107 protein-coding genes (1 of these 107 running past the window's edge) are annotated in these 112,538 nt (G+C 61.4%); 64 read left to right on the top strand and 43 right to left on the bottom strand.

All coding sequences use genetic code 11. From position 1 onward, the window contains the following. A protein-coding gene (gene norR, locus HBN63_RS16155; protein WP_170050145.1) for a nitric oxide reductase transcriptional regulator NorR crosses the window boundary here: on the bottom strand, positions 1 to 836 show its 5' portion. 718 nt of this gene lie to the left of the window's left edge; the window shows 836 of its 1,554 coding nt (coding positions 1-836); the start codon lies at positions 834 to 836; the stop codon falls past the left edge of the window. 174 nt (positions 837 to 1,010) lie between these two features. Here norR and hmpA point away from each other — a divergent pair, with 174 nt between their 5' ends. From hmpA to HBN63_RS16140, 3 genes are read left to right on the top strand one after another with little or no spacing between them, the layout of a single operon-like run. Continuing rightward, complete coding sequence (gene hmpA, locus HBN63_RS16150; protein WP_170050144.1) at positions 1,011 to 2,192, top strand: NO-inducible flavohemoprotein; 1,182 nt, start codon at positions 1,011 to 1,013, stop codon at positions 2,190 to 2,192. 22 nt (positions 2,193 to 2,214) lie between these two features. Then, positions 2,215 to 2,469 (top strand): transmembrane sensor/regulator PpyR, encoded by a 255-nt coding sequence (locus tag HBN63_RS16145; protein WP_170050143.1) that lies wholly within the window; start codon positions 2,215 to 2,217, stop codon positions 2,467 to 2,469. Then, positions 2,456 to 3,646, top strand: coding sequence for an NnrS family protein (locus HBN63_RS16140; protein ID WP_170050142.1), 1,191 nt, complete (start codon positions 2,456 to 2,458; stop codon positions 3,644 to 3,646). Before HBN63_RS16145 ends, HBN63_RS16140 begins: the two co-directional genes overlap by 14 nt. A 150-nt stretch (positions 3,647 to 3,796) precedes the next feature. Here HBN63_RS16140 and HBN63_RS16135 read toward each other — a convergent pair whose 3' ends face one another. Together HBN63_RS16135 and HBN63_RS16130 are read right to left on the bottom strand one after the other, a co-directional pair. After that, positions 3,797 to 5,020 (bottom strand): CaiB/BaiF CoA-transferase family protein, encoded by a 1,224-nt coding sequence (locus tag HBN63_RS16135; RefSeq protein ID WP_170050141.1) that lies wholly within the window; start codon positions 5,018 to 5,020, stop codon positions 3,797 to 3,799. 144 nt (positions 5,021 to 5,164) lie between these two features. Then, on the bottom strand, positions 5,165 to 6,343 hold the full coding sequence (locus tag HBN63_RS16130) for an acyl-CoA dehydrogenase (RefSeq protein ID WP_090254350.1): 1,179 nt from the start codon (positions 6,341 to 6,343) through the stop codon (positions 5,165 to 5,167). Positions 6,344 to 6,539: 196 nt separating this feature from the next. On the opposite strand from HBN63_RS16130, the gene HBN63_RS16125 reads away from it, so the two are divergent. The 9 genes from HBN63_RS16125 to HBN63_RS16085 all read left to right on the top strand — a co-directional run bounded on the left by HBN63_RS16125 (position 6,540) and on the right by HBN63_RS16085 (position 14,729). Continuing rightward, a complete protein-coding gene (locus HBN63_RS16125; protein ID WP_170050140.1) occupies positions 6,540 to 7,448 on the top strand; it encodes a LysR family transcriptional regulator in 909 nt (302 codons plus the stop codon). Positions 7,449 to 8,002: 554 nt separating this feature from the next. Then, the gene (locus HBN63_RS16120; protein ID WP_090254353.1) at positions 8,003 to 9,124 is read left to right on the top strand and encodes a Re/Si-specific NAD(P)(+) transhydrogenase subunit alpha; all 1,122 of its coding nucleotides are present in this window, start codon (positions 8,003 to 8,005) and stop codon (positions 9,122 to 9,124) included. 14 nt (positions 9,125 to 9,138) lie between these two features. Continuing rightward, positions 9,139 to 9,453 (top strand): NAD(P) transhydrogenase subunit alpha, encoded by a 315-nt coding sequence (locus HBN63_RS16115; protein ID WP_090254355.1) that lies wholly within the window; start codon positions 9,139 to 9,141, stop codon positions 9,451 to 9,453. Next, positions 9,453 to 10,889, top strand: coding sequence for an NAD(P)(+) transhydrogenase (Re/Si-specific) subunit beta (locus HBN63_RS16110; protein ID WP_090254357.1), 1,437 nt, complete (start codon positions 9,453 to 9,455; stop codon positions 10,887 to 10,889). The genes HBN63_RS16115 and HBN63_RS16110 overlap by 1 nt, the downstream gene beginning before the upstream one ends. 381 nt (positions 10,890 to 11,270) lie before the next feature. Continuing rightward, positions 11,271 to 11,486 (top strand): DUF1127 domain-containing protein, encoded by a 216-nt coding sequence (locus HBN63_RS16105; RefSeq protein WP_090254359.1) that lies wholly within the window; start codon positions 11,271 to 11,273, stop codon positions 11,484 to 11,486. A 264-nt stretch (positions 11,487 to 11,750) separates the two neighbouring features. After that, positions 11,751 to 11,957, top strand: a complete 207-nt coding sequence (locus HBN63_RS16100) for a DUF1127 domain-containing protein (RefSeq protein WP_090254361.1) — start codon at positions 11,751 to 11,753, stop codon at positions 11,955 to 11,957. Positions 11,958 to 12,036: 79 nt separating this feature from the next. Beyond that, the gene (locus tag HBN63_RS16095; RefSeq protein WP_090254363.1) at positions 12,037 to 12,354 is read left to right on the top strand and encodes a DUF2388 domain-containing protein; all 318 of its coding nucleotides are present in this window, start codon (positions 12,037 to 12,039) and stop codon (positions 12,352 to 12,354) included. Between the two features lie 105 nt (positions 12,355 to 12,459). Beyond that, a complete protein-coding gene (locus HBN63_RS16090) occupies positions 12,460 to 12,780 on the top strand; it encodes a DUF2388 domain-containing protein (RefSeq protein WP_170050139.1) in 321 nt (106 codons plus the stop codon). Further along, positions 12,777 to 14,729: a DUF4105 domain-containing protein gene (locus tag HBN63_RS16085; RefSeq protein WP_170050138.1), complete on the top strand. Its 1,953-nt coding sequence runs from the start codon at positions 12,777 to 12,779 to the stop codon at positions 14,727 to 14,729. The genes HBN63_RS16090 and HBN63_RS16085 overlap by 4 nt, the downstream gene beginning before the upstream one ends. Here HBN63_RS16085 and HBN63_RS16080 read toward each other — a convergent pair. After that, positions 14,726 to 15,130 (bottom strand): GFA family protein, encoded by a 405-nt coding sequence (locus HBN63_RS16080; RefSeq protein ID WP_170050137.1) that lies wholly within the window; start codon positions 15,128 to 15,130, stop codon positions 14,726 to 14,728. The genes HBN63_RS16085 and HBN63_RS16080 overlap by 4 nt on opposite strands. 92 nt (positions 15,131 to 15,222) lie before the next feature. Here HBN63_RS16080 and HBN63_RS16075 point away from each other — a divergent pair, with 92 nt between their 5' ends. The 3 genes from HBN63_RS16075 to HBN63_RS16065 all read left to right on the top strand — a co-directional run bounded on the left by HBN63_RS16075 (position 15,223) and on the right by HBN63_RS16065 (position 18,147). Continuing rightward, positions 15,223 to 16,149, top strand: coding sequence for an AEC family transporter (locus HBN63_RS16075; RefSeq protein WP_178093396.1), 927 nt, complete (start codon positions 15,223 to 15,225; stop codon positions 16,147 to 16,149). 92 nt (positions 16,150 to 16,241) lie between these two features. Continuing rightward, complete coding sequence (locus tag HBN63_RS16070; RefSeq protein WP_170050135.1) at positions 16,242 to 17,300, top strand: PA0069 family radical SAM protein; 1,059 nt, start codon at positions 16,242 to 16,244, stop codon at positions 17,298 to 17,300. A 118-nt stretch (positions 17,301 to 17,418) separates the two neighbouring features. Further along, positions 17,419 to 18,147, top strand: coding sequence for a carbonic anhydrase (locus HBN63_RS16065; RefSeq protein ID WP_090254374.1), 729 nt, complete (start codon positions 17,419 to 17,421; stop codon positions 18,145 to 18,147). 54 nt (positions 18,148 to 18,201) lie between these two features. Here HBN63_RS16065 and HBN63_RS16060 read toward each other — a convergent pair whose 3' ends face one another. Next, on the bottom strand, positions 18,202 to 18,858 hold the full coding sequence (locus HBN63_RS16060) for a hypothetical protein (RefSeq protein WP_170050134.1): 657 nt from the start codon (positions 18,856 to 18,858) through the stop codon (positions 18,202 to 18,204). A 362-nt stretch (positions 18,859 to 19,220) separates the two neighbouring features. Between HBN63_RS16060 and coxB the strand changes: the two genes are divergently transcribed. From coxB to HBN63_RS16040, 4 genes are read left to right on the top strand one after another with little or no spacing between them, the layout of a single operon-like run. Next, positions 19,221 to 20,345 (top strand): cytochrome c oxidase subunit II, encoded by a 1,125-nt coding sequence (gene coxB, locus HBN63_RS16055; protein ID WP_170050133.1) that lies wholly within the window; start codon positions 19,221 to 19,223, stop codon positions 20,343 to 20,345. A gap of 4 nt (positions 20,346 to 20,349) precedes the next feature. After that, on the top strand, positions 20,350 to 21,954 hold the full coding sequence (ctaD, locus tag HBN63_RS16050; protein WP_170050132.1) for a cytochrome c oxidase subunit I: 1,605 nt from the start codon (positions 20,350 to 20,352) through the stop codon (positions 21,952 to 21,954). Between the two features lie 12 nt (positions 21,955 to 21,966). Next, the gene (locus HBN63_RS16045; protein WP_170050131.1) at positions 21,967 to 22,533 is read left to right on the top strand and encodes a cytochrome c oxidase assembly protein; all 567 of its coding nucleotides are present in this window, start codon (positions 21,967 to 21,969) and stop codon (positions 22,531 to 22,533) included. Between the two features lie 12 nt (positions 22,534 to 22,545). After that, positions 22,546 to 23,442, top strand: coding sequence for a cytochrome c oxidase subunit 3 (locus tag HBN63_RS16040; RefSeq protein ID WP_170050130.1), 897 nt, complete (start codon positions 22,546 to 22,548; stop codon positions 23,440 to 23,442). 6 nt (positions 23,443 to 23,448) lie between these two features. On the opposite strand, the gene HBN63_RS16035 is transcribed toward HBN63_RS16040, so the two are convergent. After that, positions 23,449 to 23,652 carry a twin transmembrane helix small protein gene (locus HBN63_RS16035; RefSeq protein ID WP_090254385.1) on the bottom strand — a complete coding sequence of 68 codons (204 nt, stop codon included), beginning with the start codon at positions 23,650 to 23,652 and terminating at the stop codon, positions 23,449 to 23,451. A gap of 88 nt (positions 23,653 to 23,740) precedes the next feature. Between HBN63_RS16035 and HBN63_RS16030 the strand changes: the two genes are divergently transcribed. Genes HBN63_RS16030 through HBN63_RS16010 form a run of 5 tightly spaced genes read left to right on the top strand, consistent with a single transcriptional unit; the run spans position 23,741 to position 27,665 of the window. Further along, entirely contained in the window at positions 23,741 to 24,472 is a 732-nt protein-coding gene (locus HBN63_RS16030; protein WP_170050129.1) for an SURF1 family protein, read from the top strand. Then, positions 24,447 to 25,031 (top strand): hypothetical protein, encoded by a 585-nt coding sequence (locus tag HBN63_RS16025; RefSeq protein ID WP_170050128.1) that lies wholly within the window; start codon positions 24,447 to 24,449, stop codon positions 25,029 to 25,031. The genes HBN63_RS16030 and HBN63_RS16025 overlap by 26 nt, the downstream gene beginning before the upstream one ends. A gap of 25 nt (positions 25,032 to 25,056) precedes the next feature. Further along, positions 25,057 to 26,097, top strand: coding sequence for a COX15/CtaA family protein (locus HBN63_RS16020; protein WP_170050127.1), 1,041 nt, complete (start codon positions 25,057 to 25,059; stop codon positions 26,095 to 26,097). A gap of 24 nt (positions 26,098 to 26,121) precedes the next feature. Continuing rightward, positions 26,122 to 27,021, top strand: coding sequence for a heme o synthase (cyoE, locus tag HBN63_RS16015; protein ID WP_170050126.1), 900 nt, complete (start codon positions 26,122 to 26,124; stop codon positions 27,019 to 27,021). 11 nt (positions 27,022 to 27,032) lie between these two features. Then, on the top strand, positions 27,033 to 27,665 hold the full coding sequence (locus HBN63_RS16010; RefSeq protein ID WP_170050125.1) for an SCO family protein: 633 nt from the start codon (positions 27,033 to 27,035) through the stop codon (positions 27,663 to 27,665). A 4-nt stretch (positions 27,666 to 27,669) separates the two neighbouring features. Here HBN63_RS16010 and HBN63_RS16005 read toward each other — a convergent pair whose 3' ends face one another. Then, a complete protein-coding gene (locus tag HBN63_RS16005; protein WP_170050124.1) occupies positions 27,670 to 28,095 on the bottom strand; it encodes a VOC family protein in 426 nt (141 codons plus the stop codon). Positions 28,096 to 28,205: 110 nt separating this feature from the next. Between HBN63_RS16005 and HBN63_RS16000 the strand changes: the two genes are divergently transcribed. Continuing rightward, the gene (locus HBN63_RS16000; RefSeq protein ID WP_170050123.1) at positions 28,206 to 29,126 is read left to right on the top strand and encodes a LysR substrate-binding domain-containing protein; all 921 of its coding nucleotides are present in this window, start codon (positions 28,206 to 28,208) and stop codon (positions 29,124 to 29,126) included. Here HBN63_RS16000 and HBN63_RS15995 read toward each other — a convergent pair. From HBN63_RS15995 to HBN63_RS15965, 7 genes are all read right to left on the bottom strand, one after another. Beyond that, positions 29,123 to 29,893, bottom strand: a complete 771-nt coding sequence (locus tag HBN63_RS15995; RefSeq protein ID WP_170050122.1) for a MetQ/NlpA family ABC transporter substrate-binding protein — start codon at positions 29,891 to 29,893, stop codon at positions 29,123 to 29,125. The genes HBN63_RS16000 and HBN63_RS15995 overlap by 4 nt on opposite strands. Positions 29,894 to 29,972: 79 nt before the next feature. Then, complete coding sequence (locus HBN63_RS15990) at positions 29,973 to 30,650, bottom strand: methionine ABC transporter permease (protein ID WP_090254404.1); 678 nt, start codon at positions 30,648 to 30,650, stop codon at positions 29,973 to 29,975. Then, entirely contained in the window at positions 30,650 to 31,657 is a 1,008-nt protein-coding gene (locus tag HBN63_RS15985; RefSeq protein ID WP_170050121.1) for a methionine ABC transporter ATP-binding protein, read from the bottom strand. Before HBN63_RS15985 ends, HBN63_RS15990 begins: the two co-directional genes overlap by 1 nt. 201 nt (positions 31,658 to 31,858) lie before the next feature. After that, positions 31,859 to 32,713: a PA5502 family lipoprotein gene (locus tag HBN63_RS15980; protein ID WP_170050120.1), complete on the bottom strand. Its 855-nt coding sequence runs from the start codon at positions 32,711 to 32,713 to the stop codon at positions 31,859 to 31,861. Positions 32,714 to 32,781: 68 nt separating this feature from the next. Continuing rightward, positions 32,782 to 33,570, bottom strand: coding sequence for a zinc ABC transporter permease subunit ZnuB (gene znuB / locus HBN63_RS15975; protein ID WP_090254410.1), 789 nt, complete (start codon positions 33,568 to 33,570; stop codon positions 32,782 to 32,784). Then, positions 33,563 to 34,369 carry a zinc ABC transporter ATP-binding protein ZnuC gene (gene znuC / locus HBN63_RS15970; RefSeq protein ID WP_170050119.1) on the bottom strand — a complete coding sequence of 269 codons (807 nt, stop codon included), beginning with the start codon at positions 34,367 to 34,369 and terminating at the stop codon, positions 33,563 to 33,565. Before znuC ends, znuB begins: the two co-directional genes overlap by 8 nt. Next, positions 34,366 to 34,851, bottom strand: a complete 486-nt coding sequence (locus tag HBN63_RS15965) for a Fur family transcriptional regulator (protein WP_090254414.1) — start codon at positions 34,849 to 34,851, stop codon at positions 34,366 to 34,368. The genes znuC and HBN63_RS15965 overlap by 4 nt, the downstream gene beginning before the upstream one ends. Positions 34,852 to 34,917: 66 nt before the next feature. Between HBN63_RS15965 and znuA the strand changes: the two genes are divergently transcribed. After that, on the top strand, positions 34,918 to 35,895 hold the full coding sequence (gene znuA / locus HBN63_RS15960; RefSeq protein WP_170050118.1) for a zinc ABC transporter substrate-binding protein ZnuA: 978 nt from the start codon (positions 34,918 to 34,920) through the stop codon (positions 35,893 to 35,895). 14 nt (positions 35,896 to 35,909) lie between these two features. Here the strand turns inward: znuA and HBN63_RS15955 are convergent, their stop codons facing one another. Together HBN63_RS15955 and HBN63_RS15950 are read right to left on the bottom strand one after the other, a co-directional pair. Continuing rightward, positions 35,910 to 36,860 (bottom strand): homoserine kinase, encoded by a 951-nt coding sequence (locus tag HBN63_RS15955; protein ID WP_170050117.1) that lies wholly within the window; start codon positions 36,858 to 36,860, stop codon positions 35,910 to 35,912. Positions 36,861 to 36,875: 15 nt separating this feature from the next. Further along, the gene (locus HBN63_RS15950; protein ID WP_090254419.1) at positions 36,876 to 37,160 is read right to left on the bottom strand and encodes a DUF2782 domain-containing protein; all 285 of its coding nucleotides are present in this window, start codon (positions 37,158 to 37,160) and stop codon (positions 36,876 to 36,878) included. Between the two features lie 74 nt (positions 37,161 to 37,234). Between HBN63_RS15950 and polA the strand changes: the two genes are divergently transcribed. Further along, positions 37,235 to 40,090, top strand: coding sequence for a DNA polymerase I (gene polA / locus HBN63_RS15945; protein ID WP_170050116.1), 2,856 nt, complete (start codon positions 37,235 to 37,237; stop codon positions 40,088 to 40,090). 294 nt (positions 40,091 to 40,384) lie between these two features. On the opposite strand, the gene yihA is transcribed toward polA, so the two are convergent. Further along, positions 40,385 to 41,038 (bottom strand): ribosome biogenesis GTP-binding protein YihA/YsxC, encoded by a 654-nt coding sequence (gene yihA, locus HBN63_RS15940; RefSeq protein WP_170050115.1) that lies wholly within the window; start codon positions 41,036 to 41,038, stop codon positions 40,385 to 40,387. Between the two features lie 246 nt (positions 41,039 to 41,284). Here yihA and HBN63_RS15935 point away from each other — a divergent pair, with 246 nt between their 5' ends. The 5 genes from HBN63_RS15935 (at position 41,285) to HBN63_RS15915 (ending at position 45,775) form a co-directional block, all read left to right on the top strand. Further along, entirely contained in the window at positions 41,285 to 41,575 is a 291-nt protein-coding gene (locus tag HBN63_RS15935) for a c-type cytochrome (protein WP_090254425.1), read from the top strand. Positions 41,576 to 41,620: 45 nt separating this feature from the next. Then, entirely contained in the window at positions 41,621 to 42,226 is a 606-nt protein-coding gene (locus HBN63_RS15930; RefSeq protein ID WP_160086520.1) for a c-type cytochrome, read from the top strand. 154 nt (positions 42,227 to 42,380) lie between these two features. After that, positions 42,381 to 43,010, top strand: a complete 630-nt coding sequence (locus tag HBN63_RS15925) for a thiol:disulfide interchange protein DsbA/DsbL (RefSeq protein WP_170050114.1) — start codon at positions 42,381 to 42,383, stop codon at positions 43,008 to 43,010. Between the two features lie 23 nt (positions 43,011 to 43,033). After that, a complete protein-coding gene (locus tag HBN63_RS15920; RefSeq protein ID WP_090254431.1) occupies positions 43,034 to 43,897 on the top strand; it encodes an endonuclease/exonuclease/phosphatase family protein in 864 nt (287 codons plus the stop codon). 15 nt (positions 43,898 to 43,912) lie between these two features. Continuing rightward, positions 43,913 to 45,775 (top strand): GGDEF domain-containing protein, encoded by a 1,863-nt coding sequence (locus tag HBN63_RS15915; protein ID WP_170050113.1) that lies wholly within the window; start codon positions 43,913 to 43,915, stop codon positions 45,773 to 45,775. Between the two features lie 6 nt (positions 45,776 to 45,781). Here HBN63_RS15915 and HBN63_RS15910 read toward each other — a convergent pair whose 3' ends face one another. Beyond that, entirely contained in the window at positions 45,782 to 47,200 is a 1,419-nt protein-coding gene (locus HBN63_RS15910) for a DASH family cryptochrome (RefSeq protein WP_170050112.1), read from the bottom strand. 310 nt (positions 47,201 to 47,510) lie between these two features. Here HBN63_RS15910 and HBN63_RS15905 point away from each other — a divergent pair, with 310 nt between their 5' ends. The 3 genes from HBN63_RS15905 (at position 47,511) to HBN63_RS15895 (ending at position 50,569) form a co-directional block, all read left to right on the top strand. After that, positions 47,511 to 48,104: a MarC family protein gene (locus tag HBN63_RS15905; RefSeq protein ID WP_090254436.1), complete on the top strand. Its 594-nt coding sequence runs from the start codon at positions 47,511 to 47,513 to the stop codon at positions 48,102 to 48,104. Then, positions 48,101 to 48,877, top strand: coding sequence for an N-acetylmuramoyl-L-alanine amidase (locus tag HBN63_RS15900; RefSeq protein WP_170050111.1), 777 nt, complete (start codon positions 48,101 to 48,103; stop codon positions 48,875 to 48,877). Before HBN63_RS15905 ends, HBN63_RS15900 begins: the two co-directional genes overlap by 4 nt. Positions 48,878 to 49,084: 207 nt before the next feature. After that, a complete protein-coding gene (locus HBN63_RS15895; RefSeq protein ID WP_090254439.1) occupies positions 49,085 to 50,569 on the top strand; it encodes a nucleobase:cation symporter-2 family protein in 1,485 nt (494 codons plus the stop codon). A 20-nt stretch (positions 50,570 to 50,589) separates the two neighbouring features. Here the strand turns inward: HBN63_RS15895 and HBN63_RS15890 are convergent, their stop codons facing one another. From HBN63_RS15890 to algB, 3 genes are all read right to left on the bottom strand, one after another. Next, positions 50,590 to 50,994, bottom strand: coding sequence for a DUF1330 domain-containing protein (locus tag HBN63_RS15890; protein ID WP_170050110.1), 405 nt, complete (start codon positions 50,992 to 50,994; stop codon positions 50,590 to 50,592). Between the two features lie 94 nt (positions 50,995 to 51,088). After that, positions 51,089 to 52,864 (bottom strand): KinB sensor domain-containing domain, encoded by a 1,776-nt coding sequence (locus HBN63_RS15885; protein ID WP_170050109.1) that lies wholly within the window; start codon positions 52,862 to 52,864, stop codon positions 51,089 to 51,091. Beyond that, positions 52,861 to 54,213 carry a sigma-54-dependent response regulator transcription factor AlgB gene (gene algB, locus HBN63_RS15880; RefSeq protein WP_170050108.1) on the bottom strand — a complete coding sequence of 451 codons (1,353 nt, stop codon included), beginning with the start codon at positions 54,211 to 54,213 and terminating at the stop codon, positions 52,861 to 52,863. Before algB ends, HBN63_RS15885 begins: the two co-directional genes overlap by 4 nt. 252 nt (positions 54,214 to 54,465) lie before the next feature. On the opposite strand from algB, the gene HBN63_RS15875 reads away from it, so the two are divergent. From HBN63_RS15875 to HBN63_RS15855, 5 genes are all read left to right on the top strand, one after another. Next, on the top strand, positions 54,466 to 55,302 hold the full coding sequence (locus HBN63_RS15875) for a BON domain-containing protein (RefSeq protein ID WP_090254445.1): 837 nt from the start codon (positions 54,466 to 54,468) through the stop codon (positions 55,300 to 55,302). An 83-nt stretch (positions 55,303 to 55,385) separates the two neighbouring features. Further along, positions 55,386 to 55,820: a PA2169 family four-helix-bundle protein gene (locus tag HBN63_RS15870; RefSeq protein WP_090254447.1), complete on the top strand. Its 435-nt coding sequence runs from the start codon at positions 55,386 to 55,388 to the stop codon at positions 55,818 to 55,820. Positions 55,821 to 55,897: 77 nt separating this feature from the next. Further along, entirely contained in the window at positions 55,898 to 56,062 is a 165-nt protein-coding gene (locus HBN63_RS15865; protein ID WP_069521449.1) for a DUF1328 domain-containing protein, read from the top strand. 154 nt (positions 56,063 to 56,216) lie between these two features. Then, positions 56,217 to 56,675, top strand: a complete 459-nt coding sequence (locus tag HBN63_RS15860) for an inhibitor of vertebrate lysozyme family protein (protein WP_167146134.1) — start codon at positions 56,217 to 56,219, stop codon at positions 56,673 to 56,675. A 327-nt stretch (positions 56,676 to 57,002) separates the two neighbouring features. Beyond that, entirely contained in the window at positions 57,003 to 58,232 is a 1,230-nt protein-coding gene (locus tag HBN63_RS15855) for a spore maturation protein (protein ID WP_170050107.1), read from the top strand. A gap of 278 nt (positions 58,233 to 58,510) precedes the next feature. Here the strand turns inward: HBN63_RS15855 and HBN63_RS15850 are convergent, their stop codons facing one another. Next, on the bottom strand, positions 58,511 to 59,524 hold the full coding sequence (locus HBN63_RS15850; protein ID WP_090254454.1) for a DUF5924 family protein: 1,014 nt from the start codon (positions 59,522 to 59,524) through the stop codon (positions 58,511 to 58,513). A gap of 11 nt (positions 59,525 to 59,535) precedes the next feature. Beyond that, positions 59,536 to 59,883, bottom strand: coding sequence for a VOC family protein (locus HBN63_RS15845; protein ID WP_170050106.1), 348 nt, complete (start codon positions 59,881 to 59,883; stop codon positions 59,536 to 59,538). A gap of 205 nt (positions 59,884 to 60,088) precedes the next feature. Here HBN63_RS15845 and HBN63_RS15840 point away from each other — a divergent pair, with 205 nt between their 5' ends. Beyond that, positions 60,089 to 61,051 (top strand): SDR family oxidoreductase, encoded by a 963-nt coding sequence (locus tag HBN63_RS15840; RefSeq protein ID WP_170050105.1) that lies wholly within the window; start codon positions 60,089 to 60,091, stop codon positions 61,049 to 61,051. A gap of 182 nt (positions 61,052 to 61,233) precedes the next feature. Beyond that, on the top strand, positions 61,234 to 62,262 hold the full coding sequence (locus HBN63_RS15835; RefSeq protein ID WP_170050104.1) for an IS30 family transposase: 1,029 nt from the start codon (positions 61,234 to 61,236) through the stop codon (positions 62,260 to 62,262). An 11-nt stretch (positions 62,263 to 62,273) separates the two neighbouring features. Here HBN63_RS15835 and HBN63_RS15830 read toward each other — a convergent pair whose 3' ends face one another. Beyond that, positions 62,274 to 62,675 (bottom strand): hypothetical protein, encoded by a 402-nt coding sequence (locus tag HBN63_RS15830; RefSeq protein ID WP_223181884.1) that lies wholly within the window; start codon positions 62,673 to 62,675, stop codon positions 62,274 to 62,276. Positions 62,676 to 62,705: 30 nt separating this feature from the next. Further along, the gene (locus tag HBN63_RS15825) at positions 62,706 to 63,731 is read right to left on the bottom strand and encodes an AraC family transcriptional regulator (RefSeq protein ID WP_170050103.1); all 1,026 of its coding nucleotides are present in this window, start codon (positions 63,729 to 63,731) and stop codon (positions 62,706 to 62,708) included. 227 nt (positions 63,732 to 63,958) lie between these two features. Between HBN63_RS15825 and HBN63_RS15820 the strand changes: the two genes are divergently transcribed. Both HBN63_RS15820 and HBN63_RS15815 read left to right on the top strand, forming a co-directional pair. Then, positions 63,959 to 64,930, top strand: coding sequence for a TAXI family TRAP transporter solute-binding subunit (locus HBN63_RS15820; protein ID WP_170050102.1), 972 nt, complete (start codon positions 63,959 to 63,961; stop codon positions 64,928 to 64,930). 109 nt (positions 64,931 to 65,039) lie between these two features. After that, positions 65,040 to 67,595: a TRAP transporter permease gene (locus HBN63_RS15815; protein WP_170050101.1), complete on the top strand. Its 2,556-nt coding sequence runs from the start codon at positions 65,040 to 65,042 to the stop codon at positions 67,593 to 67,595. Between the two features lie 75 nt (positions 67,596 to 67,670). Here the strand turns inward: HBN63_RS15815 and HBN63_RS15810 are convergent, their stop codons facing one another. The 4 genes from HBN63_RS15810 to HBN63_RS15795 all read right to left on the bottom strand — a co-directional run bounded on the left by HBN63_RS15810 (position 67,671) and on the right by HBN63_RS15795 (position 72,308). Next, positions 67,671 to 68,270, bottom strand: a complete 600-nt coding sequence (locus HBN63_RS15810; protein WP_170050100.1) for a hypothetical protein — start codon at positions 68,268 to 68,270, stop codon at positions 67,671 to 67,673. Next, positions 68,267 to 69,517 carry a peptidyl-prolyl cis-trans isomerase gene (locus tag HBN63_RS15805; protein WP_170050099.1) on the bottom strand — a complete coding sequence of 417 codons (1,251 nt, stop codon included), beginning with the start codon at positions 69,515 to 69,517 and terminating at the stop codon, positions 68,267 to 68,269. The genes HBN63_RS15810 and HBN63_RS15805 overlap by 4 nt, the downstream gene beginning before the upstream one ends. A 1-nt stretch (position 69,518) precedes the next feature. Next, positions 69,519 to 70,508: a phospholipase gene (locus HBN63_RS15800; protein ID WP_170050098.1), complete on the bottom strand. Its 990-nt coding sequence runs from the start codon at positions 70,506 to 70,508 to the stop codon at positions 69,519 to 69,521. Positions 70,509 to 70,661: 153 nt separating this feature from the next. Further along, positions 70,662 to 72,308, bottom strand: coding sequence for a Na/Pi cotransporter family protein (locus HBN63_RS15795; RefSeq protein ID WP_170050097.1), 1,647 nt, complete (start codon positions 72,306 to 72,308; stop codon positions 70,662 to 70,664). A 339-nt stretch (positions 72,309 to 72,647) separates the two neighbouring features. Here HBN63_RS15795 and recC point away from each other — a divergent pair, with 339 nt between their 5' ends. The 5 genes from recC to HBN63_RS15770 all read left to right on the top strand — a co-directional run bounded on the left by recC (position 72,648) and on the right by HBN63_RS15770 (position 82,602). After that, positions 72,648 to 75,902 (top strand): exodeoxyribonuclease V subunit gamma, encoded by a 3,255-nt coding sequence (gene recC, locus HBN63_RS15790; RefSeq protein WP_170050096.1) that lies wholly within the window; start codon positions 72,648 to 72,650, stop codon positions 75,900 to 75,902. After that, positions 75,899 to 79,444 (top strand): exodeoxyribonuclease V subunit beta, encoded by a 3,546-nt coding sequence (recB, locus tag HBN63_RS15785; protein ID WP_170050095.1) that lies wholly within the window; start codon positions 75,899 to 75,901, stop codon positions 79,442 to 79,444. The genes recC and recB overlap by 4 nt, the downstream gene beginning before the upstream one ends. After that, a complete protein-coding gene (recD, locus tag HBN63_RS15780) occupies positions 79,441 to 81,285 on the top strand; it encodes an exodeoxyribonuclease V subunit alpha (protein WP_170050094.1) in 1,845 nt (614 codons plus the stop codon). Before recB ends, recD begins: the two co-directional genes overlap by 4 nt. A 7-nt stretch (positions 81,286 to 81,292) precedes the next feature. Continuing rightward, positions 81,293 to 81,733, top strand: a complete 441-nt coding sequence (locus HBN63_RS15775) for a hypothetical protein (protein WP_170050093.1) — start codon at positions 81,293 to 81,295, stop codon at positions 81,731 to 81,733. Between the two features lie 104 nt (positions 81,734 to 81,837). Continuing rightward, positions 81,838 to 82,602, top strand: a complete 765-nt coding sequence (locus tag HBN63_RS15770; RefSeq protein ID WP_170050092.1) for a transporter substrate-binding domain-containing protein — start codon at positions 81,838 to 81,840, stop codon at positions 82,600 to 82,602. 46 nt (positions 82,603 to 82,648) lie between these two features. On the opposite strand, the gene HBN63_RS15765 is transcribed toward HBN63_RS15770, so the two are convergent. Next, complete coding sequence (locus HBN63_RS15765; protein ID WP_090254479.1) at positions 82,649 to 82,927, bottom strand: YheV family putative zinc ribbon protein; 279 nt, start codon at positions 82,925 to 82,927, stop codon at positions 82,649 to 82,651. Beyond that, a complete protein-coding gene (gene prlC, locus HBN63_RS15760) occupies positions 82,924 to 84,972 on the bottom strand; it encodes an oligopeptidase A (protein ID WP_170050091.1) in 2,049 nt (682 codons plus the stop codon). The genes HBN63_RS15765 and prlC overlap by 4 nt, the downstream gene beginning before the upstream one ends. Before the next feature lie 172 nt (positions 84,973 to 85,144). Between prlC and HBN63_RS15755 the strand changes: the two genes are divergently transcribed. Then, entirely contained in the window at positions 85,145 to 85,687 is a 543-nt protein-coding gene (locus HBN63_RS15755; protein WP_170050090.1) for a gamma carbonic anhydrase family protein, read from the top strand. A 14-nt stretch (positions 85,688 to 85,701) separates the two neighbouring features. After that, positions 85,702 to 86,349, top strand: a complete 648-nt coding sequence (locus HBN63_RS15750) for an HAD family hydrolase (RefSeq protein WP_170050148.1) — start codon at positions 85,702 to 85,704, stop codon at positions 86,347 to 86,349. A gap of 45 nt (positions 86,350 to 86,394) precedes the next feature. Here the strand turns inward: HBN63_RS15750 and HBN63_RS15745 are convergent, their stop codons facing one another. Together HBN63_RS15745 and HBN63_RS15740 are read right to left on the bottom strand one after the other, a co-directional pair. Continuing rightward, the gene (locus tag HBN63_RS15745) at positions 86,395 to 86,625 is read right to left on the bottom strand and encodes a DUF1161 domain-containing protein (RefSeq protein WP_090254486.1); all 231 of its coding nucleotides are present in this window, start codon (positions 86,623 to 86,625) and stop codon (positions 86,395 to 86,397) included. Positions 86,626 to 86,689: 64 nt separating this feature from the next. Then, positions 86,690 to 87,742, bottom strand: a complete 1,053-nt coding sequence (locus HBN63_RS15740; RefSeq protein WP_170050089.1) for an aminopeptidase — start codon at positions 87,740 to 87,742, stop codon at positions 86,690 to 86,692. 109 nt (positions 87,743 to 87,851) lie between these two features. On the opposite strand from HBN63_RS15740, the gene HBN63_RS15735 reads away from it, so the two are divergent. After that, positions 87,852 to 88,271, top strand: coding sequence for a hypothetical protein (locus HBN63_RS15735; protein WP_170050088.1), 420 nt, complete (start codon positions 87,852 to 87,854; stop codon positions 88,269 to 88,271). On the opposite strand, the gene HBN63_RS15730 is transcribed toward HBN63_RS15735, so the two are convergent. The 4 genes from HBN63_RS15730 to HBN63_RS15715 all read right to left on the bottom strand — a co-directional run bounded on the left by HBN63_RS15730 (position 88,272) and on the right by HBN63_RS15715 (position 91,140). Then, the gene (locus HBN63_RS15730) at positions 88,272 to 88,697 is read right to left on the bottom strand and encodes an OsmC family protein (RefSeq protein WP_170050087.1); all 426 of its coding nucleotides are present in this window, start codon (positions 88,695 to 88,697) and stop codon (positions 88,272 to 88,274) included. Between the two features lie 81 nt (positions 88,698 to 88,778). Next, on the bottom strand, positions 88,779 to 89,774 hold the full coding sequence (locus HBN63_RS15725) for an LLM class flavin-dependent oxidoreductase (RefSeq protein WP_170050086.1): 996 nt from the start codon (positions 89,772 to 89,774) through the stop codon (positions 88,779 to 88,781). A gap of 152 nt (positions 89,775 to 89,926) precedes the next feature. Continuing rightward, positions 89,927 to 90,142, bottom strand: coding sequence for a dodecin (locus HBN63_RS15720; protein WP_090254497.1), 216 nt, complete (start codon positions 90,140 to 90,142; stop codon positions 89,927 to 89,929). Positions 90,143 to 90,252: 110 nt separating this feature from the next. Continuing rightward, on the bottom strand, positions 90,253 to 91,140 hold the full coding sequence (locus HBN63_RS15715) for a LysR family transcriptional regulator (RefSeq protein ID WP_170050085.1): 888 nt from the start codon (positions 91,138 to 91,140) through the stop codon (positions 90,253 to 90,255). 134 nt (positions 91,141 to 91,274) lie between these two features. Between HBN63_RS15715 and trpB the strand changes: the two genes are divergently transcribed. The 3 genes from trpB to HBN63_RS15700 all read left to right on the top strand — a co-directional run bounded on the left by trpB (position 91,275) and on the right by HBN63_RS15700 (position 94,167). Then, positions 91,275 to 92,486 carry a tryptophan synthase subunit beta gene (gene trpB / locus HBN63_RS15710; protein ID WP_170050084.1) on the top strand — a complete coding sequence of 404 codons (1,212 nt, stop codon included), beginning with the start codon at positions 91,275 to 91,277 and terminating at the stop codon, positions 92,484 to 92,486. Continuing rightward, a complete protein-coding gene (gene trpA / locus HBN63_RS15705; protein ID WP_170050083.1) occupies positions 92,483 to 93,292 on the top strand; it encodes a tryptophan synthase subunit alpha in 810 nt (269 codons plus the stop codon). The genes trpB and trpA overlap by 4 nt, the downstream gene beginning before the upstream one ends. Before the next feature lie 242 nt (positions 93,293 to 93,534). Continuing rightward, the gene (locus HBN63_RS15700) at positions 93,535 to 94,167 is read left to right on the top strand and encodes a TetR/AcrR family transcriptional regulator (protein ID WP_170050082.1); all 633 of its coding nucleotides are present in this window, start codon (positions 93,535 to 93,537) and stop codon (positions 94,165 to 94,167) included. A 30-nt stretch (positions 94,168 to 94,197) separates the two neighbouring features. Here the strand turns inward: HBN63_RS15700 and argA are convergent, their stop codons facing one another. The 4 genes from argA to HBN63_RS15680 all read right to left on the bottom strand — a co-directional run bounded on the left by argA (position 94,198) and on the right by HBN63_RS15680 (position 98,830). Beyond that, positions 94,198 to 95,496: an amino-acid N-acetyltransferase gene (gene argA / locus HBN63_RS15695; RefSeq protein ID WP_090254507.1), complete on the bottom strand. Its 1,299-nt coding sequence runs from the start codon at positions 95,494 to 95,496 to the stop codon at positions 94,198 to 94,200. A 103-nt stretch (positions 95,497 to 95,599) separates the two neighbouring features. Beyond that, positions 95,600 to 96,778 carry an acetylornithine deacetylase gene (gene argE / locus HBN63_RS15690; RefSeq protein ID WP_170050081.1) on the bottom strand — a complete coding sequence of 393 codons (1,179 nt, stop codon included), beginning with the start codon at positions 96,776 to 96,778 and terminating at the stop codon, positions 95,600 to 95,602. 69 nt (positions 96,779 to 96,847) lie between these two features. Next, the gene (locus HBN63_RS15685; RefSeq protein WP_160086599.1) at positions 96,848 to 98,113 is read right to left on the bottom strand and encodes an inorganic phosphate transporter; all 1,266 of its coding nucleotides are present in this window, start codon (positions 98,111 to 98,113) and stop codon (positions 96,848 to 96,850) included. Positions 98,114 to 98,152: 39 nt separating this feature from the next. Then, on the bottom strand, positions 98,153 to 98,830 hold the full coding sequence (locus tag HBN63_RS15680; RefSeq protein ID WP_160014094.1) for a TIGR00153 family protein: 678 nt from the start codon (positions 98,828 to 98,830) through the stop codon (positions 98,153 to 98,155). A gap of 112 nt (positions 98,831 to 98,942) precedes the next feature. Between HBN63_RS15680 and HBN63_RS15675 the strand changes: the two genes are divergently transcribed. Next, entirely contained in the window at positions 98,943 to 100,307 is a 1,365-nt protein-coding gene (locus HBN63_RS15675; RefSeq protein ID WP_170050080.1) for a CYTH domain-containing protein, read from the top strand. A gap of 62 nt (positions 100,308 to 100,369) precedes the next feature. Here the strand turns inward: HBN63_RS15675 and HBN63_RS15670 are convergent, their stop codons facing one another. Continuing rightward, positions 100,370 to 101,428, bottom strand: coding sequence for an extracellular solute-binding protein (locus HBN63_RS15670; RefSeq protein ID WP_170050079.1), 1,059 nt, complete (start codon positions 101,426 to 101,428; stop codon positions 100,370 to 100,372). Between the two features lie 164 nt (positions 101,429 to 101,592). Continuing rightward, a complete protein-coding gene (locus HBN63_RS15665) occupies positions 101,593 to 102,969 on the bottom strand; it encodes a glutamine synthetase family protein (protein ID WP_090254520.1) in 1,377 nt (458 codons plus the stop codon). A 276-nt stretch (positions 102,970 to 103,245) separates the two neighbouring features. Here HBN63_RS15665 and HBN63_RS15660 point away from each other — a divergent pair, with 276 nt between their 5' ends. The 8 genes from HBN63_RS15660 (at position 103,246) to HBN63_RS15625 (ending at position 112,341) form a co-directional block, all read left to right on the top strand. Then, the gene (locus HBN63_RS15660) at positions 103,246 to 103,998 is read left to right on the top strand and encodes a gamma-glutamyl-gamma-aminobutyrate hydrolase family protein (protein WP_160086605.1); all 753 of its coding nucleotides are present in this window, start codon (positions 103,246 to 103,248) and stop codon (positions 103,996 to 103,998) included. A 43-nt stretch (positions 103,999 to 104,041) separates the two neighbouring features. Beyond that, the gene (locus tag HBN63_RS15655) at positions 104,042 to 105,400 is read left to right on the top strand and encodes a glutamine synthetase family protein (protein WP_090254525.1); all 1,359 of its coding nucleotides are present in this window, start codon (positions 104,042 to 104,044) and stop codon (positions 105,398 to 105,400) included. Between the two features lie 97 nt (positions 105,401 to 105,497). Further along, on the top strand, positions 105,498 to 106,871 hold the full coding sequence (locus HBN63_RS15650) for an aspartate aminotransferase family protein (protein ID WP_170050078.1): 1,374 nt from the start codon (positions 105,498 to 105,500) through the stop codon (positions 106,869 to 106,871). A gap of 158 nt (positions 106,872 to 107,029) precedes the next feature. Beyond that, positions 107,030 to 108,127: an extracellular solute-binding protein gene (locus tag HBN63_RS15645; RefSeq protein ID WP_160086609.1), complete on the top strand. Its 1,098-nt coding sequence runs from the start codon at positions 107,030 to 107,032 to the stop codon at positions 108,125 to 108,127. A 68-nt stretch (positions 108,128 to 108,195) separates the two neighbouring features. Further along, complete coding sequence (locus HBN63_RS15640; RefSeq protein WP_170050077.1) at positions 108,196 to 109,287, top strand: polyamine ABC transporter substrate-binding protein; 1,092 nt, start codon at positions 108,196 to 108,198, stop codon at positions 109,285 to 109,287. 113 nt (positions 109,288 to 109,400) lie between these two features. Next, the gene (gene potA, locus HBN63_RS15635; RefSeq protein WP_090254534.1) at positions 109,401 to 110,543 is read left to right on the top strand and encodes a polyamine ABC transporter ATP-binding protein; all 1,143 of its coding nucleotides are present in this window, start codon (positions 109,401 to 109,403) and stop codon (positions 110,541 to 110,543) included. Positions 110,544 to 110,569: 26 nt separating this feature from the next. Next, entirely contained in the window at positions 110,570 to 111,451 is an 882-nt protein-coding gene (locus HBN63_RS15630; RefSeq protein WP_170050147.1) for an ABC transporter permease subunit, read from the top strand. Then, positions 111,448 to 112,341: an ABC transporter permease subunit gene (locus HBN63_RS15625; protein WP_090254539.1), complete on the top strand. Its 894-nt coding sequence runs from the start codon at positions 111,448 to 111,450 to the stop codon at positions 112,339 to 112,341. The genes HBN63_RS15630 and HBN63_RS15625 overlap by 4 nt, the downstream gene beginning before the upstream one ends. The last annotated feature ends 197 nt before the right edge of the window (positions 112,342 to 112,538 follow it).

The following is a 112,538-nucleotide window of genomic DNA, read 5'->3' as shown; positions in this document are numbered from 1 at the left end:
CGCTCGTTGTGCGCGCCGGTAAAGGCCCCGCGCACATGGCCGAACAGTTCGCTTTCCACCAGGTTATCGGGCAGCGCCGCGCAGTTGAGGCTGATCAGCGGCTTGGCTGCGCGTGGGGATGCGGCGTGCAGGGCTTCGGCGACCAGCTCTTTACCGACCCCGGTTTCACCGCTGATCAGCACGCTCAGTTCACTGTTGCCGACCAGCGCAATCTCCGCTGCCAGGCGCTTGTGCACGGCGCTCTGGCCGATCAGTTCACGTGGGCGTTGCTGGACGGCGGCCTGCTTATAAGCCTCGGCCAACTGGTGCTGATCCTCAGCGCGTTGCAGCAGTGCGTTGATCCGTTCGCTGGCCATCACGGTAGCAGCGGCCAGGCTGGCGAAAGCCTGCAGGTTGTCGAGATCGACCCGGCCGAAGCTCGCCGGATCGAGCGAGTCGAGGGTCAGCAGACCCCAGGGCTGGTCCTGCACATACAGCGGACAGCCGAGGCAGTCATGCACGGGCAGGTGGCCGCGACGGCCGTCGACCAGACCGTCATAGGGATCGGGCATCTCGCAGTCGGTGGCAAAACGGGTCGGCCCGCGTTGCGCCAGCAGCGCCTGCAGGCGCGGGTGTTCGTCGAGCTTGAAGCGCCGGCCGAGGGTGTCGGCGCTCAGCCCTTCAACGGCCAGCGGAATCAGCACATCGTCGTCGAGCTTGAGCAGCGCCACGGCGTCGCACGGCAGCAGCTGCCGCAGCGCCTGTAGCAGGCGGCGATAGCGCTCGGCTTCCGGCAGTTCGCGGGACAGATCGGCGACCAGGGGAATCAGGGCGGTAAGCAGTGGATTTGCTGTCATAAGGACACACTAGTTGTCATTAAGACTCGGAATGCTTGCTGTCATAAAGACATAAGTATTTATAAGTCTATGATTTATATATTAAAAATAATTGGCACGCTTCCTGTAGTAGTCAGGGTGATATGAACCGAAGCGCTGCGCAAGTGCAGCGTGTCGCCCTGACGAGGAAGCCCTATGTTGACCCCTGCCCAAAACGCCCTGATCAAAGCCACCGTACCGCTGCTGGAAAGCGGCGGTGAGGCCCTGACCCGGCACTTCTACCAGATGATGCTGAGCGAGTACCCCGAGGTGCGCGCGCTGTTCAATCAGGCGCACCAGGCCAGCGGCGGCCAACAGCGTGCCCTGGCCAATGCGGTGCTGATGTACGCCCGGCATATCGACCGGTTGGAGGCGCTGGGGCCGTTGGTTGGGCAGATCGTCAACAAGCATGTGTCGCTGCAGATCCTGCCCGAGCATTACCCGATTGTCGGCAGCTGCCTGTTGCGGGCGATTCGTGAAGTGCTCGGTGCGGAGATTGCCACCGATGCGGTGATCGAGGCCTGGGCCGTAGCGTACGGGCAGCTGGCGGACATCCTCATCGGTGCCGAAGAGGCCGCGTATAGCGCCAACGCCAATGCTGAGGGTGGCTGGCGCGGGGAGCGCAGTTTCCGCCTGAGCCGCAAGGTGCAGGAGAGCGAGGAGATCGTCTCGCTGTACCTGGTGCCGGCCGACGGTGGCGCGCTGGCGGCATTCCAGCCCGGCCAGTACATCGGCCTGCGCCTGCTGCTGGACGGTGGCGAGCAGCGCCGCAACTACTCGCTGTCGGCCTTGAGCAATGGCCGCGAGTACCGCATCAGCGTCAAGCGCGAGGTCGGCGGCAAGGTCTCCAATTACCTGCATGACCAGCTGCAGGTCGGCGACAGCCTGGAGCTGTTCGCCCCAGCGGGGAATTTCGTCCTGCGCGAGTCGGCCAAGCCGCTGGTGCTGATCACCGCTGGCGTCGGTATCACTCCGGCGCTGAGCATGCTGGAAGCGGCGCGCGACACGGGCCGCGATATTCACTTTATCCACTGCGCGCGTCACGCCGGTGTGCATGCCTTCCGTGACTGGGTCGATGCGCAGCGTGCTGAGCGTCCGCAGCTGCGCCATTACGTGTGCTACAGCGAGCCGCGTGCGGGCGATCAGGGTGATGCCGAAGGCTTGCTCAGCCTCGAGCAGTTGGAGCAATGGCTGCCTGAGCAGCGTGATCTGGATGCCTACTTCCTCGGCCCCAAGCCGTTTATGGCGCAGGTCAAACGGCATCTGCACAGCCTCGGCGTACCGGCGGCGCAGAGCCATTACGAGTTCTTTGGTCCGGCCAGCGCGCTGGACAGTTAATAACGCGGCCTAGGAGGTGATTATGTTGGCGTATCTATCCTGCCCATCGCGGGCACTGCAACTGGCGAACCGCATGCTGCTGGCCGGCGTGCTGCTGTTGCTCAGCGGCTTGCTGGGCGCTTATGGCCTGGAGGCGCAGCTGAGCATGGGCAGCCTGGTTACGGCGCACGCGCTGACGATCATTGGCCCGGGTCTGCTCAAGCTCGGTTATGTGCTGCGCCTGGCCGCGCAGCAACATCTGCGCAAGCAACAGGAGCCTTGCTGTGCAGTTGCGTGATCGCCAGCAGGAACTGGCCATTGCGCCACTGTGGCGGCTGGGTTTTCGCCCGTTCTTTCTCGGTGGCGCGCTGTTTGCCGTGCTGGCAATCGGTCTGTGGGCGGCGGCGTTGCTGGGTTATCTGCCGGGTTGGCAGCCGGTGGGTGGCAGCCTGGCGTGGCACCGGCATGAGCTGCCGTTCGGTTTTGCAGTGGCGATCATTGCCGGCTTTCTGCTCACCGCCGTGCAGAACTGGACGGGGCGGCCAGGCCTCAGCGGTTGGCCGCTGGCGGCGCTGTTCGGCTTGTGGTTGCTGGCGCGACTGGCCTGGCTGTTCGGTGCGCCGTTGCCACTGTTGCTGGCGCTGCAATTGCCCTTTCTACCGCTGCTGGCGTTGTTGCTGGGACGGCAACTATGGGCGGTTCGCCAGTGGCGCAACTACCCGCTGGTGGTTGTGGTGTTGCTGATGGCTAGCTGCGAGTGGCTGCTGCTGTATGGGCTGGCGCAGGGTGAAGACGCTGTGCAGCGGCGCGGTGCATTGGCCGGGTTGTGGCTGATTGCTGCGCTGGTGAGCATTATCGGCGGGCGGGTGATTCCGTTCTTTACCCAACGTGGCCTTAACCGAGTGGAGCCTGCTGCGCCGCGGCCGCGCCTGGATCTGCTGGTGCTGCTGTTGTCGCTAAGCCTAGCGCTGCTGTTTGCCAGCGGCTTGGCATTGCAACCGTCGCTATGGCTGCTGCCGCTGTTGCTGGCTCTGGTTGCGCTGCATGGTGTGCATTTATGGCACTGGTACGACGCCGGGATCTGGCGCGTACCGCTGCTCTGGTCATTGCATCTGGCCTATGCCTGGTTGCCGCTGGCGTTACTGGCCCTGGCGACCTGGCATGCCGGCTGGCTGAGCAATGCCAGCTTGGCCTATCACGCCATGGCATTAGGCACGGTCGGCGGGGCGATTCTGGCGATGCTGGCGCGGGTCAGCCTTGGGCATACCGGTCGGCCGTTGCAGCCGCCGGTCGCGATGGGCTGGGCGTTTGCCAGTCTGCAGCTGTCCGTCGTTGCACGGGTGCTGCTGGTGCCGTTTGCGCCCGCTGCTGGACTGGGGCTTTCCAGCCTGTTGTGGATCGCGGCCTTTGCCATGTTTGTGCGTCATTACGCGGTGATGTTTTGCACGGCGCGGGTGGATGGGCAGCCGGGTTAGCAGGTCGTTGAAAAACTACCTGCGTTGGCAATACTGCGTTAAAAACGGCCTCGGAATGCTCATTTACAGCCAGTAAACTCCGCTTCCTCGGCCGTTTTTGCCTTGTCTTGCCTGCCTCGCCTACGTTTTTCAACGGCCTGCTAGCTGCCTCTATAACACCCCAGCCTCACGCAGCACGGCGACCTGCTCTGCGCTTAGACCCAGGTGGCGTGTCAGTACCTGCTCGGTGTGTTCGCCGAGCAGCGGCGGTGCGTTGCGGTATTCCACCGGGGTCTCGGACAGGCGTAGCGGGCTGGCGACCTGGGGTGTTGTGCTGCCCAGGCTATTGGGCAGGTCGATACGCAGGCCGCGCGCTTGTACTTGAGGATCGGCAAATACCTGAGCCAGGTCGTTGATCGGCCCACACGGCACGCCGGCGGCTTCCAGTAGCGTTACCCATTCGGCGGTGGTTTTGAACACCGTGGCCTGACGCAGCAGCGGGATCAGCTCGGCGCGGTGGGCGACACGCGCCTTGTTCGAAGAAAAACACGGGTCATCGGCCAACGCCGTCAGGCCGGCAACCTCGCACAATTTGCGGAATTGCCCGTCGTTGCCCACGGCGATAATGAAGTTGCCATCGGCCGAGGGGAAATCCTGATAAGGCACGATATTCGGGTGAGCGTTGCCCAAGCGTTTGGGCGCGACCCCGGTATTCAGGTAGTTCATGGCCTGATTGGCCAGGCAGGCCACCTGCACGTCGAGCAGTGCGACGTCGATATGCTGACCGAGGCCGGACTGCTCGCGCTGGTTGAGTGCCGCCAACACGCCGACCGTGGCGTACAGGCCGGTGAGAATATCGGTGAGGGCGACGCCGACCTTTATGGGGCCGGCGCCCTCCTCGCCGTCGGGCTTGCCGGTCAGGCTCATCAGCCCGCCTAGGCCCTGGATCATAAAGTCATAACCTGCTCGCTTGGCGTAGGGCCCGTTTTGCCCGAAGCCAGTGATGGAGCAGTAGATCAGCCGTGGGTTGATGGCTTTCAGTGAGGCGTAATCGAGACCGTAGGCCGCCAGGCCGCCGACCTTGAAGTTCTCCAACAGCACATCGCAGTTCTGCACCAGCTCGCGCACCAGGCGTTGGCCTTCCGGTTGGGTGAAATCCAGGGTCACCGACTGTTTGTTGCGGTTGGCGCTCTGGAAATAAGCCGCCTCGCGCGAGTCATTCCCTTCGGCATCCTTCACATAAGGTGGGCCCCAGTGGCGGGTATCGTCGCCGCTGCCGGGGCGTTCGACCTTGATCACCTCGGCACCGAGGTCACCGAGAATCTGCCCGGCCCAGGGCCCGGCGAGCACGCGGGACAGGTCGAGTACGCGTATATGCGATAGGGCGCCGGGCATAAGAACCTCACGAACAAGTTCCCTCTCCCGCTTGCGGGAGAGGGTTAGGGAGAGGGTGCGTGATCGCAATTAGCCGCAGCCCTCTCCCCCGGCCCCTCTCCCATAAATGGGCGAGGGGAGAAAAGCGTGCGCGCAGGGCAGGCCTTAGAAGAACGCCTGCAGGCCGGTCTGCGCGCGGCCGAGGATCAGCGCGTGGACGTCGTGGGTGCCTTCATAGGTGTTCACCACTTCCAGGTTGACCAGGTGGCGGGCCACGCCGTACTCGTCACTGATGCCGTTGCCGCCGAGCATGTCGCGGGCCATGCGCGCAATATCCAGGGACTTGCCGCAGCTGTTGCGTTTCATCATCGAGGTGATTTCCACCGCAGCGGTGCCTTCGTCCTTCATCCGGCCGAGGCGCAGGCAGCCTTGCAGGGCCATGGTGATCTCGGTCTGCATGTCGGCGAGTTTCTTCTGGATCAGCTGGGTTTGCGCCAGCGGGCGGCCGAACTGTTTGCGGTCGAGGGTGTACTGACGCGCGGTGTGCCAGCAGAACTCGGCGGCACCCAGCGCGCCCCAGCTGATGCCATAGCGGGCGGAGTTGAGGCAGGTGAACGGGCCTTTCAGGCCGCGCACGTCGGGGAAGGCGTTTTCTTCCGGGCAGAACACGTTGTCCATGACGATCTCACCGGTGATCGACGCACGCAGGCCAACCTTGCCGTGAATCGCCGGAGTGCTCAGGCCCTGCCAGCCTTTTTCCAGGACAAAGCCGCGAATCTCCCCGGCATCATCCTTGGCCCAGACCACAAACACATCGGCGATCGGGCTGTTGGTGATCCACATCTTCGCGCCGGTCAGGCGGTAGCCGCCGTCGACCTTCTTCGCGCGGGTGATCATCGAGCCTGGGTCGGAGCCGTGATCCGGCTCGGTGAGGCCGAAGCAGCCGATGTATTCGCCGCTGGCCAGTTTGGGCAGGTACTTCTGCTTGGTCGCTTCGTTGCCGAACTCATAGATCGGCACCATTACCAGGGAGGACTGCACGCTCATCATCGAGCGGTAGCCAGAGTCGATGCGCTCGACTTCGCGAGCAATCAGGCCGTAGCACACGTAGTTCAGGCCGCTGCCGCCGTACTCGGCGGGGATGGTGGCGCCGAGCAGGCCGGTGTCGCCCATTTCACGGAAGATCTTCGGGTCGGTCTGCTCATGGCGGAAGGCTTCCAGTACACGGGGGGCCAGCTTGTCGGCGGCAAACTGCTGGGCGCTGTCACGCACCATGCGCTCTTCTTCGGTCAGTTGCTGGTCGAGCAGCAGCGGGTCGATCCAGTTGAAGCTTGCCTTGGCCATCGCGAAAACCTCGAAATCAGACAGTGATAGGGCGGGTATCAGCGCAGCCGCGCTGCGCTCGCCGGTGAGTGGATTGATCCTAGGCCGCTTGTGGCAGGCAGGCAAACGAGTATTGCGCACGCAGTTGTGCAATTTGCTCACTTCGAGATAGCTTTAGTCGGCCTATTTAACCGATCAAAGTGAGGGTGACGCACAGATGCGCCGCAAGATTCCCAGCACCGCCGCCCTTATCGCGTTCGAGTCCGCTGCTCGGCACCAGAGTTTTACCAAGGCGGCGCAGGAACTGAGCCTGACTCAGGGCGCTGTGTGCCGGCAGATAGCCGCGCTGGAGGCCTTCCTTAATATCGAGCTGTTCCGCCGTTCGCGCCGTGGCGTGGTGCTGACGGAGGCCGGGCAGTCCTATGCGCGGCGCGTGGCCGGGCAGCTTGATGCCGTGGAGCGCGACACCCTGGCGGTGATGGGCCAGCAGGGCGCGATGAGTATCGAACTGGCGGTGGTGCCGACCTTTGGTACGCAGTGGTTGTTGCCACGTTTGAAGGACTTTCAGCGACTGCATCCGGAGATCACGGTCAACCTGACCAACCGCACGCGGCCCTTTCTGTTTGCCGATACCGAGTTCGACGCGGCGGTGTACTTCGGTGATGGCGATTGGTCCGGTACCCAGGCCCACCTGCTGATGAGCGAAAATCCGATGCCGGTGTGCAGCCCTGCCTTGCTGGCTGGGCAGGCGGCGTTCAGTGCCGAGCAGATCGCAAGTCTGCCGCTGCTGCAGCAGACCACGCGGCCTTATGCCTGGCGCCAGTGGTTCAATGCCCAGGGGGTGAGTACCGTGCGAGACATGACCGGGCCACGTTATGAGCTGTTCTCCATGTTGGCCCAGGCGGCCATGCACGAAATGGGCGTGGCGCTGATACCGCCGTTTCTGATTCGCCGTGAGTTGGATGAGGGGCGGTTGGTGATTGCCGCGCCACTCAGTCTGCCGACGGATAAGGCGTATTACCTGATGATTCCGGAGCGCAAGTTGGAGTCAGCAGCCCTTATGCTCTTGCGGGATTGGCTGGTACGCGAGGCACACGCTTATGCCTTGGCCCATGGCCTGAAATAGACAACAGCCTGTCAGGTTGTTGGCGAAAAAGACCGTCAAGGCTTCGGCGGCAACTGGTCGTAAAATACTTTACCTCCCGAGACCGGCCTTCTAGAGTGCGCGCCGGAGGTATGTTGACCCCGTAGTCAGCTATCTGGATGGCTACACTTTCGCTACCTGCAGCAGGTCCAGGGTGTTGCATTTTTTGCACACAAACACCGCTGCAGCCCACTGAAACAGGGGTTTACTGCGCGAATAACGGCAACGCCGTTGATCTGATGGCGCTGTATTTGTTTCAAGAATGCATCGGTCTCGATTTATCCCAGCGAAAACGCTGCAGGCCTTTATCCAAAAGGCTTGCAAGGAATTGGCTGCCTATAAGGTCATGCAGTGACTTGTAGTTATCGCAAGGTTTTACTTCATAACGCCTTGAAGGCAATGGCTATCGCCTGCAAAATGCCGCGCCCCGCCATTGTGCAACTGAAGCCTGAGCGGGTTTGTGCTGATCCTCCCTAATGCCCGCGTGCCACCCGCAGTGCGCCGGTTCACCAAAAAGATCACGCAGGAGAATTGAAGTGCACATCGGTGTTCCTCTCGAAACCCATGCTGGTGAGACGCGCGTTGCCGCAACTCCCGAAACCATCAAGAAGCTGATCGGCCAAGGCCATCAGGTGACTGTTCAGACCGGTGCTGGCGTTAGCGCGAGCATTCCGGACAGCGCCTATGAAGCGGTTGGCGCGGCTATCGGCAACGATGCTGCTGCTTTTGGTGCCGATCTGGTGCTGAAAGTGGTTGCTCCAACCGATGCTGAGCTGGCGCACATGAAAGCCGGTGCCGTATTGGTGGGCATGCTCAATCCGTTCAGCAACGAGACCATCGCGCGCATCAATGCTCGCGGCGTGACCGCCTTCGCCCTGGAAGCTGCCCCGCGCACCTCCCGCGCGCAGAGCCTGGACGTGCTCAGCTCGCAGGCCAACATCGCCGGCTACAAGGCTGTGCTGCTGGCCGCGCATCACTACCCGCGCTTTATGCCGATGTTGATGACCGCTGCCGGTACCGTGAAGGCCGCGCGTATTCTGATTCTCGGCGCGGGTGTAGCTGGCCTGCAGGCCATCGCCACGGCCAAGCGCCTGGGTGCGGTGATCGAGGCTTCGGACGTGCGTCCGGCGGTGAAGGAGCAGATTGAGTCGCTCGGCGCCAAGTTCGTCGATGTGCCATTCGAGACCGATGAAGAGCGCGAATGCGCCCAGGGTGTTGGCGGCTACGCGCGGCCGATGCCGGCTTCGTGGATGGAGCGTCAGGCCAAGGCGGTGCATGAGCGCGCCAAGCAGGCTGATATCGTCATCACCACTGCACTGATCCCGGGCCGCAAGGCACCGACCCTGCTGCATGCCGCCACCGTGGCGGAAATGAAGCCGGGCTCAGTGATCATCGACCTGGCTGCAGCGCAAGGCGGCAACTGCCCGCTGACCGTCGCTGAACAGGTGGTGGTGCAGCATGGCGTGACCATCGTCGGCCACAGCAACCTGGCGGCCTTGGTGCCGGCTGATGCTTCGGCGCTTTACGCACGCAACCTGCTGGACTTCCTCAAGCTGGTTATCGACGGCGAAGGCAAGTTCCACCTCAACCTTGAAGACGACATCGTCGCCGCGTGCCTGATGTGCCGTGACGGCAACGTCGTGCGCACTAACGGCTAAGGGGAGCACCGCTCATGGATATGATTTCTGACGGCATCTACAACCTGATCATCTTCGTACTGGCCATTTACGTGGGCTACCACGTGGTATGGAACGTGACACCGGCCCTGCACACCCCGTTGATGGCAGTGACCAACGCAATTTCCGCCATCGTTATCGTCGGCGCCATGCTGGCTGCCGCGCTGACCGTGACCCCGCTCGGCAAGACCATGGGCACCCTGGCGGTGGCTCTGGCTGCGGTTAACGTGTTCGGTGGCTTCCTGGTAACCCGGCGCATGCTGGAAATGTTCAAGAAGAAAGCGCCTAAGGCGCAGGTGGAGAAGCACTGATGAGCATGAATCTGATCACTGTTCTCTACCTCGTCGCCTCGATCTGCTTTATCCAGGCGCTCAAAGGTCTGTCGCACCCGACCACGTCGCGTCGCGGCAACCTGTTCGGCATGATCGGTATGGGCATTGCTGTGCTCACCACCGTTGGCCTGATCTACAAGCTGGGTGCGGAAATCGCCACCCAGGGCATTGGCTACGTGATTGTTGGCCTGTTGGTCGGCGGCACTGCCGGTTCGATCATGGCCAAGCGCGTGGAAATGACCAAGATGCCGGAACTGGTCGCCTTCATGCACAGCATGATCGGCTTGGCAGCGGTGTTTATCGCCATTGCCGCTGTCGTTGAACCGCAGTCGCTGGGTATCGTTGCGGCGCTGGGCGATGCGATTCCGGCCGGTAACCGTCTGGAGCTGTTCCTCGGTGCGGCTATCGGTGCCATCACCTTCTCCGGATCGGTGATCGCCTTCGGTAAACTCTCGGGCAAGTACAAGTTCCGCCTGTTCCAGGGCGCCCCGGTACAGTTCAAGGGCCAACACTGGGTGAACCTGGCCATCGGTCTGGCGATTCTGGGCTTGGGCTTGGTGTACACCTTCACCGGTGATATCACCGCCTTCGCCATCCTGCTGGCCCTGGCCTTCGTCATCGGCGTGCTGATCATCATCCCGATTGGCGGTGCGGACATGCCGGTCGTCGTGTCGATGCTCAACAGCTACTCGGGCTGGGCAGCGGCCGGTATCGGCTTCTCGCTGAACAACTCGATGCTGATCATTGCCGGTTCGCTGGTAGGTTCTTCGGGCGCGATCCTCTCGTACATCATGTGCAAGGCGATGAACCGTTCGTTCTTCAACGTGATCCTCGGTGGTTTCGGTGGCGCGGCTGAAGCAGCTGGCCCTGCCGGTGCTCAGGAAGCGCGTCCGGTTAAGTCTGGCTCGTCCGACGATGCGGCTTTCCTGCTGACCAACGCCGATACCGTGATCATCGTTCCGGGTTACGGCCTGGCAGTAGCCCGTGCCCAGCACGCGTTGATGGAGTTGGCTGAGAAGCTGACCCACCGTGGCGTGACCGTGAAATACGCGATCCACCCGGTTGCCGGTCGTATGCCTGGCCACATGAACGTACTGCTGGCTGAGGCTGAAGTGCCTTACGAGCAGGTGTTCGAGATGGATGACATCAACTCCGAGTTCGGCCAGGCCGACGTGGTGCTGGTGCTCGGTGCCAACGACGTGGTCAACCCGGCGGCGAAGAACGATCCGAAGTCGCCGATCGCTGGCATGCCGATCCTCGAGGCTTATAAAGCCAAGACCGTGATCGTCAACAAGCGCTCGATGGCCAGCGGCTACGCCGGCCTGGACAACGAACTGTTCTACCTGGACAAGACCATGATGGTCTTCGGCGACGCCAAGAAAGTCATCGAAGACATGGTTAAAGCGGTCGACTAATCCTCGCTGCGACGCTGTAGAAAAAGCCCGGCTCAATAGCCGGGCTTTTTTCTGTCCACTCGATCAGAAAAGTGTTTTCCTCAAGGCAAAATCTGAAAAACAGGTCAGCTGTCACATAAGTGCAATTTGAAACTGTACCTATATGGTTTCACTGAAATTCAGTGCTAACCGCAGGTCTTTCATCTGCTTTTGTACCGTTTTTAGGCTAAAGCACTTATGGCCAGTACAGCTGAGTGTAAAACAGGTCAAACAGTTACAAAGCAAACTATCTATTTGTGCTGCAATTTCATTCAGCTGTGGCTACAGCGAAGTGGGGGCAACGGCAATAATTCTCCCATCGCAACACACCACTGACCCGCCACAAGCGGAAGGATGACCACCATGGAACGTACCCTCAGTTCCGACTTGTTTTTTGATCACAGCCAATCCACCGGCTCCAGCGCGTTGCCGCTGCGTATGCTGGCTTCTGTTCTGCAATGGCAGCGCCGCGTTGTTAGCCGCCGCCAGCTGGCTCGTCTGGACTCCCGTCTGCTCGCAGACGCCGGTATCAGCGAAGCACAGCGCCACGCTGAACTGAGCAAGCCCTTCTGGCGTTAACTGCTGCCAGGCACCGATTTCTGCTCCTCCCTTAATGGGATTTTTGAAAGCTCCAGCGCCCTGCGTGTTGGGGCTTTTTTTTATGTGCCGTGGAAAGTGCTGAAGCAATTGCGTAGCTGCAACAGTCTGCTGTGCTGTTAAGCGGTACAGTTCCTATAAAAAGCTTACTGCGCCATAACAATTTTCAGGTGCTGTCTCTGACCCTGCTGTCAGCTTGCGCGCACCATGGACTGCCCTCTTCTGTCTCTGACAAGGAATTGCGCCATGGAACGCACACTCAAACACCCATCCAACGCAACGGCTCGGGTAAACCAACCGCTCTGGTTGCGTGTCTATGCCGCGCTCTGTGGCTGGCAGCGTAATCTGCGGACTCGAAGCCAATTGGCGCGCCTCGATAGTCGTCAGCTGGCCGATGCAGGTATTACTGAGGCGCAACGACAGGTGGAGCTGGCAAAGCCGTTCTGGAGATAAATTGCCTGGCAACCAACCCGCATCGTCAAGGTCTACACTGAACCCAGCCTGTCTGTTGGGCCTTTTCAGGAGCGTGGATATGAATGCGATAAAGACCTTGAGCCTTGCGGCATTACTGGCGTTGACTGGCACGGCTAGCGCCACCAGCTTTGTGGTCACCACTGATGCGGTGGTGGGTGCGGTCGGGGCGACCTCGGAGGCGAGTTCCGATGTGTCGTCTTCCTTTACCGATGACAAAATCGTGCTAGCCGCGCGCGACGATGCCGCCGCGTTTGTTGCCAGCCAGGGCGACATCCGTGGGGCGCGCCTGGAGGCCGCTCTGCAACATATCCGTCAGCAGGTGCCGACGTTACAGGGCGACGATATGCAGTTGGCGACGGCCATCCTCAGCCTTTGAGCCTACACCGCCGGCGCTTAGCCAGAAGCGCTGGCGGAACTGTGTGGCACACTGCTCGTCTAAGCCAGTCACAAACGATGTGATGGCTGATTATTGGAGATGTCTATGCGCCCTATCTTGCTCAGTGTCGTAGTTGCAGTTGTTCTGTTCAGTGCCACTGCACAGGCGCAAACCCTGGTGGCGACCAGCAATATCATCGTACGCGCGCTGGATCGCAGCTTCGACTTCACCTCGGATACCACCACCTCGGTGCGCGACTCGAAAGTCGTGCTCGCGGCGCGTGACGATGCGGCCAGTTTCGTCGCCAGCCAAGGGCAGATCCGCGGCGCTCAGCTGGAAGCCGCTATAGACACCATCCGCAGCCAAGTGCCTGAGGCACAAGGCGCTTCCGACCTGGTATTGGCCGAAGCCATCCTGGCGCTGTGAGTTGTCCGCGTACCTGGCTGCTCGGGCTGGCGTTACTGGCCAGCACCTGCAGCCAGGCTGAGTTGCGCCTGCATCCAGCGGGCACCGAGCTAAGCCCTGCTGAGCACCAGGCCAGCCAGCAACTGCTGCAAGACGCCTTGGCTGCTTTGCCACCACGCCTCAAGCAGCAACTCGATCGTCGCGTCAGTGTGCGCTGGCGTAGCTTGCCTGCGCAGGTGTATGGCCGCGCAGGGCGGTTCAGCGGCATCGAACTGAATGCCGCGTTGCTGCCAGGGTTAAGTGACGGCAGCAGCGCCACCACCCTAACCAATCGACCCCATGGCAGCGTGCGCCAAGAGTTGCTGGCGACCGTGCTGCATGAAATCACCCATCTATATGACCGTGCCCAGCTCTGGCCACAGGCAGAGCGGCAGCTGCAAAGCCAGTGTCGGCAGCGCGAGCAGAGTCTGGGGACCGTTGGCCTACCAGATCACTGCCGCGGGCAGACGGCGCGGCGCTTTACCCTGAGCGATGATCCGCTACTGCTGGACCTGGCCGGCTGGCCACAGCAGGTCGGGCGCCGTGGTGCGCGCGAGCCGGACAATCATCAGGTCGCGCGCAGCCCGGATAGCTATGAGCTGAGCAACTCGCGCGAGTTTCTTGCGGTGAATATGGAGTACTTCCTCCTCGACCCCAGCTACGCCTGTCGCCGGCCCTCGCTGGCGCGTTACCTGAGCGCGCATTTCGCCTGGACGCCGGCGAGCCAGCAGCCTTGTGCTGAAGGCTTGGCTTACTTGAATGCCGGGCGGGACTTTGCCCGCCAACCGCTGGGCATCATCGATCCGCAGCGGGTTTATCAGGTCGATTACCTGCTGGCCGAAGCCAACGATGCACTGGCCAGCCGCTGGGGCCACAGCATGCTGCGCCTGGTCATCTGCGCGCCCGGCCGGCCGCTGGGGCCGGATTGCCGGCTGGATCTGCAGGAGCATCTGGTGCTGTCCTACCGCGCCTTTGTCGGCGACGTGCAGCTATCGAGTTGGGATGGTCTGACCGGTGTTTATCCGTCGCGGCTGTTCGTTCTGCCGCTGGAGCAGGTGATCGAGGAATACACCAAGGTCGAGCTGCGCAGCCTGGCCTCGGTGCCGCTCAAACTGGACCGTGTGCAGCTCGAACAACTGGTGACCCGCGCTGCCGAGCAGCACTGGAGTTATGACGGCAACTACTGGTTTATCTCCAACAACTGCGCCGTGGAAACCCTCAAGCTGCTGCGCAGCGGCAGCCAGCACCCGCGTCTGCACGCGCTCGACAGCATCATGCCCAACGGCTTGCTCGATACGCTGGTGGCGCGCGATTTGGCCGACCGCAATGTGCTTGACGATTCCGCCGAAGCCCTGCGTCTGGGTTATCGCTTCGACTCGTTCCGTGACCGTTACCAGGCCATGTTCAGCGTGCTTCAGGCGCAGCTGCCGATTGAGCAAACGCAGGTTGAGGACTGGCTGACCCAGCTAGCCGAGAAGCGCCAACCCTGGTTCGACCGCGCCGATCTGCGCACCAGCGCGGCGCTGTTGTTGCTCGAACAGGCGGCACTGCGTCGGCAACTGTTATTGGCTCAGGATGAACTCAAGCGCCGCTACCTCAGCGGCCGTGATGGCGTTGATCCCACGGTGAACAAGGCTGGCGGCGCGCTGCAGCAGATCCTCGCCAACAGCGATTTCCTCAGTCGCCCGGCCGAGTTACTCGAAGGTGGCTACGGCCTGCCACAGCGCGCCGAATGGCAGCGCCTGGAAACCGAAAGCCAGGCGCGCCAGCAGCAACTGCGCCAGCTCAGCGACAACCTCGACCAGGAAGTGCGCACCCTGTTGGAGCCGACGCGACTGGCCGAATTACAGGCCACTGAAGCCAACCTGACGCAACTGGGCAAGCATCTGCGCACGCTGCACAAAGCCGGCGGCGGCCTGCAGTTGCCCTAGTCCATGAGTTCCTGATCTTCCTCGGGCAACTGCGGGTCGAGGTGCAGCCACGGCAGACGGCTTTGCACCCAGATATGTCGATCCGCCGGGGCCTGCTCCGGCTCGTCCAGCGTAGCGACGGTCACATCCAGGGTCTCCGGGCTGAGCTGGGTGAACAACGCCAGATGCGCACCGCATTGCCCACAGAAATAACGCTTACAACTAGCTGACGGGGCGTACTCACGCGGTGTGCCGGCCAGCCAGCGAAAGCTCGCCAGCGGCACGGTGATCCATGTGGTGACGATGCCCCCTGTACTGCGTCGGCAGATCGAGCAATGGCAGTGGGCAATGTCCTGCAGTGGCGCCGCGAACTGATAGCGCAATGCGCCGCACTGGCAGCCACCTTGATGAATAGCAGGCATGGCGTGTCCTCATCGCAAAGGGCAGGTAAGCCAGCCTAATCCCGACATCATCCTTGCGTCACCCCTGTTGGCTGCTCAAGATGGCGGCTTAGCTGTGGCTGGAGGTTGCCGTGCTGGAGTTGCTGTTGGCCTTGTGGCCGTTGTTTGCCTTAATCGTCGCTGGGTATTACCTGCGACGCTGGGCGTTCCCCAATGAGGCGTTTTGGCCGGGTGCTGAGCGGCTGAACTATTTCATGCTGTTCCCGGCGCTACTGTTCAGCAGCCTGGCGACGGCGCCACTGGATAATCCAGCGTTGCCGCGCCTGGGTTTGGCCGTGCTGCTGGCGCTGGGCATCGCCTGGCTGGCGCTGTTGCTGGTACGGCGCCTACGGGGATGGCCAGCGGGACGTTTTGGCGCGTTCAGCCAAGGCATTCTGCGGTTCAACACTTACCTCGGTCTGGCGGCGGTGGGCAGCCTGTTTGGCCAGGAAGGCCTGACCCTGGCGGCCATCATGCTCGCCCTGATGGTGCCGACGGTGAATGTGCTCTCCGTCTGGTCGCTGACCGCCGAACGTGGCGTCAGTGCGCGCAGTCTGTTGCTGCCGATTCTGAAGAATCCGTTGATCCTCGCCTGCCTGGGCGGCGCGCTGGTCAACCTCAGCGGTCTCGGTCTACCGGGCGGCAGTGATCGGCTGCTGAGTCTATTGGCTGCCGCCAGCCTACCGCTGGGCCTGCTTTGCGTTGGTGCGGCGCTGAAACCTGAACAGTTGGGTGGTGAGATTCCGGCCCTGGGGTGGAACAGCCTGCTGCGTCTGCTGGGCATGCCGATGCTGGCCTGGGCGGTGGCCTACGGTCTGCAGTTGCCGGCGATGGAAAGCACCGTATTGGTGCTGTTCTTTGCTCTGCCAACTGCACCTACAGCCTATGTATTAACCCGACAGCTGGGCGGTGACAGCCAATTGATGGCCGGCATCATCACCCTGCAAACCCTGCTGGCAGCGGCCAGTTTGCCGCTGCTGTTGCTACTGGTGGTTGGCTGATTCATATCCCAGGAAAGGTCGGGCGGATGGTCGGTGCTTGGTGGCACATATAAATTACTGTATTTATATACAGTAATTTATGGAGTCAGCCCATGTCCGTCTCTCTGCCACCGCGCGGTCGCGGTACCGCCAGTAATCCGCATAACCGTTTTGCGCCGTTGCGCATTATTGCCAGCGATGACGGCTGGTTTCAGGAGGTGCCGGCGAGCCGGGCGACCGAGGTGCGCAGCGAAACTGCAAAAAGCATCATCACCCGCAACCAGTCGCCAGACCTACCGTTTGATCGCTCGCTCAATCCCTACCGTGGCTGCGAACATGGCTGCATTTATTGCTACGCCAGGCCCAGCCACGCTTACTGGGATCTGTCGCCGGGGCTGGATTTCGAAACCAAGCTGATCGCCAAGACCAATGCCGTGGCCCTGCTCGAACAGCAGCTGAGCAAGCCTGGCTATGTCTGCGCGCCGATCAACCTGGGTTCCAATACCGATCCCTATCAACCGATCGAACGCCAGCACCTGCTGACCCGCAACAGCCTCAAGGTGCTGCTCGACTACCGTCATCCCGTGACAATCATCACCAAGGGTGCCTTGATTCTGCGTGACCTCGATCTGCTCACTGAGCTGGCGCAGCAGCGGCTGGTAGCGGTGATGATCAGCCTGACCACCCTGGATGACGAACTCAAACGCATCATGGAGCCGCGCGCCGCTGCTCCGGCAGCTCGGCTGCGGGCGATCCGCGTGTTGCGTGACAACCGTATTCCGGTCGGTGTGCTGTGCTCGCCGATGATCCCGATGATCAACGACATGGAGCTGGAGTACTTGCTGACGGCGGCCAAGGAGGCTGGCGCGCAGAGTGCCAATTACATGCTGCTGCGCCTGCCGCGTGAAGTGGCGCCATTATTCGAGGAGTGGTTGCAGGCGCACTACCCGCAGCGCGCTGAGCATGTGCTCAGCCTGATCCGGCAGAGCCGTGGCGGTGCGCTGTATGACAGCCGCTTCGGTCTGCGTTTTCGGGGTGAAGGGGCGTTTGCTGAACTGCTCGCGCAACGCTTTGCCCTGGCCAGCAAGCGCCTGGGCCTGAATCGACGCGAGGGGTTCAACCTGGACTGCACGCGCTTCTGTCCGCCGGGTGGTCAGCTGGCGCTGCTCTAATGGGCAGGCACCGTTAGAGGTTGCCGTCAGGATTTGAGGCAGTAACACTTGGCATGTGACTTGCCAGCCTGCTTGGCTGTCGCTTTAGCAGGTTTTTTCAGGTTCAGAGGTCGCAAACATGCCATACAAGCATCAGTTGATTCCGCTGCAAGGTCGCACAGGCACTGAGAGTGCCGAGGAAGCCCTGCAGACCATCGTTGATGGTTTCAAGCGCTTTCGCAGCGAAATCTTTCCGCAGCAGGAAGACCTTTTCAAAAAGCTCGCCACTGCGCAGAACCCGCGCGCGATGTTTATCACCTGCGCCGACTCGCGGGTGGTGCCGGAGTTGATCACTCAAAGCTCGCCGGGCGACCTGTTCGTCAACCGCAACGTTGGTAACGTAGTGCCGGCTTATGGCCAGATGATGGGTGGGGTGTCCACCGCTATCGAGTACGCAGTGCTTGCGCTGGGCGTGCAACACATCATCGTCTGTGGCCACTCTGACTGCGGTGCGATGAAGGCCGTGTTGGCCCCCGAAACCCTGGAGAGTATGCCGACGGTGAAAGCCTGGCTGCGTCACAGCGAAGTGGCGCTCAAGGTAGTCGAGGCGAACTGCGGCTGTGAAGGCCATGACAGGCTGGGCATTCTCACCGAGGAGAACGTGGTGGCTCAGCTCAATCACCTGTGCACTCACCCGTCGGTGGCGGCGCGGGTGGCCAGCGGCCAATTGTTTATTCACGGCTGGGTGTACGACATCGAGACCAGCGAGATCAAAGCGTACGACGCGGTGAAAGGTGAGTTTCGCTTGATTGGCGAGGGCCCGCTGCCCATGGCCACCCCCCGTGCGCGCTATCTGCCGAACAGCTAGCAGGCTGTTGAATAACCACCTGCCTAGGCAAACGCGCGCTGGGTTTAAGGCCAGTCAACCCGTCGCGCGGGTTTCATTCAGCTGCAGCTCCACACCTAGCTGCCGAGATAGGCATGGCCAGCGCTTCCAGGCCGCATCTGTTTGCGGGTTGATCAGGCGTTCGCGGTAGGCTTGCACTGAGTCCTGAGCAAAGCTGGCCTCGTTGAGCATGCCGTCGACCGCATGGTGCACGGCCTCGTCCAATTGGTTGGCAAAGGCCTCGCCAATCAATTGGTGGGTGATCAGGTTGGCCACTGTGGTATCCAGCGGAATCAATGGCGCGCCCAGGTGGGCGATGTAGCGATCATTCACTTCCTCGACCAAGCGATGGGCCAGATAGGCCTCGTCGAGTAATCCCTCCAGCCCCTCATGGCCGGCCATCAGCGCTGGCGGTTGCAGAAAAAACTGCTCAGCCACCTTGAGCACCGGTTTGATCTGCGCCTCGATTCCTGCTTCCAGCGAAACCTCATGGGCCGCCTGCAACAGCTCTGGCACCTGTTCGATATACGCGCTGACAAAACGCTGCAACACGCCGTGGGTGTCTTCATTGGGCAGGCGAATGGAGGGGTGCAATTGATCCAGGTGGGCTTGCATCTGACTAGCCAGCTGACCCGTGCTGGCTTCGTGTTGGTGCGCACGCTGAATCAGTACGTGCAAAGCGGCGATGTTCATGACTGCTCCTGAAATGAGGACATGGGCGAGAACCTTAGCTGGCTGAGCGTCTTGGCTAAGACCCGATTGTCATAATTATTAAACAGTTATGCGAGTCGGCTATATGTCGCAGCGCCAACCTCCGCCGATCCCGCGTCAGCCGTGGTCTTTAGCGTGTGGTCTGCCGTGCATGGCTCATTTCGGCTTTCGCGTTGCCAGGTGTAAGTCCGTGTCTATACTCGAATTCGAAAGGCAGTACCTGATAACTCCGAATCGGCTCTGGCATGGACAGTCCTCGCAGGCATTTTCACCGTAAAGATCTGCGCTTGCTGAGCCACTGACCGATTCGGCGGGATAACAAGAACAATTAAGGGGAACCCGCAATGATGCGACATCCACGAGTCTGGATGGGCCTCCTGTTGTGGTTGGTATTCAGCTCGGCACACGCCAGCTGGGGCATCAATATGACGCCCGGTGCCACCGAGGTCAGCCGCTCAGTATTTGATTTGCACATGACCATCTTCTGGATCTGCGTCGTCATCGGCGTGATCGTGTTCGGCGCGATGTTCTGGTCGATGCTCGTCCACCGTCGCTCAACAGGCCAGCAGCCCGCACACTTCCATGAAAGCACCACGGTCGAGATTCTCTGGACGGTTGTGCCGTTGGTGATTCTGGTGCTGATGGCGATACCGGCGACCAAGACCCTGATCGAGATCTATGACTCCAGCGAGTCCGAGCTGGATATTCAGGTCACGGGTTATCAATGGAAATGGCATTACAAATACCTGGGTGAAGATGTCGAGTTCTTCAGCAACCTGACCACGCCCAAGGATCAAATCAACAACAAGGCCACCAAGGGCGAGCACTACCTGCTCGAGGTGGACGAGCCGCTGGTGGTGCCGGTCGGCACCAAAGTGCGCTTTCTGATCACAGCCGCCGACGTGATTCACTCCTGGTGGGTGCCGGCACTTGCGGTGAAGAAGGACGCCATCCCTGGTTTTATCAACGAATCCTGGACACGTATCGACGAGCCGGGCATCTACCGTGGCCAGTGCACCGAGTTGTGCGGCAAGGATCACGGTTTTATGCCCGTGGTGGTAGAAGCCAAGTCGAAAGAGGACTACGCCACCTGGCTCGCCGAGCGCAAGGTTGCAGCGGCTGCCGAACGTGAGCTGACCACTAAAGAGTGGACCATGGACGAGTTGATGGCGCGTGGCGAGAAGTCCTACCAGACCAACTGCGCATCCTGCCACCAGCCAACCGGTGAAGGCCTGCCGCCGATGTTCCCTGCACTCAAAGGCTCGGCGATTGCCATGGGACCTGCGGCCGGTCATATCGGCATCGTGGTCAACGGCAAGTCGGGTACTTCGATGGCCGCTTTTGGCAAGCAACTCTCGGAAGTCGATATCGCCGCGATCATTACCTACGAGCGCAATGCCTGGGGCAATGCGGTAGGCGACATGGTTACGCCGAAAGACGTCCTCGCGTTCAAACAGGCTCAGGAGTAAGGACATGAGTGCAGTGATCGATCCGGGCCACGCTGGCCACGTTCATGCCGGACATGACCATCACCACGGCCCGGCCAAAGGCCTGATGCGCTGGGTGTTGACCACCAACCACAAAGACATCGGCACCATGTACCTGTGGTTCAGCTTCGCCATGTTCCTGCTGGGTGGCAGCATGGCCATGGTGATTCGTGCCGAGCTGTTCCAGCCGGGCCTGCAGATCGTGCAGCCGGAATTCTTCAACCAGATGACCACCATGCACGGCCTGATCATGGTCTTCGGTGCGGTGATGCCGGCGTTTGTTGGCCTCGCCAACTGGATGATTCCGCTGATGATCGGCGCGCCGGACATGGCCCTGCCACGGATGAACAACTTCAGCTTCTGGCTGCTGCCTGCTGCGTTCGGCATGTTGATCAGCACATTGTTTATGGAGGGCGGCGGACCGAACTTCGGCTGGACCTTCTATGCACCGCTGTCGACCACCTACGCGCCGGAATCGGTAACCTTCTTTATCTTCGCCGTGCACCTGATGGGCATCAGTTCGATCATGGGCGCGATCAACGTGGTCGCCACCATCCTCAACCTGCGCGCCCCCGGCATGACCCTGATGAAGATGCCGCTGTTCGTCTGGACCTGGCTGATCACGGCCTTCCTGCTGATCGCGGTCATGCCGGTACTGGCCGGTTGCGTGACCATGATGCTGATGGACATCCACTTCGGCACCAGCTTCTTCAGTGCCGCTGGTGGCGGTGACCCAGTGCTGTTCCAGCACGTGTTCTGGTTCTTCGGTCACCCCGAGGTGTACATCATGATCCTGCCGGCGTTCGGCGCGGTCAGTGCGATCATTCCTGCCTTCGCCCGTAAGCCGCTGTTTGGCTACACCTCGATGGTCTATGCCACCGCGTCGATCGCCTTCCTGTCGTTTATCGTCTGGGCGCACCACATGTTCACCGTCGGCATCCCGCTGACTGGCGAGCTATTTTTTATGTACGCGACCATGCTGATCGCCGTGCCGACTGGGGTGAAGGTGTTCAACTGGGCCAGCACCATGTGGCGCGGCTCGATGACCTTTGAAACGCCCATGCTGTTTTCGGTGGCCTTCGTCATCCTGTTCACCATCGGTGGCTTTTCCGGGCTGATGCTGGCCATCGCCCCGGCGGACTTCCAGTACCACGACACCTACTTTGTGGTGGCGCATTTCCACTATGTGCTGGTGCCTGGAGCGATCTTCGGCATCTTTGCCTCGGCCTACTACTGGCTGCCGAAGTGGACCGGGCACATGTATGACGAAACCCTCGGCAAGCTGCATTTCTGGATGAGCTTTATCGGTATGAACCTGGCGTTCTTCCCGATGCACTTTGTCGGCCTGGCCGGCATGCCGCGGCGTATCCCGGACTACAACATGATGTTCGCCAACTTCAACATGGTCTCGAGCATCGGCGCCTTTATGTTCGGTGCCACTCAGTTGTTGTTCCTGTTTATCGTCATCAAGTGCATCCGTGGTGGCAAACCCGCTGCGGCCAAGCCTTGGGACGGTGCCGAAGGGTTGGAGTGGACGGTGCCGTCGCCGGCGCCCTATCACACCTTCACCACGCCACCTGAAGTGAAGTAAGGACGCCGACCGATGAGCGAAGCCCTGTCGACCCGCCGCCTGGTTATCCGCCTGTCACTGGTGGTGATCGGCATGTTCGGCTTCGGCTTCGCTCTGGTGCCGATCTATGACGTGATGTGCCAGGCCTTTGGCATCAACGGCAAAACCGCCGGTGCCTATGAGGCTGGGTTGCAAAGCACCGATGAATCGCGCCAGGTGCGGGTGCAGTTTCTTGCCACCAATGCCGCTGAGATGGTCTGGGAGTTCGGCCCTCAGGCCGACGAGGTTCTGGTGCATCCGGGTGACAGCACGCAGATGCTGTTTGTCGCCTACAACCCCACCGACAAGCCGATGACCGCGCAGGCGATCCCCAGTGTGGCGCCGTCAAAAGCCGCTGCCTACTTCCACAAGACCGAGTGTTTTTGCTTTACCCAGCAGGTGCTGCAACCCGGTGAGCGTATCGAAATGCCGGTGCGGTTTATCGTCGATAGAGACTTACCGGCAGATGTTCGCCACCTGACCCTGGCCTACACCTTGTTTGATATCACCGTGCGCAAACCGCCGGTGGCACAAGCGACCCTTACCCGGGCGGCTCCATAAGGAGAACAATAAATGTCGAGTCACGAAACTCACGAAAGCTATTACGTACCGGCCCAGAGCAAGTGGCCGATCATCGCCACCCTGGGCATGCTGTTCTCGGTGTACGGCGTAGGCACCTGGTTCAATGATATGAAGGCCGATCGCGCCGACTCCAACGGCCCGCTGATCTTCTTTATCGGCGGCCTTTTTCTCGCCTATATGCTGTTCGGCTGGTTCGGCAATGTGATCAAGGAAAGCCGCTCCGGCATGTACAGCCCGCAGATGGACCGCTCGTTCCGCTGGGGCATGAGCTGGTTCATCTTTTCCGAGGTGATGTTCTTTGCGGCGTTCTTCGGCGTGCTGTTCTATGTGCGTACCTGGGCCGGCCCCTGGCTTGGTGGGGAAGGCGACAAGGGCATCGCCAATATGCTTTGGCCGGGCTTCGAGTACAGCTGGCCGATGCTCAACACGCCTGATCCGAAGCTCTATCCGGCACCGAGTGGCACCATCAGCGCCTGGGGCCTACCGCTGATCAACACCATTCTGCTGGTCACTTCCAGCTTTACCCTGACCTTTGCCCACCACGCGTTACGCAAGAACCATCGCAAACCGCTGACCCTGTGGCTGGCGCTGACAGTGATTCTCGGCATCGCCTTTCTGGTGCTGCAGGTTGAGGAATATATCCACGCCTACACCGAACTGGGCCTGACCCTGGGCTCGGGCATCTATGGCGCGACCTTCTTTATGCTCACCGGCTTTCACGGCGCCCACGTGACCTTGGGTGCACTGATGCTGAGCATTATGTTGATTCGGGTGATTCGCGGCCATTTCAGCCCCGAGCAGCACTTCGGCTTCGAAGCGGCGGCCTGGTATTGGCACTTTGTGGATGTGGTGTGGATTGGTTTGTTCGTCTTCGTTTATGTGCTGTGACGAGCCTTACCAGGTGACATGCGAGACCAGTTGGCCACTGTAGAAACCCCAGGCAATAAGGGCGACGGTCAAGGCAGTGAGGCTCACGCGTACTGTCAGCGCGTTGACCACACGGGAGGTTCTACCTTCGTCCTTGACCAGAAAGAACAGGCCACTGAATAGGCTGACCAGAGTAGCCAGTAGTAACAGGACGATCGCGGCTTTGAGCATGCGTGACTCCCAAGCGGAACTTCGGGGGAAGGGAAATGCGCTTCAGCTGCAGTATAGCCAGCTTGTTCAGGGCTTCAGGAAGGTCGCCATGAGCGCCTTCCGTCCTGGCTGGCTGCCCAGCGTACTGGTGCTGTTGCTATTTCCGTGCCTGGTCGCCCTAGGCTTCTGGCAGCTGTCGCGTGCAGAAGAAAAGCGCGAGCTGTTGGCCGCTCATCAAGCCCAGCAACTGGCCGCACCGATCAGCATCGATGAACTGGAGCGCCAGCCCAATCCGGCTTACCAACGCGTGCAGCTGCAGGGCTTTTTCGATGCGCGGCATACCCTGCTGCTGGACAACCGCACCCGCGACGGCAAGGTTGGCGTGGAAGTGCTGCAACCCTTCTATGACCAAACCAGCGGCCTCTGGCTGTTGCTCAATCGCGGCTGGCTGCCTTGGCCGGACCGTCGCATCAGTCCAACCTTCGCCACCCCGGATACGCCGCTGCGCCTGCAGGCCACGGTGTATGTGCCGCTGGGTGAGGCCTTTCAGCTGCAGGGTGCGCAACCGACTGCAGGCTGGCCGCAGGTGGTCAGCGAGGTCAAGCCGGATGACCTCTGGCAGCAACTGGGGCGTGGTGGCCTGAGCTATGAGGTGCGCCTCGAACCGGGTCCAGCTTCATTTCAAAGCGATTGGCCGGTTATCGCCATGAGCCCCGACAAGCACCTTGGCTATGCCGTGCAATGGTTCGCCCTGGCGGTGGCCTTGCTCGGTCTGTTTATCTATCTCGGTCTATCTAATGCACGGGAGACTCGCCATGAACCCAGCCATCGCCCTGCCTGAAGTGTCACCCAGCCAGCGTCGCCGCGGGCGGCTGCAACTGATCCTGATTCTGGCCGTGGTGATCGGCCCGATGCTTCTGGCCAGTGCCATGTACCAGTGGCGTTTCTGGGTGCCGGAAACCCGCAGCTACCACGGCGAACTGATTGGCACCGGGCAGACCCGCGCCGACCTCGGCGTAGTCGGTGCCGATGAGCAGCGCTGGCAACTGCTGGTCACTGTTCCGGATGCCTGTGATGCCGCCTGCAAGGAACTGGTGTTCCTCGCCCGTCAGGTGCATATCGGCCTCAACCGGGATGTCGCCCGCGCTGCCCATGGCCTGGCCACTGCTCAACCCATTGCTGGCGATTATGACGCCCAGCTGCGCCGTGAATACCCGCAACTGGCGCGCTATCAGCTGCAACTGGATGCCTATGGCAAGACGGCCGGCTCCGCCTCCGGCGCGCAGCTGTGGATCGTCGACCCGCACGGCAATCTGGTGCTGCGTTATGACGCCACCAGCAAGGGCAAGGCGATTCTCAATGACCTGCGGCATCTTTTGAAAATTTCCCAGATCGGCTAATGCTGGCAACGGCTAAGGACTGATGATGAGCAAGCCTGGTTACCGTTTTGCCCTGTTCGCCACGCTGTTGGCGGTCGTGGTGGTGCTGCTCGGTGCCTATACCCGCTTGACCCACGCAGGCTTAGGTTGCCCGGACTGGCCTGGTTGCTACGGTTTTATTGGCGTACCGATGAGCGAGCACAAGCAGACCCTGGCCGAAGCGCGTTTTCCCGACGCGCCAGTGGAAGTGGCCAAGGGCTGGTACGAGATGATCCACCGCTATTTTGCCGGTGCTCTGGGGCTGGTGATTCTTGGCCTGGCGGTGCAGGCGCTACGCCGTCGGAGTGAGGCGGGACAGCCACTCAAACTGCCGCTGTTCTTGTTGGGCCTGGTGACGCTGCAGGCCGCTTTCGGCATGTGGACGGTGACCCTTAAACTCTGGCCGCAAGTCGTTACCGCACATCTGCTCGGCGGTTTCGCCACCCTCAGTCTGTTATTTCTTTTAACCCTGCGCCTATCCGGCAAGCTGGCCGCCTTGGCCAATCTTCCCGCACGACTGCGTAACCTGGCTGCGCTCGGCCTGCTGTTGGTGATCGGGCAGATCGCTCTCGGTGGCTGGGTCAGCAGCAACTACGCGGCGGTCGCCTGCGTCGATCTGCCGACCTGTCATGGCGAATGGTGGCCGGCGATGGACTTCGCCAATGGCTTTCACCTGACCCAACATATCGGCCCCAACTACCTCGGCGGCCAGCTCGACAGCGACGCGCGCACCGCCATCCATATGACCCACCGTATCGGCGCGCTGCTGGTGACCCTGGTGCTGCTGCTCCTGGCCTGGCAACTGCAACGCAATGGTCTGGCGCGCCTGGCCGGTTTGCTGGTGCTGGCCCTGGCGGTGCAGATCAGCCTGGGCATCAGCAACGTGGTGTTTCACCTGCCGTTGCTGGTGGCAGTGGCGCACAACCTCGGCGGCGCGGCGCTGCTGCTGACCCTGGTACTGATCAATTACCGGTTGCGCAGCCCTGCACGGCTGGCATCTCCCGCGACAGATACGCCCGTCGGCTTCACTGCGCTGCCCGGCAAATAACCAGAACAATCAAGGAGAGACCTTATGGCTACTCTAGTGCGCGAACAGCAAGCCCACGCCACGTGGCGCGATTATCTGGAGCTGACCAAACCCCGGGTGGTGGTGCTGATGCTGATCACCTCCTTGGTCGGCATGTTTCTCGCCACCCGCGCAGGTGTCGCTTGGCAGGTTCTTATTTTCGGCAACCTCGGTATCGGCCTGTGCGCGGGGGCTGCGGCAGCGGTTAACCATGTGGTCGATCGGCGTATCGATTCGATTATGGCGCGCACCCACAAGCGGCCAGTTACGGCCGGGCGTTTGTCGCCGATTGCGGCGCTGGGCTTTGCCCTGCTGCTGGCGGTGGCCGGGATGGCCCTGCTGCTGACCTTCACCAACGAGCTGGCCGCCTGGCTGACCCTGGCCTCGTTGCTCGGTTATGCGGTGCTCTACACCGGCTTTCTCAAGCGCGCTACGCCACAGAACATCGTGATCGGTGGCCTGGCCGGCGCTGCGCCACCGTTGCTCGGCTGGGTCGCGGTTACCGGGCACGTCAGCGCCGAACCGCTGCTGCTGGTGCTGATCATCTTCGCCTGGACGCCGCCGCACTTCTGGGCCCTGGCCATCCACCGCAAAGAGGAGTATGCCAAGGCCGATATCCCCATGCTGCCGGTGACCCACGGCGAGCACTACACCAAGGTGCATATCCTGCTCTACACCCTGGTCATGTTTGCTGTGACTCTGTTGCCTTACGCCATTCATATGAGCGGGCTGCTCTATCTGGCCTGTGCGGTGGTGCTGGGTGGGCGCTTCCTGCATTGGGCGGTGGTGCTGTACCGTGACAGCAAACCGCATGCGGCGATCAACACCTTCAAATACAGCATCTGGTATCTTTTCGCGCTGTTTATCGCCCTGCTGGTCGACCACTATCTGCTGTTAAACCTGTAATCGTTGGTGCCATGACCCGAACCCAGATCACCGTTTTTGTTCTCGTTGCTATCGTCGCCCTGGTGCTGGGCCTGACCGTCAACAAGGTGCTGACCAGCAAGGGCCAGGGTAATCCCACGGTGCTGCTAGATGCCGGCATCGTGCTGCTGCCACAAAGCCGCAACCTGCCAGAGCTGAGCCTGACCAATCAGGATGGGCAGACCGTGGCGGTTGATCAGCTCAAGGACCAGTGGAGCCTGCTGTTCTTCGGCTACACCTTTTGCCCGGATATCTGCCCGGCCACCCTCGCCCAGCTGCGTCAGCTGCAGGGCCAGCTACCGCCGGAAACCCTGGCTAAGCTGCGCATCGTGCTGGTCACGGTGGATCCGCACCGCGACACCCCGGAGCAGTTGAAGAAGTACCTGGAGTATTTCGATGCCGGTTTTATCGGCCTGACCGGCGAAGAGGCGATCATCCAGAAGCTGGCCAACGGCGTAAGCATTCCGTTTATCCCTGCCGATACCAGCAAGGAAAACTATACCGTCGATCACAGCGGCAACCTGGTGCTGATCGGCCCGGACGGCAAGCAGCGTGGCTTTATCCGCGCGCCTATCAACAACACCAAGCTGGCCGCGCAGCTGCCCGGCCTACTCGATCGTCCGTAACCAACTATTTGGCAAATAGCTGGCTGATGTCCTTGAACGCCTTGAACTCCAGGGCGTTGCCGCACGGGTCGAGCAGGAACAACGTGGCCTGCTCGCCAACCTGGCCGGCGAAACGCACATAGGGCTCGATCACAAATGGCGTGCCCTTGGCCTGTAGTCGCCCCGCAAGTACCTGCCAATCATCCCAGCCCAATACCACACCGAAATGCGGCACCGGCACGTCGTGGCCGTCCACCGGGTTGCTGTGCGCGGCTTCCTGATAGGCCATCTTCGGCGCCTGGTGGATCACCAGTTGGTGGCCGAAGAAGTCGAAATCCACCCAGTGGTCGCTACTACGGCCCTCGGCACAGCCGAACACCTCGCCGTAGAAGTGCCGTGCAGCTGCCAGGTCGTAAACGGGAATTGCCAGGTGAAAGGGTGCGAGCGCCATGCTGGAGTTCCTTGAAAGGGCGGTCTGCTGATTCTCAGCAACAGCGATTCTGATTAAAAACGAATATCCTTGCTCGCAAGCACAAACAAAATTGATCAGTCGAGGCGTCGATGCTGCGCGAATTGAAAACCTTTGTGGCGGTGGCGCGGCATGGCACCTTCGCGGCGGCGGGTCAGCAGGTTGGCCTGACTCAGTCGGCGGTCAGCGCGCAGATGCGTGTGCTGGAGCAGGGGCTGGGCGTCCGCTTGTTCGAGCGCAGTGGACGCTCGGCGGTGCTCAATGCGGCCGGTCGGCATGCCTTGCCGCTGGCGGAGCAGATGCTTGGGCTCTATACGCAGATGGCCCTGCCGACCAGCGCGGCCGAGTGGCAGGGCGAGCTCATGGTCGGCGCGATTGCTACGTTGCAGACCGGCCTGCTGCCCGAAGCCCTGCCGCGTTTCCGCGCGGCCGCTCCACGCGTCGAGCTGAAGCTGGTGCCGGGGGTGTCCTTGAACCTGCTGAGCCAGATCGATGCCGGCGAACTGGACCTGGCGCTGCTGATCAAGCCGCCGTTCGAGCTACCCAAAGAGCTGTTGCAGATCAGTCTGGCGCGCGAGCCGTTTGTGCTGATCACTCCGCTCGGTGTGACGGCGGATGATCCGTTGCAGATCCTCGCCGAGCAGCCGTTCGTGCGTTACGACCGGCGCTCGTTTGGCGGGCGGCGGGTCAACCAGTTCATCCGCGAGCAGCGCCTGACGGTGCAGGAAGCGTTGGAGCTGGACGAGCTGGAAGCCATCGTGCGAATGGTCGAGTGCGGGCTTGGCGTCTCGCTGATTCCGCGTGCGGGTCTGTGGCTGCAGCGGCCAACACAGTTGCGGGTGATTGAGCTGGGCGAGCTGACCTTCCACCGCGAACTGGTGGCGATCTTGCGCCGCGCTCAGCGTCAGCCCGCGCTGGATTGCTTGCTGGAGTGCTTGCGCGAGGCGGCCCTAAACGACAAACCCCGCACGGGGCGGGGTTTGGCAGAGGGTGCAGCTAACGCGGCGTCTTAGAACGCCGGAACTACGGCGCCCTGATACTTCTCAGCGATAAAGGCTTTCACTTCGGCGCTGTTCAGCGCCTTGGCCAGTTTCTGCAGGGCGGCGTTATCCTTGTTGTCGGCACGCGCAACCAGGATGTTGACGTACGGCGAGTCGCTGCCTTCGATGATCAGCGCATCCTTGGTCGGGTTGAGCTTGGCTTCCAGGGCGTAGTTGGTGTTGATCAGCGCCAGGTCGACCTGGGTCAGCACGCGCGGCAGGGTGGCCGCTTCCAGTTCACGCACCTTGATGGTTTTCGGGTTCTCGACGATGTCTTTTGGCGTGGCGAGGATGCCGGCTTCCGGCTTCAGGGTAATCACCCCGGCCTTTTGCAGCAGCAACAGGGCGCGGCCGCCGTTGGTGGCGTCGTTAGGGATGACCACGTTGGCGCCTTGCGGCAGGTCGGCCAGGGTTTTGTGTTGGCTGGAGTAGGCGCCGAAGGGCTCGACGTGTACGCCGGCTACGCTGACCAGCTCGGTGCCACGGCTCTTGTTGAATTCATCCAGGTACGGCTGATGCTGGAAGAAATTGGCATCCAGGCGCTTCTCGGCAACTTGCACGTTCGGCTGCACGTAGTCAGTGAAGACCTTGATGTTCAGCTCAACGCCTTCTTTGGCCAGGGCCGGCTTAACGAACTCGAGGATTTCCGCGTGCGGTACGGCAGTGGCCGCGACGCTCAGGCTTTCGGCCTGGGCGGAGAAGGCTGCCAGGGCAGCGAATGCAGCGATCAGTTTTTTCATCGTAAAGCTCCTTGTGGGATGTGTGCGGAGTCCGGCAGGTAACCGGTATTCCGCGATTTTGTGTGCCCCGTGGGGCACCTTATTTTCTGGAAAAGTGCACCACCAGCTTGTCGCCGACGGTTTGTAGAATCTGTACCAGCACCAGCAGGAGGATCACCGTCACCGCCATCACGTCCGGCTGATAACGCTGATAGCCATAACGCACGGCCAGGTCGCCGAGGCCGCCGCCGCCAATCAGGCCGCTCATGGCGGTGTAGGACACCAAGGTGATCGCCGTTACGGTGATGGCCGCGATAATGCCGGGCAGCGCCTCGGGCAGCAGCGCGTTGACCACGATCTGCCGGGTGGTCGCGCCCATGGCCTGGGTCGCTTCGATAATGCCGCGGTCGACTTCACGCAGCGCGGTTTCCACCAGGCGCGCGAAGAACGGCGTGGCCCCAACTACCAGCGGCGGGATGGCCCCGGCGACGCCCAGCGAGGTGCCGGTGACGATTACCGTGAAGGGGATCATCACGATCAGCAGGATCACGAACGGCACAGAGCGCAGGATATTCACCAGCAGCGACAGGAAGCCGTAGAAGGCCTTTTGCTCGAACATCTGCCGTGGGCTGGTGAGAAACAGCAGCACACCCAGCGGCAGGCCGAGCAGCACGGTAAACAGCATGGAGCCGCCGAGCATGCTCAGGGTGTCCAGGCTGGCGTAGCCGATTTCCGCCCAATCAACGTTGGGTAGCAGGCGAGTCAGTAAGGCTTCCATCAGCGCAGCACCTCCAGATGAACGTCGGCGGCTTCGAAACGCGCCAGCGCGGCGTCGAGATCGCCGCCGGTCAGTGCCAGGGTCAGCTGGCCGTAGGGGGTGTCCTTGATGCGGTCGATACGCCCCGCGAGGATGCTGTAATCCACTCCGGTTTCGCGGGCCACGGTGCCCAGCAGCGGCGCGTAGGTGGCCTCGCCCTGGAAGGTCAGACGCAGGATGCGCCCGGCGACATGGGCAAAATCGTCACGCTGTTCGTTCTCGTCGATCTGCTCGGCTTCCTGCACAAAGCGCTTGGTGGTGGCGTGCTGCGGGTGCAGAAACACCTCGGCCACCGGGCCGGATTCGACAATTACCCCGGCATCCATCACCGCCACGCGGTCGCAGACTCGGCGGATCACGTCCATCTCGTGGGTGATCAGCACGATGGTCAGGTTCAGCTCGCGGTTGATCTCGGCCAGTAGCTGTAACACCGAGGCGGTGGTCTGCGGATCAAGGGCGCTGGTGGCCTCGTCGCACAGCAGAATCTTCGGTTCGGTGGCCAGGGCGCGGGCGATGCCGACGCGCTGTTTCTGTCCGCCGGAGAGCTGCGCCGGGTACTTGTTGGCGTGATCGCTGAGACCGACCCGCGCCAGCAACTCGGCAACGCGGGCATTGATCGCGCTGCGCGGCATCTCGCCGGCCAGCTTGAGCGGTAGGGCGACGTTGTCGGCGACGGTCTTCGATGAGAGCAGATTGAAGTGCTGGAAGATCATCCCGACCTGCTGACGAAAGCGCCGCAAGCCGCTGGCGTCGAGCGCGGTGACATCTTCGCCGTCGATCTCGATGCGCCCGCCGGAAGGCTGTTCCAGGCGGTTGATCAGGCGCAGCAGGGTGCTTTTACCGGCGCCGGAGTGACCGATGATGCCGAACACTTCGCCCCGGGCAATCTGCAGATCGCTCGGTTGCAACGCGGGGATGTCCTGACCACTGACGCGATACGCCTTGTGGACCTGGTGAAAATTGATCACGGGATAAACCTTTTGGGTTTTTCGGGCTGCCGGGTAGGCCGAAACGGCGGCTAGTCTACCCGGCGCTGTTTAGGTCGCAAAAATCTTTGTAGACCTATGGTTATAGCTAAATTGCATTAGATGGCTGACTGCTATGGGCAGTGTAGCCAGCGCCAATGCAAACGACCGGGCAAGCCCGGTCGTGATCGCAGCGCAACGTGGTTAACGCTGCGGGCTAAGCACCAGCTGCGGCACCTGAGCGGGCTTGATCACCTGACTTATGCGCGGGCTGAAACTCGGGTCCAGGCGCTTGATCCGCGCATTGAGCAGGGAGGCGACCCAGGGGAAATCCTTGGCCTGGCGCACTTCGATGCGCACCGCGCAGTTGAACGCGACCATATCCGCCGCCACACCGTCGAGCAGGCTGCGCAGGCGCTCGTTGTCCTGGTTATCCAGCATCGGCATGCCAATCACGCTGCTGGCGGCGGCGGGGTTGATCAGCCTCGCCTGCAGCTTGGCTGGTGCGTGCTCTTCGGCTGGCGGGGTATTCGGCAGCTGAGTGGCCTGAATCGCGGCGGCCTGCCGTTCGGCCGCCAGACGCAACTGGCGCGCTTGCTCCAGACGGGCGGCTTCGGCCTGGGCAGCCGCTTGCTCGGCGGCACGGCGACGTTGTTCGGTAGCGGCCAGTTCGGCTTCACGGGCTTGGGTGATGGCGCCATCCAGGCCGGTGGTCAGTGCCGGTGCCTGCGGCATCAGGCTGCGAGCGCGGCTCAGGGCTTTGGTGGCGTTATCCAGATCACCGGCCTGCAGGGCTTTCTGGCCCTGTTGCAGATGGGCTTCGGCGAGTTGGCGCTGGTATTGCTCCAGGCGGGTATCGCCGGCGGCGCGTTGCTGCAGGCTGCCAAGCTGGCTCTCGGCGCTGCTAAGGTCGCCGCTGGCCAGGCTCTGATCGAGCTGGCGAAAAGCGCTGACCAAGTCATCCACCGGTAAGTTGGCCGGTTGCTGCGGCGCACTTTGGCAGCCGGCCAGCAGCAGAACCAGGCTCAGGGCAAAACCACGGAAAACGAACGATTTCATGACTGCGCGTCTCGAATTGTGCAAAAAACGCGCAAGTTTACACTGCGCCGCCTGACACAACCAATTTTTCAGGCGGTGCGTCTGGGAAGGGCAAAACTCAGTAGAAACAATGCTGCGGCGCTGACCACAATGGACGGCCCGGCCGGCGTGTCCTGAAACCACGACAGGCTCAGCCCAGCGCATACCGCGACGATGCCCAGTAGGCTCGCGCCGAACGCCATCTGTTCCGGGGTGCGCGCATGGCGCTGGGCGGCAGCGGCCGGAATGATCAGCAGGGAGGTGATTAGCAGCACGCCGACGATCTTCATCGCCACGGCGATCACCACCGCAATCAACAACATCAGGCTCAGACGAATTGCCGCCACCGGCAGGCCTTCGACCTTGGCCAGCTCTTCATGCACGGTAATCGCCAGCAACGGCCGCCACAGCAGGGCCAGCAGCACCAGCACCAGGGCGCTACCGCCGATGATCCAAGCGAGATCAGTGGGGCCGACCGCCAGCAGGTCGCCGAATAGATAGCCCATCAGGTCGATGCGCACATCCTGCATAAAGCTCAGTACTACCAGGCCCAGCGACAAGGTGCTGTGGGCGAGGATGCCGAGCAGGGTGTCGGAGGCCAGCGGCTGGCGGCTTTGCAGGGTCACCAGCAATACCGCCAGGAGCACGCAGCCGACGGTAACCGCCAGGGTCGGGCTGACATCCAGCATCAGGCCCAGGGCAACGCCAAGCAACGCGGCATGTGACAGGGTGTCGCCGAAATAAGCCATGCGCCGCCACACCACAAAGGAACCCAGCGGGCCGGCGACTAGCGCCAGGGCGAGGCCGGCGAGCAGGGCGTTGAGCAGAAAATCAGCCATGCTTGCAGCCATCTCCGTGAATATGCGGTTTTACCGGGCCTTTGATGCTCAGGCCCGCAGGTGCCTCGGTAACTACCGCGCCATGCAGATCGTGCTCATGGTCATGGTGGTGGGTGTAGACGGCCAGGCTCTTGGCGTCCTCGCCGAACAGCTCGACAAAGGCCGGATCAAAGCTGACCTGTTCCGGGTGCCCGGAACAGCAGACGTGGCGGTTGAGGCAGACCACCTGATCAGTGGTGCTCATCACCAGGTGCAGGTCGTGGGAGACCATCAGCACGCCGCAGCCATGACGGTCGCGTAGTTGGGTGATCAGGCGGTACAGCTCGGCCTGGCCGGCGACATCGACGCCCTGTACCGGCTCATCCAGTACCAGCAGTTCCGGCTTGCGCAATAGAGCACGTGCCAGCAGCACGCGCTGCAGTTCGCCGCCGGAGATGCTTTGCAGCGGGCTGTCGATTACCTGTTCCGCGCCCACTTCGGCCAACGCATCCTGCACATCCGCGCGGCTGACGCCCGGCACCAGGCGTAGAAAGCGCAGCACCGAGAGCGGCAGGGTGGCATCCACATGCAGCTTTTGCGGCATATAGCCGACGCGCAGTTTGGGCTTGCGCCAGACGCTGCCGCTGTCCGGCTTGAGCAGGCCGAGTACAGCGCGCACCAGGGTGGTTTTACCGGCGCCGTTGGGGCCGATCAGGGTGACGATTTCCCCAGGTTTCACGCTGAGCTGTACATCCTGCAGCACATGCTGCCCGGCGAAGGTCACGCCCACTCCGTTGAGGCGGATCAGGGCGTCGCTCATGTCGGCTCCTGGCAGCCTGCGCAGAGGCCGACCACTTCCACTGTCTGGCTTTCCACGGCAAAGCCGACACCGGCCGCGCTGCTGATAATGGCGTCGCTGATCGTGGCCTGTTCCAGCTCGATGGCCGCATTGCAGCTTCGGCAGATCAGGAACTGGCCCTGGTGAGCGTGTTCCGGGTGGCTGCAGCCGACAAAGGCGTTAAGCGAGGCGATGCGGTGCACCAGGCCGTTTTCCAGCAGGAAATCCAGGGCGCGGTACACCGTCGGCGGCGCGGCGCGGCGGCCGTCTTCGTCGCTCAACACGCCGAGAATGTCGTAGGCGCCCAGCGGTTTGTGGCTGGCCCAGACCAGTTCCAGCACGCGTTTACGTAAGGTGGTCAGGCGCAGCCCCTGGCGCGTGCAGATGCTTTCCGCCTCGGCCAGGGCATGGCTGACGCAATGAGAATGGTCGTGTGGGCGTGAGGCCAGGGGCGCTTGAGTCATGGGCAACGACGAATAAGGTGAGAGACGTTATTATATTACCCGTTCCTTCCCGCTTGAGTGCTCTCCGTGTTGCGTCTTTTTCCGGCTTTTGCCCTGTTGTTTATCACTTTTCCCCTGAGTTTCGCGGTTCACGCCGATGTGCGCGTACTGACCAGCATCAAGCCGCTGCAGCTGATTGCCGCTGCTGTGCTGGATGGCGTTGGCCAGCCTGATGTACTGCTGCCGCCTGGCGCTTCACCGCACCACTATGCGCTGCGCCCCTCCGATGTGCGCAGCGTGCGCGAAGCCGACCTGCTGTACTGGATCGGTCCGGATCTGGAAAGCTTCCTGCCGCGTGTGCTGGCTGGCCGCGATAAGCCGAGTGTGGCGGTGCAGGATGTTCCAGGTATGTCCTTGCGTCATTTTGGCGACAGCGATGCGCAACACGCCGAGCATGAGGATGATCACGCAGATCACGCAGATCACGCAGATCACGCAGATCACGCGCATGCCGCTGACCAGCATGACCACGCCCACCGCCCCGGCAGCCTGGACGCGCACCTCTGGTTGCTGCCGGCCAATGCCCGGGTGATTGCCGGCAAGATCGCCACCGACCTGGCGCAAGCCGACCCGGCCAATGCCGCGCGTTACCAGGCCAATGCCAAGGCATTCGGCGAGCGTCTGGATGCTCTGGATCAGCGCCTGAAAAGTCGCCTGAACGGCCTGGCTGGCAAGCCCTACTTCGTTTTCCACGAAGCCTACGACTACTTCGAGGCAGCCTATGGCCTCAAGCACGCCGGGGTATTCAGTGTGCTCGGCGAGGTGCAGCCCGGTGCCCAGCACGTGGCTGCCATGCGCGAACGCTTGCAGCAGGCCGGCCCGAGTTGTGTGTTCAGCGAGCCGCCGTTTCGCCCGCGCCTGGCGCAAACCCTGACCGCCGGCCTGCCGGTCACCTTGGCTGAGTTAGACGCTATGGGCGGCGCTTTGCCAGTGGATGCTGGCGGCTACGAAGCCCTGCTGGAAAACATGGCGGGCGAATTGGCCGGGTGTCTCGAGGCGCTGTAATCAGCGCCCGGACTTTAGAAGGCGAACGGTAGCGCCAGCTCAACCTGCTGACGCTGGGCCAGGCGGCGCTGGAATTCTGCCGGGTCGTGGATCAGCACTTCTTGGCCGGCGAAGGATTCGGCAGCGATCAGGCGTGACAGCCAGAAGCGCACACAGGCGATGCGCAGCATGGCCGGCCACAGTTCAGCTTCGGCCGCGGTAAAGGGTCGTAAACCAGCGTAGGCGCCTAGCAGTGCCTGCGCGCGCTTGCTGTCGAGGCTGCCGTCATCCCGCGAGCACCAGTCGTTCAGGGCAATCGCCAAGTCATAGAGCATCGGCCCCGAACAGGCGTTGTAGAAGTCGATCACTCCGGCCAGGTGGTTACCGTCGAACAGCACGTTGTCGCGGAACAGGTCGGCATGCAGGTTGGCCTGCGGCAAGGCGAGGATGCGCGGCTTCAGCGTGTGGATCTCCGCCAGTGCATCACGCAGCAGTGGCACCTGTTCATCAGGCAACTTCAGGGCCAGGCTTGGCCCTTCGGCGAGCATCCAGTCCAGCCCCCGATCACTCTTGCGCGGCAGCGGCTGATTGCGCGTGGCCAGGTGGATGCGCGCCAGCAGCGCACCGACTTCCTGACAGTGATGCGGGTTGGCTTCATGTACATGCTTGCCGGCCAGGCGCGGTTGCAGCAGCGCCGGTTTTGCCGCCAGGCTGCGCAGCGCTTCGCCGCTGGTCGTACGCAGGGCGTAGGGCACCGGCAGGCCGGCGTCGTGCAGCACGTCCAGCAGTTCTATAAAGAAGGGCAAGTCGGCGCTTGGGCCGCGCTCGATCAGGGTCAGAACGAATTCGCCCTGCTCCAGGCTGACGAAGAAATTGCTGTTCTCGCTGCCAGCAGCAATACCCTGGAAGTCGCGCAAGCGACCCAGGCCATAGGGGGCGAGAAACACCTCGAGCTCGTGGCGCTCAAGCGGGGTAAACACCGACATTGCAGAACTGCCTTCTTACCAGCTGAAAATTTCCCAGGCCGGAATCAACATATCCGGGCTGTCCGAGCGGACGAAGTTGCCATCGCTGCCATCGGCGCGTACCAGGAAGTACGGCTTGCCGCCTTTAGGGATGACCTTGACCGCGTAGAGAAAACCGTTGACCCGGTATTCATGGATGGTGCGGTCGCCGTCTTGGCGAATGGTTACATCCGGGTCGGCCGAAACCGGATCTTCGGCGTGGGCGACCAGGGTGGTGAATGCCAGCAGGCTGGCGAGCAACAGGCGATTGAGTGCGCGCATGATAACCTTGTCCCTTTGATTCCAATGGTGCGGCCATTCTACCGCCGCCCCCGCCGAAAAGGTTGATCCTGCTCATGAGCCAAGCCCCTCTCGTTCTGGTTGACGGTTCGTCATACCTTTACCGTGCCTTCCATGCCCTGCCGCCGCTGACCACCTCCAAGGGCTTGCCCACCGGTGCGGTGAAGGGCGTGCTGAACATGCTCAAGAGCCTGCGCAAGCAGTACCCGAAAAGCCCATTTGCCGTGGTGTTCGACGCCAAGGGGGGCACCTTCCGCGATGAAATGTTCGCCGAGTACAAGGCCAATCGCCCGTCCATGCCCGATGAGTTGCGCGTTCAGGTCGAGCCGCTGCACGCCAGCGTCAAGGCCATGGGCTACCCGCTGCTGTGTGTCGAGGGCGTTGAGGCCGATGACGTGATCGGCACCCTGGCCCGCCAGTGCGCAGCCGAGGGCCGTGACGTGGTGATCTCCACCGGCGACAAGGACATGGCTCAACTGGTTTGCCCGCACGTTACGCTGGTCAACACCATGACCGGTAGCGTCTACGACATCGATGGCGTGAAAGCGAAATTCGGTGTCGGTCCTGAGCTGATCATCGATTACCTGGCGCTGATGGGCGATAAGGTCGACAACATTCCCGGCGTGCCGGGCGTGGGCGAGAAGACCGCGCTGGGCCTGCTGGTCGGCGTCGGCGGCGGTCTGGATGTGCTCTACGCCAATCTCGACAAGGTGCCGGAATTGCCGATTCGTGGGGCCAAGACCCTGCCGGCCAAGCTCGCTGAGCACAAGGACATGGCCTACCTGTCTTACGCCCTGGCGACCATCAAGCTGGATGTGCCGCTGAATATCGCTATCGACTCGCTGCACCCCGGCGAGATGGATGTACCTGCACTGGTCGAGCTGTACGCCGAGCTGGAATTCAAAACCTGGCGTGATGAACTGCTGCGTAGCAATCCGGCCCCGGCGGTCAAAGCCCCGGGCGCAGCGCCTGCCGATGACCTGTTTGCTCTGGCGCCCAGCGCCAGTGCCGCTGCTGTCCTCACGCCGGCCAATTCGGCCGCTGATGCTCCGACTGTCGAGGCTGAGGTTGCCGAGTTGCCCACAGCGGCTGCGTTGGGCGATTACCAGTGCGTTCTGACGCAGGCGCAGTTCGACGAGTGGCTGGAAAAACTGCGCAACGCTGAGTTGATTGCCTTTGACACCGAAACCACTGGCCTGGATGCACAAAAGGCTCAGTTGGTTGGCCTGTCCTTTGCGGTCAAGGCCGGCGAAGCAGCCTATATCCCGGTCGCCCACTCCTATATGGGCGTGCCGACCCAGCTGGATCGCGATGCGGTGCTCAAGGCGCTGAAGCCGATTCTAGAGGACCCGAACAAGGCCAAGGTCGGCCAGCACGCCAAGTACGACATCAATATCCTCGCCAATGCCAGCACGCCCATCGCGGTGCAGGGCGTGGCATTCGACACCATGCTCGAATCCTATGTGCTGGATTCCACCGCCACCCGTCACGACATGGACAGCCTGGCGCTCAAGTACCTGGATCACAGCAACATCCGCTTCGAGGACATCGCCGGCAAAGGCGCCAAGCAGCTGACCTTCGACCAGATCGACCTGGCCCAGGCTGCACCCTATGCCGCCGAAGATGCCGATGTGACCCTGCGTCTGCACCAGCACCTGTGGAGCAAACTGTCGGCCGAGCCGAGCCTGGCCAAGGTGCTGCAGGAAATCGAAATGCCACTGGTGCCGGTGCTGGCGCGTATCGAACGCCAGGGGGCGCTAGTGGATGCCAACCTGCTCGGCCTGCAAAGCAACGAATTGGGCGAAAAGCTGGTGGCCCTGGAGCGTCAGGCCTTCGAAATTGCTGGTGAGGAATTCAACCTGGCGTCACCCAAGCAGCTGGGCGTAATTCTCTACGAGAAACTGGGTTTGCCGGTGCTTAGCAAAACCGCCAAGGGTCAGGCTTCGACGGCTGAAGCGGTGTTGGCCGAACTGGCCGAACAGGACTTCGAGCTGCCCAAGGTACTGATGCAGTACCGTTCCTTAAGCAAGCTGAAAAGTACTTACACCGACCGTTTGCCGGAGCAGATCAACCCGCGCACCGGGCGTATCCACACCAGCTATCACCAGGCGGTGGCCGCGACCGGGCGCTTGTCGTCCACCGACCCGAACCTGCAGAACATCCCGATCCGCACTGCTGAAGGTCGGCGTATTCGCCAGGCCTTTGTCGCGCCGACGGGCTATAAGCTGCTGGCGGCGGACTATTCGCAGATCGAGCTGCGCATCATGGCCCACCTGGCAAAGGACGAAAGCCTGCTGGATGCCTTCCGCCATGGCCGCGATGTGCACAAGGCCACCGCTGCAGAAGTGTTTGGCGTGCCGCTGGAGGAGGTCACCAGTGATCAGCGCCGCAGCGCCAAGGCGATCAACTTCGGTCTGATCTACGGCATGAGCGCGTTCGGCCTGGCTAAGCAGATTGGCTGCGACCGCAAGCAGGCGCAGGCCTATATCGATGTGTATTTTGCCCGTTACCCCGGCGTGCTTGCCTATATGGAGCGCACCCGCGAGCAGGCTTCCGAGCAGGGTTTTGTCGAAACCCTGTTCGGCCGTCGCCTGTACCTGCCGGATATCCACGCGAAGAACCAGGCGCTGCGTAAAGGCGCCGAGCGCACCGCGATCAACGCGCCGATGCAGGGCACGGCGGCGGACATCATCAAGCGCGCCATGGTCACCGTGGACGGCTGGCTCAGTGAGTCTGGTCTGGATGCCAAGGTTATCCTGCAGGTACACGACGAACTGGTGCTGGAGGTGCGTGAGGATCTGGTCGAACAGGTGCGCGAGCAGATCAAGCCGCTGATGGGCAATGCCGCCGCGCTGGATGTGCCGCTGCTGGTGGAAGTGGGTGTGGGCGATAACTGGGATGAAGCCCATTGATTCGCGCACCGCAACTTGGCGGCAGCGCCCGGGCGGCGGGCGCTAAAGGTGTATGAGCATCAATACGGGCTTGCTTATAACTAATTAATTACAGCTAGCGTCTGAACTTTGCGTCTGCCTGCCCACTCAGAGCTTATGAATGGCATAGACAACCATTCGATGCTCCTTTGTTGTGTTAAGTGTTGGCAGATTCTGGACCCCGCCCTAGCGGTTCAGATGTTGAACCCCGAAACTTCCCTCCCCCATAAGAAGTTTCGGGGTTTTTTTATGCCAGCCAGCCAACCAGCGCGTCAGTCAGGCGTCGACTTCTTCGTCATCCGGCAGGGCAAATTCGCCCAGCTGCATCCATTGCGCCAGCACCTCTTGAGCGTCTTCGATGCCGATGCGCTTGGGCGCAGAGAACAGCTGGATGCTCACGCGATCACCCCAGCCCTTGTGAATATCCTGGCGCACTTTCAGCAAAGTGTTCTTAGCTGCACCAAAAGCTAGCTTATCGGCCTTGGTCAGCAGGATATGCATGGGCATTTCGCTGGCAACCGACCAATCCAACATGAGGATATCGAACTCGGTCAGCGGTTTGCGGATGTCCATCATCAGCATCAACCCGCGCAAGCATTCGCGGCTGCCCAGGTAGGCTTCCAAGTGTTTCTGCCAGTGCAGTTTCAACGGGATCGGCACCTTGGCATACCCGTAACCCGGCAAGTCGACCAGGCGGCGCTCTTCGTCAAGTTTGAAGAAGTTGAGCAGCTGGGTGCGCCCCGGCGTCTTCGAGGTGCGTGCCAGACTGGCGTGGGTCAGGGTGTTCAGCGCGCTGGATTTACCGGCGTTGGAGCGCCCGGCGAAGGCCACTTCATGGCCGAAATCTTCAGGGCACTGGTCAACTTTGGCCGCGCTGATAAGGAAAGTAGCCTGTTGGCACAGACCGATAATGGGGTTCTTGGCTTGCATCTGGGTATCCGTGAGGGCGGGCGTAGAGTGGCGTTACAGGCGCGATGCCCTTGCGACATTTGCGCGCAGCCTGCCTGTTGCCGCATAGCGGGCAAGCTGCGTCGTTTCCGTTTCAATGACGCCAGTATATAATGGCGCAGATTTTGTGTGCGCTTTCTCCCGCTTTTGGATAAGTGTTCACGGGAACGATTTAGATCATCTGCCCATAGAAAGCAGTACGTTCCCCTCCCTGATGAGGTTGATCTGATGAAAAAATTGCTGATTGCAGCCAGTGCGTTGATGCTGTCGTTGAGTGCTCAAGCTGCACAGGACCCGGAAGCCGTCTACGCCCGTGCGTGCGGTGTGTGCCATAGCGGCGCCATCCCAACTGCGCCCAAGCGTGGTGATAAAGCTGCCTGGGAGCCGCGTCTGGCCAAGGGCATGGATGCACTGGTACTGAGCGTCACCAATGGTCTAAATGCCATGCCGCCTCGCGGCCTGTGCATGGATTGCTCGGCCGAGGATTACCAAGCGGTCATCAAACTGATGTCCGAGTAGGCCTGGGCACAAACTCTTTTTCTTAGTCGCAAATTGGATTAGCTGATGAACAAAGTACTCGTGAGTCTGCTGTTGACCCTGGGCCTCACTGGCTTCGCACATGCTGCAGGCAATGCTGAAGCTGGCCAGGGTAAGGTGGTTGTGTGTGGTGCGTGCCATGGTGCCGATGGCAACAGTGCTGCGCCGAACTTCCCGAAACTGGCTGGGCAAGGCGAGCGCTACTTGCTCAAGCAGCTGAAGGACATCAAATCGGGTGCCCGTCCAATTGTGGAAATGACCGGTTTGCTGGATAACCTGAGTGATCAGGATCTTCAGGACATCTCGGCTTACTTTGCTAGCCAGCAAATGAGCGTGGGCGCCGCTGACCCGAAATTGGTCGCGCGGGGCGGCGAGCTTTTCCGAGGTGGCAAATTGGATGAAGGCATGCCGGCCTGCACCGGCTGCCATTCGCCGAATGGTGCTGGCCTGGATGCCGCCGGTTACCCGCAACTGGGTGGTCAGCATGCAACCTATATCGCCAAGCAGCTGACGGATTTCCGCGAAGGCAACCGCACCAATGATGGTGACACCATGATCATGCGTTCCATCGCGGCCAAGCTGAGCAACAAGGATATCGAAGCGGTTTCCAGCTTTATCCAAGGTCTGCATTGATTCGCGAATACTGCGACATGTTGTGATGAAATTAGGGTGGCCCAGGCCACCCTTTTTCATTGTGGGCATCGCTACAATGCACGGAACCCCAGTTTGCTTCGCAGGTCGAACTCCGGTTCGCCATCACGCGCCGTTTATAGCCAAGGAGTAATGCATGCGTAACCTGATCCTCAGTGCCACTCTCGTCACCGCCAGCCTGTTTGGCTTGAGCGCTCATGCCGAGCCAATTGAAGCGGGCAAGCAGTATGTTGAGCTGGGCAATCCAGTACCGGTTGCCAAGCCTGGCAAGATCGAAGTGGTTGAGCTGTTCTGGTACGGCTGTGGCCATTGCTACAAATTTGAAGAAACCATCAACCCATGGATCGACACCCTGCCGGATGACGTCAACTTCGTCCGTATTCCGGCCATGTTCGGTGGCATGTGGAACGTACACGGTCAGATGTTTATCACCCTGGAAGCGATGAAAGCCGAGCACAAGGTGCATGCCGCAGTGTTTGATGCCATCCACGTACAGGGCAAGAAGCTCGCCACCCCGGAAGAAATGGCCGGCTTCCTGGCTGCCGAAGGCATCGACAAGGACGCCTTCCTCAAAACCTACAATTCGTTTGGTGTGAAGAGCCAGCTGGAAAAGGCCAAGAAACTTGCTATGGCTTACCAGATCACTGGCGTGCCGGTGATGATCGTCAACGGCAAATACCGTTTCGACATCAGCAGCTCGGGCGGTCCGCAGCAAACCCTGCAAGTGGCGGATCATCTGATTGCCAAAGAACGCGCCGCGCAGTAATCGGCGTGCGCGGATAACGCGTAATGCTCAGGCGCTGGCCGGCCAGACGGGCGATTGACCTGTGTGATCCACAGGTCAATCCACGTTGCGCGCCAGCCGACGACTGGCCGCAAAATGGCAGCCTGCGGTTGCTCAGTTTCAACATTCAGGTCGGCATCAGCACCCAGCGTTATCACCACTACCTGACACGCAGCTGGCAGCATTTGTTGCCGCATGCCGGGCGCAGCGGCAATCTGCAACGGATTGGCGATCTGCTTGGTGATTTCGACTTGGTCGCGCTTCAGGAGGTCGATGGCGGCAGCCTGCGCTCGGGCTACGTCAATCAGGTCGAGCACCTCGCGCATCTCGGCGCCTTCCCTTATTGGTACCAGCAACTCAACCGTAACCTTGGCCGTTTCGCGCAGCATAGCAACGGTGTGCTCAGTCGTTTGCGTCCCAGTTTGCTGGAAGACCACCCGCTGCCCGGCCCGCCCGGCCGCGGCGCGATGTTGCTGCGCATCGGTGAAGGACCGGACGCGATTGCCGTGGTGATGATGCACCTGTCCCTTGGCGCGCGTACTCGTACCCGTCAGCTGGCTTATATCCGCGAACTGCTCAGTGACTATCGGCACATGGTGCTGATGGGCGATATGAACACCCATGCCAATGATTTGCTGCTGCATTCACCGCTGCGCGACCTTGGTCTGGTTGCTCCGCAGATCGAGGCGACTTTTCCAAGCTGGAGGCCGCAGCGCTGCCTGGACCACATTCTGCTCAGCCCGGAGTTACCCCTGGAGCGCTGTGAAGTGCTGTCGCAGCCTATTTCCGATCACTTGCCCGTGGCCGTGCAAATTCGTTTGCCCACTTCACTCTATGGGCCGGCAACGCCTATGCTGAGTGAGCCTTAAACGTGGACTGCAACCATGACTGACGATGCCCAGCGCTGGAAAAGCAAGTACCTGGAAAGCCTGGAACAACAAGAAAAGCTAGAGCGCCGCTGGGATGCCCGGCTCGACCTGCTACGACGTGGCCTGGTGCGCAGTTCGCTGGCCGCCGAAGGCAGTGACAAGTCGGTTGACCAGTGCATGCAGGAGCTGCGCGACATTCTTCGTCGCGATGATATTGACGCCGGTCTGTCGGGGCTGATTCCTCGGCTGGAAAAAGCCGTGCTGGATTCGGAAAAGCGCCGCCAAGATCGCGTCGAACAGAACATCTCCGGCGTCACCAGCCTGACTGATCAATTGCTTGCCCTGGAGCCTCCGCGCGAAGTGCGCAAAGCGCTCAAGCAGTTTGCCAAGCGCATTGAAGAGCGTGCCAGCCAACCGCGTGAGCTGCCGGCACTGCTGAGTGAGTTGAGCAGGCTGCAGCAGCAAGCCTTGGCCGCGCTTGATGACGAGGCTACCCAGGCCCGTCCGGGGTTCCTCCAGCGCTTGTTTGGGGGCAAGGACTCTGCACCCGTTAGCCCCGCCGATAGCGAGCCGGCAACCGCTGATGATGCGCCGCCCGTTGCCCCTGCTCCAAACGCTGTCGCACAGCCTGAGCCTCTTGCGCAGGCGGTTGAACCAACGCTTAAGGCCAGCAGTGAAGCGGCTGCGGTTTTGGCGCCGGTCACGCCAAATCCCGCCCCTACGCCATCACCTGCTGCCGTTACGTCCATCGCCGCCGTGACGCCCGTGTCCGCCATGCCTGCCCAGGCCTCCGGGGACCCGGCGTATGCGCTGCCAGAAATTCCCGAGCCGGGTTACAGCGCTGTAGCGCCGCATATTGGCGATAGCCTGATGGGCTTGCTCGATGAGTTGGATTTGCCGGAGCGTCATCGGCCGCAGGGTGAGGTGTTGCGTCAGCGCGTGCAGGGTGGTTTGAACTGGTATGAGCTGGTGTCGGTGCTGGACGATCTGGCTGTGCTGGTCTTGGCCGTTACTGACAGCGGTCAGCGTGAGTTTGCCAGCTACCTCAAGCAGCTCAATGAGCGTCTGGCATCGTTTCTCAGCACCCTCAGCGAGGCTCACGAGGGCTACAGCGAGTCGGCGGAGAGTGCGCGCACGTTCAATCAGGAGCTGCGCGATCAGGTCAGCGGTTTGCAGGCCAGTGTGCAGGATGCGGTTGATCTACCGACGCTCAAGCAATCACTGGAGGCCCGCCTGGATGGTTTACTCAGCACGGTCAGCGAGCACCAGAAGCAACGTGATGGCCACGAAGAGGCCGTGGCGCAGCGGCTGCAAAGCCTGACCCAGAAGGTTGCCGATATGGAGCAGGAAGCGCAGAGCTTCCGTGATCACCTCGAAGAGCAGCGGCAGAAAGCCCTGATCGACCCGCTCACTGGCCTGCCCAACCGTGCCGGCTGGAGTGAGCGCCTTGAGCTGGAAATGGCACGCTGGAAACGCTATGGCGGCGAGTTGCTGCTGGCAGTACTGGATATTGACCACTTCAAGCGGATCAACGATGGCTACGGTCATCTGGCGGGCGACAAAGTATTGAAGATCATCGCCGGTGAGCTGGCCAAACGTTTGCGCAAGACAGACTTTATTGCCCGTTTTGGCGGTGAGGAATTTGTTCTGCTGATTCCTTCCACCCCGTTAGAGGGCGGTCACCAGCTGTTGCAAACCCTGCTGGATGGCGTGGAGCAGTGCCCCTTCCACTTTCGTGGTGAGCGCGTGACCATCACCCTGTCGGCCGGTCTGACGGCCTTTGCCGGTGGAGAGGACAGCGACAAGGTCTTCGAGCGGGCCGATCAGGCGCTGTATCGCGCCAAGAGCGGCGGGCGCAATCGGGTTGAACTGAACTGAGCCGATTCAGGCCACTGCGTGCAGGTAAGGCTTCCAGCTCTCCGGAATGCTGTCCAACTGCGGGTAGCCAAGGCTGCGCAGGTGTCCGCCCGCAAGTAAGAAAGGCGTATGGCGCAGCGCTTGCGGCACGTCACGCAGTTCCGGTAGCCAAAGGCTCACGTACTGCGCTTCAGGGTCATATTCACGGGCCTGGCGCAGGGCATTGAAGACACGGTTGTGCCGTGGGTCGTTGCCCACGCCGGCCAGGTAGGCCCAGTTACCCCAGTTGCTGGCCGGGTCGTAATCGATCAGGTGCTCTTCAAACCAGGCCGCGCCGTGACGCCAGTCCTGCTGTAAATCATTAATCAGGTAGCTGGCGACCACCTGACGACCGCGATTGGACATAAAGCCGGTGGCGGCCAGTTCGCGCATATTGGCATCCACCAGCGGCATGCCCGTGCGACCGCGTGACCAGTCCTGAAACCGCTGGTCCAGCTGCTGCGGTGCCCGTTCAGTGGCTTTCAGGCCGCCCGCCTTGAACAGTGCGCTGCCATGGCGAAGCAGGGTCCAGCGGAAGAAGTCGCGCCAGAGCATTTCGACCCATAGCCAATAGGTCGAATCATTGCGCTTGAACTGCGCTTCATGCCGACGCAGTTCGGCCACCACGCGGCGTGCCGAGAGGCTGCCGTTGGCCAACCAGGGTGAGAACTTCGACGAGTACTCACTGCCGATCATGCCGTTGCGGGTGTCTTTGTATTGCCGCACCGCCTGGGTTTTCCACAAGTAGTCGCGTAACCGGCCCAGCGCCGCGGGTTCGCCGCCGGCGAATGGGAACGCACTGGCGGCCACGCTGAGCGGTTCGCCGAGACCCAGCTGCGACAAGGTTGGCAGAGGCTGCATCAACGCCAGTGCACCATCTGGTAGCCCCGGTAAGCGGTCGGGAGCATGGCGCGGTTGGAATACCTGCAGGCGTTCTTCCACTAGGCTGCGGAAACGGCTGAACACATGTGGCAGCTGATCGACACTGAAGGGCAGTTCATCTGGGCGCAACAGATTGTTGGCGGGCGCCTGTTGCAACGTGACATCGCCGAGTTGTCGGGCGACGCGGGCCACCTGGGCACGTTCGTCGGGCGCGATCTCCTCCAGGGTCAGCACCTGATCCAGATTAAACTGGGCCACCAGTTGCGGGATCACCTGCTCCGCCTCGCCGATTATCAGCAGCAGATGTGAGCCGCGTTGGCGCAATTCACCTTCCAGCGCCACCAGGCTTTCCAGCAGAAAGCGCGCACGATGGACGCCCATGCGGCGCATGCCAAACGCGTTGAGTTGCAGCAGTGCTGGGTCCAGCACATACACCGGTAACAGGCATTCAGCCGTGAGGCCCGCCTGTAAGGCGGGGTGGTCATCAAGGCGTAGATCCTGTTTGAACCACAGCAGTGCGCGCATGGTGCTGGCCTCCTAAGCAATACAAAAACTGTACAAGATGTCCATATTTGTACAGCTTCCAGTCTAGCAGCGCCAATTGTGTCTTGCCCGGGCAATAGACCAGCGCGGCAAATCTGCCGGATCAAAGGTCTTTTCTACACCGACGGCTAACCGCAGAGCGCTGGTTGAGCGTGTGGCTGTAGTGCTCGGTGGCGAATGTAACTCAGCACGACCGTCATGCTTGCTAGGCCCCATGCCTGCGCACACTAAGGCGCGTTCGCATTGCAACGGCAACAGGCCCTAAACTCTGCCGATCTGTTGAGGAGTCACTATGGATATTTTTGGCATCGCTGCGTTGATCTTTCTGGTCACCGATCCCTTCGGCAATATCGCCATCTTTATCGCCGCATTGAAAAACGTACCGGCCAAACGTCGCCTGTGGGTTGCAGCTCGTGAGTTGCTGTTTGCTCTGGCGTTGTTGCTGCTGTTTCTTACCTTTGGTGACAAAGTGCTCAGCGCGCTGGGGCTGTCGCGGGAGGCAACTGCGATTGCCGGCGGTATCATCCTATTTGTGATCGCCATGCGCCTGATCTTCCCTGGCCCGCAAGGGGTATTGGGTGATGTTCCGGATGGCGAGCCAATGCTGGTGCCGCTGGCCACTCCGGCGGTTGCCGGGCCTTCCGCCTTGGCGGTGTTGATGACCCTGCGCAATACCCACGAGGGTGAGCTTTGGGAACTCTATGCCGCCGTCGTGTTGGCCTGGGCGGCGACTGCATTCATTTTGCTGCAGGCTTCATGGCTGCAGCGGTTTCTCGGACCTCGCGGGTTGACCGCAGTGGAGCGGTTGATGGGCATGCTGTTGATCATGCTCAGCGTCGATATGCTGCTGGATAACCTGCAAAGCGTGTTGCATATCAGCCCATGAAAGCTCTGTGTTTAAGTATTCTGGTGCTATGGCTGGCCGGCTGTAGCAGTGGCCTGCGCATCAATGACAGCTATACCGCCACCGGACAGAACAGCCGCGTGCAGTACATCGTGCTGCACTACACCTCTACCGATATGGCGCGCTCGCTGCAATTGCTGACCGAGACCGACGTCAGCAGTCATTACCTGATCGGCGAAGCCCCGCCGACCATCTACCGCCTGGTCGACGAGAACCGCCGTGCCTGGCATGCCGGTGACAGCCAGTGGCAGGGGCGGACCTGGCTCAATGGCACCACGATTGGCATCGAGTTGGTTAACCAGGGGTTTTATGACACGCCCAGCGGCCGTTACTGGCAGCCCTTTGCTCCGGCGCAGATCGACGCGCTGATCGAGCTGCTTAAAGACATCATGCAACGCCACCAACTGCCGCCTGGCAGCATTCTGGCGCACAGTGATGTCGCGCCGCAGCGCAAGGTTGACCCCGGTCCGCTGTTCCCCTGGAAACGCTTGGCCGATGCCGGTCTGATGCCTTGGCCGGATGCCAAGGCTGTGGCGCATCAGCAGGCGCTGTTCAGCGCCAGTCTGCCAAGCGTGCAATGGTTTCAAGAGCAATTGATGCGGCAGGGCTACGCGGTGCCGCTGCATGGCGAGCTGGATCAGGCTACGCGCAATGTCATCGCGGCCTTTCAGATGAAATACCGCCCGGCACGCTATGACGGCGAGCCGGATGCCCAGACGGCAGCGCTGCTGGTGGTACTGGCCGCAATGCTCTAAACCGAGGCCCGCAGCGTTGGTGATAAACGACCGCCGAAACAACGTGTGTTTCGGCGGTTTTTTATGTGTGCATGTTCGTTTCTAGACTGTGCATTCGATAATCGTTCTGCCGATGCTCTTTTGTCTGAAAATGTATACAAAGTTGTAGCCAAGAGCTTTTTGGTTTGTCTACATTAGTCGGACAAGAACAACAGCGAGTAACTCAGCATGACGACTTCACCTGTTACGCCGTCCTCCGCGCAGCGTCCGGAAGACGAAAACCTCGGTATCGGTGCCAACCTCGCCTATGGCCTGCAGCATGTGCTGACCATGTACGGCGGAATTGTCGCGGTTCCGTTGATTGTCGGTCAGGCGGCTGGACTGTCGCCGGCGGATATTGGTCTGCTGATTGCCGCCTCATTGTTTGCCGGTGGCCTGGCGACCCTGCTGCAAACCCTCGGCCTGCCGTTCTTCGGCTCGCAGCTGCCGCTGGTGCAGGGCGTGTCCTTTGCCGGTGTGGCGACCATGATCGCGATCATCGGCAGCGATGGTGCCGGCGGTCTCCCGGCAGTGTTCGGTGCGGTAATCGCGGCGTCGCTGATCGGCTTGCTGATCACGCCGGTGTTCTCACGCATCACCAAATTCTTCCCGCCGCTGGTCAATGGCATTGTCATCACCATCATTGGCCTGACGCTGATGCCGGTGGCGGCGCGCTGGGCAATGGGCGGCAACAGTGCCGCGGCGGATTTCGGTAGCATGGCCAATATCGGTCTGGCCGCGCTGACCCTGGTTACCGTGCTGCTGTTGAGCAAGCTGGGCAGTTCGAGCATCTCGCGCCTGTCGATCCTGCTGGCCATGGTCATCGGCACCCTGGTGGCCGTGGCCCTGGGTATGGCGGATTTTTCCAAGGTGACTGAAGGGCCGATGGTGGCGCTGCCAAGTCCGTTCCATTTCGGTATGCCGACCTTCCATGTCGCTGCCATCATATCGATGCTGATCGTGATCATCGTCACCCTGGTGGAAACTTCGGCGGACATCCTTGCGGTCGGTGACATCATCGAAACCAAGGTCGACTCCAAGCGCCTGGGCAACGGCCTGCGTGCGGACATGATCTCCAGCGTGTTTGCACCGATCTTTGGCTCGTTCACCCAGAGTGCCTTTGCCCAGAACGTCGGCCTGGTGGCGGTGACCGGGGTGAAGAGTCGCTATGTGGTGGCCTCGGCCGGCTTGATTCTGGTGACCCTCGGCCTGCTGCCGGTGATGGGCCGTCTGGTCGCTGCCGTGCCCACGGCGGTGCTCGGCGGTGCAGGCGTGGTGCTGTTCGGCACCGTAGCGGCCAGCGGTATCCGTACCCTGTCCAAAGTTGATTACCGCAACAATATGAACCTGATCATTGTCGCCACTTCGATCGGTTTCGGCATGATCCCGATTGCTGCGCCGACCTTCTACCACCACTTCCCGGCCTGGTTCGAAACCATTTTCCATTCGGGCATCAGCTCGGCGGCGATCATGGCGATTGTGCTCAACCTGGCCTTCAACCACTTCAAAACCGGCAACTCGGACCAGCAATCGGTCTTCGTGGCCGGCCATGAGCGTACCCTGCGTTACCAGGATATTGCCGCACTGAACGATGGCGATTACTTCAAAGGCGGCAAGCTGTTCGATGCCGAGGGCAAGGAAGTGCCGCTGATCAAGGAAGCGTCAGGGCACTAGCCGGGCTTGCCACCACGCGTTTAACGCGGCGTGGTGGCGATCAGGCGTGAGTCGGCCAGGGCGGCCGTGCGGTGTTCGGTGGCCGCGCGGTACTCCGGGTCGGCAAGCATGCTGAGAAAGGCCGCCTTGGAGGGGTAGCGTACCAACAGCAGTTCATCCCACTGTTCACCCTCCGGGGCAATCAGGGCCGCTTGTGCGGCGGCCATGACCTGCACCTCACCTCCCACCCCGCGCACTTTGCGCAGCGCCGTTTGGCTGTAGCGTGCATAGGCTTCGCGCCCGCTGCAGGGGGTATGGCTGCTGCCGCTGGAGTAGCTGGCCTGGGCCTGAAAGCGCAGCAGGTTGAGCATCAGCAATGGCGTATCGTCGGCTACTGCAGCGCTAAAGGCAGCCAGTTGGGCAGGGCTGGGGTTGATGCTGGGCATGGCAGCGCTCCTCATGTGTGGAGCGGCCAGTGTCGGCATGCATCGGCTCACAGGCAATCTGCATCAGCCAGGCTGATTGCCTGTAATCGATGCATCAAACCGGCAACGCCACATAAAACTGCGCACCCTGACCGGCGCGTGAATGCACGCCGATCTGTCCGCCATGCAGCTGGATGATTTCCTTGCACAGCGCCAGGCCGAGGCCGGCGCCGCCTTTCTTGCGGCTGACCTGCACGAAGGGCTCGAAGATTCGCGCCTGCTGGCGATAGGGAATGCCCTCGCCGTTGTCTTCCACACTGAGCACCACCCGATCATCCTGCTGCCGTGCCTGCAGGCGTATATGCCCGCCGGGGTGGCTGTGGCGCAGGGCGTTGCCGATCAGGTTATCGAGCACCCGCTCGATCTGCAGCGGATCGATCTGCACGTCCGGCAGATCGCCGTGGACTTCACAGGCCAGGCTGATCTGCAGCTCGGCGGCCTGGGTGGTGAAGCGTTGCTGGGTCTGTTGCAGCAGCGTGCCTAGGGCACAGGTAGAAAGCTCCAGGGTCTGCAGGCCATTCTGGTAGCGCGAGAAATTCAGCAGATCGTTGATCAGGCGCAGCAGGCGGTGCATTTCCTCATCCACGGTATTCAGTAGGTCGGCTTCACGGGATTCTGCGGCAAACTGCAGGCGCTCCTGCAGCAGGCCGAACGCCATCAGCATGCCGGTCACCGGCGTACGCAGCTCATGCGAGGCGCGCAGCACAAACTCGCTGCGCACCCGTTCAAAGGCGCGCTGCTCGGTGACATCACGCAGCACCATCACCGCGCACATAAAGCGCCCTTCGCTGTGATGAACACCAGACAGGCTGTAGGCCAACACACGTTGCTCGCCATCGACCTCGGTCTGCACATCGTCCAGCACCTCATCCAGGCTTTCGCCCTGCAGCACCTTGTGCAACTGCTCGGCCAGATCGGCGCGATTCAGGGCCACGTCGAGGGTCTGCCCGAGCTGCTCGGCACCCCAGCCCAACTGGCGCAGGGCCACCGGGTTGACGTGCTCGACCCGGCCGGCGCAATCGAAGATCAGCAGGCCGTCGTCGATGCTGTCGAGCACCGCTTGCAGGCGTTGTTGCTCGGCCTGCAGGGCGGCCACATCGCTGCTCTTGAACTCGCGCAGGGCCTCGGCCATCAGGCCGAAGCGCTGGCTCAGGGCGGACATTTCCGCCACCGGGGTCAGCGGCAGGGTGACCTGAAAATCGCCCTGGCCGATCTGATCGGCGGCCCGCGCCAATGCCTCGATGGGCCGGCCGAAGCGCTGGGCGATGCTGTGTGCGGTGACAAAGCCGATCACCAACACGGCCAGGCCGATCAGCCCAAGCAGCCCGGCGATCAGCCAGGCGCGTTCACGGGCGCGTGCTTCTTCCTGTTCCACGGCGCTGACGTAACGCATCTGCACGGCGTTGATCCGGTCGCGCAGGGCCTCAATGGCCCGGCCGAAGCTGTCATTGCTGAGCAACTCACGGCGCACGGTCAAGGGCTTGGCCAGCAGGTCATCGAAGCTGGCGTAGGCGCGCTCAATTTCGGCAACCGCCTGACGGTCGCTGTCATCGGTGGCGCTTTCGGCGGCGCGCTGTAGCCAGCGTTTGAACTGCTCATCGGAGGCTTTCAGTGCCTCGCGGTCGAGGTCTTCGGCGAGCAGCAGAATCACCTGTTTGCCCAGCTCCTGACGCAGGCCCAGGCTGGCATCGATTATCTGCAGGTTGCGGGTCATCGCCTGGCTCTGCACCTGGGTCAGCTGTAGCACGCTGAACATCCCTAATAACAACCCGACCAAGGCGACGGTGAGCAGCGCACTGCTGCTGATAAACAGCCGGCTGCGCAGGTTCACAGGCTGAGCTGCTTGCGTTTGCGGTAAAGGGTTGAGGCATCGATGCCGAGGGTTTTCGCCGCCTGGTCGAGGCTATCGCTGTTGGCCATCACGGCGCTGATATGGGCTTTTTCCAGGGCTTCTAGGCTCAGCTGATCACCGATCTGCGGCGCACATTGGCTGGCCTGGGCGTTAAGCCCTAGGTGGCTGACCTGCACCAGTTCTTCGCTGCAGATGATGCTGGCGCGCTCAATCACGTTGCGCAGCTCGCGGATATTGCCCGGCCAGGCGTAAGTCAGCAGTGCCTCGCGCGCCTCCTCGCTGAAGTTGCGCGCCGGCCGCGCATACTCGACGACAAATCGCGCGAGGAAACGCTCGGCCAGGTCGAGAATGTCCTCGCGGCGTTCGCGCAGCGGCGGCAGGGTCAGGATGATGACGTTGAGGCGATACAGCAGGTCCTCGCGGAAGCGCCCTTGCTGGACCATTTCATCCAGGTTGAGGTTGGTGGCCGCGAGAATCCGCACATCGGCCTGGCGGGTTACCGGGTCGCCGATGCGCTCGTATTGCTTGTCCTGAATAAAACGCAGCAGCTTGGGCTGCAGCGCCAGTGGGAAGTCACCGATCTCATCGAGGAACAGGCTGCCGCCATCGGCCTGGTTGACCCGCCCCAGGGTGCTTTCGCTGGCACCGGTAAAGGCGCCGCGGTTATGCCCGAACAGCTCGCTTTCCATCAGCTCGGCGCTCAGCGACGGGCAGTTGATGGTGATGCAGGATTTCTTCGCGCGCTTGCTCCAGCGGTGAATGGCTTGCGCCAGCTCACCCTTGCCGGTGCCGGACTCGCCGAGAATCAGGATGTTGGCGTCGGTATCAGCCACCTGCTTGGCCGTCTGCAGCACCGCCATCAGCGCCGGGCTCTGCGAGTCGAGGCCATCGCCGGGCTTGCGCACATAGCCTTCCAGACGCTCCAGGCGTTCAACCAGTTGGCGCGCTTCCAGCTGTTTGGCGGCGGCCAGGCGCAGCTGCTCCGGGCTGCAGGGCTTGACCAGATAATCCGCCGCGCCGGCCTGAATGGCATCCACTGCAGTATCTACCGCCGAGTGCGCGGTGACGATCACCACACGCATCCAGGGCGCCTGCAGACGCATCTGCGCCAGCACCTCCAGGCCATCGTCTGCGCCCAGGCGCAGATCGAGAAAGCACAGATCGAATACCTGCCGCAGCAGCAGGGCATCGGCCTGTGCCGCGCTGCTCGCGGTACTCACCTGATAACCCTGATCTTCCAGGCAGTAGCGGAAGGTGCGCAGGATGGCGGTCTCGTCATCCACCAGCAAAATGCGCCCCAGGCTGTGTTCTTCCGTGCTTGCGTGCATAGCCATCTCCTTCTTATCCCGCACGCAGTCATTGCGTGCACAGGGTTAGTCCGCGGCGCGTCGTGCAAGTTGCACGGCTGTTCTGTGGCGATCATGCAAGCTGCAAGCTTTGCGTGTGCGCTAACCAAGGTTAAGTAACTGATTTATAAGGATTTATTAAGATTGAAAAAGCTGGCATGCGGCTTGCGATCTATCAGTAACGACGGCGACAAACGGCCGTCTGCTTGATCGTTATCCATTGGAGGAACTGCCATGCATCAATTGAAAACTCTGGCCCTGGCCACTGCGACCGCCGGCCTGATCGGTCTGGCGCCTTTCGCTGCCTATGCTGCCGAGGGCGATGCCAGCCGCGAGCTGAGCGAGGCGCGCCAGGAAGGCTCGATCTGGACCGCGTTTGCCCTTAACCGTCACCTCAACCCCTTCACCATCGATGTGGATGTGGAGAACGGCAGCGCCAAGCTGACCGGTAAGGTGGAAACCGATGTTGAGCGTGACCTGGCCGAGCAGATTGCCCTGGGTATCGAAGGGGTGAAGAAGGTCGACAACCAGCTGACCCTCGACCCGGCCTTTGAAGCCAAGGCCAGCGCCGAGCCGAACCTGTCGCAGCGTTTTGACGACGCGACCCTGGTCGCCACGGTGAAATCCAAGCTGCTGTGGAACAGCAATACCGAAGGTCTGGATATCAACGTTAATGCGGACAACGGCAAAGTCAGCCTGACCGGTAACGCGCAGACCGCTGAAGCCAAGGAGCTGGCTGGTCGTTTGGCGGCCAACACCGATGGCGTGCGTGCAGTGAACAATCAGCTCAGCGTCAGCGCCACTGACAGCACCGCTGCCAAGGCGCAGAACGCGGCCGATGACACCGCTGCGGTGATCAGCGATGCGTGGATCACCAGCAAGGTGAAATCCAGCTTTATCTACAGCCGTAACCTCGACGGTCTGGATATTTCCGTCGACACCCAGAAGGGCATGGTCAGCCTCAGCGGCACCGTGCTGAGCAACGCCGAGAAGCAACTGGCGATTGAAACCGCCCGCAATATCCGTGGCGTGCGCGGCGTTGACGCCGATGCTCTACGCATTGATAGCTAATTCATCCGGGCGGCGGCCATACCGGTCGCGGCCTGTTGTCTGAGGCTGCCTTGGCAGCCGCTACAACTCATAGGAGATCCACCATGACTGATAAAACAGAGCAACTTAACGAACTGATCGAAATCACCCGTGACGGCCAGCGCTTCTACCAGCACGCCCACGATGAAGTGAAGGACGTGCGCCTGCAGGTGCTGTTCCGCGACATGTCGCAGAGCAAGAGTGAGCTGATCCGCGCGCTGTCGGTAAAAGTTGCTGCTAACCAGGAAGTCCCGGCAAGCGGCGGCACCTTTGTCGGCAAGCTGCGTCAGGTTTACGCCGATACCAAAGCGACACTGGTCAGCGACACCGAAGCCACCTACGTGTCGCAGCTGGAAGAAGCCGAAGACCGCATCCTGCATGCCTTCGAGGATGCTCTGGAAAGCGCCGAGCCCGATGTACAGGCTCTACTGACCGCAGAAATGCCGAAAGTGCGCGCCAACCATGACCGCATGCGTACCCTGAAACAGTCCATGCAGTAAGCCCGGTCCGGTGTGGTTTGCGCCACACCGGGTCTTACCGCGCCACGGCGCACACTGAGTAAACAAGGAGTATCGCCATGCTGAGTTGGGCCATTACCTTTCTGATTATCGCCATCATCGCTGCAGTCCTGGGCTTCGGTGGTATCGCCGGCACCGCCACGGGTATCGCGAAAATTCTCTTCGTGGTGTTCCTGGTGATGTTTGTTGTCTCGTTCATCATGGGCCGCCGCCCACGTGGATAGCCGGTCGTTGAAAAACTACCTGCGTTGGCAATACCGCGTTAAAAGCGCCCTAGAAATGCTCATTTACAGCCGTAAACTCCGCTTTCTAGGTCGCTTTTGCCTTGTCTTGCCTGCCTCGCCTACGTTTTTCCAACGACCTTCTAGAGGAGCAACCATGACCATCAAGACGCTGCTTGCCGCCCTCTTGCTGGGCGGCAGTGCGGCGGCTTTGGCCGCGGATACCGATGGCCAATTCCGCCTCAATGAGCTGCTCGCCAGTGACCCTGCCTATCAGGAGACCTGGCAAGAACTGGTGGAAGACGAAAGCCGTTTGCCGGAGTGGGTGATGAACCTCAGCGGCATCGCCAGCCCCATGCAGGGCCTGGATGACGACGGCGACAAGTACTTGGTCGGCCAGCTGTGTGAAGCGCACAACTGCTTCAACCAGCGCCTCTACGTGGCCTTCAGCTGGGACAAGGAGGACGCCTACGCGCTCTATGTGCAACTGCCCGACGGTCTGCCGACGGACAAGGCACCCAGCCAGCACGCCACCCTGCGCTGGCTCGGCGAACCGGATGAAGCGACTCAGCAGTTGCTTCAAGAGCAGCTGAAAAGCGACCCGAACTGGTACTAAGAGTCTCTTTTACGATCTGCTGCGCGTCGGCCCTGCTGCGTTAAAAACAGGCTCGGTAAGCCGCTTGCGGCTAACGCGCTTTAGCGCGGCCCGGAGGGCGAGTAGAACGAGTAATGCTCATGTACAACAGTACACTCCGCTTGATTCGCTGCGCTCACCCTACGGGCCAGCCGTTGGCTGTTACTCCGCTGCGCTTCGTTTCTCGCCTGTTTTGCCTTGCAGGACTCTAGCTCGCAAGCTCGTAAAAAGACTCTCTCCACCTCCTTTGTATAAGCCGCTGTATAAGCCGCGCTATCATCCCGCCCATTGATCTGGGGGAGAGACGGCATGCTCAATTGGCTGTGGCTGGGGTTTTTCGTGGTGGCGGCCATTGCCGGCTTGTCGCGTTGGTTGCTCGGCGACGACCCTGCGGTGTTCGCTGCCATGGTCGAAAGCTTGTTTGCCATGGCCAAGCTGTCGGTCGAGGTCATGGTGCTGCTATTCGGCACCCTGACCCTCTGGCTCGGCCTGCTGCGTATCGCCGAGAAAGCCGGCCTGGTCGATGCCCTGGCGCGCATGCTCGGCCCGCTGTTTGCGCGGCTGATGCCGGAAGTGCCGCGCGGTCATCCGGCCCTCGGCCTGATCACCATGAACTTCGCCGCCAATGGCCTGGGCCTGGACAACGCCGCCACGCCGATTGGCCTGAAAGCTATGCGCTCCCTGCAGACGCTAAACCCCAGCAGCACCACGGCGAGTAATGCGCAGATCCTGTTTCTGGTGCTTAACGCCTCGTCGCTGACCCTGCTGCCGGTGACCATCTTTATGTACCGCGCCCAGCAGGGTGCGCCTGATCCCACTCTGGTGTTTTTGCCGATTCTGCTGGCCACCAGTGCGTCGACCCTGGTCGGTCTGCTGTCGGTGGCGCTGATGCAGCGCCTGCGCCTGTGGGACCCGGTGGTGTTGGCCTACCTGGTCCCCGGTGCGCTGCTGCTGGGTAGCTTTATGGCCGTGCTGGCGACCATGTCCGCCACGGCGCTGGCGGCACTGTCGTCACTGGCCGGCAACCTCACCCTGTTCGGCATCATCATGCTGTTTCTGCTGCTCGGCGCGCTGAAGAAGGTGGCGGTGTACGAGGAGTTTGTCGAAGGCGCGAAAGAAGGCTTCGACGTGGCCAAAAGCCTGCTGCCCTACTTGGTGGCGATGCTCTGTGCGATTGGCGTATTGCGCGCATCTGGCGCCTTGGAATTCGGCCTCGACGGCATTCGCTGGCTGGTCGAGGTGTTCGGTTGGGATACGCGCTTTGTCGAAGCGCTGCCCACCGCGCTGGTCAAGCCGTTCTCCGGCAGCGCAGCGCGCGCCATGCTGATCGAAACCATGCAGACTCAGGGCGTCGACAGCTTTCCCGCGCTGGTCGCCGCGACCATCCAGGGCAGCACGGAAACCACCTTCTACGTGCTGGCGGTTTACTTCGGCGCGGTGGGTATCCAGCGTGTGCGGCATGCGGTGGGTTGCGCGCTGCTGGCTGAGTTTGCCGGGGTGGTGGCGGCGATCTTCGTCTGCTACTGGTTCTTCGGTTAAGCGTTCGGCAACGATCTGCTGCGCGTCGGCCCTGCGGCGTTAAAAACAGGCTGGTGCGCCACCCGGTCGGAAGCCGCTTGCGGCTAATGCGCTTCAGCGCGACCCCGAAGGGGCGAGTAAAACGAGTAATGCTCATGTACAGCTCATATACTCCGCTTGATTCGCTGCGCTCACCCTACGGGCCAGCCGTTGGCTGTTACTCCGCTGCGCTACGTTTCTCGCCTGTTTTTGTCTTGCAGGGCTCTAGCTCGCGAGATCTCAGATAGGTTTGTCGATGGTTACTCCACAACCTTAAACCGCAGCACACCGATCATCTGCCCAGCCTCGGTCAGCACCTGCACCTGCCAGCGGCCTACGGCGTCGGCGGGGAAGTTCTGTTTGTGGGTCCAGGCGCGGTAGCCTTCCTTGCGCCCGCCGTGAATATCCAGGGCGATGCGCTCGACCTCGCCGCCATCGCGGCGCCAGACGTGATAAATCCGCTCATTCAGCCCGCGCGGTGCGTTGATCGCGGTGTAGGCGAACAGGCCCTGGCTGCGCAGCTGCGCCACGCTCAGTTCCTTGATGCTTTCGCCCGGCGCGCGGTTCTGGTTGTCGAATTCACTGGTGACCGCCACCTCAGTTAGCCACAAGGTCGCCGGTGGCACCCAGGTGCGCGCCAACCAGCCGCCTGCGCCGATGGCCAGGGTCATGCCCACCAACAGCAGGCCACGCCACCAACGGCGCACGGTGATGATCGCGAACAGCGAGGGAAACGACAGCAATACCGCCGCTGCCAGGGCCAGCTGGTAACTCTGCGGCGTGGTCAGTTTGAAGATGATCGGCAGCGCGGTGAGCAGCACCGCGAACAGCGCCAGGGTGTGATAGGCGAGAAACAGCCAGCGCTTAGGCGCCAGCCACTTGTAGTACAGCGGATCAATGATCGAAATCAGCGCCGCGCAAGCCAATAGGCCGCTGAACAGCAACTGGCCGCTGTTCCAGGTGGTGGTGATAAAGAAGAACGGCAGAACGAAGAACAGGCTCTCCTGGTGGATCATCTGCGTGGCATAGCGCAGCAGCGGCGGCGGTAACTCGAAACCGAACCACTGGGCGATGCGCTCGCGCAGGATGTTTTCCAGAATTAGCCACAACCAGCTGACCAGCATCACCAGCGCCAGCACCTGCGCCAGTCCGGCATGCCGCTCGACCAGCAGAAAGCTCGCCAACCCCGAGGCAAAGCCAAAGATCGCCACCATCCCGGGATTGCGCTGAATCAGGGCGATCAGTTTGAACACCTGTTGTTTCACTGCTTGCATGGGACGTCCGATTACTCCGACCACACGGCCAGACGGTTACCACTGGGATCGCGAAACTCGAAACGTCGCCCACCGGGGAAGCTGAAAATTGCCTGAGTGATCTGCCCGCCTGCCGCCGCCACCTGGGTGCACACAGCCTGCAGGTCTGTGGCGTAGATCACCACCAGCGGCCCGCTACCCGCTGCGCTGTCAGTGGTAAAGCCACCCGTCATGCGCCCGTCAGTAAAGCTGCTGTAGTGCGGGCCGTAGTCGGTAAAGCGCCAGCCGAACACCTGCTGGTAAAACTGCTTGAGCGCCGGCAGGTCGACGGCGGCGAACTCGATGTAGTCGATACGCAGATTCTGTTCAGCTTGGCTCATGGCGACATACCTGGGCAAATGGCGGGGCGCAGAGCATAGCGCGCCCAGCCGGCCAGGGCACACGCATCTGTCGCCTTTCGCCACGCTGTTTGGCCAGCCTTGCCACTGCCTCCGCGCAACCCGCTGGATAGCCTGCAATGGGGTATCACAGTCCTTAGAAATGCAGCGCTCGCGCCTTTGTGCGGTGCTGGGTACGGAGAGGGAAATGCGTGTCTTGATCACCGGCGCCGCTGGCTATATTGGCCAGCAGCTGCTTAACCAACTGGCCATACAGCACCCGCAATGGACGCTGATTGCTGCTGATATCCGCCCGCAAAGCCGCGCGGGGATGAAGCTGAATATCGAGCCGGTGCTGCTTGATATCAGCAACTCAGCCGCCGTGGCGAGTTGTGTCGCCACTTGGCAGCCGCAGGCGATCGTTCACCTGGCCTCGGTGGTCACCCCGCCGCCAGGCATGAGCGAAGAACAGTTGCATGCCATCGATGTCGGCGGCACCCAATCGTTGATCCAGGCGGCTGCGGCCCATGGCGTCGAACAGTTGATCGTTACCAGCTCCGGCGCCGCCTATGGCTATGACCCGCAAAATGCCGAGTGGCTGGACGAAGACCAGCCGCTGCGCGGCCATGCGCAGTTCGCCTACGCCAAGCACAAACGTGAAGTCGAGTTGCTGCTGGCCGAAGCGCGCGCGCAGCATCCGCACCTCAAGCAGCTGGTGCTGCGCCCCGGCACCGTTCTCGGCAAACAGGTGAACAACCAGATCACCGAGCTGTTCAAAAAGCCGTCAGTGCTGGGTATTCGCGGCAGCGATAGCCGCTTCGTATTTATCTGGGATCAGGATGTGGTGGACATCATCTGCCGCGGCCTGCGCCAGCAGAGCGCCGGCATCTTCAACCTGGCTGGCGACGGTGCCCTGTCGCTCAAGGAAATCGCCGAGCTGCTGGGCAAACCCTACCGCCCCTTGCCAGCCTGGCTGATCCGCGCCGCGTTGCGCGTGCTCAAGCCACTGGGCTTAAGCCCCTACGGTCCTGAGCAAGTGGATTTTCTGCGTTATCGCCCGGTGCTGAGTAACCGCCGGCTGAAACAGAACTTCGGCTTTAGCCCACGCTATAGCTCGCGCGAAGCGTTTCTGGCGTTTTTACGGGCGCAGGGGATTGAAGGGCAGGCTTGATTCTCGCTAGCGACTTGAACACACGTTAGGTTTCTTGAACACATTGGTTGGTATGCAGCGAGCTGTCTTTGCTTAAGCCACCGCCAACCACAAGGGCCGCGCTCAAGATCACGCAATTTTTAATTATGGCGGCGGCAAAAACTGAGTGCAACACCTGACCTTTCCGGTACGGTGCTGCCCCTATGTTTTATTCCGAACTCAGCGTTGAAGAGCGCGCCACCATTCAAATCGGTCATGCCCAAGGCTTCAGCCTGCGCAGGATTGCCCGCCTGATCAACCGCTCCCCTTCGACCATCAGCCGGGAGCAGCGCCGCAATAGGGACGCCAGTGGCGGCTACTCGGCCCGCGTGGCCCAGCAGCTGATGCAGGCCCGCCGTCAGGCTTGTCGACCGATGCGAAAGCTGTTGCCGGGTAGCGAGCGCTTCGAGTTGGTGGCCCATATGCTGCGTGAGCGTTTGTCTCCCGAACAGATTGCCGGCAAGCTGCGCAGTATGAACATGCCCAATCTCAGAGATGCCTACGTCTGTCGCGAGACGATCTACAACGCGATCTATGCCCTTCCGGTCGGCGAGCTGCGTAAGGAGCTGATCATCTGCCTGCGCCAAAGCAAGACGACGCGCAGACCGCGCTCTGGCGGCGTGGATCGGCGCGGCCAGATCCCTGACATGGTCAGCATTCATGTGCGCCCACCGGAGATCGAAGACCGGCAGATGCCGGGGCATTGGGAAGGAGACCTGATCAAGGGCAAGGCCAACGCCTCATCCGTAGGCACGCTGGTGGAGCGCACCAGTGGCTACCTGATGCTGGTGAAGATGAATGACGCGACGGCAACCTCGGCGATGGAGGGCTTCAGCGCGGCGCTCAATGGCATGCCGCTGGCGATGCGCAAGAGCATGACCTACGACCAGGGTCGGGAGATGGCGCGGCACGCTGAGATCACCCAGAAAACCGGCGTGGCGATCTTCTTCTGCGACCCACATAGCCCTTGGCAGCGCGGCAGCAACGAAAACATCAACGGCCTGATCCGCCAGTACTTGCCCAAGGGCACGGACTTGTCGGTACACAGCCAGGAGGAACTGGATGCCATCGCTCTGCAACTGAACATGCGGCCGCGTAAGCGCTTCGACTTCAAGTGCCCCATCGAAGTTATGGGTGAGGTGATGCAGAAGGCCATGGCTATGCGGCATGATGCTCCAGCTTCAATTCAATGACCGTGTTGCACTCAGCTCCTGCAACCGCCTATGTATTGCCCTTCAAGAGTTAAGGCGTAAGGGAATTTTATAAAGCAGATTTCAGGCAGTACAAATAACGGGAGGATAGTTCCGAACAACTGTAAGAACAGTAGGGTCAGGGCAATTGTCAGGAGTGGTCTAAAAAGCAGGCATATACCGATGGCCATCTCCCAGTACCCCAGAATAGGGATAAAGATGTCGGGAGGAAGCCAGGTTATTGTGTTGGTTATCAGATCATTTACTGGGCTCAAGCCAAGCGGTTTCAGCGCTCCAAGCCAAATAAATATGATTGATAAAGAATACTTCAGTAAAACTTGGCCGTGTTGATGCATCCATTCTGCAGCCATTTTGTCGCACCTTCCGAAGGTGAAGTTTCCTACTTTAAGTTCCATGTTGCTCCCTTGAAGATACTTAATAGATAGTTACTTGGCTTTCTGCCGCGCCCGATACTCGCCTGGCGTTAACCCAGTCCATTGGCGAAACGCGCGAAAGAACACGCTGGGTTCCGAGTAGCCCAGCAGCAGGGCGATTTCTGCGGCGGGTAAGTCGCCGGTGCTTAGGTGTTGTTCGGCCAGTTGCTGGCGGGTGTCATTCAGCAGTTGCTGGTAGTTGCAGCCTTCATCGGCCAGGCGACGTTGCAGGGTGCGTTCACTCAGGTGCAGATGGCGTGCCAGTTCGCTGCGGTCCGGCTCGCCGCGCGCCAGTTGCTCACCCAGTAAGGCCACCACACGGGCGCTTAGCCCTTCGCTGGGCAGGCGTGCGAGCAGGGCTTCGGCATGCTGGCGCAGCAGGTTTTGCAGCGGCGGGTTGGCCTGGATAAGCGGCGCGCGGGCCAGGCTGCGCGGCAGGACGATGCCGTAATCACTGGCGGCAAATTGCAGCGGGCAGGCGAAAGTCTCGCGGTAGCTGTCCAACGTCGGCGGCTCGGGGTGAGCGAACTGCGCGCGCAGCAGCTGCCAGTTATCCAGCAGCGGATGCAGCATCTGTACCCAGCAGGCCATCAGTGCCAGTACGCGGGTGCGGGTGGCCGGCAGCTCGGGGTGCAGCGGGCGGTAGAGCAGTTGCAGCTCCTCGCCTTGCTCACGCAATTGCACCTCGCCGCCCTCACCCACTAGACGCTGATAGCGCAGCCCGGCGGCCAGCGCGTCGCCAAGGGTCGGGCTACTCTGCAACAGGTAACCGAGCACGCTGAACGGGCCAGGGGCGAGGTTGCAGCCCAGGGCCAGGCCGGGTTCGGCATGTTCGATACGGCTGAGGTGTTGCCACAGTTGTTCCTGAGTGGCGAAAGGCACGCGCGCATCGGGGTCGCTGAGTTGGCTGTCGTGCAGTTCGCAGGCGCTCATCAATTGAGCGCGATCAACGCCCAGGCGGCTGGCGGCATGCAGTACCGCCAGGGTGATGCTGGCGCTGACGGAGGTGTGTTGCGAGTCGAGTGGGTTTTTAGGCATGGCTTGATTCTGCCCAAAGCTGTGGCCTGAAGGTAGCGTTAAGACGTCTAGAATCTGTTCCATTCGCGCAGCAGCGAACGAAACGGCAACGACTCTCTCTAACACTTGGTTACCAGGAGCGTCGGTATTACTCCGTGCAACCTGTGGCTGAGCGGTTAGACTCTTGTCCTCCGGGCGCACTCAAAAGGTGCGGCCGGCTCAAAAATAAACAGAAAAGGAGAACTCCCATGAAAGGTAAATCCCTGGCATGGGCCCTGTCGGCTGCACTCGCAGGTATTACCCTGAGCAGCGCCGTACAGGCCGAAGAGAAATTCGTCACCATCGGCACCGGTGGTCAAACCGGCGTTTATTACGTTGCTGGTCAATCAATCTGCCGCTTCCTCAATCGCGGTGCGGCTGAGCACGGCATCAAGTGCAACGCGCCAGCCAGCGGCGGCGGCGTGGCCAACGTCAACGGCATCCGCAGTGGCGAATTCAATTTCGGCATCATGCAGTCGGACCACCAGTTCAAGGCCATGAAGGGCGTCGCGCCGTTCGAGAAAGAAGGCGCCATGGAGGACATCCGTGCCGTGTTCTCGCTGCAGAGTGAGGTGTTCACCATCCTCGCCCGCCGTGATGCCAATATCGCCAGCTTCGATGACCTCAAAGGCAAGCGTGTAAACATCGGCAACCCAGGTTCCGGTCAGCGCGACACCCTGGAAGAGATCATGCAGGTCAAGGGCTGGGACCGTTCCGCGTTCTCCCTGGCCGCCGAGTTGAAGCCGGCTGAGCAGGCTTCTGCCCTGGGCGACAACAATATCGACGCGATGACCTACTTCGTTGGCCATCCGAATGGCGCGATCCAGGAAGCCACCACCACCACCGACGCGGTACTGGTGCCGGTGACCGGTGCGGAAATCGAGAAGCTGCTGGCTGCGAAGAGCTACTACACCAAGGCCGATATCCCTGGCGGCGTGTACAAGGGCAACGACGCGCCAACTCCGTCGATTGGCGGCAAGGCGGTGCTTTCCACCTCGGCCAATGCCAGTCCTGAAGTGGTCTACCAGCTGGTTAAGTCGGTATTCGACAACATTGATCGCTTCAAGCGTCTGCACCCTGCATTTGCCGACCTGAAAGAAGCAGACATGATCAAAGTCGGCCTTAGCGCAGAGCTGCACGAAGGTGCCGTGCGCTATTACAAAGAGCGCGGCTGGTTGTAAGCGGCCCACGCTGCCCGTCAAACGGGCTAGTGTCTCTAGATAAGCAAACCCGCAGCTGCAAGGCTGCGGGTTTTGCCGTTTTCCGTACTCTCGAATGCAGGTTCAACCCATGCATGACAAGCAACTGTCCACCGAAGAACTGATCGCCCAGGATGTCGGTGCGCGCACCCCGCTGGGAGCCATGGCCCAGGTGATCACCGGCCTGGCTCTGCTCTGGTCGCTGTTTCAACTGTGGATCGCCTCGCCGCTGCCGTTTGTGTTCGGTATTGGTGTGTTCAACGACACCGAAACCCGCGCTATCCACCTGGCGTTTGCCCTGTTGTTGGCGTTTCTCGCCTACCCTGCCTTTCGCAAGTCGCCGCGTGACCGCGTGCCGCTGCTGGATATCGCCCTAGGTCTGGTCGCTGCCGCCAGCGCCGCCTACCTGTTTATTTTCTACCAGCAGTTGGCGTTGCGCCCCGGTAGCCTGACCACTGCGGACATGCTGACCGCGTGCATCGGCATCCCGTTGCTGCTGGAAGCCACCCGCCGAGTGCTTGGCCCACCACTGGCGATCATCGCCCTGCTGTTCCTCGTCTACAGCCTGGCCGGGCCCTATATGCCGGGGATGCTGGCGCACCGTGGGGTCAGCTTCAATGCCATGGCCAACCACCAGTGGATCACCACCGAAGGGGTGTTCGGCATCGCCCTTGGCGTATCCACCAGCTTCGTGTTTCTCTTTGTGCTGTTCGGTGCCTTGCTCGAACGGGCCGGCGCGGGGCATTACTTTATTCAGCTGGCTTTCAGCATGCTTGGTCACTTCCGCGGTGGTCCGGCCAAGGCCGCAGTGGTGGCGTCGGGGCTGACCGGACTGATCTCCGGCTCGTCGATTGCCAACGTAGTGACCACCGGCACCTTCACCATTCCGATGATGAAGCGCACTGGCTTCTCGGCCGAGAAGGCCGGCGCGGTGGAAGTGGCGTCGTCGGTGAATGGCCAGATCATGCCGCCGGTGATGGGGGCAGCGGCCTTTCTGATGGTCGAGTACATCGGCATGCCCTATGTCGAGATCATCAAGCACGCCTTCCTGCCGGCGGCGATTTCCTATATCGCCCTGCTGTATATCGTCCATCTGGAAGCGCTGAAGCTCGGCCTGCAACCAGTGGGCGGCAATCAGCCCAAGCCCTGGCTGCGTCGCCTGACCGGTTTCGCCTTCGGTGCAGCGCTGATCAGCGGCCTGTCGCTGGCGGTGTATTACGGCCTCGGCTGGCTCAAGCCGGCGCTGGGTGAATATGCCCTGCCGGGTATCGGCGCGCTGCTGGCGCTGGTCTACCTGGGCCTGCTGAAAATCGCCGCCAGCGTACCGGTGCTGCCCGAGGAAGACCCGGATGCGCCGCTCGACAAACTGCCGCAAACCCGCGCCGTGCTGCTTTCCGGTTTGCACTTTCTGCTGCCGGTGGTGGTGCTGGTCTGGTGCCTGATGATCGAGCGTCTGTCTCCCGGCCTGTCGGCCTTCTGGGGCAGCGTCATGCTGGTGATCATCCTGCTGACCCAGCGCCCGTTGCTGACCTGGCTGCGTACAGACGGCACGCATGCTCACGGCTCGTTTATGGACGGCGTGATCGACCTGCGTGAAGGCTTGATTGCCGGTGCGCGCAATATGATTGGCATCGGTATTGCCACGGCGGCGGCGGGCATCATCGTCGGCGCGGTGTCGCAAACCGGAGTGGGTCTGGTGCTGGCCGATCTGGTCGAGCTGTTGTCGATGGGCAACCTGCTGCTGATGCTGGTGCTGACGGCAATCTTCAGCCTGGTGCTGGGCATGGGCTTGCCGACCACTGCCAACTACATTGTGGTGTCCAGCCTGCTGGTGCCGGTGATCGTCACCCTCGGCCAGCAGAACGGCCTGATCGTGCCGCTGATCGCGGTGCACCTGTTCGTCTTCTACTTCGGCATCATGGCCGACGTGACGCCGCCGGTGGGCCTGGCTTCGTTCGCGGCGGCGGCAGTGTCCAAGGGCGACCCCATCAGTACCGGGATTCAGGCCTTCTACTACAGCCTGCGCACAGCGGTGTTGCCGTTCCTGTTTATCTTCAACACCGACCTGCTGCTGATCGACGTGGATTTCTGGCACGGTGTGCTGATATTTATCATCGCCACCGTTGCCATGCTGATCTTCGCGGCTGGCACTCAGGGTTACTTCCTGGTGCGCAGCCGCTGGTACGAGAACCTGCTGCTGCTGCTGGTGGCCTTCACCCTGTTCCGTCCGGGCTTCTGGATGGACATCGTGCACGACCCTTACCGCGACATTCCGCCGGCACAACTGGCCCAGGCCCTGGGTGATGTAGCCGATGGCAGCCAGCTGCGTCTGCGCATCAAAGGTGAGGATGCCGTGGGCGATGCCCGCGAGTTCAGCCTGCTGCTGCCTGTGCCGGAAGGCGCCACGGGTGAAGAGCGCCTGGAGAAGCTCGGCCTGCTGACCTATGAAGAGGGCGGCAAGGTGCTGGTCGACAGCGTCACCTTCGGCAGCCCAGCAGCCGAAGCCGGCCTGGAGTTCGATCAGGAGATCCTCAAGGTTCGCGCCCCAACGGATCGCTGGACCAAGGAGCTGATGTGGATTCCGGGCTTCCTGCTGTTCGCTCTGGTGGTCTGGTTGCAGCGTCGCCGGCGTAAGCTAGAAGCCTAAGCGGCTGATCTTTGCCCGGCGTCGTTTAACAATAAAGGCAGCTTCGGCTGCCTTTATTGTTTGTGCTCGCTTGGTTCAGGGCGAGGCCGGTTTTGCATGGCCGCCAGGTAACAACTCCGGCCCCTCCCTTTGCAGTTTGCTCTGCAGCATTTCCAGTTGCTCCAGCGCGGCGCGGGCTTCGTCGAGTTCGGTTTGGTTGCGTTCGCCGGATTGCGCGGCCTGTTCGATGCGTTCGCGGATGGCGGGGATCTGCTGCACGCCGCTGGCGTAGGCCATGATCTGGTCGCGGGTTTGCTGGTCCTCGAAGGCGCTGTACTGCGCTGGGTCGGCCAGCTGGGCGGCGGATGCGGGTTGACGCGGTTTCAGTTGGCCGAGGGCCGGGCTGCGTGGGTCTCCTTGGTCAGCCATTAGCTGGATCAGCATTTGCGCTTCCTGAGCATTCAGTTGCGGTTCGCTGGGCGCTTCTTCCACCGGTTTTTCTGCGGGCGCTGGGGTTGCAGCGGGCTGCTGTGCCGGCAGGGCGGCGGGCATCTCTGGCAAGCGGATGGGCGGGCTGATCGGCGTTGCGGCCTGCGCTGCAACAGTTGGCGCGGTGCCGGCCAAGGGCGTGCGCACAACGACGATGGTCACCGCGGTGATCACTCCGAGCATGCCGATGCCGAGCCAGGCCCTCATAGTCCTTCTACCTTGGCGTTGGCCAGTAGAGCGTCGATGCGAGCCTGGAAGGCTTGTGTCAGCTGTTCCTTGGCCACGGCCTGGTTGACCTCATAACGTACGCTGGGGTCGCTCAGCGGTAGCTGCCGATCCTCACGGCTGCGCACTTTGACGATCTCAAACGCGCCGTCGATCAGCATCGGCTGGGAAATGCTATTGGCCTTCTGCAGCAGGGCGGTCTTGCGCAGAAAATCCAGCTGCGCATCCTGTGGGCGAATCAGGCCAAGGTCACCGGGCGGCGTTTGATTCTTGCTTTCGGCCAGTGAGTAGCGGCGTACGGCATCATCGAAACTCAGGCCCTTTTGCAGTTCGGCATGCACCCGGTCAGCACTGGCTTGATCAGCCAAACGGATATGGCTGGCCTGCACCTGAGCAACGTTGAGATAGAGCTGCAGATTGCGTTGGTAGTAGGCCTCGGCATCCACGTCACTGACCTTGCCGGCGCGCTCGCGCAGGCTGGCGGTTTCATGGTGGAAGTCGTTGTGCAGGCCAAGTTGATGCAGGTACTTGTGGCGGACGAGTTTGTCGCGCACGAGCTGACGGATGCCGGCCTGTTCGTCCGCGCTAAAGCCTTTCTCTCCGAGTTGATACCAGAGGTAGTCACGCAGCGCCTGCTGACGCACCTGTTCGGCCAGGTACACCAGGTTGCCCTGCTGCAGCTCCACCCGGCCTTGTACGTTGTCGCCTTGATACAGCTCCAGCAGGTTCAGGCGTTGTTCGGCCTGGCCGGGAAATTGCCAACTGATTAGCTGCACCTGGGCGGCATCTGCTTGTTGTTGGGGGCTCAACTGCAGGCTGTCGAGCACCACGCCTTGGGTCTGCGTGGTCAGCACCTGACGCAGCCGTGCACTGCTCAGCGCCTGTGGTTGGCGCAGAAAGGGCCGGACATCGTGATCGAACTGGCGGCCGTAGACCTGCTCGATCAGGTTGGCGGCTTCGCGTTCGACCAAGGCATCCAGATCGCCGCTGTATTTGGTATTCAGTTCGGCTTCCACCTCGCGGGCCAGCAGGTGGTTTTCCGCCAGGCCCGTGCGCAGCAGGCGCAGGTTGGTATTGAATTTGACCCGGGTCATGGCCTGCTCCAGCAGGCCGATGCTTTTACCGGGCAGGCGTTCACCGTTGATGCGCATGTCCTGGCTGCCCAGGGCTGACAGGCATATGCCGGTCAGCCCCAGTACCAGCAAACTGCGCTGGATGATCGCGCGCACCTTACAGGCCACCCTGGCCGTAGAAGGTGTTGGCGCCCTTGGTCAGCACGCTGACGGTGAGGGCGATGGACTCCGGAATCAGCTCCTTGGCAACCCGCAGGCGGGTGGCGTAGCTGGTGTCATACAGCGGCTCGGGGCGCTGGTAGGCGACCTGGGCGGTCTGGGTCAGCAGATCGCGGATCGGCTTTTGCGGATCGTAACTGCCGACGCGGTTGGCCACGGCGGCGATATTGTTCAGGCCTTCGCTGAAGTAATGGTCATCCACCCAGCCTTCCCAGCCGGAGTGGCCATTGCCCGACGTAACCCAGGCATGGTGCGGCTGCGCGACATCGCCGGTGGTGTGCAACGAGTAGCCGATGGTTTGCAGGGACGGCGCGTTCTTGAACTGATCGAACCAGTACTTGGCCAGGTTATCGATGGGCTGGAAGGCCGCCGTCTGGAAGTCGCCGTAGTGCGTTTGCCAGTTGGAGGAGGTGCCCTGGCGGTAATGCGCTTCGGTAGTGTCGAAGTCGCTTTTCTTCAGCTCGCGGTTGTACAGGTAAACCATGGCGTACCAGTCAACGTCGCCGCTCCAGCTGCCATCCACCTTGCGGTAGCGGTAGTCGTAGCCGCCGTGGTCGTTGCCGTGGGCGTCACCCTGGCGGGCCATGTTGATGAAGTGCCAGTACGAGGTGTAGTTGACCAGAGAAGCGGCGGCGCCATACACCGGCGCGTGCTCATAGCCGACCCACCAGCCGCCCAGACGGGTGTCCTGGAAGTCATCGACGTCGTAGGCCGCCTGGCCGAGGATTTCCCCGGCGCGGGCTTCGCTGCCGGCGGCGCCGACGTAGAACTGGTAGGCGCGTTTCATCTCGGGCGTGGCATGGGCCGAATTGAGGAAGGCCAGGGCGTCCTTGACGATGTTCTTGTGCGTAGGTTGCGACCAGGCGCTGGCGTGGCTGGCGCTGAATGCCAGGCCTAGACCAACGACCAGGGAGGTGAGGTTTTTCATAGGGAAGGCGCTCTTTTGTTGTTGGAGTTGAGCAGTATTAGCGGTCATTGATGGCAGAACTGTTGCAATGCCGCACGCCAACTTAAAGCTGATGCGCCGAGTAGCCTCAACCCAACTAAGGTTTGGTGGTATAGACCAATTTTCTTGTTTGTCTTAATCCGCGCCGTTGTCTTCCTGATGCAAGGCCCCTGTCTCGCTGCTTTCCAGCACCACATAGGCGCTGGCGCAGAACAGTGAGTTGAGGCGCTTCATATCGGCGATCAGCTCCATATGCAGAGCGCTGGTTTCGATGCTTTGCACCACCTGATGATGCAGACGGCTGACGTGGGCGTGGGCCAGGCGGCGTTCCTGTGCGCGGAAGCGGCGTTTTTCGCGTAGCAGCTGGCGCGCGCTTTCTTTGTCGGCAGAGAGAAACACCGAGAGGCCAAGGCGCAGGTTGGCCAGCAGTTGGGCGTGCAGGGTGGTGAGTTCCTCCAGGCCGCTGTCTGAAAACGAATGGCGCTGCGCGGTTTTCTGATCCTGCACTTTGCCGAGCATGCGTTCGATGATGTCGCCAGCCTGTTCCAGGTTCACCGCCAGCTCGATGATCTCCGCCCAGCGCCGGCTGTCGTGCTCACTCAGCACCTCGCGTGGCACCTGCGCCAGGTAGAGTTTGACCGCGCTATAGAGCGCATCGACATCGTCATCCAGGCGGCGCAACTCTTTGCCCAGGGCGGTTTGCCCGCCACTCAGGACTTCCAGCAGGTGGTTGAGCATGGTCTCGATCAGGTCGCCGATGCGCAGGGTTTCGCGCACCGCATTGGCCAGCGCCAGGCTCGGTGTGGCCAGCGCGGTAGGGTCGAGGTGGCGCGGGCGGGCGACGCCGTTTTCGTCCGGGCGATCCGGCAGCAGCCAATTACAGAAGCGCGCCATCAGCCCGACCGTGGGCAGCATCAGCACGCAGCGCAGGCCGTTGTAGAGCAGGTGAAAGCCGATCACCAGCTCCTCGGGGCGCCAGTTCAGGCTGTCCAGCCAGTTGGCCAGCGGATCGAGGAGCGGCATCACTAGCAGCAGGCCGATCAGCTTATACAGGAGGCTGCCCATGGCCACCCGGCGGCCGGCTGGGGTTTGCAGGCTGCTCGTGAGAAAGGCCAGCACGCCGCTGCCGATATTGGCGCCAATCACTAGGCCGATGGCCACCGGCAGGCTAATCAAACCGGCGCCAGTCAGGGTTGCTGTGAGCAGCACGGCGGCCAGGCTGGAATAGGAAATCAGCGCAAACAGCGCGCCGACCAGCGCATCCAGCAGCAGGTCTCCGGTCAGCGAGGCGAACAGCACGCGAATGCCCTGCTCCTGGGTTATCGGCGTGGCAGCGGCGACGATCAGCTCAAGCGCCAGCAGCATCAGCCCCAGGCCGATGGCCACGCGGCCTAGCTGGCCGGCGCGGGTCTGTTTGCGCGACAGAAAGAAGATCACGCCGAGGAAAATCAGCAACGGGCTTAGCCAGCTCAGGTCTAGGGTCAGCACCCGCGCCATCAGCGCGGTGCCGACATCCGCACCGAGCATGATCGCCAGCGCCGGGGTCAATGCCATCAAGCCCTGAGCAACGAACGAGGTGACCAGTAACGCGGTGGCGTTGCTGCTCTGCACCAGTGCGGTAACGCCAATGCCGGCGGCAAACGCCAGCGGCCGCTTGCTGACGTTATGGCTAAGCACCTTGCGCAGGTGCGAGCCATACACCCGCAGGATGCCGGTACGGACGATATGGGTGCCCCAGATCAGCAAGGCGACGGCAGACAGAAGATTCAGCAGGGTGAGCATGGTGCTGCTCCCTGGCGCGCCCGCCCGGTTGCAGCGTGACGCGTGGTTTTTACTTGTTATAAAGGCTAAAGCCCTATGCTTAGCTTTAGCTGAGGTTGGCGCTGCGCGCCAGCGAGCGACACAGGCTGTCGCTTAATCCCGTCAAGCTGCGTGAGCTGATAACCTTAGAACCTGTTTACGATCTAGCGAGCTAGAGCCGAGCAAGGCAAAAACGGCCGAGGAAGCGGAGTTTACGAGCTGTAAATGAGCATTCCGAGGCTGTTTTTAACGCCGCCAGGCCGACGCGCAGCAGGTCGTGAGCAGGTTCTTGCCCGCTACTGAACGGAAGCGCCCCCTCTGATGCTCACGCTTTATCACGCCCCTGACCTGGAAACCCTTGGCGAGCTGGCCACCGCCCTGCTCGCCACGCCGATGCGTGAGCCCTTTGCGCCGGCGCTGGTGGTGGTGCCGAGTCAGGGCATGGGGCGCTGGCTGACCCTGGAGCTGGCGCGCAAGCAGGGCATTGCCATGCAGCTGGAGGTGCAGCTGCCGGCCAAGTTCGTCTGGGACCTCTCGCGCCTGTGCCTGGGGCAATTGCCGGAGCAGTCGGCGTTCAGCCCCAGCAGTTTGAGCTGGCGTTTGTATGACTGGCTGTGCGAGCCGGCCCATCTGGCTGAAGCGCCGCGCCTGGCACATTATCTGGATGGTGGCGATGAGCGCCGCAGGCTGTCATTGGCCGTGAAGATCGCCGACGTATTCGACCAATACCTGCTCTATCGCGACGACTGGCTGGCCGCCTGGGAGCGCAACGACTTGCTCGATCTCGGCCCGGATGAAGGCTGGCAGGCGCTGCTCTGGCGCGAGCTGACCAAAGACGGCCATCCACACCGCGCGCGTTTGCTGGAAGAGCTGCTCACCCGCCTGTATGACGCCACGCCCATCGCCGGGCTGCCCGAGCGCGTGCTGGTGTTTGGCATCAGCTCGCTGCCGCCGCACCATATGCGTGTGCTCGAAGGCCTGGCGCGGCATACCCAGGTGATTGTTTTCGCCCTCAACCCGTGCCGCGAAGCCTGGGGCGAGATTCGCGATATTCGTGAGTTGGCCAGGCAGCCTGAACTCAGTCCGGACGATTGGTATCTGGATGTCGGCCATCCGCTGCTGGCCAGCCTGGGCAAGCAGGGTCGCGATTTCTTCGACAGCCTGTTTAGCCTGGCCTCCAGCGAGGGCAGTCAGGAATTCGGCCTGTATTCCGAAGACGTTGACCTGCACGACGCCAGCCTTTTGCAGGCATTGCAGAACGACATCCTGCGCCTGCACACCCGCACCGCCGATGAGCGTTTGCTGCTGCGCGAAGACGACCGCTCGCTGGAGCTGCACGTCGCCCACTCGCCGCTGCGCGAGGTGGAAATCCTGCATGACCAGTTGCTCGCCCGCTTTGCCGCCGACCTCGCGCTGACGCCCGATCAGGTGGTGGTGCTGACCCCGGACATCGAGCGGTATGCGCCCTATATCGAAGCGGTGTTCGCCCCGCGTGAAGGTGTACCGCGCGTGCCGTTCAGCCTGGCCGACCGCAGCCTGCGCGCGGAAATCCCGCTGATCGAAGCCTTCCTCAACCTGCTGGCGCTGCCGGACAGCCGCTTTGCTGCCGAAGAAATTTTGGCCTGGCTGGAACAGCCGTCCATTGCCCGCCGTGTCGGCATTGAGGCGGAAGACCTGCCGCTGCTACGCGACTGGCTGCGCGACGCCGGCGTGCGCTGGGGCCGCGATGAAATGCACCGCGAGCAACTGGGCCTGCCGTCCGACGCAGCCTTTACCTGGCGACAAGGGCTGGACCGCCTGCTGCTGGGCTTTGCCGCGCCGCCGCAATTAGCAGGCCTTGCCGCACCGTTGCTGGGCGACAGTTGGCCGCTGGATGCGCTGGAAGGTGGCCGCGCACAACTGCTCGGGCGCTTGGCTGGTTTTGTCGAGCGTTTGGCCGCGTTGGCGCAGAGCCTGCAACGGCCGCGCGCACTGGGCGAATGGGCCGACTCCCTGCAAGGGCTGATCGATCAGCTGTTTGATGAACGCGAGGCCGGCGAGACCCTGTTGCTACTGTCCAAGGCCTGCGCCGCGCTCAAGGAGCAGGGCGCCGCTTCGGGGGTCGAGCGGCCGATTGAGCTGGCGCTGATCCGCCAGCAGCTGACCGCTGCTCTGGAGCAGGGCAGCGCCGCCTCTGGCTTTCTCACCGGCGCGGTGACCTTCTGCACCATGGTGCCGATGCGCAGCCTGCCGTTTCGTCTGGTCTGCCTGCTCGGTCTGGATGACGGTGCCTTGCCGCGCCGCACCCCGGCAGCAGGCTTTGACCTGATCGGCCAGAAACCCCGCCGTGGCGACCGCGCACGCCGTCTGGACGACCGTTACCTGCTGCTGGAAACCTTGCTCTCGGCCCGTGGCGGCCTATACCTGAGCTACGTCGGCCGCGACCCGCGCAGCAACGCCGAGCTGCCGCCTTCGGTGTTGGTCAGCGAATTGCTGGATGTGGTCGACCTCACGGCGGTAGATGGCAACGGCCCGGCCAGCGCAAGGGTTACTCACCACCATCCATTGCAACCCTTCGCGCCGGGTAACTTCGCCGGCAACCGCCATGCCGGCTTTGCCGCGCCCTGGTTCCACGCTGCGCAGCGTTTGAGTCAGGCGGTGCAAGCCCCCGCGCCCTTTGCCAGTCCGTTGGATAAGCCGGATCAAGACTGGCTGAGCATCGAACCCAGCCAGCTGATCCACTGCTTTAAACATCCAGCGCGCTACCTGCTGGAACAACGTCTCGGCCTGCGCCTAGCGCAGAGCGAGGAAACCCTGGCCGGCGACGAGCCGTTCAGCGTCGAGTGGACCCGCCAGCACGGCCTGCGCCAGCTGGCATTGCAGGCCGTCGAGAACGGTTGGAGCGAACGCCAGGAACGCGCCGTGGCCGCCGCGTCCGGCTGGCTGCCGGTGGGCGAGTTAGGCCAGGCGCATTGGGGGCAAATTCGCGGGCCAATCCGCGCCTTCGCCCCAACCCTGTTCGACGAACGCCCGGACGACGCGCCGCAACCGCTGTTGGTCGATATCGAGCTGGCGGGTGTGCGCATCCACGGCTGGCTGGATGGCGTGACCAGTGAGGGGTTGTTTGATTACCGCCTGCGTGATCTCGGCGCCTGGGAGCTGGCGCCGTTCTGGTTGCGCCATCTGCTGCTCAACTGCGCTGCCACGCCTGACATCAGCCGCGACAGCCGCCTGCTCTCACCAAAAAGCGAATGGCGTCTGGGCGCGTTGACCAATGCCCGTGAGCTGCTCTTACCCTGGCTCGAAGCCTACAAAAGCGCGCTGTGCGAGCCGCTGCCGCTGTTCGCCAAATGCAGCCACGGTTTCGCCCGCAAATGGCGCAACCCCGGGCGCAAGGAGCCGATTGACGCCGCCCGCAGCGAAGCGCGGGTGATGTGGCAAGGCAATGACTTTATGGCCGGCGAAGGCCAAGACCCCTGGAATGCCCTGGCCTTCCGCGACCGTGAAGCGCTGGATGAGCGCTTTGAGGTGTTGGCCGAACAACTCTACGGCCCAGCGCTGGACGCCCTGCAAGACAGTGACGAGGACGAAGCATGAGCAGCGCCAGCCTGAACCTGCTGCACGACAGCTTCACCGGCCGCTCGCTGATCGAAGCCAGCGCCGGCACCGGCAAAACCTGGACCCTGACCGCGCTGTACGCCCGTCTGTTGCTGGAGAAGCAGCTCAGCGTCAGCCAGATTCTGGTGGTGACCTTTACCACTGCCGCCACCGCCGAGCTGCGCGAGCGCATTCGTAAGCGCCTGGCCGAGTTGCTGGCGGTGTATGAACAGGGGCCGGGCGACGACGCCTTGCTCAATGAACTGCGCGCCCAGTACCCGGATGCCGCCAGCCACCGGCGTTTGCTGCTGGCGGTTCATGGCTTTGACGAAGCGGCGATCTTCACCATCCACGGATTCTGTCAGCGCGCCTTGCAGGACGCCGCGTTTGAAGCGGGTGGCGACTTTGACAACGAGCTGACCCACGACGACCGCGAAATTATCGACGCCCTGCTCGCCGACCTTTGGCGGCATGAACTGGCCAGCGCCGAGCCGGAATGGGCGGCGTTTCTGGTGCAGCAAAAAATCACCCCGCAGGTTCTGCGTCAGCGTTTGCGCAACCACTTGGGCAAACCCTACCTGCGCATCGAACCGCAACCCGGCACGCGCAGTGAGATGAGTGCCCTGCGCGCCGCGTGGCAGCAGGCGCAACGTCTTTGGCAGGGCGAAAGCGCCGGCTGGCTGGCGCAGCTCAAAGCCTTCGATGGCTTCAAGAGCAATATGTGCAACGCGGCCAAACTGGGCGTCTGGCAGGCCGAGCTAGACGGTTATTTCAGCGACGCCGCTGCGCTGTTCAGCAAGACCGAAGCGCATCGCCGCCTGGCCCGCGAAGGGCTGAACAAGGCCAGCAAGAAGGGCTGCGAAGCCCCCGCCAATCCGCTGGCCGCCGCGCTGCAGGAACTCTGCGATGCCCTCGATGCCGCGCAACCCGAAGCCGAGCAACGCCTGATTGATCTGCAAGTACGCCTAATCCACCAGCTCAACGAGCAACTGCCCGCACGCAAGGCGGCGCAACGCTTGCTGGCCTTCGATGACCTGCTCAACAAGCTGCAGCAAGCCTTGCAGAGCGAGGGCGGCGAGCAGCTGGCCAGCACCCTGCGCACGCAGTATCCGGTGGCGCTGATCGACGAGTTTCAGGACACCGACCCGGTGCAGTACCGGGTGTTTCACCGCATTTATCAGGATGCCGGCGATCTGTGTTTTGTGGGGGACCCTAAGCAGGCAATCTACGCCTTCCGGGGTGCCGACTTAGCCACGTATTTAAAAGCCCGCAGCGAAGCCGCGCGCCAGTACAGCCTGGCCACCAACCACCGCTCCACGCCCGAGCTGATCGCTGCGCTGAATCAGCTGTTCGACCGGCCTATGCCATTTGCCGAGAAGGGCTTGGCTTACCAGCAGGTCGGGGCCAGCACTAAGGCGCGGGCGCAACTGGTGTTGCCGCGTATTGAGGATGAAACCGACGCGCCGCTGGCGTTGGTCTGGCTGGATAACGACTATCTGGGCAAGGGTGAAGCGGGGGCGTTAGTTGCTCGCGACACCGCGCGGCGTATCGCAGCGGTGCTCAGCGCCAGCAGCCGTGGCGAGGCGTATTTTGAGCAAGACGGCACGCGTACCCCGCTTAAAGGCGGGGATATCGCCGTGCTGGTCGCCAGTCACCGTCAGGCTGGCGAAGTGGCCGCCGAGTTGGCCGCCCGTGGCGTGCCCAGCGTGCGCCGGGGCAAGGAGAACGTCTGGCACAGCGAGGAGGCCGATGAGCTGTCCGCCGTGCTCGCCGCCTACGCCGAACCGGGCCGCGAGGGTGCTTTGCGTTATGCCCTGGCCAGCCGTTTGCTGGGCCGTAGCGCCGCCGATCTGGCCGCCTGCAGCGAGGATGCCCAAGCCTGGGACCGCGAGCGCGAAGCCGCCGAGCGCTACCACCAACTCTGGCAGCAACAAGGCTTTATGCGCGCCTTCCGCGCCTGGCTGGATGAGCAACAGGTGGCCCAGCGGCTGCTGGCCCTGGTGGATGGCGAGCGCCGTCTGACCAACCTGCTGCACCTGGCCGAGCTGCTGCAAAGCGAAAGCCTGCAACGCCCCGGTCTGGAGCAATTGCTCGCTTGGTTCAACGCCCAACGCAGCGCCGAAGCTCACGGCGAAGACGCCTTGCTGCGTTTGGAAAGCGATGCCGAGCGCGTGCAGATCGTCACCATCCATACCTCTAAAGGCCTGGAATACCCGCTAGTGTTCTGCCCCTACCTGTGGGACGGCGCGCTGCTGCGCCAGCATGAAGACATCAGCTGCCACGCCGACGACGGCACGCCGTTGCTGGACCTAGGCAGCGAACAGCTCGACGTGCACCGCCAGCGCGCCCGCCACGAACGCTTCGCCGAAAAACTGCGCCTGACCTACGTTGCCCTGACCCGTGCGCGGGATCGCCTGTGGCTGCACTGGGGACCGGTGGACTGTAAGCCGAAAAAGGACGGCACCCTCGGCGACAGCGGACTGCACAGCAGCGCCTTGGCCTGGCTGCTGCACGGCCGCGAATTGCCGGGTGAAGATGCCCTGGCCGACCTGGCCGGCCACCTGCAAAGCCTCAGCCCGCAAGAACTGCGGGCCGAAATCGAGCTACTGGTCGCCAGCAGCCAGGGCCAGATGGCCATTCAACCCTTGCGTGACAGCGAGGCCAGCGCCGCCGGCGAGCAGCGCGCCCCAGCCCCGCAGCAACTCGCCACCCTGCAGCGCAGCCTACACAGCGCCTGGCGCATCGGCAGTTTCTCGGGCTTAGCCGCCGGAATGCATATGGAAGCGCCGGACCGCGACGGCCTGGTGCTGCCGGACGCCAGCGAGCCGGGCACTGGCTTCTTCGCCTTTCCCCGGGGCGCGCGGGCCGGTACCTGCCTGCACGCCATCCTCGAAGATTGGGCGCGCGGCAAAGGCGCACTGGCTGAGCTGATCGAGCCGGGGCTGAGCGGCCACGGCATCAGCAACGACTGGCAGGCCGTGGCGCTTGAGCATCTGCAACAAGTCATCGACACCAATCTGGACGGCCAGGGTCTGACCCTCGCCGATCTGAATCCGACGCGACGCTTGCCCGAACTGGGCTTTACCTTCCCTCTGGCGGGGCTGGATGTGCAACGCCTGCGCGCGATTCTCTGCGACCCGGCCCTTGGCCTGGCGGCACCGATGCGCGAGGCGGCGGCACGCCTTGAATTCGACAGCCTCAGGGGCTTTCTCAAGGGCTTTATCGACCTGACCTTCGAGCACGATGGGCGCTGGTACATCGCCGACTACAAGTCCAACTGGCTCGGCCCAGACGCCAGCTACTACGGCGGCGAACGCCTGCTGCAGGCCCTGGCTGCCGAGCATTACTACCTGCAATACCTGATCTACCTAGTGGCGCTGCGGCGCTTTCTGCGTCAGCGTCTGGATGACTTCCAGAATGAGCAGCTGGGCGGCGCGTATTACCTGTTTCTGCGCGGCATGCCGGATGCTGGCGTATATTTTTCGCGGCCCAGCGATGGGCTTTTGGATGCATTGGATAATCTGTTTGCGGAGGGCGCGTGATGCTTAACGATCTGCCCCTCGGCCCGCTGGAGCGCGCCCTGGTCGATAGCCTGCAGCGCCTCGATCCTGCGGCCTCACCCGTGGTGCTGGTTTCGGCCGCGCTGCTGTGCACGGCCCTGGATAAGGGTGATGTCTGCCTGCCGCTTGAGCGTCTAGCGGGGCAGCGACCCTGGCCCGAACAGGATTTCCGCCTGCCGGCGCTGGGCGACTGGCAGGCGCAGCTTGAAGCCTCGTCCCTGGTGGGCGGCGATGGCGATTTCGCCCCGCTGATTCTTGAGCACGGCCGCCTGTATCTGGCGCGCTACCAGGCCTACGAACGCCAGTTAGCCGAACAGTTGTTGCTGCGTGCGGCCGATCTACCTGCGGTGGATGAGGCGCAATTGAGCGAAAGCCTCGGCCGTCTATTCGCCTTTAACCAGCAACAACCTGACTGGCAGCGCCTGGCCGCCGCGCAAGCGGTGCGGCGCAAGCTGGCGGTGATTTCCGGCGGACCAGGCACCGGTAAAACCACTACCGTTGTGCGTCTGCTCGCCGCGTTATTAGAGCAACCTGGCTGCGAACATCCGGGCGGCGCTCCGCTGGCCATCGGCCTGGCCGCACCTACCGGTAAAGCCGCGGCGCGAATGGCCGAAGCGATCCGCAGTGCCAAAGCCGAATTGCCGGTCAGCGAGGCGATCAAAGCCGCCTTGCCGGATGAGGCGCGCACCCTGCATCGCCTGCTCGGCAGCGGGGGCGACAGCCCACAAGTGCGCCATCACGCGGCCAACCCGCTGGCGCTGGATGTGCTGGTGGTGGACGAAGCCTCGATGGTCGATCTGGCGCTGATGGCCAAACTGCTCGATGCCCTGCCGCCCACGGCGCGGCTGATCCTGCTCGGCGACAAGGACCAACTCTGCGCCGTGGAAGCCGGTGCGGTGTTTGCCGAACTCTGCGAGGGCCGTGGCTTTGATGCTCAGGCGGCGAGCGAACTGCAACGCATCACCGGCCAGCAGGTGCCGGTTAGCCAACCTAGCTCGCAGCTCGGCGACGCCGTGGTGCTGCTGACCCACAGCCACCGCTTTGCCGGCGACAGCGGCATCGGTGAGCTGGCGCGGCGCATTAACGGCGGCGATGTCAGCGGTACGCTGAACCTGCTCAAGGACGATCGCAGTGATCTGGCCTGGAATGCCCAGCCGACGCCCAACGAGCTGCTGGAACGTCTGGATCAGGGCTATTCGCCCTATATCAGCGCCGCCAAAAGCGCCGACCCAGCGGCAGCCTTCGCCGCGTTCAATACCTTCCGCGCGCTTTGCGCCCAGCGCGAAGGCGCCTGGGGTGTGGCCGGTATCAACGAAGCGCTGGAAGCGCGGATCAAACGCCGCAGTCAGGTCGCTAGCCGCGAGCGCTGGTACGTCGGCCGGCCGATCATGGTGCGACAGAACGACTACGCCCTCGGCCTATTCAATGGCGATATCGGCCTCTGCCTGCACACTGAGTACGGCCTGCGAGTGTTCTTTGAGGGTGAAGAAGGCTACCGCCCCTTCGCCCCGGCGCGCCTGCCCAGCCACGACAGCGCCTTCGCCATGACCGTGCACAAGAGCCAGGGCTCGGAATTCAGCGAAGTGCTGCTGGTGCTGCCCGAACAACCCAGCCCCCTGCTGACGCGCAGCCTGTTCTACACCGGCATCACCCGCGCCAAACACAAGGTGGAAATCTGGGGTTTGCCGGCGCGTTTAAGCGAAGCCGTGGCCACCCGCGCCGAGCGGGCGGCTGGTTTGGCTGAGCGGTTGGCCACAACGTCTTTAATAGCAACGCCGCAGCCATTCGCAGCAGACGGCTCCACTCAATTTTCGCTTTTCTAAGGACCGTATGAAGTATGTTTTTCTGACGATATGGGCTGTGCTTTTTTTGCCGTTGGGGGGTGTCGCCAGCCTTGGTCTGTGGAGAAGCCCCGGTAGCTATCAGAGTTATCTGCTTATTGCCGGCGTGGCCTATGCCGCGGTTTGTAGCTTCAAGTTGATTCAAGAAGGCTACCGTAGCAGAGCTTTATTTGGTTCCAGCAATGTGGGCTTCTGGTTATGCCTGCTGCTGTTGCCATTGTGTTTGCTGCCCTTATACGGTGCCTACGAAACCTGGTTGCAGGGTATTTATGTACCCAGCTCTTCAGGGCGTAAGACATACTTGAGTAGTTTGCTACTGGAGGGTTTGCAAGCTTTGGTTGGTCACTGGGGGCCGATCATCGCGTTGTTGGCATTTGGGCTGGGGATGATGTTTTTTCTGCTGGGCGTGATCCGTCAATACCGCCGCTGACGTTGCTGTAGGCTGCCGTGTAATCCGTCTGAACGCCTACACTGCGAAAGCAATTACTGAGTTTTGCGATCCGCCGCGGTGCTGACCGCTAAGGTTGAGGCGCAATGCGCATTCGAACACTTATCTGTTTGTTCTTAAGCCTGGCGCTCAGCACCAGCGTCCTGGCGGCGCCGTTGCGCCTAGTCACCGGCGATGACTACGCGCCCTTTACCGGTAAGGCGCTGCCTGCGGGTGGCATGCTGACGCAGTTGGTGCGTGCGGCGTTGCAGCGCAGCAGCATCGCCAGCAGCCTGGACTGGCAGCCCTGGAAGCGCGGTTACCTGAAAACCCTGCAAGGCGATTACGACGCCACATTCCCGTATGTCCGCACTGCGCAGCGTGAAGAGGTGTTTCTCTACTCGGAGCCGTTGTTTACCGCCGAGCAGTATATTTTTAGTCGGGCAGGTGAGGTGATCGAAGTCGATGATGTCCCCAGTATGCAAGGGTTGCGACTCTGCTACCCGCTGGGTTGGCAGCCGCCACCCATCATTCAGCAGTTGCTGGATGATGGGCAGTTACGCCGGCATTCCCCTACCGGATTGAATGAGTGCGCCCGTTTGTTGTTGATGGACCGCGATGATTTTTTTATCTCGGATCGACGCCTGGGCGAGACCGCGTTGCAATTGAGCGGTGTGCCTTTAGAACGCTTTCGTCGCTCCAACAGCGCCATCAACCGCAGCACCCTGCACCTGATCGTACCGCGCAGCCACCCGCAGGCGGCGGTGATCATCGCGCAGTTCAATCAGGGCTTGGCGCAGTTGCGCGCCAGTGGCGATTATCAGCGCATGCTTGAGCGCAACCTGCAGCAGAGTGAGGTCGCTGCGCCCTGAGTTAGCGCAGTGGCTTTATGGCCGGCCATCCCTGGCGGACACCCAGCTATTTCTTAAGTTTGGGGTTAGGAAAGAACTGCACTACCTGCACTTTGGGGTCGGCAACCTTGGGTTTCAGGGCGCTGATATTGACCCGTGTGGGCAGTTCACGCGGCACTGAGTTGCCGCGTTCGTCCAGGGTGTCGGCGTAGCCGCAGCCGATGCACTCGCGGTGCGGCACGCCGTCCACGTTCCACATCTGGATCTTGTCCATTTCGCTGCACGCCGGGCAGACCGCGCCGGCGATAAAGCGTTTTGCGCTGATATTCACAGGTGCATCTGTCATGCGGCCTCCTGGCTCAAACCAAGGTGGCGCAGCAGCGCGTCGATCGACGGCTCGCGGCCACGGAAATCCACAAACAGCACCATCGGTGCCTGCGAGCCGCCGCGCGCCAGGATGGCTTCACGGAAGGCTTGTCCAGTGGCGCTGTTGAATACGCCTTCTTCCTCAAACTTGGAGAAGGCATCGGCGCTCAGCACTTCGGCCCATTTGTAGCTGTAGTAACCGGCCGCGTAACCGCCGGCGAAGATGTGCGCAAAGCTATTGGGGAAGCGGTTGTAGGCGGGTGGACGCAGCACCGAGACTTCCTGGCGGATGCCTTCGAGCACGTCCAGCACGCTGCGACCGTCGCCGTGGGTGGCGTGCAGCTCGAAGTCGAACAGGCTGAACTCGATCTGCCGCACCATCATCAAGCCGGACTGGAAGTTCTTCGCCGCCAGCATCTTGTCCAGCAGGTCCTGCGGCAGCGGTTCGCCGCTTTCATAATGGCCGGAGATCAGCGCCAGGCCTTCCGGCTCCCAGCACCAGTTCTCCATAAACTGGCTCGGCAGCTCCACGGCATCCCAGGCCACGCCGTTGATGCCGGACGCGCCAGCGTGTTCAACGCGGGTCAACAAGTGATGCAGACCATGGCCGAATTCGTGGAACAGGGTGGTGACCTCATCGTGGGTGAGTAGCGCTGGCTTGTCGCCGACGGCAGGGGTGAAGTTACACACCAGATTGGCCACTGGGCTGATCAGCGTGCCATCGGCGGTGCGACGTTTGTCACGCGCGCCGTCCATCCACGCACCGCCGCGCTTGTTGGCGCGGGCGTAGAGGTCGAAGAAAAAACGCCCGACGTGCGCGCCGTTTTCGGTGATTTCAAACAGGCGCACATCTGGGTGCCAGGTGTCGAAGCCGGACAGTTCGTTGATCTGGATGCCGTAGAGTTTCTCGACGATGGCGAACAGACCGGTCAGCACCTTGTCGATGGGGAAGTAGGCACGCAGGATTTCCTGGGAAATGCTGTAGCGCTGCTCGCGCAGTTTCTCGCTGTAGTAGCCGACGTCCCAGCTTTGCAGCTCGTTGCAGCCCTGCTCACTGGCGAAGGCTTGCAGTTCGCGCAGGTCCTGTCCGGCAAATGGCTTGCCGCGAGTGCCCAGGTCGCGCAGGAAGTGCAGCACCTGATCGGTGGTTTCAGCCATTTTGCTGGCCAGGCTCAGCTCGGCATAGTTGCCGAAGCCCAGCAGTTTGGCCAGCTCCTGACGCAGGGCGAGGATTTCCTGCATCACCGGGCCATTGTCGTTCTGCCCGGCATTCGGCCCCTGGTCGGAGGCGCGGGTGCAGTAGGCGGCATACAGCTCTTCACGCAGGGCGCGGTCGTTGGCGTAGGTCATCACCGCAAAATAGCTGGGGAATTCCAGGCTGATCAGCCAGCCGTCCAGGCCCTTGGCCTCTGCGGCTTGCTTCATCTGCGCCTTGGCCGAATCGGTCAGGCCATCCAGAGCGGCCTCGTCGGTGACGTGCTTGGTCCAGGCCTGAGTGGCATCCAGCAGCTGGTTGGAGAACTTGCTGGCCAGTTCGGAGAGCTTCATCTGGATCTCGCCGTAGCGCTTCTGCTGCTCGGCCGGCAAGTCGATACCGGACAGGCGGAAATCGCGCAGGGCATGTTCGAGGATGGTCTTCTGCGCCACGTCGAAACCGGCTGCTGCGGGGCTGTTAGCCAGCGCTTGATAGGCCTGGAACAGCGGCTGGTTCTGGCCGATCTCGGTCCAGTATTCGGACAGCTTGGGCAGGCAGGCCTCATAGGCGGCGCGCAGTTCGACGCTGTTGCACACGGCGTTCAGGTGGCTGACCGGGCTCCAGGCGCGGCCCAGGCGCGCGCCCAGTTCGTCCAGGGCCAGCACCAGGCCGTCCCAGCTTGGGTCAGCGGCCTGTTGTTCCAGCAGACGGCTCATGGCGGCGCGGTTGTCGGCCAGAATCTGCTCGACGGCGGGCTCGACATGCTCCGGACGGATGGCGCTGTAGGGGGGCAGATCGAAGGCTTGCAGCAGCGGGTTAGTGGCAGTCACGACAGGTCACCTGTTACGAAATGGGTTTGCAGCTGTGACCCTGGCGGGCGCAAAAGGCTCCCAGGGGCAGGCTTGAATGGACAGCGGGCGCCATAAAGCAGCGCAGTTGTCCTGAACATGGGTGCCATCTTAATTACAATCAAGGCCAGACGCAGCTTAAGAGGTTTCTATCGTGGCGATTCGTACTTACCAGCAGTTCACCCCGCAGCTTGGCGAGCGGGTATTTGTCGATGCCTCGGCGGTGGTGCTGGGTGATGTGGAGATTGGCACCGACAGCTCGGTGTGGCCGCTGGTGGTGATCCGCGGCGACATGCACAGCATCCGCATCGGTGAGCGCAGCAGTGTGCAGGACGGCAGCGTGCTGCATATCACCCACGCCGGACCGTTCAATCCGGATGGCTTTCCGCTGAATATCGGCGACGAGGTGACCATTGGCCACAATGTCACTTTGCACGGTTGCAGCTTGGGTAACCGCATTCTGGTCGGCATGGGCAGCATCATCATGGACGGTGCCGTGGTGCAGGATGAGGTGGTGATCGGTGCCGGCTCCCTGGTGCCGCCGGGCAAAGTGTTGGAAAGCGGTTACCTGTACGTCGGCAGCCCGGTGAAACAGGCGCGGCCACTGACAGACAAGGAGCGCAGTTACTTCGGCTACAGCGCGGCCAACTACGTGCGGCTAAAGGACCAGCATCTGCTGGAAGGTTATGCCGGCTGATGAGCGAACCCGTGATGCACTACCAGAACATCCTGTTTGACCTCGACGGCACCCTGACCGATCCGCGTGAGGGGATTACCCGCTCGGTGCAGCATGCGCTGGCCAAGTTGGGCATTGAGGAGCCTGACTTACAGGCGCTGGAGCACTTTATCGGCCCACCGCTGCTGCAGTGTTTTATGCAGACCTACCAGTTCGACGAGGCCACCGCCTGGCAGGCGGTGAACCATTACCGCGAGCGCTTCCGCGAGGTCGGGTTGTATGAAAACCAGCTATTCGACGGCGTGGGCGAACTGTTGCAGCTGCTGCAGAACCAGCAGCGCACGCTGTATGTCGCCACCAGCAAACCGACGGTGTTTGCCGAGCAAATTGCTAAGCACTTTGGTTTCGCGAAGCACTTCAAGGTGATCTACGGCAGCGAACTGGACGGCACGCGTACCGACAAGGTTGAGCTGATCGCCCACCTGCTGGAAAAAGAACAATTGCCGGTGCAGAGCACACTGATGATCGGGGATCGTAAGCACGACCTGATCGGCGCGCGACGCAATGGCCTGGATGCGGCCGCGGTGGGTTATGGCTTTGGCAGCTTGGCCGAATTGCAGGCCGAAGCGCCGACCTATCACTTCCACAGCCTGACCGAGTTGCACCAGGCGTTTGTGCGGTAAGTGTCGTATGCGGGCTGCCTGGATCAGGCAGCCCGCATACGAGGATTAGCCGTTTTTCTGGTAGATGATCTTCTTGGTGCCGCCGTCGCAGCTGCCGACCACCATATTGGGGTCTTGGGCGTCTTCGTTGGGCACGATTTCCAGGGTGTAGCTGGCAACGCCGGCGGCCTGGATTTTCACTTCGATCTCCGCACGCAGCTCTTCGCAGGGCTTGGGTGCGGCCAACACGCTGGTGCTGAGTAGGCCAAGCAGCACGGCTAGGGTGAATTTGTTCATTGCATCGCTCCTTTTGCGTGAACAGAAACTACTGATGTTGGAGTGGGAACTCGGTACGTAAGTTCTAAGAGCCCGCAGATAAGTCCATCAGCGCCTGATGCCGTTCGCGTTCGGGCAACTCGCCCAAGGCGGCGACACGCTGATAAAAGCGCGGCCAATCGCGCTCAACGTGTTCAAACAGCGCGGCGAAGGCCGGCACCCATTGATCATAGAGGCCAAACGGCAGCAGCTTGGCGTTGTTTATCGGCGCGTTGATCCAGTCGTCGTAACGCCCGCTACCGCCCCACTCGCGTTTGCTGAGTGCATGGTATTCGGCGCGCAGGCGGGCGATCTCGGCCTGCTTGCCACTGCGCATCTGCGCGGGCGGCAGGTCGCTGGCATAAAGCTGCTGCAGGCGAGCTCGGCTGGCCAGCACCAGGGCGATAAATTGCTCGCGCTGCTGTTCGCCCTGCGGATCGTTAGGCGGCAGCCCCTGTTTGATGCGCCATTGGCTTAGGCCTTCACGCTCGACAAAGCTGGCGAAGGATTCGTTGAACGCGGTGTCGTTGGCCACATACAGCTGCTGGTGCGCCAGTTCGTGGAAGATCACCGCCACCAGGCGCTCATCGCTCCAGCGCAGCATGGTGTTGAGAATCGGGTCATCGAACCAGCCGAGGGTGGAATAGGCCTCGACGCCGCCCAGGTAGGTGTCCAGGCCCTGCTGTTTCAGCAGAGCTGCCGCGCCGCGCGCGCGGCCTTGGCTGTAGAAGCCGCGATAGGCCACGCAACCGGCGATGGGAAAACAATGCAGCTCGGGCGATAGGGAAAATTCCGGGGTGGCAAACACATTCCACACCACAAACGGCCGCTGAATATCGGCGTACAGGCGGTAGCTGTCATTGTCGGGCAGGCTCAGCTGGGCGCTGGCGAAATCCCGCGCCTGCTGAGCCAGGGCCAGGCGTTGCTTGAGTTCGGGGTCGGCAGTCGGGTTCTCCAGCAACTCGGCAATCGGCTCGCGCGCCTGCAGCAGGTGCAGTTGCCCGCCGGCCAGGTGGCTGTAGTAGTCCAGGGTGCTACAGCCGTTCAGCAGCAGCGCAGCGGCCAGCGGAACCCAGCGCCAGAGCAGAACGTCGAACATGGATCAGTACCCGTGAGTAAACAGGCTGTCACGCTAGCGCATCGGCGCTGCTGCCTCCAGCACGGGATCGGCGTAGGCTAACGGTTGTTGCGATTTATGGAGGTGTCCCATGCGTTACCTGGCTTTGCTTGGCGGTATGCTGGTGCTCAGCGCTTGCGCCTCTCCCGTGCCTGCGCCTGATCCGAGCCAAGCCTGGGTGGACCTGCGCAGTAATGCCGGCACCCTGCTGATGGCCGATCGCCTTGATGGCCAGCGCCTCAACGATGGTCGTTACTTTCAGGTGCCTGCTGGTGCTCATGAGCTGCAGGCGCGCTTTCAGTTCGAGGTGAATGGCGGCGGTGGCCTGGATGGGGCCTATGAGCCGCGTCAGGTGACCTGTGAAATTCGCGTGCGGCATGACAATTTCGTGGCCGGCCAACGCTACCGGCTGGAAGCCAGGCCCATGCAGATGAAGGCGCAGGCCTGGCTGTATGACGAGCAACGCAACGTGCTGGCGCGCGGTAAGGTTTTGCGCTGCGGTACCTTCTGATCAGCTGTCGAGCACCGCTTCTAGGGTGATCTCTGCGTTCAGCACCTTGGACACTGGACAGCCGTTCTTGGCGGTTTCTACGGCTTTCTCGAAGGCCGCGCGGTCGGCGCCGGGGATGCGCGCCTTGAGCGTCAGATGCACGGCGGTGATGGAAAAACCGCCGTCGGCTTTGTCCAATGTGATTTCCGCTTGTGTGTCGATACTCTCAGCGGTCATTCCGGCTTCGCCCAGCTCCTTTGACAGCGCCATGGAAAAGCAGCCGGCGTGAGCGGCGCCCAGCAGTTCCTCCGGGTTGGTGCCCGGCTGATCTTCGAAGCGGGTGTTGAAGCCATAGGGCGCGCTTTTCAGGGCGCCGCTCTGGGTCGAGATCGTACCTTTGCCGTCCTTGATGCCACCTTGCCAGTGGGCTGATGCTGTCTTCTTCATCCGAGTTCTCCAGTGCATGGGTTACCAGGTTGAGAGCAGGCTGAGGTGGCACAAGTTCGAAAAAAAAGTCCCGCCAGTCGGTTAACGCAGTTGCGCGACCAGCTCGAATGCATGCAGTCGGTCGGCAAAGTCGTACAGGTCGCAGGTGAAAATCAGTTCATCGGCACCGGTCTGTTCCAGTAGCACTTCCAGGCGTGCGCGCACCTTCTCCGGGCCGCCGATCATCGCCATGCCGAGGAAGCTGCTCACTGCTTCTTTTTCATGCGGCAACCACAAGCCCTGCATGCTGGTAACGGGCGGTCTCTGCACCAGACTCTGGCCACGAATCAGCGCGAGGATGCGCTGGTAGGCCGAGGTGGCCAGGTATTCAGCCTGTTCATCTGTGTCGGCAGTGATCAGCGGTACGCCGAGCATTACATAGGGTTTGTCGAGCACCTCAGAGGGCTTGAAGTGATTGCGGTAGACGCGAATCGCCTCATGCATATAGCGCGGCGCGAAGTGCGAGGCGAAGGCGTAAGGCAGGCCCCTCTCACCAGCCAGCTGGGCGCTGAACAGGCTGGAGCCGAGCAGCCAGATTGGCACATTGGTGTCGCTGCCAGGCATGGCGATCACCCGCTGATCCGGCGTGCGCGGCCCAAGGTAGCGCTGCAGCTCTGCAACATCCGCTGGGAAGTCATCGGCGTTGCCAATCCGGTCGCGGCGCAGCGCCTGGGCGGTGAAGTGATCGGCCCCCGGCGCGCGACCCAGGCCCAGCTCGATGCGGCCGGGATAGAGCGTGGCCAGGGTGCCAAACTGCTCGGCGATCACCAGCGGTGCATGGTTTGGCAGCATTACCCCGCCGGAGCCCAGGCGAATCTTCGACGTGCCAGCTGCCAGGTAGCCGAGCAGCACGGCGGTGGCTGAACTGGCGATGCCATCCATATTGTGGTGTTCGGCCACCCAGAAACGCTCGAAGCCCAGGCGCTCGACATGCTGCGCCAGCGCCAGGGAATTGTGCAGGGCCTGGGCGGCGTTGCCGTCATCGCGAATCGGGGCGAGGTCCAGGGTGGAGAATTTGCTCTGTGCGAGTGCGCTCATCGGGCTGCCTGTGGGTTATCCGTGCGTTCGGGCGCCACAAAGCGCCAATACCTTAGTTAGATAGTGGGGCTTTTTCTGCAGATTCCAAGGGACAAGGTGCGTGGGGTGGATGGATCTGCGGCCATGTGTGGCATGACCGCATGCGTATAGACTCAGCTATTGCTCAGGCGGAAGCCGATTTTCAGGGTGACCTGGTAATGGCCGACCTTGCCATCCACGATGTGCCCGCGGGTTTCCACCACCTCGAACCAGTCCATGTTGCGTACCGACTTGGCGCATTCGGCCAGGGCATTTTCGATGGCATCTTCGATGCTGACTTTCGAGGAACCGACGATTTCGATTTTCTTGTAGGTGTGATGATCGGACATTGCAGCTCTCCCAGGTGGTTGAACGGGTGGGTCATCTAATTGAGTCCCACCGCTGAACGCTAAAGTTCAGATTAGTCGCACTTGGTCTGCCCGTTTGCCGGTGACGCCTGCTAACGCTCCAGTTCCTTGCGCAGCCACTGCGCCAAGCGTTCGGCGCGGTTATCGCGGCTGCGTATTGGCACCCAAAGCGCCAAGCGTGCGCTGGTTTCGACAAAGCCCCAAGGCGCGACCAGACGACCGGCGGTCAGATCATCGGCGACCAGTTGCTGTGGTGCGATGGCCACGCCGAGGCCTGCGGCGGCGGCTTCCAGCAAGTAATAAAGATGCTCGAAACCCTGGCCGAGCTTCAGCGTGCTGGAATCCAGCCCGTTACTGGCGGCCCAGCTGGGCCAGGCTTGCGGCCGCGAGCTGGTGTGCAGCAAGGGCTCGCCGAGCAGGGCGGCGGCGGCAGCCTGATGCAGTGCCGCGAACTGCGCATAACGCGGGCTGAGCACCGGGCCGATGCGCTCGGCGGCCAGCTCGAACACCTGCATATCCGCCGGCCACGGCGGTTCGGCGAACCACAGTGTGGCGTCCACCCCGCTGCGGCGCGGGTCCAGGTCACCTTCGCTGGCGGACAGCTGCAGGCGCAGTTCTGGCAGCTCGCGGTTGAGCCGGTCCAGGCGCGGAATAAACCAGCGCGCCAACAGGCTGCCCGGGCAGGCCAGCACAAACGGCGCATCGGCTTGCCCCTGCTGCAGTTCGGCGCAGGTGCTGCGCAGGCGGTTGAACAGTTCGGCGCTGACATCGCGCAGACGAATGCCCGAATCTGTGAGTTTAAGGCCACGACCTTCCTTGCTGAACAAGGCCACGCCCAGGTGCTCTTCCAGGCTGCGCACTTGCCGGCTGACTGCGCCATGAGTGACGTTCAGTTCGTTAGCCGCCTGGCTGACGCTGTTCAATCGGGCAGCGGCTTCGAAGGCGCGCAAGGCATTAAGTGGCGGAAGGTCTTGGCTCATCTGTGAGTTTTCCTAACAGGTTGCGGCAATCTTATCGCTTTTGCCGCGCACGCCACAGCTTTATCCTGTGTCCATTGCCGTAGAAGCAGGCCGATGGCCTGCCAAACGCGCCCGAATTTTCTGAGGAGAACGCCATGACTTCCTTCCGCGCTGGTCCTGATGCCAACGGCCTGTTCGGCTCGTTCGGCGGCCAATATGTTGCCGAAACCCTAATGCCGCTGATCCACGACCTGGCCGATGAGTACGAGAAAGCCAAGCTCGACCCCGAGTTCCAGAAGGAGCTGGCCTACTTCCAGCGTGATTTCGTCGGCCGTCCGAGCCCGCTGTATTTCGCCGAGCGCCTGACCGAGATGTGCGGTGGTGCGAAGATCTACTTCAAGCGTGAAGAGCTGAACCACACCGGCGCGCACAAGATCAACAACTGCATCGGCCAGGTGCTGTTGGCCAAGCGCATGGGCAAAAAACGCATCATCGCCGAGACCGGCGCCGGCATGCACGGCGTTGCCACTGCCACCGTCGCAGCACGGTTTGGCATGGAGTGCGTGATCTTCATGGGCAGCACCGACATCCATCGGCAAAACGCCAACGTACTGCGTATGAAGCTGATGGGCGCCACCGTGGTGCCTGTAGTCGCCGGTACTGGCACCTTGAAAGATGCGATGAACGAAGCCCTGCGTGACTGGGTGACCAACGTCGACACCACCTTCTACATGATCGGCACCGTGGCCGGCCCGCACCCGTACCCGGCGATGGTCCGCGATTTCCAGGCAGTCATCGGCAAGGAAACCCGCGACCAGATGCTCGCCCAGGAAGGTCGCCTGCCGGACAGCCTGATCGCTTGCATTGGCGGTGGCTCCAACGCCATTGGCCTGTTCCACCCCTTCCTCGATGACAAAGACGTGAAGATCATCGGCGTGGAAGCAGCTGGCCATGGCATCGAAACCGGCAAACACGCGGCCAGCCTCAACGGCGGCGTACCGGGCGTGCTGCACGGCAACCGTACCTTCCTGCTGCAGAGTGACGATGGCCAGATCATCGACGCACACTCGATTTCCGCCGGCCTCGATTACCCCGGCATCGGCCCGGAACACGCCTGGTTGCATGAAGTCGGCCGCGTCGAGTACACCTCGGTGACCGACACTGAAGCCCTCGAAGCCTTCCACATTTGCTGCCGCCAGGAGGGCATTATCCCGGCCCTGGAAACCGCTCACGCCCTGGCTGAAGTGTTCAAGCGCGCGCCGAACCTGCCCAAGGATCACCTGATGGTGATTAACCTCTCCGGCCGCGGCGACAAGGACATGCAAACCATCGTGCACCACATGGAACAACAGGAGAAGCACGCATGAGCCGCCTGCAAAGCCGCTTTGCCGAGCTGAAACAACAGAACCGCGCGGCCCTGGTGACCTTCGTCACCGGTGGAGACCCGAACTACGACACCTCGCTGGCCATCCTCAAGGGTCTGCCTGCCGCCGGCGCGGATGTGATTGAGCTGGGTATGCCCTTCACCGATCCAATGGCCGATGGTCCGGCGATCCAACTGGCCAATATTCGCGCCTTGGACAACGGTCAGGACCTGGCGAAAACTCTGCAGATGGTTCGTGAGTTCCGCGAAGGCGAGCAGGTGACCCCGCTGGTGCTGATGGGCTACTTCAACCCAATCCACAAATACGGCGTGGCGCGCTTTATTGCCGAAGCCAAAGACGCCGGCGTCGATGGCTTGATCGTGGTCGACCTGCCGCCCGAGCATAACGCTGACCTGTGCGACCCAGCGCAGGCGGCGGGCCTGGACTTTATCCGTCTGACCACACCGACCACCGACGACAAACGCCTGCCGAAAGTGCTGAACGGCAGCTCGGGCTTTGTCTACTACGTATCGGTTGCCGGTGTGACCGGTGCCGGCTCGGCCACTCTGGACCACGTTGAGCAAGCGGTCACCCGCCTGCGTCGCCACACTGACCTGCCGCTGTGCATCGGTTTTGGCATCCGCACCCCGGAGCATGCGGCGACCATCGCACGTCTGGCCGAAGGCGTGGTGGTCGGTTCGGCATTGATCGACCAGATCGCCAATGCCAGCAGCGACGAGCTGGCTGTAGACGGTGTGCTGAGCCTGTGTGCGGCGTTGGCTGAAGGGGTGCGCGGCGCGCGCGCCTGAGTCCTGGGGTGGGCGGAGCTCCTAGCGGACGCTCCACCCATCCACCGCTGCATCGGTGGATGAAAAAAGCGTTATCCACCCTATTTACCCTGATCTACCTCGTATGGCTCCCGCTATGCGGGAGGTCATTCGCAGCATTTCTTGCCATGAAAAGCGTTGCCGGATTTTATCCGGGCTATGGGTTCGGTGTAGGGTAGGCGGCGAAATGTCATCTGCCCTATTTCCTTGCTCCGAGTCCCGCCATGTCACGCTCCCCTGTAGCTCGCAAACCCCGCGCCAGTAGCCAGAGCCGCATCGCCGGCATCCTTGCCGCTGCCCGTGAGTTGCTGGCCGAGCAGGGTGTGGTCAGCCTGTCGATCTACAGCGTGGCTGAGCGCGCGCAGATTCCGCCGTCTTCGGTGTACCACTTCTTCGCCAGTGTGCCCGCCTTACTGGAAGGGCTGACGGCAGACATTCACAGCGCGTTTCGCGCCTGCCTGCAGGAACCGATTGAACATGCGCAACTGCGCGACTGGCGTGACCTGTCGCGTTTAGTGGAGCAGCGCATGCTGGCGATCTATGCCGCCGATGCCGCCGCGCGCCAGTTGATTTTGGCGCAGCACGGCCTGGCGGAAGTGACCCAGGCGGATCGTCAGCACGATATCGAGCTGGGCCAGTTGATGCAGCAGTTGTTCGATCACCACTTCCCGCTGCCGCAGCTGCCACAAGATGTTGATGTGTTCGCCCTGGCCATGGAGCTGGGCGACCGCGTCTATGCCCGCTCGGTGCAACTGCACGGCGCCATCACCCCGCGCATGGCTGAGGAAGGCATACGGGTGTTCGATGCCTATCTCAGTCTCTATCTGCCACCCCATCTACCAAAAAGGGCGCTGTAAGCGCCCTTTTCAATTTCCACCACAGCTCGTTCAGAGCGCCTTTTCAAACACCTGCGAGTTGCGCTGGTAGTTGTACAGCGAGGCGCGCGCAGCCGGCAGACGGTCGACACTGCTGGGCATAAAGCCGCGTTCGCGGAACCAATGCGCGGTGCGCGTGGTGAGTACGAACAGGGTCTTCAGGCCCTGGGCGCGGGCGCGTTCTTCGATGCGTTCGAGCAATTCATCACCGCGTCCGCCATGGCGGTAGGCCGGGTTGACCGCCAGGCACGCCAGCTCGCCGAAATCCGAGTCGGCAATCTGGTACAGCGCGGCGCAGGCGATGATCAGCCCTTCACGTTCGACGATGCTGAACTGCTCGATCTCACGCTCCAGTACCTCGCGTGAGCGGCGCACCAGAATGCCTTGGTCTTCCAGCGGGGTGATCAGCTCCATCAGGCCGCCAACATCTTCGATGGTCGCTTCGCGCAGCGATTCAAACTGCTCCTGCGCCACCAGAGTGCCGTTGCCGGTGCGGGTGAACAGTTCGCTAAGCAGCGCACCGTCTTCGGCATAGCTGACGATATGGCTGCGGCGTACCCCGGCCTTGCAAGCTTCGGCGGCGGCATCCAGCAGTTCAGCCTGGTAGCTGCTGCCCAGGCGCAGCAAGTGCGCGGGTACCTGCTGCGGGCGCAGTTCGCGCACCAGCTTGCCAGCTTCGTCGAGCAGGCCGCACTCGGCGCCGAACAGCAGCAGCTTGTCGGCGTCCAGGTCGATGGCGGCGCGGGTGGCGACGTCTTCGCAGGCGAGGTTGAAGATCTCACCGGTAGGCGAGTAACCCAGTGGCGACAGCAGCACGATGCTGCGCTCATCCAGCTGGCGATTGATGCCTTTGCGGTCGATGCGACGCACTTCGCCGGTATGGTGATAGTCGACGCCATCGACCACGCCAATCGGCCGCGCAGTGACGAAGTTGCCGCTGGTAATGCGCAGGCGCGAGCCCTGCATCGGCGAGCGCGCCATGTCCATCGATAGGCGGGCTTCGATGGCGATGCGCAGCTGGCCGACGGCATCGATCACGCATTCCAGGGTCGGGCTGTCGGTGATCCGCAGGTCACGGTGAAAGCGTGGAGTGAGGCCGTTGTTGGCCAGGCGTGCCTCGATCTGCGGGCGTGAGCCGTGCACCAGTACCAGGCGTACGCCGAGGCTGTGCAGCAGCACCAGGTCGTGGACGATATTGCCGAAATTCGGGTGGGCAACACCCTCGCCCGGCAGCATCACCACAAAGGTGCAGTCACGGTGGGCATTGATATAGGGCGAAGCGTGGCGGAGCCAGTTGACGTGGTCGTGCATTGCTTGAAGAACCTGTGTCGAATACGGAACGCATGGGAGGGGCGCAAGGTCGCGCCAGGCGGCAGCCGAGAGCAGCGGTTTTATCGTCGCAGTTGGGGCAGCTTCACGCGTTCTCTCCTCCGGATGACTCAGGTTGTTTGGTTTGCAGGCAGTAGTGTTCGATCAGCTGTTGCAGCAGACGCACAGTAGGCTGCAAACGTGACATTTCCAGGTACTCGCCAGGCTGGTGGGCGCAGTCGATATCGCCAGGGCCGAGTACCAGGGTTTCGCAGCCAAGCTGCTGAAGATAAGGCGCTTCGGTGGCAAATGCCACCGCTGTGGCGCTGTGTCCGGTCAGACGCTCGGCAATGCGCACCAGCTCACTGTCGGCGTTTTGCTCGAAGGGCGGCACGCTGGGAAACAGCGGGGCGAAATCGATCTTCACCTGATGCTGCTCAGCTAACGGTTGCAGCTTCTGGCGGATCGCCGCGCGCAGGGCTTCTGGCTGCATGCCCGGCAGCGGGCGCAGGTCGAATTCCAGCGAGCATTGGCCGCAGATGCGGTTGGGGTTGTCGCCGCCGTGGATGCAGCCGAAGTTCAGGGTCGGCGTGGGCACGCTGAATTGTGGATTGTTGTACTCGCGCTGCCACTGCGCACGCAGGCCGCGCAGCTCGATCATCACGTCCTGCATGGCTTCCAGGGCGCTGTGGCCGAGGCTCGGGTCGGAAGAGTGGCCGCTTTGCCCAAGAATATCGATGCGCTCCATCATAATGCCCTTGTGCAGGCGGATGGGCTTGAGGCCGGTCGGCTCGCCGATCACTGCCGCACGGCCCAGCGGCTGTCCGGCTTGTGCCAGGGCTCGGGCCCCGGACATCGAGCTTTCTTCATCGCAGGTGGCAAGAATCAGCAGCGGTTGCTGGAAACGCTGCTCCAGCAGCGGTTGTACGGCTTCGATGATCAGGGCGAAAAAGCCCTTCATATCGCAACTGCCGAGGCCCACCCAGCGGCTATCGACTTCGGTGAGCTTGAGCGGGTCGGTCTGCCACAGCGCGGCGTCGAACGGCACGGTGTCGCTGTGCCCGGCCAGCACCAGGCCGCCTGGACCAGAGCCGTAGCTGGCAAGCAGATTGAATTTGCCGTGGGCGACTTGCTGCACATCGCAGGCGAAACCGAGGTCGCCGAGCCAGCTTGCTAGCAGCTCAATAACGGCGCGGTTGGACTGGTCCCAATGCGCCTGGGTACAGCTCACCGATGGCGCGGCGATCAGGGCGGCGAATTGGTCTTTGAAAGAAGGCAGGGGCATCGGTCATCTCCGCAAGCGAGACCCATCATAGGGCCATCGCCTGCGCAGATAAAACCGTGCAGCGGGTGTTTAGAGGAAAACGCCGCGCAGGATGTAGAAGAACAGAATCGACAGCGCAGCACCCACGGGCAGGGTGATCAGCCAGGACATAAAGATCTTGCCAATCACGCCAAGGTTCAGCGCGCCAATGCCGCGCGCCAGGCCGACACCGAGTACCGCGCCGACCAGGGTGTGGGTAGTGGACACCGGCAGGCCGATGGCCGAGGCGCCAACCACGGTGGTGGCGGTGGCCAGTTCAGCGGCAAAACCACGGCTTGGGGTCAGCTCGGTGATTTCCTTGCCGATGGTCGCGATCACCTTGTAGCCGTAGGTGGCTAGGCCAATGACGATACCCACGGCGCCGAGCAGCAATACCCAGCCGGGTACGGCCGATTTGGCGCCAACGGCCATTTCGCCACCGGACTGGATCACCCCGACAATGGCCGCCAGTGGGCCTACGGCGTTGGCTACGTCGTTGGAGCCGTGGGCGAAGGCCATGGCGCATGCGGTGAAGATCATCAGCACGGCGAAGACTTTCTCCACGCTGGCGTAGTGGAAGTCTTTGTCTGCTTCGACATCGATCTTGATCCGGCTAAGCAGGACGATGCCCAGCAGCATGATCAGGCCACCGACACCGAGCGACAGGAAGAAGCCCTCGGTCGTGGAGAGGTCCAGGCCAATGTGCTTGAGGCCTTTGGTCAGGGTCATGATGCTGACCATGAAGCCGGTGGCAAACATGTACAGCGGCACGAAGCGTTTGGCGTTGAGGAAGGGGTTATCGGTGTCGATAATCAGCTTCTGTACGCTGACGAACAGGCCAAAGGCGACGATACCCGACAGCACTGGGGACACCACCCAGCTGGCGACGATGGGACCCACGCCGTCCCAGTGCACCGCGTCCATGGACACACCAACGGCTGCGAAGCCGATGACTGCGCCGACGATGGAGTGAGTGGTCGACACCGGCCAGCCCTTGGTCGACGCCACCAGCAGCCAGGTGCCGGCCGCCAGCAGGGCCGACATCATGCCCAGCACCATCAGGTCCGGGCTGATCATCGACGCATCGACAATGCCGCTCTTGATGGTTTCGGTCACTTCGCCACCGGCCAGATAGGCACCGGCGAACTCGAAGACCATGGCGATCAGGATCGCCTGTTTGATGGTCAGGGCTTTAGAGCCGACCGAAGTACCCATGGCGTTGGCCACGTCGTTGGCGCCCACACCCCAGGCCATGAAAAAACCAAAGAGACAGGCAAGCAGCAGCAATACGAGGCCGTAGTCCGCAATCAGAGACATAAATAATTAATCCGTAGATTCCAGAAAGGACACTGGCGCTTAGCGCGCCAGCAGTTGTTCCAGTCGGTTGCCGACACGTTCGGCACGGTCGGCTACGTCGCCGATCCATTCGATGATCTTGTAGAGGAACATCACATCGACAGCGGGAAGGTCCTTTTCCAGTTTGAACAGCGCGCGCCGTACTTCGATCTGCATCTTGTCGGTGTCACGCTCGATTTGTTCCAACTCCATGACCATGGATTCGACCAGCGCCGCTTCACGGCCACCAAAGCCGGTTTCCAGCAGCTCATCGAGCTCGTTCATGGCTTTCAGCGCTTGTGCGCTGGCATCTACAGTGCGCTGCACAAAGGCCCGCATCAGCGGCTGAAGAGCCTGTGGAATGGCCATTTCGCGGCCCAGCATAAGGCCGGCGATGTCCTTGGCGCGGTTGGCGACTTTGTCCTGTACACTCAGCAGCTCAAGCAGATCCGAGCGCGGTACGGGCAGGAACAGGCTCTTGGGCAGGTGCAAACGCACACTTTTCTTGAGCTTGTCGGCCTCATGTTCGAGGCTGGCCATTTCCTGTTGTACCTGTTCCACCTTGGCCCAATCTTCAACCATCACGGCTTCGAAGAAAGGCACCAGATTGGCTGCGCACTCATGGGCTTTAGCAAAGTGTTTTTGCATCGGCCCAATCGGTGAACGGCCAAACAGGCTGGCAAATGGATTGACTGGCATAGGGTGAACCCCGGCGTTAAGAAGGCGGCAAGTATACGGATCAGTCCGCAGGCTCGCCAGCGCATGTAATCGGACTGTCACAATTTCATAGTAGGCGTTGATTCCCACCATCATGAACAAAGAAACCGAAATCAAACTGCGGGTTAGCCGTGAAACCCTGGCCGCCCTGCGTGATCACCCGTTGCTGAAGAAGCGCAACAAGAGTGGTTGGGAGCAGCGCGAACTGTTCAATCAGTATTTTGATACCCCCGAGCGTGACCTGGCTGCGGCCAAGGTCGCCCTGCGCGTGCGCCGTGACGGCGAGCAGTTTATCCAGACCCTGAAAACCCGCGGGCAGAGCGTGGCCGGTTTGTCCGAGCGCAATGAGTGGGACTGGAACCTGGCCAAGGCCAAGCTGGACCTGAAAAAACTCGATGACAGCTGCTGGCCGGCGGCCTTGGTCGACCTGGACAAGAAACAGCTGATGCCGATCTTCACCACCGACTTTATCCGTGAGAAGGCGGAAATCGCCTGGGGTCGCGGCAAAGCCAAGGTGGTGATCGAAGCCGCACTGGACCTAGGCAAGGTGATTGCTGGTGAAGGCGAAGAGGAAATCTGCGAGCTGGAGCTTGAGCTGCGCCAGGGTGAGCCTGAGGCATTGCTGGAGCTGGCCGCCGAGCTGGCGGCCGACCTGGCGCTGATGCCCTGCGATATCAGCAAGGCCGAGCGCGGTTATCGCCTGTTCGATGCCTGCAGCTACAGCCTGAATCTGCCGGCGCCGAGCCTGACTGCGCAAACCAGTCTGGATGACAGCGTTGCGGCACTGGCCTGGCACCTGCTGGGCAGCAGCCAGCGCCTGGCCGAACAGTACCGCTTCAATGGCCACTGGCGTTTGCTGGTCGATTGGCTGGAGCAACTGATCGGTCTACGTGCATTGCTCGGCAGTCTAGGCCAGGCGGCGCCGCGCGCCAGCAGTCATGCGCTGCGCGAGCTATTGGATGCCCTGTTGTTGGAGTGGCGCCCACGCGTTCTGGCCGGCCAGGACAATGACAGCCTGCGCAAGAATGCACCGGCGTTGTTCGCTGCCGAGTTGCAGGGTAATCGCTGGGGGCTGTTTTCTCTGAATCTGTCGCGCTGGTTGTTGGCGCGCAGCTGGACGGTGGAGCGTAACAATCGGGGTAATCGTCAGGGCGCAGCGCCCCTGGGCAACTGGCTGCCAACTCTAGTTGCGGATGAAGGCGAGGCCTTGCAGCTGCGGCGTTATGTGCAGCAGCCGGAAGACCTTGCCGAGCAGCTGCCACGTATCGAGCGCCTGCTGGTTTGGTTGCACCTGGCGCGCAGTGTGCTGGAGGTGCCCGAGGTCGATCGCCTGTATGGCGAGCTCAACAAGTTGGTGGAGCTGGCCAATCAGTCCATCAATCCGGACGTGCTAGAGGCGCGCAAGGCGCAGCTGCTGACCATTGGTTCGCTTAAAGCCTGGCGTCAGCTGGTCAAGTAACGGCCGCGTTGCTGTCGGCTTTTTCAGGAGCCCGGATCATCCCCGGGCTCTTTTCGCATCACTCAACTGCCATCCCGAAAGCGCGTCCACACGGCGTCGCGCGTTGCGCTGTGCTTTTCTGGCAGGGTTTCCAGCGGATGCAAGCGGCGTTTGGTATCGCGGTCCGGGTAGAGGTCGGGCTGGTTGCGCAGGGCTTCGTCAAGAAACTCGCGCGAATCAGCATTGCCACTGGGGTACAGGGTTTCGGCGGTGATCAATGCAGCCACCTTGGGCTGCATCAGGTAATCGATAAAACGATGCGCCAGATCGACGCGCGTGGCGCTGCTGGGAATCACCAGGTTGTCGATAAACAGGATCGAGCCTTCATCCGGCACTAAAAAGCGCACGGGCTGCCCGGCATCCGCGGCGGCCAGGGCATCACCGACCCAGGCCATGGCCACACACAACTTGCCCTGGTTGAGATCCTCGATATAGCGCTCGCTGTCGACGTAGCGCAGGTTCGGCCGCAAACCATCCAAGACACGGCTGGACCGTTCGATGCGGCTCGGCGCGCTGCGCGCCAGGCTGCGGCCCTGATAGTTGAGTAGCAGGGTCAGGGTCTCGTCAGGAGCGTCCAGCACGCTGATGCCGCAACTGGCGAGACGCGCACTTTGCTCCGCATCAAATAGCAGGCTCCAGCTATTGGGCAGTGGGCCGCCAAAGGCTGCTTCGGCCTGCGGCGTGTTGATTGCCAGCCCGACCGCGCCCCATAGGTAGGGCACTGCATGACGATTGGCGGGGTCGAGGGCGACCAGGGTGCTGAGCAGCTGCTTGTCGAGGTGTTTGCGGTTGGGCAGCAGGCTGAAATCCAGCGGTTGCAGGGTGCCGCTCTTGATCATCGCTGGCAGGGCGTCGTGCGACGGCACGGCAACATCAATCGCTTCACCGGTTGCCAGCACCGCCGCCAACTCTTCAGCGGTGCTGTAGGTGTGGTAGTCGATGCGGATGCCTGTTTCGGCCTCGAAGTCTTTCAGCACCTGCGGGGCGATGTAGTCGTTCCAGTTGTAGACGCGAATCACCTCTTCGGCGCTGGCCAGCATAGGCGTCAGGGCAAGTAGCAATGCGGCAAACAGGCGAGGCATGGAGGTCTCCTGAGTAGTGTGAAGTCGCGTCAGCTGAAACGCGCGGCGCAACCTGCCCGTCATCACGCCGGGGCGTGAATAAGCGGCAGGGCTGCGCAGCGCGCGGAATAAAATGGCCAGTGCCATAAAAAACGCCGGCTCAATGGCCGGCGTTGGGTGTTGCATCAAACCGTGTGCAAGTACCAGTTGTATTCGAGGTCGGAGATCGAGTTTTCAAACTCGGCCAACTCGCTTTCCTTACAGGCGACGAAGATGTCGATGTATTTCGGGTCGATATAACGAGCCAGCACTTCACTGTCGTCCAGCTCGCGCAGGGCATCGCGCAGGTTGTTCGGCAGGCTCTGCTCGTTCTGCTCGTAGGAGTTGCCTTCTACGGGGGCGTTTGGCTCGATCTTGTTGGTCAGGCCATGGTGCACGCCCGCCAGCACGGCTGACATCAGCAGGTACGGGTTGGCATCGGCACCGGCAACGCGATGTTCGATGCGCACCGCGTCGGCTGTGTCGTTCGGTACACGCAAGGCCACCGTACGGTTGTCGATGCCCCAGCATGGCGAGTTCGGCACGTAGTACTGCGCGCCGAAACGACGGTAGGAGTTGACGTTCGGGCAGAGGAACGCCATTGACGCTGGCATGGTTTCCAATACGCCGCCGATGGCATGGCGCAAGGCGTCATTCTGCTCGGGGTCATCGCAGGCGAAGATATTGTTGCCCTGCTTGTCGAGAATCGAAATGTGCACATGCAGACCGTTACCCGCCTGGTTGGGGTACGGTTTGGCCATGAAGGTGGTGTCCATCTCATGGTCGTAAGCGATGTTTTTCACCAGGCGCTTGAGCAGCAGCGCGTGGTCGCAGGCCTTGATCGGGTCTGCCACGTGGTGCAGGTTCACTTCGAACTGCGCCGGCGCGCTTTCCTTGACGATGGCGTCAGCAGGGATGCCCTGCTCTTTGGCGCCTTCAAGGATGTCCTGAAGGCACTCGGCGTATTCGTCGAGGTCGTCAATCAGGTACACCTGGGTCGACTGTGGGCGCTTACCTGACAGCGGCGACAGCGGTGGCTGCGGCCGGCCGTTCACGTTGGCTTGGTCGATCAGGTAGAACTCAAGTTCAAAGGCTGCGCAAATCGTAAGGCCCAGTTCGTCGAACTTCGCCACCACCTGACGCAACACTTCCCGTGGGTCGGCAAAGAACGGCTCGCCTTCCATTTCGTGCATGGTCATCAACAGTTGCGCAGTTGGGCGCTTCTGCCAAGGCTCATTGCTTAGGGTGTTGGGGATGGGAAAGCAGACCCGGTCAGCGTCACCGATATCCAGACCCAGGCCAGTGCTTTCCACTGTTGAGCCGTTGATATCGAGGGCGAATAGGGACGCCGGGAGATTAATGCCGCGCTCGTAAACCTTATGCAGGCTCGCACGCTCGATACGCTTGCCGCGCACCACACCATTCATATCTGCGATCAGAAGGTCGACGAACAGGACCTCAGGATGTTTCTTAAGGAACGCGTTCGCTTCGTTAAGCTGAACGGCACGCGGGGGTACCGACATGATGCAACACCTTTTTTGTTAAAAATATCAATCATGCAACTGCACAGGTGTGAGTCAATCTTAAACACCTGGTGCTGTCAAGAGAGGCGCATTTTGCCCCAAAAGGGTGCTCGATGGCCAGTTTTAGGGCATTGCAGGGCAGTACAGCCCTCCTCAAAGCCTTGCCTGCCGGGGTGCTCAGTCGGGTGTGTTCAATTTTTTACATGACTATTGTGAAAAAAAATGAACAAGGCTAAGCTCGGTCGAAACCCATAACAGCAATAAAACGGGTGTCTCATGTCGCGCCAGCCGATTATCGGCGTTAGTGCCTGCACCAAGCAGATCGGGCACAACATCTACCACACCGCAGGCGATAAATACTTGCAGGCCATCGTACAGGTGGTTGGCGGTATGCCAGTGATCATTCCTGCACTGGGTGAGCAACTGGATCAGGCCTACCTGCTGCAGCACCTCGATGGCCTGGTTTTTACCGGCTCGCCATCCAACGTCGAACCGCACCACTACGCTGGCGACGCCAGCGAACCCGGCACCGCCCATGATCCGGCGCGTGACAGTACAACCCTTCCCTTGATTAAAGCAGCAATTGCCGCCGGTATCCCGGTGCTTGGCATTTGCCGTGGCTTTCAGGAGATGAATGTGGCCTTCGGTGGCGCGCTGCACCAGCGTGTACACGAGGTTGCTGGGCTTATGGATCACCGCGAGCCGAGTGACCTGCCCGCAGAACAGCAATATGGCCTGCGTCACGCGCTGCATGTGCAGCCGGGCGGGCTGCTCGCCGGCATCGGCTTGCCGGACGAGATTCAAGTCAATTCCATTCATGGCCAGGGCGTTCAGCGTCTGGCGCCGGGCCTTCGCGTAGAAGCACTGGCGCCTGACGGGTTGATCGAAGCCTTCTCCGTCGAAGGTGCCAAAAGCTTCGCATTGGGGGTGCAATGGCACCCTGAATGGCAGGTACGATCCAACCCGAATTATCTCGCCATCTTCCAGGCCTTTGGTGAGGCTTGCAGGAAGACGGCGGGGCAACGCTGAGCCGACTATATATAAGTCGGCTCTAACCAACCCTGAGGTCTCTATGAGCACCAAATTAGACCAGCTTTCGAGCTGGCTGAAAGAACGCAAAATCACCGAAGTTGAATGCCTGATCAGCGATCTTACCGGCATTGCCCGTGGCAAGATTTCGCCGACCAACAAGTTCCTTGACGAGAAGGGCATGCGCCTCCCCGAGAGTGTGCTGCTGCAGACCGTGACCGGCGACTACGTCGAGGACGACATCTATTACGACCTGCTCGACGAAGCGGACATCGATATGTTCTGCCGCCCGGACGAGAACGCCGTATTCCTCGTGCCCTGGGCCATTGAGCCGACTGCGATGGTGATTCACGACACCTTTGATAAGCAGGGCAACCCGATTGAGCTGTCGCCGCGCAACATTCTCAAGAATGTGCTCAAGCTCTACGCGGACAAGGGCTGGAAGCCAATCGTCGCGCCGGAAATGGAGTTCTACCTGACCAAGCGCAACAGTGACCCGGACTTCCCGCTGGTCGCGCCGATGGGCCGTTCCGGGCGTCCGGAAGTGGGCCGTCAGTCGTTTTCCATCGACGCCGCCAACGAATTCGATCCGCTGTTTGAAGACGTCTACGACTGGTGTGAAATCCAGGGCCTGGACCTCGACACGCTGATTCACGAAGACGGCCCGGCGCAGATGGAAATCAACTTCCGTCACGGCGAGGCCCTGCACCTGGCCGACCAGATCACCGTGTTCAAGCGCACCATGCGTGAAGCGGCGCTCAAGCACGATGTGGCCGCGACCTTTATGGCCAAGCCGATCACTGATCAGCCAGGCAGCGCGATGCACATCCACCAGAGCGTGGTTGACATCAAAACCGGCAAGAACCTGTTCTCCAACCCGGATGGCAGCATGAGCGAACTGTTCATGCTGCACATCGGTGGCCTGCAGAAATACATCCCCGAACTGCTGCCGCTGTTCGCACCTAACGTCAACTCGTTCCGCCGCTTCCTGCCGGATACCTCGGCGCCGGTGAACGTCGAGTGGGGCGAAGAGAACCGCACCGTGGGCCTGCGTGTACCGGAAGCCACGCCGCAGAACCGCCGCGTGGAAAACCGTCTGGCCGGTGCCGACGCCAACCCTTATCTGGTGCTGGCGGCTTCGCTGCTGTGTGGCTACATGGGCATGGTCGGCGACTTCAAGCCAAGCGCGCCGGTCAAAGGCCGCGCTTACGAGCGCCGTAACCTGCGTCTGCCGATCACCATCGAGCACGCCCTGGAACGTATGGAAGCCTGTAAGGATGCAGAGAAGTTCCTGGGTGAAAAATTCATGCGCGGCTACGTCGCGGTGAAGCGCGCCGAGCACGAAAACTACAAGCGGGTCATCAGCTCCTGGGAACGTGAGTTCCTGCTGCTGTCGGTGTAACCCTCAGGCGGCTGGCGTGGGTGATCCCTGTGCCAGCCGCCACCAAGAATTTTCTGGGGCTACGGCAATACGCAGCCTGTGTAATCAAGGTGTTGTTATGAACAGTCAAGTGACCAACCCGAAAACCCGCGAGTGGCAGGCCATGAGCCGCGAACACCACCTCGCGCCGTTCAGCGATTTCAAACAGCTGGCGGAAAATGGGCCGCGCATCATCACCAAGGCCGACGGGGTGTACCTGTGGGACAGCGAGGGCAACAAGATCCTCGATGCCATGGCCGGGCTCTGGTGTGTGGCGATTGGTTATGGTCGCAAGGAACTGGCAGACGCCGCCGCGAAACAGATGCAAGAGCTGCCCTACTACAACATGTTCTTCCAGACCGCCACGCCGCCCGCGCTGGAGCTGGCCAAGGCGATTTCTGAACTGGCTCCGGCCGGCATGAACCACGTGTTTTTCACCGGTTCGGGTTCGGAAGGCAACGACACCATGCTGCGTATGGTGCGCCATTACTGGGCGATCAAGGGGCAGCCAAACAAGAAGGTGATCATCAGCCGGGTTAACGGTTACCACGGCTCTACCGTGGCTGGCGCCAGCCTGGGCGGCATGAAGTACATGCATGAGCAGGGCGACCTGCCGATTCCGGGCATCGTGCACATCCCGCAGCCGTACTGGTTCGGTGAAGGCGGCGATATGAGCCCCGAAGCGTTCGGTATCTGGGCCGCTGACCAGCTGGAGCAGAAGATCCTCGAAGTCGGCGAAGAGAATGTTGCCGCCTTTATTGCCGAGCCGATCCAGGGCGCGGGCGGCGTGATCATCCCGCCGGACAGCTACTGGCCGCGCATCCGCGAAGTCCTCGCCAAGTACGACATTCTGTTTGTTGCCGATGAAGTGATCTGCGGTTTCGGTCGTACCGGCGAGTGGTTCGGTAGCGATTACTTCGGTAATACGCCGCACATGATGACCATCGCCAAAGGCCTGACCAGTGGCTACATCCCCATGGGCGGGCTGATCGTGCGCGACGATATCGTCGAGGTACTCAACCAGGGCGGTGACTTCAACCACGGTTTCACTTATTCCGGGCACCCGGTTGCGGCGGCTGTTGCGCTGGAAAACCTGCGCATTCTGCGCGAAGAAAAGATTGTTGAGCGCGTCAAGGCAGAAACGGCACCGTATTTGCAAAAGCGTTTGCGTGAACTGGCCGATCACCCGCTGGTGGGTGAAGTGCGTGGCGTTGGCATGTTGGGCGCCATTGAGTTGGTGCAGGACAAGGCCAGCCGCCAACGTTTTGCCGGAGATGTCGGCGTTGGCATGATCTGCCGCGGTCACTGCTTTAATAATGGGCTGATCATGCGCGCCGTGGGCGACACCATGATCATCTCGCCGCCGCTGGTGATCAGCCACGCGGAAATCGACGAACTGGTTGAAAAGGCCCGTAAATGCCTCGACCTGACTGCCGCAGAGGTGCTGGTTTAAGGTTCAATTACCATTGGTTTCAGATGCTTACGTCTGAAAGTTGTCAACGGGTGGTGACCTTGCCAGACTGCGCCAATGCGTAGGTCAGGCTCACCGGAAGGTGCTGCAGATGGCTGCGCATCTTCCGGAAAACGACTACAACAACAGGAGCTGTACGCATGAACACATTCGGCAAAACCCTTCTCGCGTTGTCCCTTGCTGGGGCCGTAGTGAGTGCCGCACACGCGGATGACAAGGTCCTGCACGTTTACAACTGGTCCGACTACATCGCAGAAGACACCCTCGACAACTTCCAGAAGGAAACCGGTATCAAGGTCGTCTACGACGTCTTTGACAGCAACGAAACCCTGGAAGCCAAACTGCTGGCCGGCAGCTCCGGTTACGACATCGTGGTACCGTCCAACCCATTCCTGGCCAAGCAGATCAAGGCCGGTGTGTTCCAGAAGCTGGACAAGTCCAAGCTGCCAAACTGGGAAAACCTCGATAAGAGCCTGCTCAAGGCCCTCGACCCAAGCGATCCGGGCAATCAGTACTCGATCCCTTACATGTGGGGCACCATCGGCATCGGTTACAACGTCGACAAGGTTAAAGCGGCTCTGGGCGAAGACGCACCGGTCAATTCCTGGGACCTGGTGTTCAAGCCGGAAAACATCGCCAAGCTGAAAGACTGCGGTGTGTCCTTCCTCGATTCACCGACCGAAATCCTCCCGGCAGCCCTCAACTACCTGGGCTTCAAATCCGATAGCACCAATGCTGCCGAGCTGAAGAAAGCCGAAGAACTGTTCCTTTCGATCCGTTCCTCGACCTCCTACTTCCACAGCTCCAAGTACATCGGTGACCTGGCCAATGGCAACATCTGTGTGGCCATCGGCTACTCGGGCGACCTGTACCAGTCCAAGTCCCGTGCTGAAGAAGCCAAGAACGGCGTGAACATCTCCTACAGCATCCCGAAAGAAGGTGCTGGTAGCTTCTTCGACATGATGGCCATCCCGGCTGATGCGAAAAACGTCGAAGCCGCTCACGTGTTCCTCAACTACCTGATGAAGCCAGAAGTCATGGCCAACATCACCAACTTCGTGCAGTTCCCGAACGGCAACGCGGCGGCCACTCCGCTGGTCGACGAAGTGCTGCGCAACGACCCGGGCATTTACCCGGACGCGGCCACCATGGCCAAGATCTACACCTTCCCGGATCTGCCAGCTAACGCGCAACGCGCGATGAACCGCAGCTGGACCAAGATCAAATCGGGTAAGTAATGCCATAGCCCTAACGGTGTGCGGCGGCTTGCTCCGCCGCATTCACCCACAACAATAAGGAAGCTCCTATGCGTCGTACCCCACTTCTGGCTGGCCTGCTGGCCGCCGCCGTCAGCATCAGCGCCGTGCAAGCCGCTGAACCCGTAGTCAATGTCTACAACTGGTCTGACTACATCGGCGAAACCACCCTGGCCGACTTCCAGAAGGCTATTGGCATCAAAGCCATGTATGACGTGTTCGACTCCAATGAAACCCTGGAAGGTAAACTGCTGGCGGGCCGTTCCGGCTACGACATCGTGGTGCCGTCCAACCATTTCCTTGGCAAGCAGATCAAAGCGGGCGCGTTCCAGAAGCTCGACCGTAGTCTGCTGCCGAACTGGGAGAACCTTGATCCCGCGCTGCTCAAGCAGCTGGAGGTCAACGATCCTGGCAACCTGTATTCGGTGCCGTACCTGTGGGGCACCAATGGCATTGGCTATAACGTGGCCAAGGTCAAAGAAGTACTCGGCGTCGACGAGATCGACTCCTGGGCCATGCTCTTCGAGCCAGAGAACCTGAAGAAGCTCAACGCCTGCGGCGTGGCCTTCATGGATTCGCCCGACGAGATGTTCCCGGCCGTCCTTAACTACCTGGGCCTTGACCCACGCAGCACCAATGCCGAGGACTATCAGAAAGCCGAAGCCAAGCTGATGGCCGTGCGTCCTTACGTCACCTATTTCCATTCCTCGAAGTACATCGGCGACCTGGCCAACGGCGACATCTGTGTGGCATTCGGTTATTCCGGCGATGTATTCCAAGCAGCTGCGCGTGCTGAAGAAGCCGGTAAAGGCATCGAGATTGCCTACAGTATTCCCAAGGAAGGCGCCAACCTGTGGTTCGACCTGATGGCGATTCCGGCCGATGCGAAGAACGTCAAGGAAGCGCATGCCTTCATCAACTACTTGCTTGATCCTGCGGTGATCGCCAAGGTCAGCGACTATGTGGGTTACGCCAACCCGAACCTCAAGGCGGGCGAACTGATGGACCAGGAAGTGCGTAACGATCCGTCGGTCTATCCAGCGCAAGCCGTGCTGGACCGTCTCTACATCTCTGCTGAGCTGCCTCCGAAGATCCAGCGTGCGATGACGCGCGCCTGGTCGAAGATCAAGTCAGGCCAGTAAGCGGAAGCTGAAACACAGCGTACGGCAGGCTTTGCCTGACCGTACGGCCCGCTGCGTGATGCGCGGCAGATTTTATTCGGGTCCACGACCCATTATTTGCGGGAGTTTTGGTAATGGCAGTTGCTTCCAGTGCCTATAAAAAGGTTCTCGAGGGTGATCAGCAACCGAAAGAGGTGCTGGTCAAGATCGAGCGCGTAACCAAGAAATTTGATGAAACCATCGCCGTTGATGACGTTTCGCTGACCATCAACAAAGGCGAAATCTTCGCCCTGCTCGGCGGCTCCGGCTCGGGCAAATCGACCCTGCTGCGCATGCTCGCTGGCTTCGAGCGACCGACAGAAGGGCGCATCATTCTGGACGGTGTCGACATTACCGACCTGCCGCCCTACGAGCGGCCGATCAACATGATGTTTCAGTCCTACGCGCTGTTCCCGCACATGAGCGTGGCTGACAACATCGCCTTCGGCCTCAAGCAGGACAAACTGCCTAAGGCTGAAATCGACGCCCGCGTCGACGAGATGCTCAAACTGGTGCACATGACCCAGTACGCCAAGCGCAAGCCGCACCAGCTCTCCGGTGGTCAACGTCAGCGTGTGGCTCTGGCCCGTTCTCTGGCCAAGCGCCCGAAACTGTTGCTGCTCGACGAACCTATGGGTGCTTTGGACAAGAAGCTGCGCTCGCAGATGCAGCTTGAGCTTGTCGAGATCATCGAGCGCGTCGGCGTAACCTGCGTCATGGTGACCCACGACCAGGAAGAGGCCATGACCATGGCCCAGCGCATTGCCATCATGCACCTGGGCTGGATCGCCCAAATCGGCAGCCCGGTGGACATCTACGAAACCCCGACCAGCCGCCTGGTCTGCGAATTTATCGGCAACGTCAACCTGTTCGAAGGCCAGGTGGTCGAGGACATGGAAGGCCATGCACTGATCGCCAGCCCGGACCTGGAACGCAACATCTACGTCGGCCACGGCGTCAGTACCTCGGTGCAGGATAAGAGCATCACCTACGCGATTCGCCCGGAGAAGTTGATCGTCACCACCGAGCAACCGACCTGCGAATACAACTGGTCGCGCGGCACCGTGCATGACATCGCCTACCTCGGCGGCCACTCGGTATTCCACGTGCTGCTGCCAAGCGGCAAGGTGGTGCAATCCTTCGTTGCCAACGCCGAGCGGCGTGGCGCCCGACCTACCTGGGACGATGAAGTGTTCGTCTGGTGGGAGGACGATAGCGGGGTGGCATTGCGCTCATGAACATTATCCGAAGCATCAGCCGCCGTATGCCCAAGGGCCGGCACCTGGTTATCGGGGTGCCGTTCCTCTGGCTGTTCCTGTTCTTTATGTTGCCGTTCTTCATTGTTCTGAAGATCAGCTTCGCCGAAGCAGACGTGGCCATCCCGCCGTACACCGACGTGTACAGCTGGGTGGAAAACAAATTCACCCTGGTACTCAACCTGGGTAACTACATCTTCCTCAGCGAAGATGCGCTGTACCTGGCTGCTTACCTGGGCTCCCTGAAAATGGCCGCGGTCAGCACCTTGTTGTGTTTGGTCATCGGCTTCCCGATGGCGTATGCGATAGCCCGCGCCGACAAGGACAAGCAGATGGTCCTGTTGCTGCTGATCATGATGCCGACCTGGACTGCCATCCTGATCCGCGTGTACGCCTGGATGGGTATTCTCAGCAACAACGGCCTGCTCAATGGCTTCCTGATGTGGTTGGGGTTGATCAACGAGCCGTTGCAGATCCTCAACACCAACTTGGCGGTGTACATCGGTATCGTTTATTCGTACCTACCCTTCATGATTCTGCCGCTGTTCGCCAACCTGGTGAAACACGACCAGAGCTTGCTGGAAGCGGCTGCGGATCTGGGTTCGAGCACCTATAACAGCTTCTGGAAAATCACCGTGCCGTTGGCCAAGAACGGCATCATCGCCGGCTGCATGCTGGTGTTTATCCCGGTGGTGGGTGAGTTCGTGATTCCGGAACTGCTGGGCGGCCCCGAAACCCTGATGATTGGTAAGGTGCTGTGGCAAGAGTTCTTCAACAACCGCGACTGGCCTGTAGCCTCTGCCTTGGCGGTGGTGATGCTGGCGATCCTGATCGTGCCCATCATCCTGTTTAACCGTAACCAAGCGAAAGAGATGGAGGGTCGACCATGAAGCGTTTCAGTTTCTCCAACTTCATGCTGTGGGCCGGCCTGACCTTTATCTACCTGCCCATGCTGATTCTGGTCATCTACTCGTTCAACGCCTCGCGGCTGGTAACGGTGTGGGGCGGCTGGTCGCTGAAGTGGTACATGGGTCTGCTGGACAACACCCAGTTGATGAACTCGGTCATGCGCTCGTTGGAAATCGCCTGCTACACCGCGATTGCCGCCGTAGCGCTGGGCACCATGGCCGCCTTCGTGCTGACCCGCGTCACTCGCTTCAAGGGTCGTACGCTGTTCGGTGGCCTGGTCACCGCGCCGCTGGTAATGCCTGAGGTGATCACCGGTCTATCGCTGCTGCTGCTATTCGTGGCCATGGCCCAGCTGATCGGCTGGCCTGCTGAGCGTGGCGTGCTGACCATCTGGATCGCCCACACTACCTTCTGTTCTGCCTATGTGGCCGTGGTGGTGTCGTCGCGTCTGCGTGAGCTGGACCTGTCCATCGAAGAAGCGGCCATGGACCTGGGTGCCAAACCGTGGAAGGTGTTCTTCCTGATCACCATCCCGATGATTGCGCCTTCGTTGGCGGCCGGCGGCATGATGTCCTTTGCCCTGTCGCTGGACGACCTGGTTCTCGCCAGCTTCGTCTCCGGTCCTGGTTCCACGACCTTGCCGATGGAAGTCTTCTCTGCTGTGCGTCTGGGCGTGAAGCCGGAAATCAACGCCGTGGCCAGCCTGATCCTGCTGGCAGTTTCCTTCGCCACCTTCCTGGTGTGGTTCTTCGCCCACCGTGCCGAAGAGAAGCGCAAGAAGGCCCTGCAGCAAGCTATGGATGAAACCACCGGTGCCGCGTTAATGAACGGCCCCGACAGCCGTCGTGATCCATCGCAGGTGCATGCCTGATCGCACCTCGAAGTAACCCACAAGGGCCGCATTAGCGGCCCTTGTGCATTTTGCGGCAGCACTGACCAGTCAGTGTTGCCGCTGACCGAAAACTGACCCAGTAGAGGCTGTTCTGCCGACTGAAAACTGACCCAGGTGTTCAACTGCTTCTGCTCAATTTTTGAGCAGGAGAACACAGGGTGATCAGTATGGAAATG

The organism is Pseudomonas sp. WS 5011 (assembly GCF_012985775.1).
GTDB classification, from domain to species: domain Bacteria; phylum Pseudomonadota; class Gammaproteobacteria; order Pseudomonadales; family Pseudomonadaceae; genus Aquipseudomonas; species Aquipseudomonas peli.
This window is presented reverse-complemented; position numbering and strand designations above follow the sequence as displayed.

Coding starts and splice junctions, on each gene's coding strand:
- HBN63_RS15835 (WP_170050104.1), top strand. CDS start 61,234: ATGTTTTATTCCGAACTCAGCGTTGAAGAGCGCGCCACCATTCAAATC.
- znuB (WP_090254410.1), bottom strand. CDS start 33,570: ATGGCTGATTTTCTGCTCAACGCCCTGCTCGCCGGCCTCGCCCTGGCG.
- HBN63_RS16065 (WP_090254374.1), top strand. CDS start 17,419: ATGCCATACAAGCATCAGTTGATTCCGCTGCAAGGTCGCACAGGCACT.
- HBN63_RS15900 (WP_170050111.1), top strand. CDS start 48,101: ATGAAAGCTCTGTGTTTAAGTATTCTGGTGCTATGGCTGGCCGGCTGT.
- HBN63_RS15875 (WP_090254445.1), top strand. CDS start 54,466: ATGCATCAATTGAAAACTCTGGCCCTGGCCACTGCGACCGCCGGCCTG.
- HBN63_RS15625 (WP_090254539.1), top strand. CDS start 111,448: ATGAAGCGTTTCAGTTTCTCCAACTTCATGCTGTGGGCCGGCCTGACC.
- HBN63_RS15890 (WP_170050110.1), bottom strand. CDS start 50,994: ATGCCCAGCATCAACCCCAGCCCTGCCCAACTGGCTGCCTTTAGCGCT.
- HBN63_RS15800 (WP_170050098.1), bottom strand. CDS start 70,508: ATGAAAAACCTCACCTCCCTGGTCGTTGGTCTAGGCCTGGCATTCAGC.
- HBN63_RS15870 (WP_090254447.1), top strand. CDS start 55,386: ATGACTGATAAAACAGAGCAACTTAACGAACTGATCGAAATCACCCGT.
- HBN63_RS15680 (WP_160014094.1), bottom strand. CDS start 98,830: ATGCCAGTCAATCCATTTGCCAGCCTGTTTGGCCGTTCACCGATTGGG.
- HBN63_RS16145 (WP_170050143.1), top strand. CDS start 2,215: ATGTTGGCGTATCTATCCTGCCCATCGCGGGCACTGCAACTGGCGAAC.
- HBN63_RS15855 (WP_170050107.1), top strand. CDS start 57,003: ATGCTCAATTGGCTGTGGCTGGGGTTTTTCGTGGTGGCGGCCATTGCC.
- argE (WP_170050081.1), bottom strand. CDS start 96,778: ATGCCCCTGCCTTCTTTCAAAGACCAATTCGCCGCCCTGATCGCCGCG.
- HBN63_RS15865 (WP_069521449.1), top strand. CDS start 55,898: ATGCTGAGTTGGGCCATTACCTTTCTGATTATCGCCATCATCGCTGCA.
- HBN63_RS15660 (WP_160086605.1), top strand. CDS start 103,246: ATGTCGCGCCAGCCGATTATCGGCGTTAGTGCCTGCACCAAGCAGATC.
- HBN63_RS15750 (WP_170050148.1), top strand. CDS start 85,702: ATGCACTACCAGAACATCCTGTTTGACCTCGACGGCACCCTGACCGAT.
- HBN63_RS15830 (WP_223181884.1), bottom strand. CDS start 62,675: ATGGAACTTAAAGTAGGAAACTTCACCTTCGGAAGGTGCGACAAAATG.
- polA (WP_170050116.1), top strand. CDS start 37,235: ATGAGCCAAGCCCCTCTCGTTCTGGTTGACGGTTCGTCATACCTTTAC.
- HBN63_RS15630 (WP_170050147.1), top strand. CDS start 110,570: ATGCCCAAGGGCCGGCACCTGGTTATCGGGGTGCCGTTCCTCTGGCTG.
- HBN63_RS15980 (WP_170050120.1), bottom strand. CDS start 32,713: ATGAAATCGTTCGTTTTCCGTGGTTTTGCCCTGAGCCTGGTTCTGCTG.
- HBN63_RS15730 (WP_170050087.1), bottom strand. CDS start 88,697: ATGAAGAAGACAGCATCAGCCCACTGGCAAGGTGGCATCAAGGACGGC.
- HBN63_RS15775 (WP_170050093.1), top strand. CDS start 81,293: ATGAAGTATGTTTTTCTGACGATATGGGCTGTGCTTTTTTTGCCGTTG.
- HBN63_RS15905 (WP_090254436.1), top strand. CDS start 47,511: ATGGATATTTTTGGCATCGCTGCGTTGATCTTTCTGGTCACCGATCCC.
- HBN63_RS15920 (WP_090254431.1), top strand. CDS start 43,034: ATGCTCAGGCGCTGGCCGGCCAGACGGGCGATTGACCTGTGTGATCCA.
- HBN63_RS15860 (WP_167146134.1), top strand. CDS start 56,217: ATGACCATCAAGACGCTGCTTGCCGCCCTCTTGCTGGGCGGCAGTGCG.
- HBN63_RS15735 (WP_170050088.1), top strand. CDS start 87,852: ATGCGTTACCTGGCTTTGCTTGGCGGTATGCTGGTGCTCAGCGCTTGC.
- hmpA (WP_170050144.1), top strand. CDS start 1,011: ATGTTGACCCCTGCCCAAAACGCCCTGATCAAAGCCACCGTACCGCTG.
- recC (WP_170050096.1), top strand. CDS start 72,648: ATGCTCACGCTTTATCACGCCCCTGACCTGGAAACCCTTGGCGAGCTG.
- ctaD (WP_170050132.1), top strand. CDS start 20,350: ATGAGTGCAGTGATCGATCCGGGCCACGCTGGCCACGTTCATGCCGGA.
- trpA (WP_170050083.1), top strand. CDS start 92,483: ATGAGCCGCCTGCAAAGCCGCTTTGCCGAGCTGAAACAACAGAACCGC.
- znuC (WP_170050119.1), bottom strand. CDS start 34,369: ATGAGCGACGCCCTGATCCGCCTCAACGGAGTGGGCGTGACCTTCGCC.
- HBN63_RS15745 (WP_090254486.1), bottom strand. CDS start 86,625: ATGAACAAATTCACCCTAGCCGTGCTGCTTGGCCTACTCAGCACCAGC.
- HBN63_RS15930 (WP_160086520.1), top strand. CDS start 41,621: ATGAACAAAGTACTCGTGAGTCTGCTGTTGACCCTGGGCCTCACTGGC.
- HBN63_RS16115 (WP_090254355.1), top strand. CDS start 9,139: ATGGATATGATTTCTGACGGCATCTACAACCTGATCATCTTCGTACTG.
- HBN63_RS15700 (WP_170050082.1), top strand. CDS start 93,535: ATGTCACGCTCCCCTGTAGCTCGCAAACCCCGCGCCAGTAGCCAGAGC.
- HBN63_RS15770 (WP_170050092.1), top strand. CDS start 81,838: ATGCGCATTCGAACACTTATCTGTTTGTTCTTAAGCCTGGCGCTCAGC.
- HBN63_RS15925 (WP_170050114.1), top strand. CDS start 42,381: ATGCGTAACCTGATCCTCAGTGCCACTCTCGTCACCGCCAGCCTGTTT.
- HBN63_RS15675 (WP_170050080.1), top strand. CDS start 98,943: ATGAACAAAGAAACCGAAATCAAACTGCGGGTTAGCCGTGAAACCCTG.
- algB (WP_170050108.1), bottom strand. CDS start 54,213: ATGCACGCAAGCACGGAAGAACACAGCCTGGGGCGCATTTTGCTGGTG.
- cyoE (WP_170050126.1), top strand. CDS start 26,122: ATGGCTACTCTAGTGCGCGAACAGCAAGCCCACGCCACGTGGCGCGAT.
- HBN63_RS16025 (WP_170050128.1), top strand. CDS start 24,447: ATGAACCCAGCCATCGCCCTGCCTGAAGTGTCACCCAGCCAGCGTCGC.
- HBN63_RS16070 (WP_170050135.1), top strand. CDS start 16,242: ATGTCCGTCTCTCTGCCACCGCGCGGTCGCGGTACCGCCAGTAATCCG.
- HBN63_RS16060 (WP_170050134.1), bottom strand. CDS start 18,858: ATGAACATCGCCGCTTTGCACGTACTGATTCAGCGTGCGCACCAACAC.
- recB (WP_170050095.1), top strand. CDS start 75,899: ATGAGCAGCGCCAGCCTGAACCTGCTGCACGACAGCTTCACCGGCCGC.
- HBN63_RS15840 (WP_170050105.1), top strand. CDS start 60,089: ATGCGTGTCTTGATCACCGGCGCCGCTGGCTATATTGGCCAGCAGCTG.
- HBN63_RS16100 (WP_090254361.1), top strand. CDS start 11,751: ATGGAACGCACACTCAAACACCCATCCAACGCAACGGCTCGGGTAAAC.
- HBN63_RS15950 (WP_090254419.1), bottom strand. CDS start 37,160: ATGCGCGCACTCAATCGCCTGTTGCTCGCCAGCCTGCTGGCATTCACC.
- HBN63_RS15845 (WP_170050106.1), bottom strand. CDS start 59,883: ATGAGCCAAGCTGAACAGAATCTGCGTATCGACTACATCGAGTTCGCC.
- HBN63_RS16130 (WP_090254350.1), bottom strand. CDS start 6,343: ATGGCCAAGGCAAGCTTCAACTGGATCGACCCGCTGCTGCTCGACCAG.
- HBN63_RS15955 (WP_170050117.1), bottom strand. CDS start 36,860: ATGTCGGTGTTTACCCCGCTTGAGCGCCACGAGCTCGAGGTGTTTCTC.
- HBN63_RS15665 (WP_090254520.1), bottom strand. CDS start 102,969: ATGTCGGTACCCCCGCGTGCCGTTCAGCTTAACGAAGCGAACGCGTTC.
- HBN63_RS15815 (WP_170050101.1), top strand. CDS start 65,040: ATGCATGACAAGCAACTGTCCACCGAAGAACTGATCGCCCAGGATGTC.
- HBN63_RS16095 (WP_090254363.1), top strand. CDS start 12,037: ATGAATGCGATAAAGACCTTGAGCCTTGCGGCATTACTGGCGTTGACT.
- HBN63_RS15965 (WP_090254414.1), bottom strand. CDS start 34,851: ATGACTCAAGCGCCCCTGGCCTCACGCCCACACGACCATTCTCATTGC.
- HBN63_RS15795 (WP_170050097.1), bottom strand. CDS start 72,308: ATGCTCACCCTGCTGAATCTTCTGTCTGCCGTCGCCTTGCTGATCTGG.
- HBN63_RS16125 (WP_170050140.1), top strand. CDS start 6,540: ATGCGCCGCAAGATTCCCAGCACCGCCGCCCTTATCGCGTTCGAGTCC.
- trpB (WP_170050084.1), top strand. CDS start 91,275: ATGACTTCCTTCCGCGCTGGTCCTGATGCCAACGGCCTGTTCGGCTCG.
- HBN63_RS16080 (WP_170050137.1), bottom strand. CDS start 15,130: ATGCCTGCTATTCATCAAGGTGGCTGCCAGTGCGGCGCATTGCGCTAT.
- HBN63_RS15825 (WP_170050103.1), bottom strand. CDS start 63,731: ATGCCTAAAAACCCACTCGACTCGCAACACACCTCCGTCAGCGCCAGC.
- HBN63_RS15850 (WP_090254454.1), bottom strand. CDS start 59,524: ATGCAAGCAGTGAAACAACAGGTGTTCAAACTGATCGCCCTGATTCAG.
- HBN63_RS15640 (WP_170050077.1), top strand. CDS start 108,196: ATGCGTCGTACCCCACTTCTGGCTGGCCTGCTGGCCGCCGCCGTCAGC.
- HBN63_RS15810 (WP_170050100.1), bottom strand. CDS start 68,270: ATGAGGGCCTGGCTCGGCATCGGCATGCTCGGAGTGATCACCGCGGTG.
- HBN63_RS15990 (WP_090254404.1), bottom strand. CDS start 30,650: ATGGAAGCCTTACTGACTCGCCTGCTACCCAACGTTGATTGGGCGGAA.
- HBN63_RS16090 (WP_170050139.1), top strand. CDS start 12,460: ATGCGCCCTATCTTGCTCAGTGTCGTAGTTGCAGTTGTTCTGTTCAGT.
- HBN63_RS16000 (WP_170050123.1), top strand. CDS start 28,206: ATGCTGCGCGAATTGAAAACCTTTGTGGCGGTGGCGCGGCATGGCACC.
- HBN63_RS15995 (WP_170050122.1), bottom strand. CDS start 29,893: ATGAAAAAACTGATCGCTGCATTCGCTGCCCTGGCAGCCTTCTCCGCC.
- HBN63_RS16110 (WP_090254357.1), top strand. CDS start 9,453: ATGAGCATGAATCTGATCACTGTTCTCTACCTCGTCGCCTCGATCTGC.
- HBN63_RS16135 (WP_170050141.1), bottom strand. CDS start 5,020: ATGCCCGGCGCCCTATCGCATATACGCGTACTCGACCTGTCCCGCGTG.
- HBN63_RS16010 (WP_170050125.1), top strand. CDS start 27,033: ATGACCCGAACCCAGATCACCGTTTTTGTTCTCGTTGCTATCGTCGCC.
- HBN63_RS16020 (WP_170050127.1), top strand. CDS start 25,057: ATGAGCAAGCCTGGTTACCGTTTTGCCCTGTTCGCCACGCTGTTGGCG.
- HBN63_RS16035 (WP_090254385.1), bottom strand. CDS start 23,652: ATGCTCAAAGCCGCGATCGTCCTGTTACTACTGGCTACTCTGGTCAGC.
- HBN63_RS15720 (WP_090254497.1), bottom strand. CDS start 90,142: ATGTCCGATCATCACACCTACAAGAAAATCGAAATCGTCGGTTCCTCG.
- HBN63_RS15670 (WP_170050079.1), bottom strand. CDS start 101,428: ATGCCTCGCCTGTTTGCCGCATTGCTACTTGCCCTGACGCCTATGCTG.
- argA (WP_090254507.1), bottom strand. CDS start 95,496: ATGCACGACCACGTCAACTGGCTCCGCCACGCTTCGCCCTATATCAAT.
- HBN63_RS15740 (WP_170050089.1), bottom strand. CDS start 87,742: ATGTTCGACGTTCTGCTCTGGCGCTGGGTTCCGCTGGCCGCTGCGCTG.
- coxB (WP_170050133.1), top strand. CDS start 19,221: ATGATGCGACATCCACGAGTCTGGATGGGCCTCCTGTTGTGGTTGGTA.
- potA (WP_090254534.1), top strand. CDS start 109,401: ATGGCAGTTGCTTCCAGTGCCTATAAAAAGGTTCTCGAGGGTGATCAG.
- yihA (WP_170050115.1), bottom strand. CDS start 41,038: ATGCAAGCCAAGAACCCCATTATCGGTCTGTGCCAACAGGCTACTTTC.
- HBN63_RS15645 (WP_160086609.1), top strand. CDS start 107,030: ATGAACACATTCGGCAAAACCCTTCTCGCGTTGTCCCTTGCTGGGGCC.
- HBN63_RS15895 (WP_090254439.1), top strand. CDS start 49,085: ATGACGACTTCACCTGTTACGCCGTCCTCCGCGCAGCGTCCGGAAGAC.
- HBN63_RS15935 (WP_090254425.1), top strand. CDS start 41,285: ATGAAAAAATTGCTGATTGCAGCCAGTGCGTTGATGCTGTCGTTGAGT.
- HBN63_RS16045 (WP_170050131.1), top strand. CDS start 21,967: ATGAGCGAAGCCCTGTCGACCCGCCGCCTGGTTATCCGCCTGTCACTG.
- HBN63_RS15820 (WP_170050102.1), top strand. CDS start 63,959: ATGAAAGGTAAATCCCTGGCATGGGCCCTGTCGGCTGCACTCGCAGGT.
- HBN63_RS16030 (WP_170050129.1), top strand. CDS start 23,741: ATGAGCGCCTTCCGTCCTGGCTGGCTGCCCAGCGTACTGGTGCTGTTG.
- HBN63_RS16040 (WP_170050130.1), top strand. CDS start 22,546: ATGTCGAGTCACGAAACTCACGAAAGCTATTACGTACCGGCCCAGAGC.
- HBN63_RS16105 (WP_090254359.1), top strand. CDS start 11,271: ATGGAACGTACCCTCAGTTCCGACTTGTTTTTTGATCACAGCCAATCC.
- HBN63_RS15685 (WP_160086599.1), bottom strand. CDS start 98,113: ATGTCTCTGATTGCGGACTACGGCCTCGTATTGCTGCTGCTTGCCTGT.
- HBN63_RS15765 (WP_090254479.1), bottom strand. CDS start 82,927: ATGACAGATGCACCTGTGAATATCAGCGCAAAACGCTTTATCGCCGGC.
- HBN63_RS16005 (WP_170050124.1), bottom strand. CDS start 28,095: ATGGCGCTCGCACCCTTTCACCTGGCAATTCCCGTTTACGACCTGGCA.
- HBN63_RS15715 (WP_170050085.1), bottom strand. CDS start 91,140: ATGAGCCAAGACCTTCCGCCACTTAATGCCTTGCGCGCCTTCGAAGCC.
- HBN63_RS15725 (WP_170050086.1), bottom strand. CDS start 89,774: ATGAGCGCACTCGCACAGAGCAAATTCTCCACCCTGGACCTCGCCCCG.
- HBN63_RS15650 (WP_170050078.1), top strand. CDS start 105,498: ATGAACAGTCAAGTGACCAACCCGAAAACCCGCGAGTGGCAGGCCATG.
- HBN63_RS15655 (WP_090254525.1), top strand. CDS start 104,042: ATGAGCACCAAATTAGACCAGCTTTCGAGCTGGCTGAAAGAACGCAAA.
- HBN63_RS15915 (WP_170050113.1), top strand. CDS start 43,913: ATGACTGACGATGCCCAGCGCTGGAAAAGCAAGTACCTGGAAAGCCTG.
- HBN63_RS15910 (WP_170050112.1), bottom strand. CDS start 47,200: ATGCGCGCACTGCTGTGGTTCAAACAGGATCTACGCCTTGATGACCAC.